Genomic DNA, 111,673 nt, shown 5'->3' with positions numbered 1-111,673 from the left:
TGTCCGAGATGAACAGCAGCATCCCTGCGAGCTTCTGCCCGCCCTCAATGATGCCGAATTCGGAGGCCTGCTTGATCGCCTTGATCGTATCGCCACCGGCATTGGCGAGCGCGATGATCTCGGCGCGCGACGCCTGCGCCTGAAGCAGGAAGGACGCGAAGTCGTTCGAATCAGTCGGGTGCTTGACACTGCCGACGACCTTGCCACCGTTCGCGTTGACGACGGCGCTCGCATCGCGCTCCAGCGAATGCCCGAGGGCAAAGTCGGCCGTGACGAAGAACCAGGTCTTGCCGCCGGCCTTGGTGATGGCATCGGCGGTACCGTGCGACAACGCCCAGGTATCGTAGGTCCAGTGCACCGAATTCGGCGTGCAGGACTTGCCCGTCAGGTCCGACGTGCCCGATGCGGTGAACAGCGCGACTTTGTTCAACTCCTGAACGAGGGGTGCGATGGCCAGCGAGATCGCGCTCGTCGGCAGATCAACGACCGCATCGACATTCTCCGTGTCGAACCATTTGCGGGCGATGCCGCGCGCCACGTCCGGCTTGTTCAGCGCGTCGCCGCTGACAACCTCGATCTTGAACTTCTCCGAACCCGGCAGCTTGTTGAAATCCTCGACCGCCATCTTCGTCGCTTCGGCAGCGCCCATGCCCCCGATGTCCGAGAAGATGCCGGACATGTCGGCGAGCACGCCGAGCTTGACGCTGGTCTGAGCCAAGGCGGCCGAGGCGGTCACCATGCAAACCGACGCCACCGCCGATGAAACCAAATTCCTGAATGCAGCCATGAAAGGTCCTCCCCCCGTGGGCTTTCGCTGATGGTGGCAGCCTCAGCCTTCAGCAAAATTCTTATTTGTGAATTTATAAGACACGTATATGAATTTTAAGTCAAGGCGTTCGTTCCGACCTCTGAACCGAAGTCCACAGGACGCGATGGCTCAAATTCCGGGACGAGCTTCCGGCTGAGCGGATGATGCTATGACCGTGGAGTCGCCAATCAGCGGCTGAGTAAGCGGGAGTTGTTGTTCGACGTCACGGAGCAACCAACCTTCGCGGAGAAGATGCGGGTTTCGTATGTTGGTCAGGCAGGCTGCTAACGTTCTCGAGCTGCTGGAGTACTTTGCGCGCCGCAAACGACCGGCGACGCTGGCCGAGATCTCGGACGATCTGGGCTGGCCGCGCTCCAGCACCTTCAATCTTGTTGGCACGATTGTCGACAAGGGATGGCTCTACGAGACGCGAGCGCGAAGCGGCTACTACCCAAGCCCACGCTGGCTGACGCTGGCGCGCGCCGTTGCGGACGCGGCCCCGCTTCCAGAAGTCGCCTATGCACTCGTGGCAGAAATTGCCAAGGAGACCGGAGAGACCACGGCGATCGCGGCCCTAGCGGGCACCTCTGCGATCTTCCTGCATGTCGAGGAATCCGGGCATTCGGTGCGCTACTTCGCTCAAGTGGGCGACCGGGTGCCGGTGTATGCAAGTTCGGTTGGAAGGGCCATCCTGGCGCAGCATTCTCCCGAAGAACGGCGGGCCATCTATCGCAAGATCAAGTTCGAGCCGTTTTCCGAAACGACGCCCATGAGCGCCGACGCAGTGGAGGCTGAACTCGAGATCGCGGCCAAGCGCGGGTACCACCAGAGTTCGTCGGAGTACATTCCCGATCTGGCAGGCGTAGCGCTTTCCCTTCCGCTCAGTTCACGACAGCTCTCGATCGTCGTTGCCGGACCGACGTCTCGGTGCCTGGAACGAAGAGCACTGACGGCGGCAACGATGCAGCAAGCATTGCGCCGCTTCGCGTCCGAGCTGGAAAGCAATTGAGAGTTAGCGCCGATCGCTGGATGATGATCTATCGAACTTCGTCAGCCGCCAGCGCACGAGATCGTCGGCGCCCGGACCGGCCTGCGGCCGTACATCCCGCAGGCGGACAACTTCACCTGATTTTTCGTCGACAAGAGCAAGCTTGACCGCCCGCCCGCTGCTCTGATTGATGAATTTCAGCGGCGGACCTTTGTCGCCAGCGATCTGCCATTTGTCGCCGACCTGCGCGAGTGCCTGGATCACGAGAATAATGTCCGCTCCCTTTCGCGTCAGAACGTATTCATAGCGGTCGGGCCCGGTCTGATACAGCCGCCGCTCAATCAGCTCATTCTCCTCGAGATGCTTGAGACGATCGGACAGCGTGGCGTGGGTGACGCCGGTCGACTTGCGCAGGTCATCGTAGCGGCGCAGCCCAAGACCGAGGTCCCGCAGGATCAGCATTGCCCAGCGGTCGCCGACGGCGTCCAGAACGCCGGCAATCGAGCACACCATTCCCTCGAAACTCTTCGAGCGCATTCGTCATACCCCCTCGCAAATCGCTCTAATAATTAGAGTAATTTCGACGTGCGCACAACCCTTGCAAATCTCTTGCTTTCTAATCACTCTTATTATTAGAGTTGTACATCTCGTTAGAATTCTTGGATCGGAAGGAAACAGCATGGCAGATCTCCGCGATCTCGTCCTCGATGCCCATGGCGCGGCGCAATGGAAACGGTTTCGCGGCATTGAGAGCGACATGTCGATCGTTGGTTCGCTCTGGGCCGGAAAGGGCTGGCCTGAGGTGCTGAAGGACGTTCGCGTCACGGTCGATATACCTGGCCAGCAGCTCAGCTACGAGCCATTCACCGCCGACGGCCTGCGCAGCTTCTATCGGCCCGATCTGGTTGCAATCGATACCGTCGAGGGCAAACGCCTGAGAGAGCGGAGCAGTCCGCGCGCTTCTTTTGCCGACCACACCCCAGCCACCCCATGGGACGATCTGCACCTCGCCTATTTCAGCGGCTATGCGATGTGGAACTATCTCAACACGCCCTTCATGTTCGCATTGCCGGGCTTTTCGACCGAGGAGATCGAGCCTTGGAATGAGAGCGGAGAGACGTGGCGTCGGCTCAAAGTGACCTTCCCGAACTCAGTCGCTACACACTCTCCCGAACAAGTCTTCTATGTCCGCGCCGATGGGCTCATTTCGAGGCTCGATTATTTCGCTGATGTGATCGGCGGCGTTCCGACCGCCCACTACGTGTCCGACTATCGCGACTTCGACGGCATCAAGGTCCCGGCCAAGCGTCGAGCCTATCGCCGCAATGCAGACGGCACTCCCATGACAAACGGGATCGGCGTCGCCATCGACATCGCCGCCGTCAGGTTCTTCTAACGAGATACGCGGTCGCCGGACCGCGACGGGAGGATATATGGTCGAAGCGGAAAAACGTCACACGGTGACGATCGAGATCAACGGCATCCGCCGTACGCTCGAGGTCGAAAGCCGTAAGCTGCTGGTCCACTTGATCAGGGACGATCTCGGCCTGACTGGCACTCATATCGGCTGCGACACCTCGCAATGCGGCGCCTGCACCGTCGAGATCGATGGACAGGCGACAAAATCATGCACCGTGCTCGCCGTCATGGCTGACGGCGCCTCGATCACGACGATCGAGGGCGTGTCGCCGGCGGGATCGCCCCTGGATCCGGTGCAGACCGCCTTCCATGAGCATCACGCGCTGCAGTGCGGCTTCTGCACGCCGGGAATGATCATGAGCGTGCGCCAGTTGCTGCGCGCTCATCCCGATCCAAGTGAAGACGACATCCGCCACGGCATAGCCGGCAACATCTGCCGCTGCACCGGCTATCACAACATCGTCCGCGCCGTTGAGTCCCTCGTTGCAAAAGGCTGATCGCCATGAACGCAACCGTGCTCCCCTACATCGGCCAGCCGCTGAAGCGCCGCGAGGATTTCAAATTCCTCACCGGCAAGGGCCGCTATGTCGATGACATCAGGCTGCCCGGCATGCTCCATATGGCGATCGCGCGATCGCCGCATGCGCATGCCATCATCAAGAACGTCGACCTTGGCGCGGCCAAGGCAGCGCCGGGCGTTCGCCTTGCCCTCTCTGGTCAGGATCTTCAGGGCAAGATCGGTCCGATTGTTCCGAACTGGGTCATGCCCGGCACCAAGGTGCCGTTTCGCCCGGTTGTCGCCATCGATCGCGTGCGTTTCGTCGGTGAATGCGTCGCGCTGGTGGTCGCGGAGACGCAAGCGCAAGCCTATGACGCCGTCGGCCTGATCGACGTCGATTACGAGATGTTGCCTGCCGTGATCGACGAAGAGGCCGCGATCGGGCCCGACGCGCCGCAGCTTCATGACAACGTGCCCGGCAACATCACCACCGTCTACAAGGTGCGGGGCGGCGACTATGCCATGGCAGCCCGCGAAGCCGATCAGGTTCTCAAGCTGCGCCTCGTCAACAACCGCCTGATTCCGACCTGCATGGAAACGCGCAGCGTGGTGGCCGCGCCCGAGCCCGACGGCACATTGACGGTGTACATGCCAAGCCAGGTCCCGCACATGCATCGGCGCTGGATCGCCGAGACGGTCGGCATTCCGGAACACCTGTTGCGCGTGGTCGCGCCCGATATCGGCGGCGGCTTTGGTGCCAAGATGCATCTTTATCCGGAGGAGCTGCTCTGTCCGCATCTCGCGCGCGAACTCGGCGCGCCAGTGAAATGGTGGGAAAGCCGTTCTGAGAGCCATCAATCGACCAACCATGGCCGCGCCCACACTGAAAATATCGAGGTGGCGATCAAAAATGACGGCATCATTCTCGGACTGAAAGTCGAAACGCTCGGGAATGTCGGAGCCTATCTCTCCAACATGGCGAGCGGTGGGCCGACCGTTAACACCGTCAATTTCGGCACCGGCAATTATAGAATCGCGAACTACGAGGCGACCTCGCGCGTCGTCGTCACCAACACCGTGCCCGTCGATGCCTATCGTGGCTATGGCCGGCCGGAAGGCGCCTATATCGCCGAGCGTGCCATCGACGCCGTCGCGCGTCATCTGAATCTGGATCAGGTCGAGATCAGGCGGAAGAATTTCATTCAGCTCGCCGATTTTCCCTACCGGCCCTATGGAGGCATGGCCGTGATCTACGATAGCGGCAATTATCAGGGCCTTCTCGACAAGGCACTCGCCGCTTTCAACTACGACGCTCGCCGGAACGAACGCGACACCTTGCGCCGCAACGGCATCTACCGCGGCATCGGCGTTGCCGCGTACACGCATATGTGTGGCATGGCGCCGTCGCGGCGTCTTGCGCTGATCGGATTCGATCGCGGCGGCTGGGAGAGCGCGCGGGTTGCGATCGATTCCAGCGGCCGCGCCACGGTGTATTCGGGTTCGATGAGCCAGGGCCATGGCCATGTCACCTCGCTGTCGCAGATCGCCGCGGACGTGCTGCAAATTCCGATCGAGAGCATCGACGTGATCCAGGGCGATACGCGCCAGGTGCAGGCTGGCCACGGCACCTTCAACTCCCGTTCGATGGCGGTCGGCGGATCGAGCCTGCATGTCTGCTCGCAGCGCATCGTCGCAAAAGCAAAGAAGATGGCCGCGGGCATGCTGGAGGTCGACGAGAAGGACATCGCCTATGCCGCGGGCCGGTTCAGTGTGCCCGGCACCGACATTGCACCTCTGGCCTTCGGCAAGGTCGCGCGCATGGCCTATGTCGGACACAAGCTCCCCGATGGGGTCACGCCTGGCCTCGACGAAACCGTCTTCTACGATCCGACCGGAATGAGCGCGCCGTCCGGCGTCCATCTGGCCTATGTCGAGGTCGATCCCGAGACCGGGATCGTTGACATCATCGACTATGTCGCGGTCGATGACGTCGGCACGTTGATCAATCCGCTGCTGGCAGCAGGACAGATCCACGGTGGCGTCGTGCAGGGCATTGCCCAAGCGCTATATGAAGAGGTCAGCTACGATCCTGACAGCGGACAGCTCCTGACCGGCTCGCTGCTCGACTACGCCGTGCCGCGTGCCGAGCATGTGCCCAGCATCACCTCGCTGTTCCAGGAGACCCCCTCCCCGACCAATCCGATCGGCGTCAAGGGCATCGGCGAAAGCGGCTCGATCGCGGCGCCGCCCTGCATGGTTCACGCCGTGCTCGACGCGTTGTCGCCCTTCGGCATCAGCCACCTCGATATGCCGCTGACGCCGCCGCGCATCTGGGCGGCGGTCCAGAGCGCGCGCAACGGAGCAGGCCAATGATCCCTGCGCCCTTCGACTATGTTCGCGCGGGCTCGCTCGCCGAGGCGATCGATTTCCTGCGCCGTGACCCAGACGGAACGAAGCTGGTCGCCGGAGGCCACACGCTGATCCCGACGCTGAAGCTTCGGCTGGCCTCGCCAGCGCTGCTCGTTGATATCCGCGGCGTCGCGGAAATGAAAGGAATCCTGGTCGGCGAGGACAGCATCAGCATTGGCGTGCTGACGACACATGCCGAACTGCTTGCATCCCACGCGCTACACCAGGTGCTTCCGATCTTCCGTCAGGCGGCCAATTTGATTGCCGATCCGCAGGTGCGCAACCGCGGCACTATTGGTGGATCACTCGCCAATGCCGATCCCGCAGCCGATTGGCCGGCCATCGTGATCGCGCTGAAGGCGGAACTGGAGGTCGCAAGCGCCAGCGGATCAAGACGCGTAGCGGCGAATGACTTTTTTGTCGATATCTTCTCCACGGCGCTGGAGCCCGACGAGGTGCTGGTCGCCATCCATATTCCGCGCCCGGCGGCGGATACGCGCTTCAGCTATCGGAAAATCCGGCATCCTGCGAGCGGCTATGCCGTCGTCGGTGTGGCTGCCGGCGTGCGCGTCAACGTCGGCGTCGCCGCGGACGTCTCGATCGGCGTCACCGGCGCGGCGGGGCACGCATTTGCGGGAGATGTCGCGGCAAAATTCCTGGCTGGCAAGGCATTGTCCCAAGGAAATATCGGAGAGGCCGCGAGACTCCAGAGTGCAGCGACCGAGTGCCTGTCGGACCGCTACGCGTCGGCCGAGTATCGCGCCAGCCTGGTCAGAACGGAAATAACGCGCGCGCTACTCGCTCTTGCGGCGTGAGACGCTCCTCGGCGCTTCGGTCGGCTTCCCGGCCGAGGCCGCGCCGCCGAACCGCTTGCGGTTGAACGGCACGGCGCCGGCTCCCGGGACCACCTCGATGTCTTCGAGACGCAGCGGCTTGCCGCCGGCTGTCCGCAGTTCCGGATACTCGATCGGATGTCCGGCGCGGCGCTCACGAAAAACCACCTGCGGCCCCTCCGGCTCTGCGAGCCAGCTGTCCCCCCATTTCTTGAGTGCAAGATAGGCGGGGAAAAAGTCGCGCCCTTTGTCGGTCAGAACATATTCGTATCGGCCGGCGTGCTCGGGCAACGGCACACGAGCCATCATGCCTGCCTCGACAAGTTTCTTCAGCCGACTGCTCAGGATATTGGGCGCCACTCCGACATAGTACTCGAATTCGTCGAACCGCTTCACGCCATAGTAGGCCTCTCGCAGGATCAGGATCGTCCAGCGATCGCCGACGATTTCCATGGCTCGCGCCATGGAACATTCCTTGTTTGCGAGACGGCTTTGCTTGACGCCGGACATACTCTCTTCAGCTCCGAGCTCGACCCGTACCATACTGGGGCGAGTTCGCGTATGTCCAGTGTCAGCGTAGCTTGCCTGTTTCCGGTGGATCAGGCCGCCTGACCGGGCTCGGTCTGCGGCTTGACGGCGGTCTCAGGCTCAAGTGCGCGCCGATGTGTCACCAGTACGCCGGCTTCGCTCAAGCGCTTCAATTCAGCTTCGCTGACGCCGAGTTCGCCGAACACCGCGGCATTATGCTCACCCTGAAAGGCCGGAGTGCCGATCGGCGTCAGCTCTTCAGCCGAAAAGCGCCAGGGACGTCCTGGCAGGCGATACTGACCACCGCTGCGGTCGGAGACGTATTGCACGGCTCCCCAATAGTCGCTCCATTCCGATGCCGTCAGTTCCTTGATCGAGCGGATCTCGCCCATCGCGATCTTGGCTTCATCGAATTGGGCGTCCAGGGTCGCCATATCCGGGAAGGTCAGTATCCACGACTGGATGATCTGGTGGAGCGCACCGAAGTTCAGCCGGCGCGCGGCCGCACTCGAGAATCGCGGATCGTCCATCAGGTCCGCACGGCGCATCGCGCGCAACCACGACGGAAAGGTCCGGCTGCCGACAATGCTGGTCGCGACCGTGAAGTGCTCGCCTTGCGGCCCGGTAAAGAACGAGCAGTCGGTGGCACCAAGCACGGCGGGTTCGGCGCCGATATCATCGTCGGAAAGATCGACATGCGCCCGTTCGTTGACCGCGAGCAGCGTCGCGGCCATCGCGACATCGATGTATTGGCCGCGTCCGGACTTCTGGCGGCTGTTGAGCGCTGCCAGGATAGCGATCACGGCCTGCAGTCCGGCATAGACATCCGCGTGCGACAGGCTGTCGGTACGTGGCTCACTCAGCGCACTCCCATAATGACGAACGCTGTTCTCGGTGAAACCTGCCTCGGCCTGCACCGTCGGCGCGTATGCCATTCGACTTCGCCAGGGTCCTCCCTGGCCGTAGCCAGTGATCGAAGCATAGATCAATCGCGGATTTCGCTTTGACAGCGTCTCATAGTCGAGACCGAAGAAACCCAGCGTGCCCGCACGGAAATTCTCGACGACGACATCGGCCGTATCGCAGAGTTTCAGCGCTAGTTCATAGGCGCCCGGCACATTGAGATTGATGCTGACATTGCGCTTGCCGGCATTCTGCTGCGCGTAATAGCCCGACATGCCGTCGGTCGATGGAAATGCAAAGCGCGAGACATCGGGGCTTGGCGGCTCGATCTTGATGACCTCGGCGCCAAGATCCTGCAACGTCCGCGCGCATAACGGGCCAGCGAGCACACGGGAGAAGTCGACAACACGGATTCCGCTTAAAGGGCCGCTCATGTCAGCGCCCCGCGAATTTTGCGAGGCCCGGGCCATTCTTGCGGAATGACGCGAGACCGGTCTTCAGGTCTTCCGAGGTCCAGATCGGAGCCTGCACCCTCGCCATCGCCTCATCGGCAGCAGCGACACCTTCATTGACCGCGATGTACGCGAGTTGCTTGGTGGCCGCATGCGCCACGGTCGGACCTTGCGCGAATTCTTCCGCAAGCATCATCGTGGTCTGCTCCAGCGACTCCTCCGGAACCGTCAGATTGATCAGCCCCCACTTCTCCAGCGTCGGCGCGTCGTAGCGCCGCGCCAGCATCGACATCTCCTTGGCGCGCTGAGCTCCGATACGCTGCACCTGGCGCTGGATTCCGCCGAGCAAGGGATGCAGCCCGAGCGTGGCCTCGACTGATCCGATCTTTGCCGAAGAGGCGGCGATGATGTAGTCGCACGAGAGCGCAAGCTCGAGTCCGCCGCCAAGACAGACGCCGTGAACGCTGGCGATCAGCGGAATTGGCAACAACTCCATGAAGCGCAGGAATTCGACGCCGTTGAGCCGCCTGTTTTCGCTGGCCTGATCAGCGGCACCCGCGGCGACCCGCTTATCGAAGATATCCAGATCCGCGCCGGCAGAGAAATGGCGCAGTCCGCTGCGGATCACGATGGCGCGGCTGCCGACCTTCTGGGCCGCCTCCACCTGCTCGACAAGCGCATTGATGAGCTTTGGGCCGAGCAGGTTGTACGGCCGATAAACCATGGTCAAAACGGAGATGTTGCCGCGCTCTTCGCGCGTCACGAGCACGTCCTCGGACAAAATTGCCTCCTGTGTGTCGGCGCTGCTTCGCAATGGCCGTATTCTCGTTTCTGAGAACACTACATCATGACTTGCATTTTGCAAGTCACGAGTCGTTGTCCGATGACGGCCTTGGCGCGCGGGCGCTCCAGCAGGAGGCAACTCATAGATAGAGTTCTATGATCCACCGCCTCCGAATGAGCGTTGCGCCTCGTCTAACGCGCGGTCGAGCCATCCAAGATCATCGCCGTTGGGAAACCAGCTCGACCTCGCCAGCGCATAGTCGTCCGGTCCGCGGGCGAATTCGATGCCACGCGGCAACCGAGACGACAACTCGAACGACAAGGTGCGAGGATAGTCACGCACGCGCCATTCGGGACGATGGGTCGGAAAGAACGCCAGGCACGCTACGCCTAAGGCGTCGGCCAGATGCACCATCCCGGTGTCAGTCGAGATAATCCATCGCGCGTGACGCACAATGCCGCACAGTTCGTCGAGCGTGGCGCAGGGCTCCACGTGAACGACCTTGCGGCCGAGTGCATCGGGGACGGTCCCTTGCGTCACGACGGGCCCGATCGCAAGCGCGCGTCGGAGAATATGCGCGTGGACCTCGTCCGGCATTTCGCGCAGTCGCATTGACGCCTTCGGGCAGACCAAAACATAGCCGTTTGGCAAGGCAGGCCGCGCCGGTCTGACCCGTGATGCCAGCCAGCTATTTCGCCGCCAGCCTGCCGGCACCTGCTCCGCCGCCACGCCGAGGCGTTGCAGGAAGAAATCGATCATCGCCCTGCACTGGAACTCCGGATCGAAGGCAAAGTCGCGGATGTCGATGACGCGAGTAACTGCCTCGCCAAGATCGATCGGCCGAGCGAGTGTCGCAAACTCGGGGGAAAGCGTTCGAATATCGGCGAAGTCAGCGGCGGCGTGGACAGCTTCGACCATCTTGGAGAGACCAGGAAGCCGAAACAGTAGCGGCCGCGGTGGTACGACGCCGACCCGGATCGCCAACTGGAGTGCCTGCAGGCCGACGATCGCGTCGCCAAGCGCGCGTCCGAATCCGTTCAGAATCCCGACGGTGGCCGATGCCATCATTCAAACCCAAACACCCAGAATCGCGCTGTCGCCGATACTCTCCGCCAGTTACGGGCCCTCGCTCATCGTCAGCCTCGCTCCAGCAGGCGTCCTCCGGACCGTGGTTCGAAGCTGTTACGCCATCGTGTCGTGAATCAGCCAATCGGGTTGCGACTGTAACCGGTAGACAGAGCGCGCGGGCTGAGCGACATCAGTTGATGACTTGGAAGACCATCTCAGTTTGCCTGGTTTGCCTAGCCGTAGCTCGCGGATACAGGCCCGCCTGCGCCCGGTGGGCTTCGGCGCGGCAGCCTTCACTCGCTGCGCGAGCAAAGGCTGGTGGGGGAGGCAGGACTCGAACCTGCGAAGCCATGAGGCGGCTGATTTACAGTCAGCTCCCTTTGCCACTCGGGACACTCCCCCGTCCCAACAGCGTCGGACGCCACCCGCCCAAGGTGGCGGCGGACAGGTCAATCGGTGACGCTGGTGACCGCGGGACCCGTCGGGGTGCGCGGCCGGCGCGTTTATGTGCGAAGGGAGGTAGCAAAGTCAACCAAGGCAAGCCGTTAATCGGCATCCTTTTGCCGGCAAAATTGCCATTGTCCGGAACCCGTGACACAACGCCCCTGATGAGCGATCGTGACCGCAAGCCCCCATTCCGCCGCGGCGGGGCTAAACCATTCGAAAAAGGGCGAAAATCGGCCGGCCGGCCGGTTTGGCGCAGCCGCGATTCGGACGCCGACGGGCCGGTGATTCTCTACGGCTGGCATACGGTTTCGCTGGCGCTGGCCAATCCGGAGCGCCGGATCCGCAAGCTGTTCGTAACCGAGAATGCGGCGAAGCGGCTGGCGGACGAACGGATCGACACCCGGGTGCCCGCGGAGATCGTCCGCCCCAGCACCATCGACCAGCGGCTGGGACCGGATGCGGTCCATCAGGGGCTGCTGGTGGAAGCCGATCCCCTGCCCTCGCCCGATATCGATACGCTCGAGCCCGAGGGCGTCGTGCTGGTGCTCGACCAGATCACCGACCCGCACAATGTCGGCGCCATCCTGCGCTCGGCCGCGGCCTTCGCGGTGAAGGCGATCGTCACCACCGCCCGCCACAGCCCCGAGGCGACCGGCGTGCTCGCGAAATCGGCCTCCGGCGCGCTGGAGCTGGTGCCGCTGGTCACCGTGCAGAACCTCGCCCGCGCGCTGACCGCATTGAACGAGCGCGGCTTCCTGACCGTCGGTCTCGACAGCCAGGGGAGCGAGGATCTCAGCCAGGTCGCGCTACGGCAGCCGCTCGCGCTGGTGCTCGGCGCCGAGGGCAAGGGATTGAGACAGCTGACGCGAGAGACCTGCAGCGTGGTGGCGCGGCTCGACATGCCCGGCGAGATCAAGAGCCTCAACGTCTCGAACGCCGCGGTGCTCGCGCTCTATATCGGCGCAAGCCGGCTTGGCCTGATGTAGAGCGTCTTCGAGCGAAGTAGCTCGAGGCAAATGAAAGCGCCCGCTCGCACGAGGCGAACGGGCGCCAATTTCAAGAGCGCCTATCAGATCAGTAGTAGCGGCGCAGCACGCGCTGACCCTGGTAATATTGCGAGTGGCCGTAGCGATAGTGCGAACGATAGTAGCGCGGACGCAACGGACGATAGTACGAGACTCCGCTCTCGCGATAGGTCGGAACCGGCGCCCAGTTACCCGGGCCGGTATAGGTCGGCCCCTGGTTGACATAGTAGTATTGCTGCTCCGGATCCGGGAGCCGCTGGGTGACCCAGCCATAGCCAGCGCCACAGCCGCCGCAGCCGGAAGTGTAGTTGTAGCTCACGACCGGCGCGGAATAGACCGGCGCAGCGTAGACCGGCGGCGCGCAGGGGCTGGCATAATAGCCATAAGAGCCGCACGGCGAGCACGAGCCGTACCCGTACCCGCACGCCATTGCGGGTGCCGCGGCCATGACCGCGACTGCCGCGACCATTCCTGAAATTATCTTACGCATTACTCTACTCTCTCCTGTTGGTGTGTTCTTATTGGCTCATCTCTTTGTTTGAGCATGATCTCCGCGCAAACGCTTAGCGTTTGTCGCGAGGGAAAACCGGTTTCCACTTTTCCGGATCATGCTCTAGCGCGGAATTCTCGGCGACCGGCGCCGATGGTCGCCTGGGGACTGGTCATACTGCGGCGCATAGATGATGGGCGGCGCATCGACCGGCGGATTGGACTGCGCCGGCAGCGGCATCGACTGCGCGGACCAGGATTGGTGATAGCTTTCGGCCGGCTTCGGCAGGCGCCGGTTCGACGGCGGCTCGATCTCCAGTCGCCCATAGCCCGGCATGTGGCCGAGGCTCGGATAATAATGGCCGACATTGGGCTCGGGATCGATGTAGCGGCCGCCATAGATGGTTGGCTGCACGTGGACGTTCTTGCCGAGACCCCATTCGCCTTCGATCACGGCATAGGAAGCGTCGATGCCGTTGATGATGATCGGCACGCCCCGGCGATAGGGAACGACGATATCGAAGCCGCCGCCGGAGCCGCCACCGGCAAAGGCCGTCGACGTCATCGCCAAAAGAATCCCCGCTGTAATGCCAACGCGCATTGGTCGCCTTCCTGTCTCGTTCAGCAACCTAATCGAATGCGCGCAGCCAAAGGTTAAAGCGACAGGCCAAACTGCCGGTAAGCCTAACGCGTGAGCATGCCGGCTCGCTCAATTGCGGGCGATCGTGATCAGCATTTGTTAACGCCGTATGCGCGGGCGCTTACACCAGCAGTGTTTCGACGATGGTGTTGATACCGATCGCGATGGTCACGAGCCCGACCGCGCCTTGCAGGCCGCGATTGGCCCAGGTGAGCCAGCGCGCGGAGGCCGCGATCGGCACTGCAATCACCGTGGACAGCGCGCCCATGCCGATCATCGAGCCAATCCCGAACAGCGCGACATAGCCCAGTCCGACGATCGGGCTTGCGGCCTGCGACACCGCAAGCACCAGCAGCGCCGCAGAGCCGGCCATGCCGTGCATCAGGCCGACCAGCAGCGTGCGCCAGCGAAAGCCGTGCGCGTGGACATGCGTCGCGGCACGATGCGGCGTCGTCTCGCCGGCATGGCTGTGGGCGTGGAAATGCACCGTACCGTCGCCGTGGCCATGGCGGTGGAAATGGACGCGGTCGCGCCACAGACGCCACAGCACGTGGACGCCAAGCCCGACCAGCATGATGCCGACGGCTCCCTCGATCGGCTGGGCCACCGTCTCCGGGATCGCGTGTCCGAGCAGGATGGCAGCGCCCGCGAAGCAGAACAGCGTCAGCGTGTGGCCGAGTCCCCAGGTCAGCCCGTGCCTGACGATGTCGCCGACATGGGTCCGGCGCGCGGCGATGCTGGAGACGGCGGCGATATGGTCGGGCTCGAGCGCGTGCTGCATGCCCAACAGAAAACCAAGTCCCAGGATTCCAAACATTCCGCCCCGTCCGCTCGATGCCCCTATTTGACACGAAGTGGCGACCCTTGTCAGGCCACTCCTTCCACAATCGGCGGCGTATCAACGTCCGCGAGTACCACTCTCTTGATGCGCTTGCTGCGATCACTTGGGTTTGAAATCGTGTGAACAGGATCGTTGGAACAGGCCCGCCGCGCGGCCGCTTGGTGTCGATTGCGACTTCAAGGAGAATCTCACATGAGACCACTCGCTATCGTCGGCACCGCCGCGCTGCTCGCTTCCGCCCTGGCCGCTCCCGCCGGGGCGCAACAGGTGATCTACAATCCCGGCTATTGCGCTCAGTTCTATCCGAACGCCAATTGCCAGAACCAAGGACCGGGAAATCCCTATACCGGCAGCTACCAGCAGCGTCGCGCCACCGCCTATCAGTATAACAATGGCTGGAACAAGAGCTACGCCCGCTGGGACGATCGCAGCGGCTTCTGGCCGGGCAACGTCGCCGCCGGGGTTGTCGGAGGCGCCGTCGGCACGGCGGCGGCGGTCGCCACTGCGCCATTTGCCGGTTTCGATAACAGCTACCGGGGCGGCTATTACACCCAGAGCTACGCCGAGCGTAACGGCCTCGTCTGCACGCCCGGCACCTGGTTCCGCGGCGAGGATGGCCGCCGCCACCCCTGCCAGTAACCCAATCGACCAGTTGGGGAAAAGGTGGCCACCCGGCCGCCTTTTTCCTGCATGCGTCTCGCCTGGCTGCCCTCAGGTTCTGGCCCTCCGCTCCCAAGTCTGATATGCGAGCGGCCGAAATCGGCCGGCTTAGCTCAGCGGTAGAGCAGCGGTTTTGTAAACCGAAGGTCGGGGGTTCAATCCCCTCAGCCGGCACCATCCGCTTCATCAAAGCGCCGTGTTTTGCGCCAAGATCGTTTCAATTATTTCCGTTGTCGGAGCGCGTATTTCAGCCGAACAGGATTTTAAGAATGACTTATTTCATCTACGCCCGCGACGGCACCGGGCAGATCATCCTAAGACGCGAGAGCGAGGATGCCGCGCTGAAGAAGGCGCACGAACTCAAGGAGATGGGCTGGTTCGACGTCGAGATTCGACAGGACAAGAAGCCTGCTGCTGCCTGATGAACCTTTGCGGTTGGTGCCGGACATACGTTCGAGGTACCCACATGTCCGACACGCAGCACTACCGGTTTCAATCCGAGCAAGCGAAGCGGCTGGCCTATCAGGTCATCGATGCAGACGTTCGCGAAAAACTGCTCGAAATGGCCGATGAATATGACCGCTACGCCGACCTGATCGAAGCAAAGGCCGCCGAACGGCTGGCCGAGACGACCGCAACACCACTTCCCGCGAGCTAGGCGGGCCACAAACATTTGATACGTGATGAAGCGGGCCCCTGCCCGCTCTGGCGGCGTCGCCGTGGACCGGGTACATCATCCGCACAATGGCGCATCACGAAACGGCTTATCGGCCCGATATCGACGGGCTGAGGGCAATCTCCATTCTGCTGGTCGTCGGTTATCATGCCCAGCCTTGGCTGGTGCCGGGCGGCTTCATCGGCGTTGACGTCTTCTTCGTCATCTCCGGCTTCCTGATCACGCGGATCATCCTGACGAGGGTCGATGCCGGCACCTTCTCGTTCGGCGATTTCTATGCACGGCGCGTTCGCCGCATTTTTCCAGCCCTCGTCATCGTGCTCACCGCGACCTATCTGGTCGGATGGTTCGCGCTGCTGCCCGATCAATTCACCCTGCTAAGCGAGAACATTGCTGCCGGCGTTGCCTTTGCGGCCAATCTGTTCCAGCTCAGGCAGACCGGGTATTTCGCACCTGCCGCCGCGGACAATCCGCTGCTGCATCTGTGGTCGTTGGGCGTCGAAGAGCAGTTCTATATCTTCTGGCCGCCGCTGATCCTTCTTCTCCCCGCAACCGCAATCCGCGGCCGATGGATCGCGGTCATCGCGCTGGTGTCGTTTGCGTTCAGCCTGAGTATCTTCTTCGGCTACGAGACTGTCGCGTTCTACTCACCGCTCACACGCGCCTGGGAGTTGCTCGCGGGCGGACTTCTTGCCCACCTTGTGCTCGTACGGAAGAGCGTTAGCTGGGACAAGCGGATCGGCGAGTATCTTGCTCTGTTGGGCCTTGCCGCGATCCTTGGCCCGGCGCTGCTGTTGGATCGCGCCAGCGCATTCCCAGGCCTCTACGCCCTGCTGCCGGTGCTCGGCGCGGTACTCCTGATCGCCACGCCAAATTCGGCGGTGAACAAGATGCTGCTGTCGAACCGGCCAATGGTATGGATCGGCCTGATCAGCTATCCGCTCTATCTCTGGCACTGGCCGGTCCTGTCCTATCTCGGCATTCTGCGCAACGGCGTGCCGAACGTGATGGAGATCTGGGCGGCGGTCGCCGTCTCCGTGATTCTTTCCTGGCTGACATTCCGCTTTGTCGAAATTCCGCTTCGCCACTACGACCGGGCAGTCAAGAGACTAGCGCTCGGTCTCGCGCTCGTCGGCCTTGCCGGTATCGTGACCATCGCCGCGGCCGGATTCGATTTTCGTTTTCCTGTGGAGGTGCAGGCGATCGCGCGGACCCAGGCGAAGGACAATGCGGGATTTAGCGACGGGTGTTTCCTGGAAGCGCCGGGCGCTGAATTCAACGCAGACTGCATCGAGCAGGGAACGCAGCCGCTCGTATTTTTGTGGGGCGATTCGACCGCGGCCGCGCTCTATCCGGGCTTGAAGGAAGCAGAGGCTGCGAGCGGATCGTTCCGCCTGGCGAGGTTCAGCGCGCCGGGCTGCGCTCCGATCCTGGATTCGGGCGCGAACGCACGCTGCGACGAAGTCCATCGCACCGCCTTCGGCCTACTTCAGTCCGCGCATCCGGACGTCGTGCTGCTGCATGCGATGTGGGGCACGAACAACGATCTCGGCAAGCTGCACGAAACGATCGCGCGGCTGCGCGCCAGCAAGGTCCGGCGCATCGTCATACTGGGTCCACTGCCGGTCTGGAAGCGAACGCTTCCCCATACGCTCGTCAATCACTACCGGATTTGGCACGAGATTCCGGAGCGAATCGCGGCGGGCGTATCAGGCTTGGACAACGATCAGCGGATGGAGGCTTTCAGCAAAGCCGAAGGGATCGAGTACATCTCTGCCTGGCATACGCTATGCAATGCTGCGGGCTGTCTGACCGGGATCGGGACCGATGCCAACCAGGTGCTGATAACCGATATCGTGCACCTCTCCGATGCCGGCTCGAAGTTTCTCATCAGAGCGATCGGCAAGGAATTGCTGCCGTTTCCACCGCACCCGTGAGGACAGCGCCATCACCCTGTTATGGTAAACGATCTCTTCCGATTGACGTGGTGTTACTCTTTTGTCACCTCGGTGGAAATTGGGACTGCCATAACTTGGGATGCTTGATTCCGAAGGCAACCTTTGCTGCAGTCGAGTAGGGCCGAGGTGTGCCATGAAATGGATGAAGGAACGCGATCTCCTGATCGCTCAGACAATGGCGTTCGTGCAATCGGTGACCGGCAAGAAGCCCGACGCCGAGTTGTTGTCGCCGGCCACCGAGACGACCGTCCGCGCCACCATAACCACCGCCGTGGTTAACGTTGAAGCCGTGCTCGCCGAACCTCCGCCGCTCCCGATCGCCGTCCCGCCCAACCCAGCTCAGACGATGCCTGCTCAGACAATGCACCCTGAGGCAAGGCCGTCTCAGGCGAAGCCGCCTCAGATCGCGGGTCTCGACCTCCCCGCCGATTTCCAGGCCGAAATCCGTGCCCGGGTGGCAAGCTTCCGCGCCCACCAGGAGCGGTTTACCCGGGAGCGCGAGGAATACTGCCGTGCCACCATGGCCAAGGTCCGCGCCACCCTGAGCGAGGGTACCTAGCCGCCTCGCTCCGCCGAATAGAATAATCCCCCCGGCTGTCCCGCCAGGTCTTGGCGGTCAGAGCCAGGCCCATACCAGCAGCATATTGGCCACAGAGGCGACCAACAGCGCCGCGGTGAGCGTGACATGCACGCGTTCGCTGGATGTGTGCAGAACCGTTGTCATGGCCTGGAGCATCCGGCGATTCTAGCACCGGAGTCTTGCGGATTCTTTTTTGGGGGATTCACCACTTATTAGGGACTCAAGACGGGGTGACGGACGCCCTCACCTGGGCGTGAAACAAGACGGTTGGCGGTGCTGAAACCCGGGGGCGGGGTTGGCGTTGACTGCCTTTGCGGAGCCACGAGCTAAGAATGCCGTACGCGCTGTTTTCCAACGATGCCAAGCTGAGCAAGGCCTATCCGACCGAGGCGGATGTCTGGAAGGTCGCCCGGAAGAGCGGCCTGGTCGTCGATGTCGCCACCGACGAGGACAAGGCCGCCCCGCGTCCGGTCCTGGACAATGATTACGAGATCAGGCCCTGCCAGGCGGAGCCGAACGAAGACCCCGCCAAGAACAAGGCCGATGCCGAACGCGAGGCGCGGAGCGAGCCGCAGCTCTCGCCGCCCGAGCCGCCGCAGGAAAAAGCCTTACGGCGTCGCGCTCACCAGTGAGGCCTGCTCCGAGGCCAGCGTCACGCACGCCTTACGCCGGTGCAGTCCCCTGATCGCGCCGGTGACCTTGAGCACCTTGCCGACCCCGCAGGCCGGATCCTGGACAAAGGCGACCTCGTAGGGCGCGAGAATCAGCGGTTCGGATTTCAGCACGGTCTGGGCAAGGCATGGCGATATCGCCGCAGAAAAAATCAACGCTAACGCAAAAGCACGCATGTTCGTGTGTCCACCTGGCCCGGCGGCCGGCATAATAAACCATCGAGCGTGAAAGTTCCGTGCACCGCAAAAAATATTTTCCGCAGCGCCGGTAGCCCTGCAGCAAAAGGGCCGGCGGAAAGCCGGCCCTCGCCCCCCGCGGAAACCCGCGGTCAGTATTTGGAAGCGACCGGCCCGCCCCAGCCGAAGCGGTAGTTCACGCCGACCTTGACCGTATGCTCGTCGTCCCGGAAGCGGGAGCCGACGATCTCGGCCGGACCGGAGGTGAAGGTCGTGTGGCCGAAATTGTAATACTGGTACTCGGCCTTGGCCGACCAGTTCGGCGCGAACATGTATTCGAGGCCTGCGCCAACCGTGTAGCCGTCCTTGCGGTTGCCGTCGGTCGTGAAGGGCTGCGGCACGCCGGCGAAGGCGACGCCGAGATTGCTATTCTCACGCCAAGCGTAACCGCCCTTGGCGTAGAGCAGCGCCGGACCCCAGGTGTAGCCCAGCCGGCCGGTTACCGACCCGAGCTGGTCGGTATTGCCCGTCACCACCGTTCCAGCGGGGAACACGAAGCCATTATTGCTGGTGCCCGGCAGCCAGCTGTATTGCGCCTCGACGCCCACCACCCAGTTCGGCGCGAATTGATAATCAAAACCGCCCTGCACGCCGCCCAGGAAGCGCGCGTCGCTGCCGAGCAGATTGTTGCCGTCGGTGAAGCCGCCGCCGATATGGCCGCCGATATAGAATCCGGTCCAATTGTAAACCAACGCTGGCGCCGTATAGGCCGGCGGTGCCTTGGTATAGGGCCGTGCCGGCATGTCAGCCGCGAAAGCCGGGCCGGCGAATGCGGCCAGGGCGACTGCGCCAAGCAAAAACTTCTTCATGGTACTTCCCCGTTCACTCCACGACGCGACATCAAACCAAACAACGTGACTTCAATTAGGTTGCTTTGGGGCACCGCCAGAGCATCACGTGTTCGTCACAGTGACAGCGCCGCAACACCCGCTGGTTCCATCGCATGGAAGAATTTTCCCTCCAGTTAATCCGGAGCCGGCCACCAGAACGGATGTCGGATCTGACTAAGCAGAGGTTCACCCCTCGCCGAAAAGTGATCCCATCCCGGTAACCCTGCGGCCACCGAGCCGCCGCTACCGCGACATCTTCTCCAGCTCAGGAAATGGCGCGTAGGTCGCGCTGGCGCAAGGCTCGGTAGCATTTTCCATCATGCGGTCGAGCCGGCCATCGACGTACACGATCGCGCGCTCCCGCGTCGGCCGATAGGCGCCGTCCGAGTCGCGGGCGCTGAAGCGCAGGCAGGTGACGTAGCGCTGCCGCCCACCGACCGTCCGCTGCACCGGCTCGGCCATGGCCGCGTCCCGTACGCCGGTGGGGTCGTTGAGATAGGTGTGCATGAACGCCAGGGTCTCGGCGCGGTAATTCTTCGGATACGGCTGGTCGGCGACACCGCGGTCATCGGTGAAGCTGATCGACCGGTTGTCGTCGCTGCTGAATGCGGAGCACGCCCCGAGCGCGATCGGCAACAGCAGGATTGCCGTAAGTCTTGCTGTCTTCGCCAAGTTCCTTTCGCCCCAAAGTCGACTGCATCGGTCCCGGCAGTTTCTTAGACCGGCCAGCGGCGAAAGGGAATTCGCATCTCGGCGTCGCCTCAATGCACCATCCCACGGCCATTGGGGATGCAATGGCCGTGGGTGGGCCTGATATCCGCCGGCGCGGTGGGGCAATGTGGATCAAGGCCGCGGCGGACGGACCAGTCGTGGAAGTCAGGATTCAGCCGCGCTTGGCGGGCCGCACGATGGGCTTGACCGCGACCTTCGGCGTGACATGCGTCTTGATCACACCGATGTGCTTGTGGTGGCCATGATGGCGGACGTAGCGCTGGTGCTTATGATGATGGCGCACCATCTTGGCGTTGGCATGCAGCGCCTTCGACTTCGTCAGTTCGGACTTGATCACCGGCGCCTGGGTCGTCTTGCCATAGTTGCCGGCAAACGCGGGCGCCGCCATCACGGAAACTGCAAGCAGCGCCGCGGAAATGGTCTTGAGCATGGTTGTCTCCTCTTCCAGGGATCGCTGAGACTTCCGGTCGGATGGCCGGGCTCGCCGATCAGTGAGGACGACCTTAAGTCGGCGGCGCTGAACCCACGCTGAAACGCGCGGACGGAATTTGTTCATCTCCATGACATCCTGTTCATGTCCGCGACCGCGATAAGTCCTGACCGCGTCATGTCTGCGAGGCGTGAGTTTCAAAATGGCGTGCCGAAGCGGGAATGTTTCCGAGCACTGGGTGTTCAAGGAAACGGGCCGCGGTATAGGATCGCCGGGCTGACCATCAGGAGAGAGGCATGCAGAAATTCGCGATCAGGCTGTTGACGCTCGCCATGTTGTCGCTGACGCTTGCGGCAGCGCCCGTCGTTACCGCGGTCTATGCCGCGCCGGATAACGATCCGCCCCCGCCGCCGCCCAAGGGCAAGAAGAAGTCGGAGATTCGTCCGAACGTCGAACAGGCCGCCTTCGAGAATGGCTATCACGCCGCCTATGCCACGATCTACGACCGCCACGATTATGCGAACGCGATCGAGCAATTGAAGGCGCTGCACCGCGACGACACCGCCGCGGTCGCCAACCTGATCGGTTATTCCTATCGCAAGCTCGGCGACTACAAGCTGTCGCAGGTCTGGTACGAGCGCGCGCTGAAGGCCGATCCGAACCACGTCAAGACCTGGCAGTATTACGGTCTGTGGCAGGTCGAACAGGGCAACCGCGACCAGGCACAGTATCATCTCAACCGCATCGCCCAGCTCGCCGGCACGAGCAGCGAGGAATACCGCTCGCTCGCCGCCGCGCTGGAGAAGCCGCCCGGCACCGGGCTGGTGTATTGAGGCGATAGTTGCCGTGTCACGGGCAACGGCGCACGCGCCGTGCCCTTCAGTTTCTGTCGCGCTTCACACCGGTGTCGTCCCTGCCGGGGCATCGCGCAGCGATGAGCCCGGAATCCATCGAGCCGCGGGTGCAGGTGGAGAACTGGATTCCGGGCTCGCGCTACGCGCGTCCCGGAATGACGACGGTGGGGCTTGCGGCGAAACAGCTTCGCCAAAAATAAACGCCACCGAGCGCAATGAGTATTGCTTGGTGGCGTTGGTCGTCACTGGGCCCTGAAATCCCCAGCACTGAATTGGTCAGTGCCGCACGTCCTCAGGTTCAATCACGACTCTCAAAAACGTGAATTTTGCATCAGCAAAATGATGCGCGTCATACGACAGAAGCGCTGCCCGATCACGCGAGACGGCAACTTCAAGTAAGCTGCAAAATATTGTCACGTCCCTTGCGCGATGAATGCGACGACCCTCATCCCGAGGAGCCGCGCAAGCGGCGTCTCGAGGCATGGCGCGGGTGAGATCGAGGCCTCATGGTTCGAGACGCGCGAAGACGCGCTCGTCACCATGAGGGTCTCCTGGAGAGCACGCTGTTTGAGTACGCAGGCGAAGAACGTCAATCGCTCTCGCCTACTTCATCACCGCTTCGACCTCGCCTCTGAACGCCTGGCGTGAGGTGTCGCGGGAATAGAACATGTGGCCGCCGGGATAGACGACGAGTTTGACACGGTCCGGGCTCGCAAAGGCCGGCAGTTGGTCGAGCGCCATCGCCGAGCCGAAGTAAGGAGTCGCGAGATCGAACAGGCCGTGGCCGACCAGGAGCTTCAGCTTCGGATCGAGCGCGAGAATCTGCCGGACCTGTGAGACCGACTCGGCCGGGTTTGTCCCGCGGCCGAAATCCCAGGAGCCGGCGACGCTGCCGTTGAGAAGATGATAGGATCCGTCCGGCTGCCAGTTCAGCCTGCCCCTGGTGAGGTCGACAACCGCGCTCGTCAGCGGCGCAATCAGCGGATCGCCGGACGGATCGCCGAAGCGGGATACGCTCGAATCCGGATTGGGATCGAAGCCTTCGACTGACGCGTCGTAGCGGCCGGTCACTTTGCCGTTGCGGCGATCGAATTCCCTGCGGAATTCGGAGATATCGAAACGCCCCGCGAGGCGACGGCTTACCGCCGGATCGATATCGGTCAGGGCCGCCACCCTGTTGGCGAGCCGTGTCGTGGCCTCGCTGTCGGCCTGCCCCTTGACAAGGTCGACCAGGAAATCGCCGCGCGCGTATTGTTCGACATCGGCGACGTCGCTGCGCGTCACCGGGCCCTTCCTCTGCCGCGCGACCGCCGCCATGCTCGGAAGGCTCGCGACATATTGCAGCAGGCTCGTGCCCTGGAATTCACGGAAATCGAGCAGCGGCGAGAGCAGGATCAATCCCTTCACGCCGACGCCCTGCTCGGTCTGCAGGTTATGCACGATCTTCGGTCCGCGGATGCCGCCATAGCTTTCGCCCACGACATATTTCGGCGACAGCAGCCGCTCGTGCTTCTCGAGCCAGCGGCGGATCACCAGCGCGATCGCGTTGACATCGCCGTCGACGGAGAAGAAGCGCTTGCGCACGTCGTCCCCGGTCGCGACAAAACGGCTATAGCCGGTGCCGACGGGATCGATGAAGACGAGGTCGGTGAAGTCGAGCCAGGTTTCCGCATTCGGCACCAGTTCGGGCGACGCCGACGACACCGCTCCCTCGCCGCCCAGCGCAATCCGCCACGGTCCGGCGCTGCCGAGCTGCAGCCAGGCCGACGATGCGCCCGGCCCGCCGTTGAACAGGAAGGTGACCGGGCGATTCGTCCGATCGGTGCCGTCGAGCTGATAGGAGGTATAGGCAATATCGGCCTGCGGCTCGCCCTTCTGGTCGAACAGGCGGATCGAGCCCGCGGTGGCCGTGAACTCCAAGCTACGTCTGGGCAGCGCCAGCGTCTGCTTGGTCGTGGAGTCAGGCGGCAAGCGGTGCTGCTCGGACGCCGACGGTGGATTGGCTGCCGCACTGCGGTCTGCACCGCCCTTACGACCCGCCGGTGCCTGAGTCGTCGGCGAATCTGACTGTGATGGCGGTTTGGGGGTGTCGCCCGCGTCCTGCGCCCACGCGCCGCTCACGACTGAAAATGCGAGCAGCGCGACCATCATGCGCGTGCGCGCGTTGCGCTGTGTTCCGACCCAGCTTGCCATGTCCCAGTTCCTTCGTAGCCCGGGTGCAGCGAAGCGAAACCCGGGACATCTGCGTCAACATTGAGAGCGCTCCCGGGTTACGCTGGCGCTCCACCCGGGCTACGACGCGAATTGCGGCGTCCATCGGGGATGCAGCTACACAACGGGACGAATTGTGTGGAAATCACAATCGCGCCAGCCGGTTTGCACCGCGATGAATGCGACAGGCCTGCGACAATACGCGCCGATCAGGTTGTCCGCGGCGACAATTGAGTGATATCCGTCACATCCACAAGGTTGCCAACCCAACCATTCGATCCACAGAACCAAAACGGCGCCACCGCGACTAACGAAATTGTATCTTCGAGGGGGTTCCCGAAATGAAACGAGCGATTGCCATTTGTGTCGGCCTGCTTGCGCTGGCTTCGCCGGCGGCGGCCGAGTCACCGGTGGCCGTCGTCGAGGACGTGCAAGGCAAGGTCACCGGCGCCGAGTTCATGGATTATGTAGCCCCCAAGACCGTAATCAAGATCGGGGACGGTGGTTCGATCGTGCTGAGCTATATGACCTCTTGCCGGCGCGAAGCGATCTCCGGGATTGGCACGGTGATCGTCGGCACCGAGGAGAGCGTCGTGCATCTCGCTGACCTCAAGGCCGAAAAGACCGATTGCGATTCCAACCAGACGCACGCCACGACGCAGGCGACCAGCGCGGTCGCCGCCACCGTGTTGCGCAGCGTCGATGCGAACAAGACCTCGTTGCCGCAACCGCAGCTCACCCTCTACGGCGCTTCGCCATTCGTGGAGGCAAGAGGACGCGGCACGCTGATCGTGAAGCGCCTGGACATCCCCGGTGAGCGTCAGCAGGTTGATCTCGGCGGCACCCAGCTCAAGGGCAGGTTCTTCGATTTCGCCCGCGAGAACGGTGCATTGGTCCCGGGCGGCCTCTACGCCGCCACCTTCAAGTCGTCGCAGATCGTCTTCCGCGTCGACCCGCAAGCCAAGCCCGGCCCCACGCCGATCGTCGGCCGCCTGCTGCGGATGAATTAGCTCGTGATGAAACTGCCTTGGGGCCACTGCTGGCGCTTCTCCCTCTCCCCGTTCTTACGGGGCCGAGACGAGCGAAGCTCGCTCTGTGAGGGTTGGGGTGAGGGGCTCTCTCCACGGACACGGTGACAGACGTGTTCGCCGAGATTCCCCCTCACCCGAAATTCAAGCGGAGCCTGTCATCGGGCGGCGCTTCGCGCCGACCCGTTGGCTTGAATTTCGACCTCTCCCCGCACGCGGACCGAGGTGAAGTCGAACACGCCTCACTGTTCGAGAGAAAATCTTCCCGCGCCAGCCAGGATCAGCGACCTTGAGCATCGGGCGCACCGCGCACGAGGTGATCACGATCGCCGCGATCGCGCTCGTCTGCGCCGCCATTTCTATCTCGCCCGCACTCGAGCCGATCCGCGGCCTCTCGCTCGACATCCTGACCGCGCTGCGCTGGAGGATATTCCAGAGCGCACCCGACCCCACCGCTTCCCCCACAGTTGTCGTCGCGATCGACGAGGAAAGCTATCGCGCGGCGCCGTTCAAGGGATCGCCCACGCTGACCTGGACCGGCGAGATCGGCCGCGTGCTCGGCGCGATCATCGATGGCGGTGCCAAGGTCGTCGGCTTCGACCTGGTGATCCCGACCTCGATCGAGCTGTCGCAAATTCCGTTCGGCGACGGCGTGCTGGGCGAAAAGGTGCGCGGCTTCGATCGCGACTTCCTGCGCGCCCTCGCCTCCGCCTCCACATCCGGCAAGGTCGTGCTCGGCGAGATCCTGCGCGGGGATCAGCCGATCCTCCCCTCCCCCGGACAGCGCGTTGCCGTCCGCCAGCAGCGGAACATCCGTCCGCTCAATGTCCACACCGACAGTGACGACACGGTGCGGCGGGTGCCGTTGACCTTTGTCGTCGGCGACGCAAGGGTTTCCGGCATGGCGCTCGAACTGGCATCGCGGGCGCTTGGTGCGACGGCCGACAGCGACGCCAGTGGCAACGTGACGCTCGCCGGTTACCGGATTCCGAGCCCGGTGCCGAACACGATGACGCTGAACTTTGCCGGCGGCGCGGACGACATCCCGACCTTTTCCTTCGCCGACCTGCGCGCCTGCGCGGCCAAGGGCGGGAGGGATTTTTTCCGGCGTTGGTTCGACGGCAAGATCGTCCTGATCGGCACCGTGCTCGACATCGAGGACCGCCAGGCGACATCCAAACGATTTGCCACCGCAGGCGACGGGAGGCGCCCTCTCCCGCGCTGCGCGCCCGACGCCAGTCCGCCGGCCGTTCCGGGCGTGGCGCGCAGCACCATCGCGGGCGTGTATATCCACGCCACCGCCGTCAACAACCTGATCACCCGCAACGCGGCGCGCGAGCCCGGCCTCCTGCCGACGTTCCTGATCGCCTTCTTGTTTGCCGCGCTGGCCGCAACGGCGGCGCGCCTATTCAGGCCATTCACCGCCGTCCTCTGCTGCGCAGCGGCGAGCGCGCTCGGGCTCGTCGGCGCCACGTTCGCCTTCACCCACGCACTGGCGCTTCCGCTGGTCGAGCCTTTCGCGGCAGGCACGGCTGCGCTCGCGGCGATGGTCGGCCTTCGCTTCGCCGTCACCGATCGCGACCGCCGGCTGTTGCAGAAGAGCTTTGCGCTCTATCTCGCCCCACACGTCATCAACGGCATGCTGTCGTCGAAGAAATTGCCCGAGCTCGGCGGCGAGGCGCGCGAGGTCACCGTGTTCTTCTCCGACCTCGCGGGCTTCTCCGCGATCGCGGAAAACATGCCGCCGGACCGGCTGATGTCGCTGATGAACGAATATCTTTCTGATATGACCGATGTCATCGAGGCCAATGGTGGCTATGTCGACAAATATATCGGCGATTCCATCGTCGCGGTGTTCGGCGCGCCCGCCGACGATCCTGACCATGCTGCGAACGCGGCGCTCGACTGCTGCACACGACTTGCAGAGCTCAACGCCACCTCGCCGGCCTTCCGCGACCATCCGCTCGCGCAGCGCATCGGCATCAATTCCGGCGAGGCGCTGGTCGGCAATTTCGGATCGCGGCGGCGCTTCAATTATTCCGTGATGAGCGATGCGGTGAACCTCGCCTCGCGCCTCGAAGGCGCCAACAAGTTCTACGGCACCACCATCATCGCCTCGGATGCGACAGTGGCGCTCGCAGGCAGCGGCTTTGCCTGGCGCGAGCTCGACGAAGTCCGCGTCAAAGGACGGAATCAGGCGCTGAAGATCTACGAGCTGGTGGCGCGGGCGGATGCGCTGTCGGAAGCGCAGCAGGCGCTGATCAAGACTTATCGCGATGGACTCGCGCATTGGCGCGCCGGCGAATTCCACCTCGCCACGGAGGCTTTCGGCCGCTCGGCCGCGACCGACAAGCCGGCCGCATTGTTTCGCGAGCGCGCCGAGCAGATGGCCCCGCAGCCGCCGGGCGGGGACTGGGAGCCGATCCGCACGCTGCGGGAGAAGTGAGGCACATAGCCCGGGTGGAGCGAAGCGGACCCCTGGTAAACGCGGATGCAGAAGTCCCGGGTTGCGCTGCGCTCCACCCGGGCTACGAGGCCCGATCATTGCGGAATTGTGTCGGGCGGCCCTGCCGAGCCATTTTGTGACCCCGAAATGCCGGTCTTCTGATCTCGACAAGCGCGGCCAAGCTGTATAGACGGGCGCGGCGCGGAACGGCGCGCAACCAGAGCCGAGCTTGTCGTGCCATGACCAGTCCCGAGCGATACGAGAAGATCGCCTTCGTTGCCAGCAGCGGCACCGAGGCGCAGGCGGCGCTGGCGCAACTGACCGCGCTCTACGGCAATTGCGACGCGGCGGACGCCGACGTCGTGGTCGCACTCGGCGGCGACGGCTTGATGCTGCAGACGCTGCACGCCAACATGCGTTCGGGGAAACCGATCTACGGCATGCATCGGGGCACCGTCGGCTTCCTGATGAACGAGTACGCGACCCACAATCTGCGCGAACGGCTGGCGGCCTCGCGGGAATCTTTGATCAGCCCCCTGCTGATGCGCGCCACCGACATTCACGGCGCCGTGCATCTGCATCACGCCATCAACGAGGTCGCGCTGTTCCGCCAGACCTATCAGGCCGCGCGCCTGCGCATCCTGATCGACGAGCACGAGCGGATGCCTGAACTGATCGCCGACGGCATCCTGGTCGCCACCCCTGCCGGCTCGACCGCCTATAACCTCTCGGTGCAGGGCCCGATCATCCCGATCAACGCCGCCCTGCTCGCGCTGACCCCGATCAGCGCCTTCCGCCCGCGGCGCTGGCGCGGCGCGCTGTTGCCGAATTCGGCGTTCGTCGTGATCGAGGTGCTCGAAGGCACAAAGCGCCCGGTGGCGGCGGTCGCCGACCATGACGAAGTGCGCGACGTCAGCCGCGTCGAGGTCTTGACCGACAAGACCATCTCGATACGCATGCTGTTCGATCCCGGCCACAGCCTGGAAGAGCGCATCCTGCGCGAGCAGTTCGGGTACTGATCCTCCCCCTCCTCGCAACCTTTCCTTAACCGCCACAGCGATATGGTTAACGTCGGGTAATGCCGTTTGGGCCGGGCGGGACATGTATCGCATCGATTTCAACAAGCTGCGGTTTCTGATCTGCGATGACAATCCGCACATGCGCCGCATCCTGCGGACGCTGTTGCATTCGTTCGGCGCGCGCGAAGTCTACGAGGCGGAAGACGGCGCCACCGCGCTGGAAATGTACACCCACTACGTCCCGGACATCGTCATCACCGACTGGTCGATGCCGATTTTCGACGGGCTCGAACTCGCACAGATGATCCGGCAGCCGGAATCCAACGCCAATCCCTACGCGCCGATCATCATGCTGACCGCGCATTCGGAGAAGCGCCGCGTCACGGTGGCGCGCGATGCCGGCGTCACCGAATTCCTGGCCAAGCCGATCTCGGCCAAGGGACTTTACCAGCGCATCCTCAATGTCGTTGCCAACCCCCGCCCCTTCATCAAGACCAAGACCTATTTCGGCCCGGACCGCCGCCGCAACACCAGCAACACCTATATCGGGCCCGAGCGCCGCATCGGCGGCGAGATGGAAGTGATGCAACAGCCGTCGCTGCTCGATAAGGCACGTTCCGCGATCTAGGCGGCGAGGAGATCATCATGGCGAAAGAGAAACCGGGCGCGGTCGAGATCAAGACCTTCGCCACGCATCATGTGATCACGCAACCCAATCCGCTGCGCGGAGTCTTGCGCCGCATCCCCCCCGACATCGATCATGACGACCCCGTTGCGCGCGCCGAGCAGGCGCTTGCGGACCTCTCCGGCGAATTCAAGCAGTGGATGACAATCGAGGCCGACCGGCTGTCGGCCGCGCACGCCACTGTGCTGCGCCACGGCTTCTCGCATGAAACGCGCGAAGAGCTGTTCCGCGCCGCTCATGACATCAAGGGCGACGCCGCGACCTTCGGCTTTCCCTCCGCCGGCGCCGCGGCCGAAAGCCTGTGCCGCATCATCGAGCACGCCCCCGATCTCGACCAGGTGCCGGCGGAGCTGATCACCCACCACATCAACGCGATCCAGGCGATCGTGCGCGAGCGCACCAAGCTCGACACCGCCGTGATGGCAAGCGCGCTCAGCAGGCAGCTCCGCGGCATCGCCGATGAATTCCTGGTCAAGGTCAACCACGACCGCCCCGAACATCTCGAAGCCATCCTCGCGCCGAGCATCGCACCGGCGGAATGATGACGGCTTTGTAGGGTGGCAAAGCCAACGGGTCGCGCGAACGCGCGCCCGATGACAGGCTCCGCGTGCCCACCATTGGAAGCGGAGTGTTGATGGTGGGCACGTCGCTGCCCTCCTTTGCCCACCCCACGCGGCTGTCGCTGTCCCCCGTCATTCCGGGATGCGCCGCCAGGCGCAGGCCCGGAATCCATTGGGCCGCATGCGCAGGCGGCGAAATGGATTCCGGGTTCGATGCTGTCGCATCGCCCGGAATGACGACGTGTGTTGCGGCGGCGGTTTTTCCTACGCCGCGATCAAATCGTGCTCGAGCGATGCGAGCGCTTCTTCCGCGACCAGCTCTTCGCAGAAGACGCGTGCTTCCTCGCGCGCGGATTCGGTGGCGAAGCGGCGGAGCAGGATCAACAGCGGTTCGGCGGCCTGCCGATCGGTCTCGCAATGGGTCAGCACGCGCTCGACCATGCGGCGGCGCAGCCTGACCGCGCCGTCGATGCTGTCGACATAGCCGGCTTCGTGGCTTGCCTCGAGCGCGGCACGGAAGGCGGCGAAGGTGGATCCCGGCAGGCCGGCGCGGATCAATAGCGCGTCGAGACTCGCGGCGCCGCGGTCATGCAACAGCGCGGCGATGCGCGCTTGCGGCAGATCGGAGAGTTCGGCGAGGGCTGCGCGGAACAGCTCGATATTGCCCGAGAGCAGCGCACGCAGGATCAGACCGGCGGTCAGTTGGCAGGTCGCGCGCAGATGCGCGACGAGGCCGCGCATCTCCTCGCCGCGCGAGCGCGCGGCGATGTGAACGGTCGAGCGCTCGCGCGCTTCGCTGGCGATACGATCAGCCCGATCGGCGGGGAGCCAGTTGCGGGCGACCACGAATTGCGCCAGGGTCTCCGACAGCTTTGCCACCAGCGCCATGCGGGTCGCGGCCGGCAGGCCTTCCAGCACCAGCATCGCCTCGCGGATCGCGGCAAGATGGCCGTGCCGTTCGACGATGCGGTCCCATGAGAACGGCGCGAGTTCCGCATTCGCGTTCTCGATCAATTCGAGCGCTGCGGCGGCACAGCCGACTTCGGCAATCGCCGCACCGACGGATGCAGGCAGATTGATCCGCCGCGCGATCGCGCATTGCATCTCGTTGTTGCCGGTCGCGACAATGTCGACGAGATCGGCATCGATCAGGAGTGGCGAATGTTCCAGCACCGGCAACGCGATTGCGGGCTGGTCGACCGCGAGCGCCTGCACGATGGCCGCCGGCGCCTCGGCGCTGCGCGCGAACACCTCGGCCATCGCCTGCCGCACCAGCGGCGAGGGATCGTCGAGCAGCATCAGCAGCGCGCCCTCGGCGGCGATGCGGTCGTCCTCGGAAAGGTCTGAAATCAACCACGCCCGCGCCAATGCCCGGGTGGCCTCGGCCCGCTCCCCTGCCGGAGCGGTCCTGATCCAATTGATGAACTGCCGAACGATCATGGTGCTTCCGGCTTACGCAACGAGACGACACGGTGATGCAGTGCCAACGTAACCAAAGATAAACCATGACGCTTAACAAAGCGTTCACCATAACTCTTTGGGTTTATTGACGTTTCGTTAATGGAGAGAGGACGCCTCCACGCGCAGCGCCCTCATCCTGAGGAGCCGCGCAGCGGCGTCTCGAAGGATGGGCCACGGGTGAGAGATCGGGGCCTCATGGTTCGAGACGCGCGTGCCGCGCTCCTCACCATGAGGGGCAACCACCTGTGCGGAGCGTCAGCCCGAGAACGTGCCGTTGCGGTCGCTGAAGAGGTCGAGACGGCCGGGAGGCCGCACTTCGGGGGTCTGGCCGGAGAACGAGGTGGTCGCGACCTGTGACGAGCGACCCCATAGCTCCTGCACAGTCGGCGAGATCGGCTCGGCGCGGTCGCCGGCCTGGAACAGCGAGCGGAACATCGGATCGCCCGGAGCGGACGCCGTCTGCGAGCCGGCCACAGGCGACACCGCGCGGGAATCCGGGAAGCTTGAGAGGTAGGCGGCGTTGTCGATCGCCGGCGCGGGCGCAGCGCTCGCGATCTCGCCGCCGGCCGCGGCAAAAGCAGTGCGGGTCGCGCTGGAATTGGCAGCGCCGGCATAGCGCGCGTTCAGCACCGAATAGACTTCCGATACGCTGCGGGCGCGTCCCGAACCGTCGTAGAAGATCGAACTGTTGGCGGCGGCCGCCTTCGGGAACATCTGCGCGGCACTGGCGTTCGGATTGCCCTCGGCACTCGAGATCAGTTTCGCTGCGCCGCCGACGCCCATGAAATGCGCCATGTAGAGCTCGGCATCGGTCGGGCGACGGCCGATGCTGCCGGTGAGCTTGAAGCTGTTGGACTGCGTCAGCACGCCGGCCATTGCCGACGCCGCATCCGGGTCGTCGCGCAATCGCATGATCGCGGCCCGCGCCTGCGGATCGCTGACCGAATAGCTGCCGTCAGAATTCTTCGTGATGGCGTCGGCATATTTGCCGTAGCCGAGCTTATCCCCCGCCTCCTTCACCGTGCCGAGCCAGGTCTGGTCGATGAACTGAAACAGCCCGCGCGCGGTTGAGGTCGACGCGGAAGCCCGCGGGTTGAAGTTGGATTCCATCTTGGCGGTCGTGAGCAGGTATTGAAAGCTGGTGCCGGTGGTGGACGCCGCCTGCTTGATCGAACCCGCGATCTTCGCGCGCGTCGGGTCGACACCTGCCGCCGTCCCGGCGTTGAATATATCGACCGCCATCGATTGATGCCCCGCTCCTCGCGAAACGCTCGCGTGGGCTTCATGAACGCCGGTAATCGGCGCAGCTCCCTTCAATACCCTGCGGCAGTTATGGTTAATGGGAAGTTAAGGAGGCGCAGCCTTACGGCTGCGCCTCGTAATACCGCGCGACCTGATCGATCTCTTCCGCGGTCATCTGGCGGGCGATATTGCGCATCTGCTCGCTGATGTCGTTGCGGCGGGTGCCCGACGCGAAGGCCTGCAACTGCGACTTGATATAGACGGCGGACTGGCCGCCGAGCCAGGGGCTGCCGGCCTTGATGTCGATTTCGCCGTGGCAGGAGCCGCAGGGCGGGATGTTGCGCATCGGCGCGCCCGTCACCACGATCGCAGGCGGCGGCAGGTTCAGATTGACCTGACTGGAAGGCACACGCGGCAGATAGGCGTAATAGAGCGCGACATCGCGCATGTCCTGGTCGGTCATATTGGCCGCGAACGGGCTCATGACGACGTTGACCCGCGCCCCGGTCTTGAAGTCGTTCAACTCCTTGTACGTCACCGCGGCGTACTGCCCGGCGAGGTTCGGCGAGTTAGCGTCGCTGACGCCCTGCGGCCCATGGCAGATCGCGCAGCGCTGCGCGAGCGTCGCGCCACGGCCGATCGACACCTGATCCTGCCGTGTCAGCATTTCCGGAGTGACCACGACATTCGACGTCTTGAACGCAGGCGGGACCGCCGCGGCGGGCCTCGGCAGGTTCGGCACGCCGGCTGCGCTGCAGATCGCATCCCAGATGCCGGCAAGCTTCAGATTGGGCTGCAGCAGCGGCAGCCAGATCAATCCCACGACCGCGGACAGCACCGCGATGGCGGCGGTGACGCCGACGCTGATGCTGAACCAGGGATTGCGCGGCGAATAGAGCTCCTCCTCGCTCATCTGCTGGCTCCGACATAAACGGCAGGCACGCTGGTATTCTTCACGGCCATCAGTTGGCCGATCGGATAGCCGTAGTTGACGACCGTCAGCCCGATCATGAGCGCCAGCCACAATCCAAAACTGTTGAGTGCAACCGGAATGCGCACAGGCATGTGCAAGGGGATGGCAAAGCGATAGGCGCCCGCCTCGCCCCTCGGCGCGAACTGGCCGCGGATCAGCACGATCAGGAACAGGATACCTGACGTCAGCAGGATCAATCCTCCGAACGCCGACATCGTCACCGAGAGGGCCTGCGGCGCGATCGCGGGATTGGCGTAGTCATAGAACGCCATGCGACGCGGCATGCCGAGGATGCCGACATAGTGCCACGGGAACGTTGTGACGATCATGCCGATGAACCACAGCCAGAGCTGGGTGCGCATCATCCCGTAACTATCCAGCGTGCGGCCGGTCAAATGCGGCCACAGGTCATAGGCGATCGCGAAATACATGATGACGATGGCGCCGCCGAAGATCAAATGGAAGTGGCCGGTGATCCATTGCGTGTTGTGGATGCTGGTGTTGAGCTGATAGCTCATGTTGATGAGCCCGCCGGCGCCGCCGAAGCCAAGCATCACGAGCGACAGCGCGGTCGCGAGCATGATCGGATTCTTCCACGGCAGCGCGCCGATCCAGCCGAACGCGCCCCTGCCCCCGCGCAGCCGGCTCGCGATCTCCGCAGACGCGCAGATCGTGAATACCGTGAGCAGCGTCGGCAGCGCGACGAGACCGGTGAACACCGATTGCATGAACTTGAAGCCGGCGCCGACCTGCGGATCGGCAAACAAATGATGCACGCCGATCGGCATCGCGACCACGACGAACATGATGAAGGCAACCCGCCCCATCGCGTCGCTGTAGAGCCGACCCCCGATCGCCCGCGGGAAGATGGTGTAATATGCGATGTAGGTCGGGATCAGCCAGAAATAGACGATGGCGTGCAATGTCCAGGAGAAGAATACGCGCGCCAGTCCGGCGTCGATGGTGGTGGTGAGCCCAAGCGCGGTCGGAATGATCTGGAAAATCAGCTCGACCGCAGCGCCGACCGCGGTCCAGGCCCAGAGATAGGAGCCGGCGACATTGGCGAACATCGCGAGCGGCACCGGCTTGTCGCGGTTGTCGCGCTTCCAGACCGCGAGATTGATCGACATCAGCGCGACCCAGACCCATGAGCCGACCACGACCAGGACAACGCCGATGTAATAAAAGGGATTGCCGATCATCGGCGGATAGAAGGTGTAGAGCACGGAGGCGAGTCCGAGCGAGACCGGGATCATCGCCATCACGCTGCCGATCGCGACCAGCGCGATGCCGGCCCAGGCCCAGCGCCGCCCGATCAGCGGCCGCTCCAGCGCCGCTTCGCTGATGGCGTAGCCAAAGCCCATCGCGATCAGGGTCGGGAACACATAGCCCATCACCGTGCCGTGCGCGGTGACCGAGCGATAATAGAATTCCGGATTGAAGTGCCAGGCGTTCAGCGGGCTGCGCACGAACATCTGCCAGGCGCCGAGCACCAGCGCCGCGCCGAAGACGATGAAGGCGAGCCAGAAATGCGCCAGGATCAGCCGCTTGTTAATCAACACAGGTGAGCCTCCGTTTGCTCGCCGCCATGTTGCGGAACGTAGCCTGGTCGACCACCTTGACCTTGCCCCACATGCCCTGATGGCCGATGCCGCAGAATTCCTGGCACGGCATCATGTGTTCGCCCGGCGTCTTGAAGCTGATCGGCAGATCCGAAACATAGCCCGGCACCAGCATGACGTTGATGTTGGTGCCCTCGATCAGGAAGCCGTGCACGACGTCGGCGCTGGTGGCGCGAACGGTGATCGGCGTTTCCGCCGGTACCACGAGGCATTGCGGGGTGAATGAATATTGCTGCCCGATCGCGCGCACCGTGACGGAGCCGTCGGCCTCCAGCGCGCTGCCAAGGTTGCTTTCGACGAATTCGCCGGAAAGATGCAAGGTCGTGGGATCGGCGGTCTCGACGCGACCCTGCGGCATCGTCGTATGGTAGATGCCGAAGAAGGCGGCCAAGCCGACGAGCACGCCGATGATCACGATCGACAACGTTGCCCAGCGCCGCTCGATGCGCGCGGCAACCGCCTCGCCGAGGCCATGCGCGCCGTGACTATGATCGGTCTCACTGGTCACGATCAGGCGCTCCGCGGCAGGAAGACGAAGAGATAGAAGGCGAACCATAAAGCGACGACGATCGCGGTCGCGATGCCCGCCACCGCAATCGCACCGCCGGGACCTGCGCGCACGATCGCGTCGACCGCCTCGTCATCGGAATGCTGCGCCCGCCCTTGCGAGGATGAATCCGTCATGGCCCACCCCTTCTCCAGATCATGCTCTACTTCAGCGTAGCCGTGCGCAATTCATTGGCCTGCCGCGCCGATACCGGCGCACCGCGATTGCCCCAGGATGTCCTGATGTAAGTGACGACGGCGGCGACCTCATCGTCGGAGAGGCGCTGCGCGAAGGGCGGCATGCCATAGGGCATCGGGTTGCCCGCGGTGCCCGGCGGATAGCCGCCATTGAGCACCATGCGGATGGCATTCACCGCCGAGGCCATCTGGATCGACTGGTTGGCGGCGAGCGGCGGATAATGCGGCGGCATGCCGAGCCCGGTCGCGCCGTGGCAGCTTGCGCAATCGCGGTCATAGATCTGCTTGCCGAGCGAGAGCAGAAGGCTGCTCTCGGCAGTTGGCAGCGCCGGCGGCGGCTTGTCCGGCGAGGTGCCCTGCGCGAGGCCCTTCAGGTAGACCGCCATCGCGCGGATGTCCTCGTCGTTGAGATATTGCAGGCTGTTGTAGACGACTTCCGCCATCGGCCCGTAGACCGCGCCGCGCGCAGAGACGCCGGTGCGCAGATAGTCGACGATTTCCTGGATGCTCCACTCGCCCAGCCCCGCTTCCTTGTTCGAGGTGAGCGACGGCGCGTACCAGTACTGCATCGGAATGAGGCCGCCCTCGAACGCCTGCGATTCCGAGCTGCCGCCGAGCGCGTTGATCGCGGTGTGGCACATGCCGCAATGGCCGAGACCTTCGACCAGATAGGCGCCCCTGTTCCATTCCGCCGACTTGGTCGGATCGGGCTTGAACTCGCCTTCGTTGAAGAACAGCGTGCGCCAGCCGATGATCAGAGAGCGATTGTTGAAGGGAAAGGTCAATTCGTGCGGTTTGTTGACCTGCTTCACCGGCGGGACCGAACGCAAATAGGCGTAGATCGCATCGGAGTCCTCGCGCGTCACCTTGGTATAGGAGCCGAACGGCATCGCGGGATAGACGAGACCGCCGTCCGGGAAGCGGCCATCATGCATCATCCGGTAGAACTGGTCCGAGGTCCAGGTGCCGATGCCGGTCTGCGGATCGGGCGTGATGTTGGAGGTGTAGAGCGTGCCGAACGGCGTCTTCATCGGCAGCCCGCCGGCAAAGGTCTTGCCTTCGCGCGCGGTATGGCAGGCGATGCAGTCGCCGGCGCGGGCGAGATACTCACCCTTCTTGAGCAGCTCGGCATTGGCGGGCGGGTTCTGCTGTGCAGTTGCCGGTGTCATGCCGGCGAAGCACAGCGCCAGAAGGAGAATCAGCTTGGTAGAGAGGCGTTGCATCGGCGAGCTCCCTTCAACGCGGCTCGCTGCCGCATGCAAGCGGCATCGGCAGACTGCCTTGCGGCGCGAACGACGGGTCTGCCGGCGCCGGACGCGATGAGAGATAGGCGGCGACCGCCTTCACATCGTCTTCGGTAAGAAGGCTTGCGACGATCTGCATGCAATCGGGGGCGGCCGCGGTGCGCGTGCCGTAGCGCCAGCCGCCGAGCTGGGCGCTGATATAGCTTGCACGCAGACCGAGCAGACCGGGAATCGCGGGCTCCATGCCGCCGAAGCTCGGGCCGTGGCAGCTCGCGCAGGGCGGAATGCCGCGCTGGGTATCGCCATGCTTCACGATCGACTCGCCGCGCGCGAGAATCGCATCGCTGACGGTCGGAATCGCAGGCTCCGGGAACGGGGGCCGCAACGAGGCGAAATAGTCGGCCATCTTCTTCAGGTAGTCGTCGGGCAAAAATTCCAGGAGATAGTTCATCGGCGGATATTTGCGCCGGCCATCCCTGAACGCGACGAGCTGATTATAAAGATAGCCTGCGGGCTTACCGGCAAGGCGCGGGAAATAGACGTCGCTCGTCCCCTCGCCTTGCGCGCCGTGACAGGAGGCGCAGGCGAGCACGCGCGCGGCCATCGTGTCGGGTGCGCGCTCCGGTGTTTGCGCCACCGCCGGAAGAAATGGCAGCGTGAAAAAAACAAAACACAATCGGATCAGAGAAACGTAACGCGCCACCGCCGCGACCCCCATCTCGACGAAGAGTGGGAACTTTCGCACATCACGCGCGCGCTGGCAACGCAGCCCGCGCGCTGCAGCGCGCCAATGAGAAGTATTGAGTCTATTTGCGATAGACTTTGTATGGATCGACCAAGCGTTCGGCGTCAACGAATGACAATTGTATGTCGCCGGTTTCGCCTTTGATGGCGCGATAGAAGCAGGAACGGCGACCAGTGTGGCATGCAGCGCCAGTCTGCTCGACGCGAATCCATACAGCGTCCTGGTCACAATCCATACGCATCTCGATCACGCGCTGGGTGTGGCCGGAGCTTTCGCCCTTGCGCCACAGCGCATTGCGCGAGCGGCTGAAATACCAGGCTTCGCCGGTCGCAATGGTCTTGCGCAGCGCTTCGTCGTTCATGTGCGCGACCATCAGCACGTCGCCATTGGCGGCGTCGGTCGCGACACAGGTCACGAGACCTGACGCGTCGAATTTGGGCTGGAATGCCAGCCCTTCCTCGCGCTCGTGATCATGTGCTGACACGGGATAAGCCTCGCAATGTTGTGCGAGGCTACCGGGTCGGTCCTCGCACCAGGGACAGGAAACGCTGCTGCTCCGCCGGATTGTCGCGGAACATGCCGGTGAAGCGGCTGGTGAAGGTCGACGCGCCATGTTTGGCGACCCCGCGCACCGACATGCAGGTATGCTCCGCCTCGATCAGGACGGCAACGCCGCGGGGCTTGAGGACCTCGTCGATCGCAGCCGCGATCTGGGCGGTGAGATGCTCCTGCGTCTGCAGCCGGCGGGCAAAGATGTCGGTGAGCCGGGCGAGCTTGGACAGGCCCACCACCCGCTCGACCGGCGTATAGGCAATATGTGCCTTGCCGTAGAACGGCATCATGTGGTGCTCGCACTGCGAGGTGAACTCGATGTCGCGGACCAGCACGAAATCGTCATAGCCGGCGGTCTCGCCAAAGGTGCGGTCGAGCACCTCGGCCGGGCACTGGTGATAGCCCTGGTAAAGCTCGTCAAAAGCCTCGACGACGCGGCGTGGGGTGTCGAGCAGCCCCTCGCGATCCGGATCCTCGCCGATATAGCTCAGCAGCGTCAGAACCGCCTGCTCGGCTTCAGCACGTGACGGGCGCGGCTGGTCGGCACGGACGGCGGCGGCAAGGAATTCGGACGGATCGAGCTCGGCCGGCCGGGTTTCGACCTTTTTGGGCTCGTTGCTCTTGGCAGGGCGGATCGATTTGATTGCAGCGTCCATTCGACGTCTCTCCGTTCGACCGGTCCCTTCTCGGACCGGGTGTGTCACCGGGCAGACGGCGCGGCCTGGTGCCGCCGGACGCCTGGAGTCCCTTCATCCTAACACCGGCAGCATAGCATTGGCTTCTGAACTGGCCCGCGCCGGTGGCATGGCCGGACTGTATTTCGGCCGATACGGTTCATATATAGGACCATAGAACCCAGCCGCCAAGGGTGCCTTACCCCTCTGCCCACGAGCTCTATTCGCATGCTGAATGACATCTACAACAAGCGGATCATCGAACTGGCCGGGAATATTCCGCGTCTCGGACGCCTTCCCGACCCCGATGCCAGCGCCACCGCGCATTCGAAACTCTGCGGCTCGACCGTGAAGGTCGACCTCAAGATGGACGGCCCCGTCGTCACCGACTTCGCCCATGACGTCAAAGCCTGCGCACTGGGGCAGGCCTCCTCCTCGATCATGGCAAAGCATATCGTGGGCTCGACCGCCGATGAACTGCGCGAATTGCGCGAGACCGTGCGCAAGATGCTCAAGGAAAACGGCAAGCCCCCGGAAGACGGCAAATGGGCCGAGATCGCCCTGCTCGAGCCGGTGCGCGACTACAAGGCCCGCCACGCCTCCACCATGCTGACATTTGATGCCGTGGTTGATGCCATCGGCCAGATCGAGGCGAAGGCCAAGCAGCCGGCGTAAGGGCGGAACGTCGAGGGACTACTTCCCTTCTCCCCTTGTGGGAGAAGGTGGCGCGCATGAAATGCGCGACGGATGAGGGGTTGTCTCCGCGGGCAAGGGTGTTCGTGGAGAGAGCCCCCTCACCCCAATGAGTTAGTTGCCGGCACGGGAGTAGCCCTCTCCCACAAGGGGAGAGGGCGCATCAAGCAGCATCGCGAGGCGTGGCGTATCCCTGTCCGGACGCCTTGGCGTCACTTCACCGGCGGGGCCGGGGGTGGCGTGGCGGAGCCGGTGGGAACCAGGGCTTCCGCGGTCTTGGTTGATATCGACTTCGCGGGCTGCGCCGTCGTCTCGCCCTCAGCCGCGCTGGTGGCGAAACGGTCCTGGTTCGGCTTGGTTTTCGCATCCGCGACCGGCACCGTGGCCGCATTATCCTGCGGCGGCAGCACGTCGGCGACCTCTTCGGTGGTGACGAGATTGGTCAGCCGCAACTCGTCGCGCGACAGCTCGTGCAATTCTTCCCAGGGCGGAACGCTCAGCGCCAGCGACAACAGGTCGCCTGCGCCGCCCATGTCGAAAGTGTACTTCGCGAGCCGGCCGATATCGCGCTCCACGATCATCATGTCCTGCGCGGTGTAGTTGGCGGCACGCGCGTCATCGGCGCGGTCGCCCATCCAGATCTGATGAACGCGGACATGCGCGCTTTCCGGCACGTAACGGGTCGTACCTGATAACAGCAGGAACACGCACATCGACTCGCAATAGGCTTCCGGCCTGACGCCGGCGCGCTGGCCCTTTGAGGTCTGCTTGATGACCGTCGTGCCGACGGTGGTCAATGCGCCCAGGCCACGGAAGCGGCGGCCGAGCGTGATGGCGTCGTTGACCGAGCCGCCGCTGGAATCGAGCACGATGGTGGCGCCGCCGAGCTGGCGGCCGCGGGCGAACTCATCGAAGTCGCGCGGGCTGTCGGCGGTGATGATGCCGACGGCGGATACCCAACCTCTGCAGTTGGGCTCGCAAGCCACCCAACTGAATCGCATCGGCGTCTTGCGTTCTTCCAGACTGGCGCCGGCACGGGCCGAATTGCCCAGCGTCGTGACCGAGCCAGGCAGTGTGATGCAAAAGGCGGCGGCGCCGAGAAGTGCCAGACCGCGAAGACGAAGCGACGTCACAAGCCTCAATTTGGTTCCTTCCCCCTAGCCCCATGGGTGAGCAGTGGCAGCGGCCCCATCGCAACGTGACATGATGGTGTCATCGAAGCGTTATCAAAACGGTAACCGTACTGACCTGTGCCGTCCATAGGACCTTTGCTGCAGCGCCGCCCGTGCGGTGCAATAGTTGCGAACTGTGGCGTAAATATCTGCAAAAATTGAGTTCCTTGCTTGGGAACCCCCGCAAGACCACGTAAGTTTGCGGCATGATGCCCATGGAACATCGAACATCACATCAATTTCGATGCACAGACTGTGCCAGCGCAGCTCAGCGGCTGCCGCGAAATCTCGGTCGCGCGCTGATCTGGATCTACCGTCATACGCTGTCACCGCTGGTCGGCTACAATTGCCGGCACCTGCCGACCTGCTCAGTCTATGGCGATGAGGCGATCGAGCGCTTCGGCTTGTGGGCAGGTGGTTGGATGACGCTGGCGCGCCTATTGCGCTGCCATCCCTTCGGCACATCGGGCATCGACAACGTGCCGGAGCGGGCGCCACCCGGCGCGCGATGGTATCTGCCCTGGCGCTACGGCCGCTGGCGCGGCGTCAACGCGCCGTAGACTAGAGAGATCGCCTTCTCCGCCGGTGCTTTCAAGTTATGCATGCATCGCTGGCGTGCGGGAACTGTGGCGGCAGTGCGGCATTGACCTCTTGCGTCCGCAGGAAGGACAGCAACAATGCGCTGGAAAATCAGCCGCCACGGTCATGACCCCCGCCAGATAGATTTACTGGCGATCATCGCACTACTCATTTTGATCGTTTCCGCTTACCTCTATTTCACCCACAAGCCGAACATGGCTAACAACAGCGCCTTCATCGTGCCGAGCCAGAGCGTGCACTGGTGATGCAATGCGACGTGGGTGAATTAGAGCGGCTCACGCAGCCTCGAGCGCCTTGGCAGCTTCGCCTTCGTACACGGGTGTTGCTATTCCGGCCTGCCGGGCTTTGATCTGCAGGGCGAGGATGCGCGAGTAAAATCGCCCCATCCCAACTCCGGCACTGTGAAACCACAACCCTTTCTGTTGCGTGGGCTTCCACATGTTCCGCAGCTCACCCTGCCACGGGCCGGGATCGCGGCGCGTGCCTGAGCCAAAACCCCAGAGCGGGCCAACCCTTTTTGCCGTCTCCGGCGTCAGGATGGATTCGAACGCGCTGCGTTCGTAGCCGGTTGCGTAGAAGATGATATCCGCGGGAAGTTCGCTCCCGTCGCTCAGAACCACGCTTTCCTCGCGAAGCGCCGTGATGCCGACACCACTTCTCAGCTTTATGCTGCCGTTCGCGACCAGCTCTGATGCGCCGACATCGATGTAGTAGCCACCGGGATCGCGCAGGACCTGAGGAAACACGCCGCTCTCGTCCTCACCGAAAGTTAGTCGAAAGCCGACGCTCTCCAATCGCCGGTAGAAGGCCGCGTCCTTCTCCTTCACGTGCTTCACCAGCTTCTGGTGCACGGCCACCACGGTGCGCAAGGGTGTCGCGGCGAGCAACAAGTCCGCCAGATCGGTCGTCATGCCCTGCGCCTTCGGCTCGCTGCCGTAGAGCCTGGCAAATCCTTCGATCAATCTCTCCAACTTCATCACGATGGTCGGACTGCGCTGAATCATCGTGACATCAGCGCCACCAGCGAAGAGATCCGCAGCAATATCGTGCGCCGTGGTGCCTGATCCCACCACAACGCATCGGCAGTTCCTGTGATGAGGATTGCTACGATACAAGCTTGCATGTTGTTGCGGTCCCTTGAACCGCTCCTTCCCGGGTATGTCAGGGATCTTCGGAGTCCCGAATAGTCCGGTAGCGAGCACAAGCTGCTCCGGGTTGAGCTCGATCGCGCGGTCGCGGCGTTTGACCTGCAGGCGCCATTTCCCGCGCACATCATCGTATGCGGCCCCTACGCACTCTGCCCCGGCCATCACGTCGAGTTGCATCACCGACTGGTACGCCTCCAGCCAGTCGGCGAAGCGTTCCTTCGAGGGATGCAGCGGCCAGTCGTCGGGGTAGGAGAATCCCGGCATCTGATCAAAGTATGAGGGAGTGTGCAGCAACAACGAATCGTGGCGGTTTCGCCAGGTATCGGACGGTCGTTCGCGGCGATCGATGATCAGCGTCGGGACACCCAGCTTTCGGAGCTGCACGCCCAATCCAAGCCCGCAATGTCCGGCTCCAACGATGACACAGTAGGGTTGCTTCGCCATAGCGGCCATATCGCCGCCGCCGTGGCTGACATGGTCGAGGCTCGGCGATGCTTCGAGGCCATTGAGCTCCGCCATCGACGTGAGCAATGTCCAGACCTTGCCCTCTCTCAAGCGGATGACTGCTCGGCAGCGCGCGACCTTCGTCTCGAACTCGACGATTCCTTCGACGATGCCATCTTCGAGACGCGCGGGTCTCGCTTGCCGCCATGCCGTGGGGGCCGTACGCGCAAGGCACGCATCCAACATCTGTCGGATTTCGCCATGACCTTCGACCGTGCGCACGTTCCAGGTGAATGCCAGCAGGTCGCGCCAGAATGCGTCCGGATGGAACAGGATCAGCAGCGCATCAACGTCTTTAGCCGCTACAGCGACATTGAAGAAGCCCAGCCACTTGTTGAATCGGTCGTCGACGTCGGTAGCGATCATATCGATCCCTCGGAACTTGGGTGACAGATCACGAACCTGACGATGCGCTGCTACGGATGGATTACAGGACGCGCGGTCGATCCCGCTAGTGAGTTACGATCGCAATATTCACTGGATGTTGAAATGCGACCGGAGCTCTAGCGCCCAAACCAGAAGAAACCGCCGGGCTGCGAACTGAAGAATGGCGCCGGCTGCCGGGGCGCCCTGGCACGCGACGGCGCCGGTTTGGGAGCTGGCGCATCCTGAGCCACCGCATCGGCGGTGCCGAAGCCATCACCCGGCAATTGCACGGCAAGCAGCAGGTTGGTTTCGTGCGTGCGCCAGCGATAGCCGATGCCGAAATCGATCGGCTGCGCGCGGTGGAACAGCTCGGCGTAGGATTCCTGGTAGCGGCCCGGGAATTCGGCGATCGGGCCGGCATAGCGGCCGAACGGGAAGAAGCGCCAGCGGCTGTGGTTGAAGTACACGAGCGGAATCCCGGAATCGTCCTGGATGATGGTGGCACTGTTCTTGAGGATGAAATCGCGCACAACAGTGAAATTGCCGGCGTGCATGAGATAGGAGGCGCTCTTGATCAGGCTGTTGCCGGGCGCAAGCGTCTCGCAGAATTTCAAAAAGCCGCTCGCCTTGACGCCTGAATTGGAGAGATCGGTCGAGAAGTAATAGAGCGTGCGCTCGACGCCATCATTGCCGGCGAAGGTGATGCGCGCGCCGCGCGCCGCGCCCTTCCCTACCCCTTCCGTGCCGACGATGCCGTTCTCGTCGAGCGCAACCGGCGCGACGCTCCGGATGGTCTTGCCCGAGCGCGCCAGGAACACATAGAGGATCGGCAAGGTGCCGCTGATCTCGCCTGCATGCAGGTCGACCTTCATCTTCTTGGTAATGAAGAAGGAGAAGCTCAGGACCGAAGATAGCGAGCGCTCGACACTGTAGAGCGCGGCACCGACGTCGCCACGCGACAGTCTTGTCAGGTCCGGCACCGAGCCGGCCGGCTCAAGCGCGCTGAGCACATAGGTCGTCGCGCCGGAATAGAAGGCGTCGGCGTAGATGAAGTCGGGCCCGGAGAACATGTAGAACATGGTCTGCCGCGGCGCGGCGAGATTGGTCTCCGCCCAGGCGCGGATCTTCGACAGCTGGCGCTGCTCGAGCTGCGCAAAGGCCTGGTCGAAGAATCGGGCATGCAGTTGCCAGGCAGGATCCCTGGTCAGCGGGACCAGCGGAGAGTCCGCTGACGGCATCATCCCGGCAAGGAAGCGCGCGGTATCGTCTGCGGTCGCCGTGTCGGCGGCACGCGCCGGCAGCGCCGCGAGCAGAATCGCGAAAGCGAGCGCGACAGCTTTCAATGGCAAGAACTTCCTCATTTGCGACCCGATGCTCCGGCGGCCGCCGGGCGCGCCGCCCCTTTGCGGAAAACGGCGTAGATCAAAAGGCCGGAAAGCATGATCAAAGTGCCAAGCGCCGACTGCAGCGGACGGTCGGTCAACAGATAGTACATCATGAGACCGGTCACGAGCAGGAAAACCACAGGGGTGACCGGGTATCCCCAGGCGCGGTAAGGCCTCGGCAGGTCGGGGCGCGTGATGCGCAGCTTGATCACGCCTGCTACCGTGAAGAACGAGCAGAACAGCAGCGCGAACTGGATGAAGTCCAGCACCGCCTCGAAGCTGCGCGTGAACAGCATCAGCGTCGCCACCGCAAGCTGGAACAGAATCGCATAGGCCGGCGCGCCGCTGGCCGAGTGGCGGGCGAAGATCCGCAGCGCCGAGATGTCCTCGCCCATCGTCATCATCACGCGCGGACCGATCCACATCATCGCGCTGATCGAGGAGATCAGCCCGACACAGATCATCGCGCCGACAATGCGGCCGCCGAGCTCGCCGAAGATATAGCTGCCGGAAATGCGGGCGACGTCGATCTGGCCGGCAAGCTGGTCGATTGGCGCGGTGTGGAGGAACACCGCGTTCAGGGCGACATAGAGCACGAGCACGATCAACGTTCCCGAGAGCATCGCGCGCGGCAAATTGCGCTCCGGCAGGTGCATCTCGCCGATGATGTAGGTCGCCGCGTTCCAGCCGGAGAACGAATACATCACGAACACCAGGCTGATCGCGAACGGTGCGCTGACGATATGGGAAAGATCGACTGAGGTCGGCGCGAACGAGATCGGCTGCGGCGTCGCGATCAAATATCCGGCGACGAGAAACCCGACGATCAGCACCACCTTCAGGATGGTCGCGACCAGCTGGAAGGTCGAGGAATGCTTGACGCCGGTGAGTTGGACGATCGACACCAGCCACACCACGCCGAGCGCCAGCACGAGCGGCGGCGCGTCCGGCAAGACCGACTTGCCGTATTCGCCGAACGCCATAGCGGCGAGCGCGACCGGCGCAGCGAAGCCCACGGTCGCCGACACCCAGCCGGCGACGAATCCGAACGCCGGATGATAGGCGCGGCTCAGGAAATTGTACTCGCCGCTCGAGCGCGGAAACATCGCACCGAGTTCGCCGTAGGAAAATACGCCGCACAGCGCGACGATGCCACCGACGGTCCACAGCAGGAGGATCGAGAAGCCCGACGGGATGTCCTTGACCTGAAAGCCGAGGCTGGTGAAAACGCCGACGCCCACCATGTCGGCAACCACGATGGCCGTGGCCACGAGGACCGAAACGGTCGAACCGCTGCCGGGGAGCGAACCGGACCATGTCGCGCTGCCCGTGTGTGATGCCGCCATATCGGACCGTACCTTCAGCGCTACGCGCTTCGACGATTCTCATCGTGCAGGCGGAAAACGGCCAATTCAAGCAACGTTAACAAGCACCTAACTCCGGCCAAGATTTGGGTATCATAATACCCAATTGTTGCCTTCAAAGGGCCGACCTTTGTGTAAACACGAGAGACGACCCACAATCGCGACACGATTGGATGGTCTTCTTGCACCTTCCGGATGGGGAAATTTTCCGGAAGCTTAACGTCACCTAAACACCGGTGCGCTCAGATTCGGCGTTTGCCGGGAGTTCGGGGTAGCGGGTGGATGATCGGGGCAGCGAACCCAACATTCCAGAAGTGTGATCGCGCGAACCGGCCAATGCCCCCGGCCGCGCGGTCGCGCTGGCCGAGGTCTCCGTGGCGCTGGGTCGCGACCGCCTCGCTGCTTCTACCGCTCGCGACCGTGCTGGCTCAATGCGGCAGAGCGCCCAGCGCCTCGGCGCTCGCGGCGAACACACACGCGGTTGCGAGCGATACGTTTGTGGATCGCTTCCCGGCACCATCGTTCAAGGAACGCTTCCCGACCGAGCAGGAAAGGCTCGTGCAGCGCCAGGTCACTGCGTCGGCGTCGGCATCCGAGCCGCAGCCGCAGCGTCCCGCGCCGGTCCGGACGGCTTCGCTGACACCCACGCTCAATCTGCCGAAGCCGAGCGAGCGCGAAGAGCTGACCACGCTGGTCAGCATGAAATCCTCCGCCTTCCCTTATTTCGGCAACAACCCGCGCTCGGATGCGCCGTTCCTGAATGTCACGGACGGCAGCCGCAAGGGCCATCGCAGCTATTCGGGCCGCGTCTATTGGCAGGACGAGACCTACAATGACAGCCGCGTCCTGATGCACGTGCCCGAGAATTTCGACGTCAGTAAGCCGGGCGTGATCGTGGTGTTCTTCCACGGCAATGGCGCAACCCTCGAGCGCGACGTGCGCGACCGCCAATTGGTGCCGCAGCAGATCTCGGACTCCGGCGTCAACGCGGTGCTGCTGGCGCCGCAGATGGCGGTCGATGCCGCCGATTCCAGCGCCGGAAAATTCTGGCAGCCCGGCGGCTTCAAACGTTTCCTCGACGAATCCACCTCCCACCTCGCCCGCCTCTATGGCGATCCCAAATCGGCGGCTGCCTTCGCCAACATGCCGGTCGTGATCGTCGGCTATAGCGGCGGCTTCCTGCCGACCGCCTGGAGCCTCGAGGTCGGCGGCGCGACCAGCCGCGTGCGCGGCGTGGTGCTGCTGGATGCGGTCTATGGCGAACTCGACAAGTTCGCCTCCTGGATCGAGAACAACCGCAGCGGTTTCTTCGTGAGTTCGTATACCCGCTACACCAAGCGGCATGATCAGGAACTGATGACGATGCTCAGGAACAAGGGCATCCGCGTCCGCGAGAGCATGGACGGGCCGTTGCAGCCCGGCAGCGTCGCGTTCGTGCAGACCCCCGACGGCGTCACCCATCGCGATTACGTCACGCTGGCCTGGACGCAGCACCCGGTGAAAGAAGTGCTGGTGAAGATGGCGGGAGGCGCATCGCTTGCGCGGATCGCAAGCGCTCCGGCATCGGCGAGTCGCTAGAGCGTGACGACTTTTCTTCGAATCGTCATCCCGCTCTGGCTCTTTGTTTGAGCATGATCTTTTTCGGAAAACCGGTCTCCGCTTTTCCGGATCATGCTCTAGTTCATCACTTCGCCGCCGCGTGGCGCGGCCTGGTCAGCAAGATGGTCGCAAGGGCCAGCGCGACGAAAGCCGCGGACACATAGCCTGCGCCGTGCAGCCAGCCGTGCGCGAACAGAGCGCCGCCGATCGCCGAGCCGATCGCCTGCCCGATGTAGAGCACCGAGGTGTTGAGCGACACCGATGCCGATGCAAGCGCCGGCGCCGCCGCGACCAGCCGCACCTGCTGCATCGAATTGGTGGAGGCAAAGCCGAGCCCCCAGATCGCAACCGAGGCGGCCATCAACGCATAGATCCCCGCGCTCAGCGCCCATCCGGCAACGCCGGTCAGCATCAGCGAGGTAAACAGCACCGACGTCCGATACGGCCCCCAGGAATCGACGATGCGGGTTGCGATCATGACGCCGATGAAGCCGCAGACGCCGTAAAGGCCGAAGACGAGCCCGATGGCGTTGGGGCCGGCCCCAGTCAATCTTGCAAGCAGCGGCCCCATGAAGGTGAAGATGACGAACTGGCCTGACATGTGCAGCGTCGTGATCGCCAGGAGCACGAGCACCATCCGGTTGCGGCCGAGCTCGATCCAGGTCTTCAGATCGACGGGCGCGCCGAGCAATTCGTGCGGCAATCGCCACAACAGCAGCGCGCAGCTCACGCAGCCGATCAGCGCGATGCCGCCATAGGCGGCGCGAAAGCCATAGTGGCTTGCAATAAAAGTGATCAGCGGCAGCCCGACAGCAGCCGCGAGCGACCAGCCGAGGAAAATGTAGGCGATGGTCGAGCCGCGCCGCTCGACCGGTACGATCAGCGCGCCGGTGCCGGCCGCTTGCGGCGTATAGAGCGCGCCGATCGCCAGCATGATGAGGCGAATGACCAGAAGGCTCGCGTAGTCAGGCGCCAGGGCGGAGGCAAGATTGGTGACCGTGAGCACCGCGAGCGTGACGCCGAGCAAAGTGCGGCGATCGATACGGCTGGTCAGCCATGCCGTCAGCGGCGAGCCGATGCACAACACCATCGCACCGAAGGTGATCAAGAGCCCCGCGGCGTGGATCGAGATATCAAGTGCACCGGACAGTTCCGGAAGCATCCCCGCCGGCGCCAGCACGGAGCAGCCGGTGACGATATTTCCCAGCATCAGGGAGGTGGGCGCAAAACGGCGCGTGGCGGGCATCCTTTTCATGCAAATGCATGTAAACCAGGCGGGCGAAGAAGAAAAGGCCAGATGTCAGCGCTGGCCATGAAGTTCGTCGATCGGTCACATTCGCGAACGAACTCGCGGCGCGGTTGCCGGAGCGCCATCGAAACCTCGCGATACCAGCGATTGAAGCGCTCGCGAGCGCGACAATCCGGCCGATTGCCCGCCGATTTCTTGATATTGCCGGATTGCGTCGGCCCAATCGCCTGCTATATCGCTGCTTCAGCTTACCTGCGCTCGTTCGCAGGAGTGAGCCACAGGAGAATGTCATGCCCGACGAGCACAAGTCCGAGTCCGGATTCCAGTACAGCCTCAGCAACCTGAAGCCCGCCCAGCCCGTGGAAAAAGTCACCCTCACCTTCCCTGACGGGGCGAAACGCGAATTCCCCAGGAACACCACCGGGCTCGATATCGCCCAGGGCATCTCGCCCTCGCTGGCCAAACGCACGGTGGCGATGGCGCTGGATGGCGTTCTGTATGACCTCAAGGATCCCATCACCGAGGATGCCAAGATCGAGCTGATCTCGCGTGACGACGCGCGCGCGCTGGAACTGATCCGGCATGATTGCGCCCATGTGCTGGCGGAAGCCGTGCAGTCGCTGTGGCCGGGGACGCAGGTCACGATCGGCCCCGTGATCGAGAACGGCTTCTACTACGACTTCTTCCGCAACGAGCCGTTCACCCCGGAAGATTTTGCCGCCATCGAAAAGAAGATGCGCGAGATCATCGCGCGCGACAAACCGTTCACCAAGGAAGTGTGGTCGCGCGAGAAGACCAAGGAGGTGTTCCGCGACAAGGGCGAGGCGTTCAAGGTCGAGCTGGTCGACGCCATTCCCGGCAACGAGCCGATCAAGATCTATTTCCAGGGAGACTGGTTCGATCTCTGCCGCGGTCCGCACATGACCTCCACGGGGAAGATCGGCAACGCCTTCAAATTGATGAAGGTCGCGGGCGCCTATTGGCGCGGCGATTCCAACAATCCGATGCTGACCCGCATCTACGGCACGGCCTTCGCGAAACAGGACGATCTCGACGCCTACCTCAAGCAGATCGAGGAAGCCGAGAAGCGCGACCATCGCAAGCTCGGCCGCGAGCTCGACCTGTTCCACTTCCAGGAGGAAGGCCCGGGCGTGGTGTTCTGGCACCCCAAGGGCTGGACCATCTTCCAGCAGTTGATCGCCTATATGCGCCGCCGCCTCGCCGGCGACTACCAGGAGGTCAACGCGCCGCAGATCCTCGACAAGGTGCTGTGGGAGACCTCGGGCCATTGGGACTGGTACCGCGAGAACATGTTCGCGGCGCAGTCCGCCGGCGACGAGGCCGAGGACAAGCGCTGGTTCGCGCTGAAGCCGATGAACTGTCCGGGGCATGTGCAGATCTTCAAGCATGGTCTGAAGAGCTATCGCGACCTCCCCTTGCGGCTTGCCGAATTCGGCGTGGTGCATCGCTACGAACCGTCAGGCGCGATGCACGGGTTGATGCGCGTGCGCGGCTTCACGCAGGATGATGCGCATGTGTTCTGCACCGAGGAGCAGCTCGCCGACGAGTGCCTGAAGATCAACGACCTGATCCTCTCGACCTACGGCGATTTCGGCTTCGAGGGCGAACTCACCGTCAAGCTCTCGACGAGGCCGGAAAAGCGCGTCGGCACCGACGCGATGTGGGACCATGCCGAACGCGTGATGGCGACCGTGCTGTCGGAGATCAAGGCCAAGGGCAGCAACCGCATCAAGACCGAGATCAATCCGGGCGAAGGCGCGTTCTACGGGCCGAAGTTCGAATATGTGCTGCGCGACGCCATCGGCCGCGACTGGCAGTGCGGCACGACCCAGGTCGACTTCAACCTGCCGGAGCGGTTCGGCGCGTTCTATATCGACCATGACGGCTCGAAGAAGGCGCCCGTCATGGTTCACCGCGCGATCTGCGGCTCGATGGAGCGCTTCATCGGCATCCTGATCGAGCACTATGCCGGCAATTTCCCGCTCTGGCTGGCGCCGGTGCAGGTGGTCGTCACCACCATCACCTCCGAAGCCGACGAATATGCCAAGCAGGTGGTGGCCGAAGCACGGCGCGCCGGCCTGCGGGTGGAGATCGACCTGCGCAACGAGAAGATCAACTACAAGGTCCGCGAGCATTCGCTGGCGAAGATCCCGGCGCTGCTCGTGGTCGGCAAGAAGGAAGCCGAGACCCATTCGGTCTCGGTGCGACGGTTCGGCAGCGAAGGCCAGACGGTGATGCCGACTGCGGACGCCCTCGCCGCACTGGTCGACGAGGCGACGGCGCCCGACATCAAGCGGGCGAAGTCGCTGTCCTGATGCTTTAATCCGTCTAAACTCGCTTCCGGTCGCGGGCGTTCGCCCCTATCTCGTGGCAAGAATGTCCGCGACCCGCCAGTTTAAGGAAAGCAGCAGTGCCCGACGCCATAGAATTGTTGAAGACCCGCCGCTCGGTGAAGCCGCGCGAAATGACAGGCCCCGGCCCCTCGCCGACCGAGCTCGAGACCATCTTGACGATCGGCGCGCGGGTGCCGGACCACGGCAAGCTCGCGCCCTGGCGCTTCATTGTGTTCGAAGGCGAGGCGCGCAACCGCGCCGGCGATGTCATCGCGAGCGTGTTCGCCAAGAAGAACCCGGGCGCGCCGACGGCCGATATCGAGGTTGAGAAGCGGCGGCTCACCGATGCGCCGCTGGTGATCGGCATCGTCAGCTTCACCAAGCCGCATCCGAAGGTGCCGCCGTGGGAGCAGGAACTCTCCGCCGGCGCCAGCGCGATGAACATCCTCACCGCGGCGACCGCGCTCGGCTATGGCGCGTGCTGGCTCACCGGCTGGTTCGTCTTCGACCGCGATGTGCTCGACGGTCTGGGCCTCAAGCCCGACGAGAAGCTCGCAGGGCTGATCCATATCGGCAAGCCGACCAAGCCGAACGAAGACCGCCCGCGGCCGGCGCTGTCGGATATCGTGACGCGGTTCTAGCGCTTCTCCCTCGCCCCGCTCTTGCGGGGAGAGGGTCGGGGTGAGGGGTTGCTCCGCGATCACGGTGACAGATGAGTTGGCGGAGACTCCCCCTCACCCGAAATTCAAGCTGTGCTTGAATTTCGACCTCTCCCCGCGCGCGGGGCGAGGTGCACCCGAGCTCGCTTCTTGATCCGAAGAAAAGCCGCGCGCCGGAGACAGCCTCAGAACGACTTGCGGGTGCAGCCCTTTGGCGGCGGCTCGCCTCCGAAACGCGCCGCGGTCCATGCCATGAGTGGCTGCTCGAGCTTTGAGCCCGGCTGCACCATGCCGTGGTCGAGCCCCACGAAGGTCCAATATTCGAGCCGTTGGCCGGCGGCGCAGCGCTCCTCGACATAGCCTGCGGTCGCCGCCGGCGGCACCACGTCATCCTCCGCTCCTTGCGCGATCACCACAGGCGCCGCGATCGGATGGTCGGCGCCATTCTGCGCAAGCCTTGCGGCAAGCGCCGGGTTGCTGCGTGTCGCCAACGCAGGCCCCTCGAACGTTGCGGTGAGCGCCGCCGCCCGCACCGGCTCCTCCTCCGGCAGGAACCCGCACAGGCCCGCAATCTCGCGCGCGGCCGCAAGCGCCTCCGGCCGAACCGCCTGCTCGAAGCTAATGTCTGGATAGAAGCGGCTATAGGACAGCGCGACATACGGCCCGAGCCGCTTGTCGACCCCCTGGTTCATCGCAAAAATGTCCAGCAGATTGGTGCCCGGCGCGATCGCGGCAACGCCCGCGATCTCGATCTCCGGCGCGTAGCGTGGACCGATGATGCCGGTCCACAACGCGGCGTGTCCGCCCTGCGAATACCCCCACACCACAGTGCGCGGATCGAGCGTCAGTTCGGGCATCTGCCGTGCGGCGCGGACCGAGTCAAGCGCGGCGCGCGCCTCGCCCTCGCCGATGAGATAGGGATGCGGGCCGCCCTTCTCGGCAAACGAGTAGTCGGTGGCGACGATCACCCAGCCTGCTCGCACGATCCGATCGAGCACCGGAATCCCCACGGCCGGGGCCGATAGCAGCGACGGCATGCATTTCTGCTGCATTCCGATCGTGCCGTGCTCCCAGGTGATCACGGGGCGCGGGCCCGCGGGCGGATCGATCGGCGCAAACACGGTCGCGACGGCGGTTGCACGCGTGGTGTCGTTTACCGTCGTCGTGTAGAGGATGCGCCAGCCCCGCACGCCGGCCGGCAGCCTGACGTCCCGGAGCGGCTCGCTGCGCAGGAGCGCGCCTGGTTTATCCGGCACTTGCGCCGGCGGATCATAGAACGCATCGGGCGCCCGCACCGTGACGCCGGCAAACATCTCTTGAGCCGAGGCTTCGAGCGGCGTGCCAACGGCGCCCGCAAGCAAAAGCAGCGGCACTGCGAGCTGGATTACGCGAGCGACGGTCATGGCCCGCGCCCAATATCGCCGCGAGCCGACAAATTTGCGGCGGAGACCGCCGCGCGACAAACGGCGTCAGGCCGCCTTCGATGCGCGCTCGGCAAAGCCTGCGAGCAGCGTCGCGATCTCGTCCGCCGGCCGCGCCGCGCTGAACAGGAAGCCCTGCACCTCGTTGCAGCCTTCGGCGCGCAACCAGTCGAGCTGATCAACCGTCTCGACGCCCTCTGCGGTGGTGGTGATATTCAGGCTGCGGCCGAGGCCGGAGATTGCACGCACGATCGCCACGCAATCGGTACGGCGCGCCAGATCCTTGACGAAGGAACGGTCGATCTTGATTTTGTCGAACGGAAAGCTGCGTAAGTAACTCAGGCTGGAATAGCCGGTACCGAAATCGTCCATCGAGATGCTGACGCCGAGCTCGCGGAGCTGATGCAGGATCGCGAGGTTGGCTTCGGTCTCGGCCAGGAACACGGATTCCGTGATCTCGAGCTCGAGCCGTCGCGGCGACAGGCCGGAATGCGCCAGTGCCGAGATCACCGCCTGCACCAGATTGCGGCTGCGGAACTGCACCGGCGACAGGTTGACGGCGACCTTGATCTCCTGGGGCCATTTCATCGCTTCCGAACAGGCTTCGCGCAGCACCCATTCGCCAAGCTGGACGATCAGGCCGATGTCTTCGGCGACCGGCACGAACTCAGCCGGCGAGATCATGCCCTTTTCCGGATGGCGCCAGCGCAATAGCGATTCGAACCCGCTGATCTTGTCGGCGGCGATGTCGACCAGCGGCTGGTAATGCAGCTCGAATTCACCGTTGGCGAAGGCGTGGCGCAGGTCGCGCTCGAGATCACGGCGCTTCTGCGCCTGGCGGTCCATCTCGTGCTCGAAGAAGCGATGCACGCCGCCGCCGTCCGACTTGGCGCGATAGAGCGCCATATCGGCGTTGCGCATCAATTCCTCCGAGCTGGTGCCGTCGCCCGGCGACAGCGCGATGCCGACACTCGCGCCGACCATCACTTCGATGCCGTCGATGTCGTAGCACACGCTCAGCGTCCCGATCAGGCGTTCGGCGAAATCGCTCGCCTCGTTCGGTGTGACATCGGAGAGAACGATCGCGAATTCATCGCCGCCGAGCCGCGCGGCCAGATTGTCGCCGGTGATATCGGCCGTCAGCCGCTCGGCGACCTGCTTCAGGAGCCGATCGCCCATCGCATGGCCGAAGGAGTCATTGACGTTCTTGAACAGGTCGAGATCGACGCACAGCACCGCGACACGCTTGCTCCCCGACTTGCTCCGCTGCAGCGCCTCGCGCAGGCGGTCCTGGAAGAAATCGCGGTTCGCCAGATTGGTCAGGCCGTCATGATGGGCCATGTAGGCGATGCGGGCCTCGGCCTTGCGCCGCTCGGTGATATCGACCAGAGCCACGAGGTAGCCGTCGCGGCCATCGAACGAAACGCGGCGGCCGAAAGTCAGCACATGGATCTCGCTGCCATCCGCCTTGATGTGCCGCCAGTCGCGGCTGGAATGGTAGACGTCGCCGATCTCCTGCAGCGCCTTGCTGTGGGGCGCCCATTCGTCTTCCGGCCAGATCTCGCGCAACTTCATGCTCAGAAATTTCTCGCGCGAATAGCCATAGTGCTGGACCGCCGCGTCGTTCACCCCAAGGAATTCCATCGTGGCGGCGTCGAACACCCACATCGGCATCGGGTTGTTCTCGAACAGCAGACGGAACGAGACCTCGCGCTGCTTCAGCGCCGTGATATCGGACAAGGTCAGCGACAGCATGTCGCCGAATGCCGTGACGGCAAGCCGCAGGCAGCGGTCCTCGCTCTCGATCTCGAACTGGGTGCCGCTGGTCCTGCGGAGGGTCTCGCGCAGCCGCTCGGTCACGTCGGAGGCGCCGAGCAGGTTTCCACCTGCGCTGAGCCGCTGCCACAACAGCTCGTGCTGGGGCCGCTTCAAGAGCTTCGCCGCGCCCTGATTGAGATGGATGATCTGGAAATCGAACGGCTCGCCGCGCGGATCGCGAATGGCGGCCAGCGACAGCACGCCTTCATCGGTCGCCGCGAAGATCGTATCGAGCAGATTGTATTGCGCGCCGCGCTCGTTGACGTAGGCCCCGATCAGCGTGCCGCCCCAGCGCGAGCAGGTCGGCAGCGCCAGCACGTCATAGGTGCGGACCAGGCCGTCGCGCACGCAATGCGCCGTGGCAAGATAGGGCCGGTCATTGAGGGCCGCGTTGGCGGCGGCTTCGCCGAGCGCGGTCGCGCAATCCGGCGGCAGCTCGTTCAGCGCCATGTCCCAGCGGTCGTCATTCAGCCACTGCTGGATGTAGCGGCCGGGTTGCGAAACGGCGAGCGTGCCGCCCCTTTCTTTGAGCAGGACGATGTGGTCGGCGAGCCGGCCGAGGCTGCCGAGCATCACGTCCTCATAGCGGGGCAACCTGTCGCCCGGACGCAATGCGGCTTGCCACTTGCGCTTGAGCACCGGGACGTCGCCGAACATTTCTGTGTTGAATTTTCCCGACGACTTCTTCGCCGCACTCATGACGCGCCCCGAACCACCAGATCATGGTCCGACGAAGATCGGATCACGACCTCACTTCACATTCGAGCATGATCACGGCGCAAACGCTCCGCGTTTGTCGCGAGGGAAAACCGGCTTCCCCTGTCCGATTTCATGCTCCAGTCCCCGCCCGCATCCAAATCAGGCTCGCTTAAAGCAATGTAAAGATTGCGCGGGCGACGGGACGCCGGCGCTATTATGACAGTTCAAAGTCAGATCTTGGTTAGTGCGCGTTAGAGACTATGACAGTCGCTCAAAATTTTACTCGTATCTAGCGCGCGATGACTTCCACCTCGCCGTCGACGCCGTTGACGACGTTGAAGGGCCGTTCGAACACCTTGCCCTCGTTCTTGGCAATGGCGCGGTACTCGCCTTCTGAGAGCACGACGCGGGGGAAGGCGCCGATCGATTCCTTGATGACGTCGCCGCCCGGCGTGATCACCGACCATGCGGTATTCGCCAGCGCCTCGCCGCCTTTTTCGCCGACGAGCTTCAGCGTGATGACGGCCGCGCGATGCATGACGGTCGCGTCGGTGAGCTTGCCGGCCTGGACGCGGATGTCGGAACGCACCACCGAATTGGCGTCGCCATAGTTGGAGACGATGTGATAGGTCCCCTCCGGCAACAGCGCGACGTCGCCGGCGGCGACATTGGGGACCAGGGCGCCGCGGTCCGCTCCGTCGAACTGGCTGCCCTTGTAGATCGCAAACGAAATCTGGTTCGGCGGAATCTTGCTGGAGCCGACCCGGCCTTCGATCCGCAGGCCGCCGGCCGGCAGGATGAAGGACTCGCGATCGGTCTCCGACTTCAGGCTCACGGCGCGCACGGCGCTGACCAGGCCGAGCGCCACGTGGACCACGTAATTGCCCGGCGGCAACACGATGTTGGGGGTGGCGCCGCGATCCTCGCGGATCAGCTTGAAAGTGCCGTTGTCATCAGGCTTGTCGGCAAAGACCCGCCATACCAGGCCATTGTTGATGACCGGCAGATCCTTGCCATAGCGGGCGGTCAGCGACAGCACCGCCTGGTTCGCAGTCTGCACCCCCGGCGGCGGCCCGGCCGGCGGGGCCGTGGTGGTCGAGGGCTGCATGATCGTCGGCTGGGTCAATGGGGCCGGCAGGCTTGGTGCCGATCCCGCCCCGGAAGGCGGCGCGAGGTTAATCGCGGGCCCGGCATCGGGAACCGCGGCCGGCGGTACCGGGGGCGGCCGCTCACCAAACCATTGCGCCGAAACGGCGGTCGGAACCGCTAATTCCAGGGCGAGAACAAGCCAAATCACCGAGCGAAGCAGCACGCCCCGCCCGCATCGTCCGATGCGATCGCCCCAAACAGTCATGGAATGATGCTTTTCAACGAAAACGCGGCAAATTCAAGCCTCCGTAGTCCTGCAGGGTTGCTGTTGTGGAACCCACGCTTCCACCCTGGCCTGGCGGTCGCGCTCAAGTCACAATCCCTCCCTACGCGCTATGCTCCTAGGGCATAAACCATGCATGCGAACGATTCTGGCGGCGCCTCGTCGCGGAGCCTAATCTCGCGTCGGCAGGAGAAGTCAGAGTGTTGGATAGCTGGATGGGCCGGAGCCAGAAGAGCGCCGATGGCTCCGAGAAGCTAGGCCTTGGCGCCCAGCGGCGGCCCGTGATCGGACTGGCACTGGGTGGCGGCGCCGCACGCGGTTTTGCCCATATCGGGATCGTCAAGACGCTGATCGCGCACGGCATCATTCCGAATGTCGTGGTCGGCACATCGATCGGTGCCGTGGTCGGCGGCGCCTACGCGGCCGGCCATCTCGATACGCTGGAAGCCTGGGCGCGCAGCCTGCAGCCGCGCAACATCTTCGGCTATCTCGATATCCGCCTGAACGGCTCGGGCCTGATCGGCGGCACCAAGCTTGCCGCCGAGCTCGAAGCCTCGATCGGCCAGACCCAGATCGAGGATCTGCTGGTGAAGTTTGCGAGCGTCGCGACCGAGGTGCGGACCGGCCATGAGATCTGGCTGACCCACGGCCGCGTCGTCGATGCGATGCGCGCCTCCTACGCGCTGCCCGGCATCTTCGCTCCGGTCCTGGTCGGCGACCGCTGGCTGGTCGACGGTGCGCTGGTCAATCCGGTGCCGGTCTCGGCGGCGCGGGCCTTTGGCGCGGAGATCGTGATCGCCGCCAATCTTTCCAGCGACGTCTTCAACCATTCCACGACGATCTATTCGCACGGCCAGCCGACCGAGGTCACCGTCGTGCCCGAAGTCGTTCCGGACCCGGTCCCGCCGAAGCGACGCTTTGGCAAGTTCTTCTCGGCCGAGCGCACCATGAAGCGCGAATTCTTCGGCAGCGGCACGCGGCCCGGCATCTCGACCGTGATGGTGGACGCCTTCAACATCATGCAGGACCGCATCACCCGCGCGCGGCTCGCCGGCGATCCGCCGGACCTCTTGATCTCGCCGCGGGTCGGCAAGATCGGATGGTTCGATTTCCATCGCGCGGATGAGCTGATCGCGCATGGCGTTCGCGCCGCCGAGCGCGCGATCGAGTCGATCCAGGAGGCGATCGACATCCTGGTGCCGCCGGCAGCGACTACGGCTACCGGCGCAGCCCCCGACGAGACCAAGGAATAGAGCGTTTTCGAGCGAAGCATGCCCTCGGACTTGATCCGAGGGTGGACACCGGTTCGCATAGCAATCAAGTTTACGCAGATTGCGTAGACTTATCTGCGCAGAAAACGCGTCAAGACAAAAACCTAGAGCTTCGGTTCTGATTCCATCAGAACCGAAGCTCTAGATTTCAGGCCGTCTTGATGTAGTCGCGCAGCGCTTCCTGCTCGGCTTCGTATTCCTGGACCCGGCGCTTGACGATGTCACCGATCGAGATCAAGCCGACCACGCGACCGTCCTCGAGCACGGGCAGATGGCGGAATTTTCCGAGCGTCATCATTTCCATGATGCCGGCAACGGTGTCGGACGGACGGCAACTGACGACCTTCTGCGTCATCACCGCGCTGACGGGCTCCTCGAGCACGCCGGCGCCGCGCTCGCCGAGCACGCGAACGATGTCGCGCTCCGACAAGATGCCTTCGATGCCGCCTTCCTTCATGACCAGCACGGCGCCGATCTTGCGCTCGCCGAGTGTCTTGATCGCATCGGTCAAGGTCACGTCCGGCGGGACGCTCGTGATCTGATGACCCTTGGAATCGAGAATGGAACGTACCGTCATTGCCGCCTCCTGAATCCCTGCCGCGCCTCGACCAGGAGGCGCGACATCGTTCGCGAGTCTTCAATCAACAGTTCCGCGCAGTTTTCGTTTCCGGCGCGGTGGGCAACAAGCGCGGCCATCATGCAGCGCAAGAGGCGGCAGCTTGCGTCACAACTTTCAATCAATGATGGATGAAATCGCCCTCAGCCGCAAGCGGCTATCAGACGCGGTCCGGTCCGTCAGGCGACAACGCATCTGCAGCATGACGGCGTTCCCGCGGCACCGGATCGAACAACGAGAACAGCACGAGCCCGGCCAGAAACCCGCCGATATGCGCCTGCCAGGCGACGCTGGCGCCGTCGGCTCCGATCGCGATCGAGCCGATCCCGAAGATGAGATTGACGCCGAACCAGACCGCGAGAAAGGCGAGCACGCGACCATCGCGCAGCGCGCGCGACAGCGACAGCGCCGGCACCTTTGCCGCTGCCTCCGCGTCGCCGCGGCTGAAGGAGAGGAAGCTGCCCTTCACGAAGGCAAAGCGGATCGCGGCCGCCATGGTGCCGGAGACGGACGCGGATGCGCCGATCATCGGCGCGATCGCATGCTCATGCGTCAGGAGATGCGCGAGCGCACCGGCAGCCGCCGTGACCGCCATGAACAGATAGAAGCGCAGCGCGCCGAACCGCCGCGCCAGCGCGCTGCCGAACGGCAACAGCCAAAGCACGTTGAAAATGATATGGGTGAGGTTGGCGTGCAGCAGCGAATAGGTAACGAAGGTCCAGACCTTGGCGCCCTCGCCGCCGGGGAAGGTGATGTTGAGCAGCGTGGAATCGTAGCGCTTCGGAATGAAGCCGAAGACGTCGATGGTCCAGTTTTCCCACTCCGGCGGCAGCAGCACGCGCAAGTGGATGAGCGCGATCAGCGCGATGTAGGCGGTCAGCGCCGGAGGCAAGGTGAGGATCGGCTCGTGCGGACGATCCGGCGGCGCATCTTGCGGAGGTTCAAACTGCGATTCCAAGGGACTGATGACCTTAGCGCGGCGCGGATGGGCGATCATCCCAGATAGGCGGCTTTGGCCGCATTGTGCAAGTGCACAGGTAAGAAAGAATAAGAGCGGGCCCTGAGAATGCTAGCCTACCCCTGAAATCATTCCACGATTCTAGAAAAACCGGCGGCCTTGGCCCCAACCAGCGCTCATCCCGCACGTGATCGCCAAGGGTTGCGGTGGGGTATGAGCCGATCATAGTTTGGGGTACTCTCTCGAATACCTTGATTTCCTGGAGCTGTGATGGCCAGCACTCGCCTAACCGACACCATTCTCGAAACCTCCGCGGCGGCAATCCCCAATCTGGGGGCGTCGAAAGCCGAGATTCAGGCCCACTACGACCGCGAGCCGCGGCTTTACGAGCGGTTTCTCGGGCCCAATCTTGCGTATTCGGCTGGCATTTGGAACGAGCCCGGAAATCGCGACACGCTTGAGGCGGCGCAACTGCGCAAGCTCGATTGGCACATCGATATGTCTGGAGCGGACAGCGCGCAGCGTGTGCTTGACGTCGGGTTCGGCTGGGGCAGCCTCATCAAGCGGCTGATGGTGCGCAGGCCGGACATCGACTATGTCGGCCTGACGCTTGCCGACAACCAGGCCGAGTACGTGCGAAGCTACGCCCCGCGGAACTTCGTGACCGAGATTTCGGCTTGGCAGGACTATCAGTCGAATCGCCCGTTTGACGCGATCGTGAGCCTCGAGGCGATGGAACACTTTGCCGGCAAGGCGGCGGATCGTCAGCAGCGTATCGAGGCCTACAGTCTGTTCTTCGAGTTCTGCGCTCGCACGCTCAGGGTCGGTGGCCGGGCTTCGATCCAGGTCAACGGTTGGGGCAACATCGAGCTCGGCAGCGAGGCCCGCCACATCAGCCAAAGCGGAATCGACGGTTTCTGGCTCGAGGGCAACTTGCCTCACGCCAGTGAGATGCTGCTCGCCAGCGAACGCTGGTTTGACCTCGTGCATCTCGAAGGAAAGCCGCGCGATTACATCTACACGCTGCGAGCCTGGTTAAGGAATCTGCGGAGCCAGGAGGCCGATCTGGTTGCGCTCGTGGGGCGCGAGATGGTGAGCGATTACATGCATAATCTCAAGACGTGCCTGGACGCCTATCTCGCCGGCGCCGTGACGCTCTATCGCTTGGTGCTCGAGCGCAAGGGATCGGTCGTCGGCTGAGCGGCCCGCGCTGCAACGAGGTGCTGGGCAGGCACACGCACCTTTGTCGCCCAGCCCATGGCCTCGAAACCGCGCAGCGCCCAATAGCCGGGGTCGATCTCGCCCGGGAAGAGCGCGAAGCTTGCCGACCAGGGGAAGGCGTGATGGTTGTTATGCAGCCCCTCGCCGTTCATGGTGAGAGTGTTGACCAGCGCGCTGTTGCGGCTGTCCTCGCGTGTCTCAAAGCGCCGTCGGCCGAAACGATGCGCGATCGAGTTCACCGCCCAGGTGCAATTGAGCTGCCAGAGTGTGCGCAGCGGACCGCCCGCGAAGAAGCCGGCCCAGAATCCATCCATCGTCCCGTACCAGGCGAGACCGATGAAGCCGGGTATGATCCAACTGGCGGCGACCCACAGCCAATACCAACGATCAACCCAGCGAACGACCGGATCGCGGCGTAGATCGCGCACGTAGTCGACGTACACGCAGTAGGCGTCGGACATCACCCATCCAACATGGCCCTGGAAGAAGCCTCGGATGGCGCCGACAATCCCGGCTCCGCGCGGGCGCGGTGAATGCGGGTCGCCGGGCCGGTCGCTGTATCGATGATGCTTGCGATGGATCGAGACCCATCCCAGGATCTGGCCCTGCATGGTCATCGCACCAAGAATTCCGAGCGCCGCCGCGAGCGGCGCACGGGCGACAAAGGCGCGATGGCAGAACAAGCGATGGTAGCCGAGCGTGATGCCGAGGCCGGTGACGAAGGTCACGGACAGCAACAGCAAAGGCTCAAACCAGGTGATGCCGTGGACCGAGAACCACCATGCGCCTGCGATGCTGCCCGTCACCACCAGGACAAGACTGAGGATCGACAGGACCTGCAGCAGCTCGATGCGCAGAACGGGCCCCCTGGGCGTGCGGCCAATCACAATTGTGGGCGGCCACCGGCGCTCAGCGGCAGGATATATCTCCGATGTGTCCATCATTTGAGTGTTCGCATGAAGCGCGCTCGGTGTCACGCTGCTTTGTGTCGCGCTGTGCTCTCGACGACTTGTCGCAGGTTCCGGGTGCGCTACAGCTTCTTAGAATAAGTTCAACTTGACGCTTGGCACTTCAAGCCACCGAATCGTTCAATTCCCCACCTTGGCTATCGAAGATGGCAGATTTCGTCCAACGGAACGCCCGCCACGTTAGCGTGCCCACACCCAGCTCTCCACAATCTGCGGCTCGTAGATTGTCTAGATCGGCATCTGGCCGCACTGCACCGCGTCCTCTTGGTTCTCCAGAACAAACTCGACAGCCTTCGAGATGTCGCTCACAGCTCGTCTTCGTCTCGGAGGTTATAGATCCGCTTGGAACGGCGCTCCCATTCGTCGTACGAACAGACGTGTCGTGGCTGGGTCGTGTGGAGGCACTCACGTTCCCAACCGTGTGTGCGCCTGCCCCCTGAAGCGCCGCACCGACAACGGCGCAGCACCCGCTACATCCGGAACGGGGCGAAGGTCATCTGGGCGTTCCCGAGATCGGTTCCCGCCAAGAAGGCGTTCTGGAAAACGGCGGGCCAAACCGGAAACGGAGCCAGGATCGAAGCCAGAAAGTCGGGGAAAAATCAAGCAGATAACGCCTGCTAAAGGCATTGAGGGCGAGCCCTGAGAAGGCCCGCCCTCTGCTGCTGTCGGTCTTGTCGCGCCCAGAGGGAACGGGAGCACATCCCACCCCTCCCCGCCCGATGACCTGATTGTTCGACGCCACCTGTGTACCAACCCGCTGGCCCCTGGAGAACGGCCGGCAAGGAATGAGCGGACAGTAGAGGGGCATACGGGCGGCGCCAAGCTCATAGTTAACTTAACGTTAACGCCGCAAAGCTGCCGGAAAGCTTGCGAAAACGTGGCCGCGGCATGGACGCTGCAAAGTTCCCCTGCACTACTGAGAATGAATGCGCTTGCGCAAAAACCGGGACAGATGTGTCCCGGCGCGGCGAGCGCGAGGCAAGGTTCTTGAATGAAGCATCCAGGAAGCCGCGAATTCTTCGCTTGTTGGGACAAGACGCGTGGCAACGCGCGCGCGCCCGATCGCTGCGACCTCGACCCCGAGGCCGTTCGCGAGCGGCTCGGCGACATTTTTGTGCTGTCCTACGAGCATGAGGCGGGCTTTCCCTTTCGCGTCGCCGGCACGCGCGTCTGCGCCCTGCTCGGCCGCGACCTCAAGGACAAGAGCTTTTCGGAGCTGTTCACCGGTGAGAGCCGCCGCCAGGTCGAGGATGTCGTCGCCTTTGTCGCCGAGGAGATGCTGCCCGCCGTCGCCGGCGTCACGGCTTCGAGCCAGGCCGGCACGCCGGCGCATCTCGAATTGCTGCTCCTTCCCTTCAACAACCGCGCGCACGTGCCGGTGAGCCTCACTGGACTGCTGGCACCATTCGAGACCGTTGCGACCACGCTCTCCGATTTCACGCTGACCTCGTGGCGCTATCTGCACCCGCCGGAAAGATTTGTGCCGCGCGCGCTGCGAAAGCTCGCGATCGCGCGCGGATTCATGGTCTATGAGGGACTGCGGTAACCGCTGACGCGGCTGCGCGATCCGGCTATCATCCCTTTGGTTCAACGAAACCGGAGGAACGCCATGGACGCTGCTACGCCGCAGGCGCATCAGACTGCCGACACGCATTCCCATCTCGTGCGCCCGCAGGAAATGGACTGGCAAAAGACCCGTTTCCCTGGCTGCGAGGCCAAGACGCTGCTGTTCGACCGCAAGACCGGCTTGATGACGGCCTTGATGCGCTTTGCGCCAGGTACGGTGCTGCCCGACCACGAGCACGTCAATATCGAGCAGACCTATGTCATCGAGGGTTCGCTGGTCGACAAGGAAGGCCCGGCGCAGGGCATTGCCGCGAAAGCGGGCGAGTTCATCTGGCGTGAGGCCGGCAGCCGCCACGTCGCCTGGTGCCCCGAAGGCGGATTGATCCTCGCGATCTTCCAGGTGCCGAACAAGTTCTTCGAGGCCGACGGCCGCGTCGTCGACGCGGCTGGTGCGGACTGGGACGAGGCGTGGGGACACACGAAATAACGGCCCGCCGACTTCTTTGCATCCCCGCGCGAGGCAGGTGTGCAAGCCAACTAGCGTGAACGGCGGATCATGCTGCGCTGATCCGCCTCTCGCATTATTGCGAGCTCAGCTCATCACGGCTGCGCAAGATGCCAGGCGCCGTTGAGGAAGCCGTCGCCGGTGATGTCGCCGGGCTTCTGATCCTTGGCGAAGGTGTAAAGCGGCTTGCCCTTGTAGGCCCACTGCTTGGAGCCATCATCACGGGTGATGATGGTGTAGCCCTCGCCCGCCTTGTCGCTCGCCTCAGCCTTCAGCACCGGCCAGTTTGTCGCGCAAGGACCATTGCAGGCAGACTTGCCGTCAGTGTCCTTGTCAAAGGTATAGAGAGTCATGCCCTTCGCATCCGTCAGCACACTTCCCTTCGCGGTGGTTCCGGTCTTGGTCGGCGGTGCGGCAAACGCCACGGAGACCGTCGCTAGGGAAATGGCGGTGGCGAGTGCGAAACCAATCGATGGGTTCTTCATGATAGCTCCTGTAAGGAAATAGCTTGCATGAGTAGGACATACGGAGGCGCGTTCTATTCCGCCGGAGAGCACGAGGAATTTTTTCGCTACGTCTGCTTGACGAGGGGAATAATTCGGCAAGTGGCTTTCGACGAAATTCACCGATCCGCCCCTGTCCATTCATTGCCCCCTGTGTCGGTTTTTGCCGGATTTGCGTCATTTCGGAGCGCGGCGTGAGCGAGTAAGTTGCGCGGAGGGGGCGAGGTGACGAATTCGTTGAGCGACGTAAGCAATGAACTGGCGGCTTTTCGCGTGGGGCGGTGTTGCCGCCGCCGCGCTTTTCTTGACCATTGGTGGTGGCTGGCTTCTGACGCTGCCCTCGCGAGCTGCGTCTGCAAACGCGCCGCCGATCGCAAGCCAGGAGGGTGATGCGACCATCGCGGCGTTGAAGCCGCCGAAGCGGCAGCGACCGCTGATCGCGATCGTCGGCATCAATGAGCAGACCGAAACCACCGACTATCTGATGCCCTATGGCATCCTCAAGCGCGCCGACGTCGCCGACGTGGTGACGCTTGCGACGAGACCCGGACCGGTGACGCTGTTTCCGGTGCTGAAGGTCGAGCCGGATGCCACCATCGCAGCGTTCGATGCCGAGCACCCTGATGGCGCCGACTATGTCATCGTCCCCGCCATGAGCCGTGACGACGATCCGGTCGTCGTGCAATGGATCAGGCAACAGGCGCAAAAGGGCGCGATCGTCATCGGTGTCTGCGTCGGCACCATGGTGGTCGCCAGTACTGGACTGCTCGACGGCAAGCGCGCGACGACGCATTGGTACTCCCTGAAAGACCTGCGCGAGAAGCATCCGACGATCCATTACATCAGGGACCGCAGGATCGTGGTCGACCAAAGCGTTGCGACCACAACGGGGATCACAGCTTCGATGCCGATGTCGCTCACGCTGGTCGAAGCGATCGCCGGCCGCGAGAAGGCAGAAGCCGTTGCCCGCGACATCGGCCTGCCCCATTGGGATGCCCGCCACGACAGCGGCGCGTTCCAGTTCACACGACCGTTCGCGCTCACGGCGATCGGGAACACGCTCGCGTTCTGGAACAAGGAGCAGCTCGGCATCGCGCTTGCGCCCGGCATCGACGAAGTCTCGCTCGCGCTCGCCGCCGACGCCTGGTCGCGGACCTATCGTTCGCGCACCGTGACCTTTGCCGCGACGGCGGAGGCGCAGCCAAGCCGCAACGGCCTGCGCATCCTGCCCGATCAGGTCGCGGCCCAGTGGCCCGCCGAGCGATTGCTGCAACCGGTCGGATCACTGGCGCCGGCGCAGGCGCTGGACCAGACCTTGCTGCGGATCGAAGCACGCTATGGCGATCGCACGGCCGATTTCGTCGCCATGCAGCTCGAATATCCGAGGCAACGCGTACCGGATTGAAGCGGCGTCGGCTCGCCACCAACAATTTTCCCCCGCGGGCGCCACCGTCATCTGCCTGTCACGAAATGTGCCGACTTCTCGCTCGGACCATTTCGAGGACACCGATGGACTATTTCCGACGCTTCACCTTCCTGTTCGCGGCGCCCGTATTCGATCCGGAGGATCTCGAGGGCATCCGCTTCAACCAGATCATCGACGAGATCCAGCGCTCCGGCTTCGAGGTCGTGCGCGCCCGCAAGCTCGAGGATGCCGAGATCGCGGTGCAGACCGACGCGGCGATCGGCTGCATGGTGGTGGACTGGGGCAAGAAGGGGCTGGAGGGCAAGACCGCATCGCTGATCAATTTGATGCGGCGGCGCGGCCTCGACTTCCCGATCATCCTCCTGATCCGCCGCAAGCGGTTCGAGGACCTGCCGGTCGAGGTGCTCGACTTCATCGACGGCTATGTGTTCCTGTCCGAGGAAACGCCGCCGTTCATTGCCAAGAATTTGATCAGCCGCCTCAAGCAATATGCCGAGACGCTGAAGACGCCGTTCTTCGGCGCGCTGGTCGACTATGCCGAAGAGGGCAACCAGCTCTGGACCTGCCCCGGCCACAATGGCGGCGTGTTCTACAGCCGCAGCCCGATCGGACGCGTGTTCGTCGAACATCTCGGCGAGGCCGTGTTCCGCGACGACCTCGACAATTCCGTGCTCGACCTCGGCGACCTCCTGACCCATGAGGGCCCGGCACTGCGGGCGCAGAAGGAAGCCGCCAGGATCTTCGGCGCGGAGAAGACTTATTTCGTGCTCAACGGCACCTCCACCTCCAACAAGGTCGCACTCGGCTCGCTGGTCACCGACGGCGACCTCGTGCTGTTCGACCGCAACAATCACAAGGCCGCCCACCATGGCGCGCTGCTGCTCGGCGGCGGCATCCCGGTCTATGTGCCGACCGTTCGCAACGCCTGGGGCCTGATCGGGCCGATGCGCTGGGACATGCTCGACGAGACGTCGCTGCGCGAGCGCATCCGCAACCATCCGCTGGTCAAGGACAAGGAGGCCTGGAAGCGGCCCCGTCCCTTCCGCGTCGCCGTGGTCGAGCAGTGCACCTATGACGGCACCATTCATAGTGCGGAGATGATCCTGAGGCGCATCGGTCATCTCTGCGACTACATCCTGTTCGACGAAGCCTGGGCCGGCTTCATGAAGTTCCATCCGATCTATGCCGGCCGCTTCGCGATGGGCCTTGCCGACCTCGGCCCCGAGGCGCCCGGCATCATCGCCACGCAATCGACCCACAAGCAGCTCGCCAGCTTCTCGCAGGCTTCGCAGATCCATGTCCGCGACCGCCACATCAAGGGCCAGAAGCGCCGGGTCGAACACCGGCGTTTCAACGAGAGCTTCATGCAGCACGCCTCGACCTCGCCATTCTATCCGCTGTTCGCCTCGCTCGACGTCGGCGCGCAGATGATGAAGGGCCGCTCCGGCGAGGTGCTGTGGGACGACACGATCCGGCTCGGCATCGAGCTGCGCAAGAAAATCCGCGCCACCCGCCGCGAGTTCGAGGAGAACGAGGCGCGTCCCGAGCGGCGCTGGTTCTTCGAGCCGTTCGTGCCGGATCGCGTGATGATCCCGGACGTCGCGCGCGAAGGCGGGGCGCACAATGTCGCCTGGGAAACCATCTCTACCGACCAGCTCGCGACCAACCCTGCGTTCTGGCAGCTCAAGCCTGACGATAGCTGGCATGGCTTCCCGGAGATGACGGCGGGCTTTGCCATGACCGACCCGAACAAGCTGACGCTGCTCACGCCGGGATTCGACCATGCCACGGGCGCGTATGCCGAACACGGCATCCCCGCCCCGGTGGTGGCGCAATATCTGCGGGAGAACCGGATCGTGGCCGAGAAGAACGACCTCAACTCCCTGCTCTTCCTGCTCACCCCCGGCGTCGAGGCGAGCAAGGCGGGGACGTTGATCTCGGGGCTCGTCGCCTTCAAGAAATTGCATGACGACAATGCGCTGCTCGAAGACGTGATCCCCGAATTCTTCCGCCGCCGGCCTGCCCGCTATGCCGGCGTGCGCCTGCGCGACCTCTGCGGCGACATGCACCGCTTCTTCCGCGCGGCCGATGTGAGCGCGCTGCAGCGCAAGCAGTTCCTCCCCGAGCATCTGCCCGAGATCGCGATGTCGCCGCGCGAAGCGTCACGCTACCTCGTGCACAACGACGTCGATTATCTCCCGATCGGCGAAATTTCGGGCCGCATCGCCGCAACGCCGTTCGTGGTCTATCCGCCCGGCATCGCCACCATCGTGCCGGGGGAACGGCTGTCGGAACAGACGCGGCCGATGATCGATTACCTCAAGATGTTCGAGGCATCGTTCAATGCGTTCCCGGGCTTCGAAGTCGAGATCCAGGGCGTCTACAAGGAAATCGACGATGCGGGCCGCGTGCGCCTGTTCACCTACGTGATTTCCGAGTGACGGCCGATGAACGAAGAGCGGATCATCGTCAGGGCCTCGCGCGAGGCCGATGTCGAAGCCATGCTGTCGATCTACCGCCGCCACATAAGGCGCGGCGTCGACGACAGCGTCGAGGACAGCGGGGTGCCGGAGCCGGATGATTTCCGCGACCGGCGGAAGAATTTCCGCAACCATCGCCTGCCCCATCTGGTCGCGACACGCGACGGCGAGGTGGTCGGCTATGCCTATGTGGTGCTGTTTCGGAAGCGGCCGGCCTATCGCTATGCAGTAAAGCATTCGATCTATGTCCGTCACGACCAGATCGGCCGCGGCATCGGGCGCCTGCTGCTCGGCGAATTGATCGACGCGTGCGCGGCGGCCGGCTTTCGCCAGATGATCGGCTATATCGACAGCGACAACGCGGCCTCGCTGGCACTGCATCAGCGTTTCGGCTTCGCCCGCGCCGGCCTGTTGCCGGGCGTCGCCTATCGGTTCGGCCGCTGGGCCGACACTGTGATGGTGCAGCGCTCGCTCGGCCCCGGCACCACCGAGCCGCCGCCACCAGCCCCGCTGTCGCGACGCTAAGCTGCGACGGCCGGCTATGTCGGCCGCCAGCGCACGGGGAAGCTCCGCGCCACCGCGAGCGCCGAGCGCTCGTTGGCCTCGAGCGCGATCTTCTGCGCCAGCATGACGTCGCCGGCCACCAGCGTATCCCTCGGCACGAAACACCAGCCCGCATGCAGCCGGCCGAGTTCGTCCAATTCATAGATGTTCATGCCGGTGCCGTGCCGGATCCGGTAGCGTTTGCCGGAGTGGCAGCCAACGACGTCGAAATAGCCGCTCGTCTCGTACTGCACGAGCTGCTCGGGCGTCAGCCATTCCTTCAGCAGCGCCAGACCGCGCGACTGGCTGTCATCCAGTACGCAATATTCGACGAACCGCCGCCAAGCCGCGCGCGAGAGCCGCGCGGCCTCGGCGAACGCCCGCGACAGCCTGCCGGACATGACGTACCGGCCTAGCCGCCGACAAGTCGCGGATAGAACAGCGTCTCTTCGGCCTTCGGATCGAAGGAACGGACCACGGTCGGCTGTCCCGACATGTCCCGCACCGCAGCGGTGTAACCGCTCTTCATCAATGCGTCGAAGCGCAGTTGCGCTTCGCGCAGGGCCTTCTCGTCGGCGGGATTGAAATTGTGCCGGCTGTCGCCAGTGTGATCCATCACGATTTGCGTCGCCATCCCCGCACTCCCTTGCTGGATGAAACTGCAAAGCTAATGAGAGATTAGGGCGAAAGTTCCGACAGCGCCAGTGCAAAGTCGCGAGAGACCTTTCGATTTCGCACGCCGGCATGATCGCCTCAATTTTAGCCACCGCCGAACCGGCCGCGGCGCACCGCCTCATAACGGTGGCGGGTTTGTGGCTTGATGAACAGCGAGACCACTTCGGGATGCGCCGCGCGGATCCGCTTCTCCAGCGCCTCGACGCAGCGCTCGATGTCCGGAGTGCGCAATTCATCGGAAAATTCCAGGCTGAGGCTTGCCACAATCTGGTCCGGGGCGAGGTGAACGGTGGTGACGCCGTTGACGCCCTCGACGCACGGCTCCTTCTCGGCGAGCGCCACGATCGATGCGTTGATCGCGCTATGTGCGGGTTCGCCGATCAGGAGCTCCTTGGTTTCGCGAGCCAATAGCCAGGCGGTTGCCGCCAGCACCAGGCCGATCAGGATCGAGCCGACACCGTCGATTTCGGGCCGTTGCAGGCGGACCGACAAATAGATGCCGAGCGCGGCAATCGAGATGCCGATCAGCGCGGCCGTATCTTCCAAGAGCACCATGAAGGACGGCGGATCCTTGCTTTTCCGCACTGCCTCCAAATAATTGCTGCCGCCCTTGGAGGCGCGAAATCCCTTCAGCGCGAACCACCATGAGGCGCCCTCGAACAGAAATGACAGCGCCAGCACGACATAGCTCACCATCACATTCTCGATCGGGATCGGGGTCATCACATGCAAGACGCCCTCATAGAGGGAGACGCCGGCGCCCAGCGCGAACAGCAGGATCGCGACCACGAAGCTCCAGAAATACAGCTCGCGGCCATAGCCGAGCGGATGGCTTGCATCCGGCTCCAGGCTGGACCGATGGTAGCCGTAGAGCAACAGCGCTTCATTGCCGGTATCGACCAGCGAATGCACCCCTTCGCTCAGCATCGAGGAGCTGCCGGTGAACAGCGCCGCGGCAAACTTTGTCACGGCCACCAGGAGATTGCCCGCCAGGGCCGCATAGACAATTTTCTTTGATCGCGACGAAACCCGGGCCATGGTTCTCTTTACCGCAATTCCAAACTGCGGATGACGCAACGCGTTCCGCAGGCAAGAGTGATGTTCCTGGAACCGGCTTCCCCATCGTGGATTTCCAGTGGCGGTGACGGCGAAGGCGGATCGGAAGCGGCGGTACCATGTCCCTCGAAGATTCCGCCCGGCATGTCGTCGAGTTCGTCAGGGATCACCGCGCCTGGGCGGCGCCGATCGTGTTCGCCCTCGCCTTCGCTGAATCGCTCGCCTTCCTCTCGCTGCTCGTGCCGGCCTGGGCGGTGCTGGTCGCCATCGGCGCGATGATGCGGAGCGGCGGCATCGCCTTCCTGCCGATGCTCCTTGCCGGCGCGCTTGGTGCAGCGTTCGGCGACTGGCTGTCCTACTGGATCGGCGGCAAGTTCGAGCATTCGATCGCCAGGATGTGGCCGTTCTCGCGGTATCCTCATCTTCTGGTGCACGGCGAAGCCTTCCTCAAGAAATGGGGCGTGCTCGCGATCTTCATCGGCCGCTTCTCCGGCCCCTTGCGCGCCTCGGTGCCGATCGTCGCCGGCATGCTGCGGATGCGGCAGCAGCCGTTCCAGATCGCGAATTTCGTCTCGGCGTTCATCTGGGTCGCGGTGCTGCTGCAACTCGGCGACATCGGCGGGATCGTGTGGGCGTGGCTGTGGGAGCATGTGGTGCAGCGGTTTTGCCGGTGAGCGGCGCGCTCGCTGACGCCGTCATTGCGAGCGGAGCGAAGCAATCCATCTCGCCACTTTCGGAGGCATGGATTGCTTCGCTCCGCTCGCAATGACGGGTGGTGAGTTCCGATACAAATTTCAAACAGCGAGAGGATGTGCGTTCGCATTCTCGCGGCACGAACTGCCCGAGCTTTGCATCACGTTCCGCCCTCTCGAAGCACAGAGGGCGCAGGGAAAACCGGGTGCTGGTTGCACCCGTGGGTCCCGTGCAACAAAAAGCACGGGGGTAGGACCACAGGTTCAACCGATTCACACCGGCTTTCCCTGCGCGATGGTGTTACGGCTTACTTCGCGCTCTCCCCGGTGACCGGGCTTTCTTGCCACCGTCGCCTCTCGCGCGAACTTGTTCGCGCAAAAGACTTAGCGCCAGCGTCGGGGCGCCAGGACCACACGACTTCGCCGTCCACGGATAGCTGCGTTCGTCTGTCGCAGCACCCGCGTCCACCGCATCTCACCGCAACGTTCGTGACGATCGCGAGCCGCCCCTCATTCGCGTGAGACGCGCGGAGTTAAATCACTGATTTGCCCGACGACGGAAGCTGAATATTTTTCGCGCGAGGGATGGACAGACTTTCGAGTGATTTGCCCGACGGGCACTTTTTGCATAGCTCGTTGCATAGCTCGATAAAATTACTGACGTGGTTGGAACGTCGCCGCTGCAGCCGCAGTTGAAGGCCAGCGCGCAAGGCACGCCTGAAGCGCGATCGGAAGATGATGCGGTTCAACTCTTCAGCCAAGGTGCGCGCAGCTATGTCTCTGCTCCCCCCAGCCATCGATCGCTCGACTCTCGGTCTGCATTCACTCGAACATTACGCGCCGCTCATTGGCGCCGCGACGGCGGAACGGATCGAACGAAAGGCCGACCGCGCGCGCATGATGCAGGTCGCGCATATCAGCTCGACCTTCTATGGCGGCGGCGTCACGGAAATCCTCACGCCGCTGACGCTGATGATGAATGCGATGGGGATCGAGACCGATTGGCATCTGGTGCAGGGTACGCCGGGCTTCTTCGCCTGCACCAAGAAGCTGCACAATGCATTGCAGGGACAGGAGCTGGAGTTTTCCGAACAGGAAAAGGCGATCTACGAAGAGGTGGTGTTCGAGAATGCCACCAGGCTGCATCTGGAAAAATGCGATGCGGTCATCGTGCATGATCCGCAGCCGCTGCCGCTGGTGCGACACTTTGCCGAGCGGGAGATGCCATGGTTGTGGCAGTGCCACGTGGATCTCTCCTCGCCTCACCCGCCGGTGTGGGATTATCTGCGTGGGTTCGTCGAACCGTACGACGCCGCCATCTTCTCGCTGCCGGAATACGGGCAAAGCCTCGGCACCGATCAGCGGTTCATGACGCCGGCGATCGATCCGTTTTCCGCCAAGAATGCCGAACTGTCCGAGCAGGAGATCAAGGACACGCTGAAGTACCATCGCATTCCGACCGATCGCCCGCTGGTGACGCAGATTTCGCGCTTCGACCGGTGGAAGGACCCGATCGGCGTGATCGAGGCGCACCGGAAAGCGCGCCGGCAGGTGGACTGCACGCTTGTGCTGGTCGGCAACAATGCGAGCGACGATCCCGAAGGCCACGTCATTCTCGAAACCATCAAGCGTTCGATCGACGATCGCGTCATTGTGCTCGCTGTCGATGATCCGATCCTGGTGAATGCGCTGCAACGCCACTCCGCTGTGGTGCTGCAGAAATCGACACGCGAGGGATTCGGCCTCACCGTGACCGAGGCGATGTGGAAAGGCGCCGCCGTGATCGGCGGCGATGTCGGCGGCATCCGCCACCAGATCACGGATGGCGAGAACGGCTTCCTGGTCAGCACGGTGGACCAGGCCGCCGATCGCATGGTGCAACTCCTGAACGATCCGCAGTTGCGCCAGCGGCTCGGGGCGCGCGCCAAGGAAACCGTGCGCGAGAAATTTCTGATGAGCCGCCTGCTGGAGGACTGGCTCGATCTGCTCACGCGCTACGAACGGCCGGTTTGCCAATAATTCCCGAAAATATCGGTAAGCGCTGGAACGGCATCTGGTTCGTGCAGTTGACGCTTCGGAATTTTGATGGCGGACCCCGGGGATTGCTGGATTCGGACGCAACATGCGGATTGCGCAGATCGCGCCTTTGGCTGAGAGCATTCCCCCGAAACTTTACGGCGGCACCGAGCGCGTCGTGGCGTGGCTGGTCGACGAACTAGTCAAGCTCGGGCATCAGGTGACGCTGTTTGCCAGCGGCGATTCAAAAACGCTGGCCGAGCTAGTGCCTGCCTGCCCGCGCGCCTTGCGGCTTGGCCGGCCGCGCGTCGACCCTGTGGCGGCCCAGACGGTGCTTCTGGAATCCGTCGCGCGGCGCGCAAGCGAGTTCGACGTGATCCACGCTCACATCGACTGGCTGCCGCTGCCGCTCCTGAAGCGCCTCGGCGTGCCCTTCCTCACGACCACGCATGGACGGCTGGATCTTCCGGGACTTGCCGATGTCGCGCGCCTGTTTCCCGAAGCGCCCTACGTTTCGATCTCGAACAACCAGAACACGGCGCTGCGCGAGGCGAACTGGATCGGCACCGTGTATCACGGGCTGCCTGCCGACCTGTTCCGCCCCTCCTTCGACGAAGGCCGATATCTCGCCTTTCTCGGCCGGCTCACCGCGGAGAAAGGGCCTGAGGTCGCGATCCGCATTGCGCGCGCCGCGAACATGCCGCTTCGTATCGCGGCGAAAGTGCCGCGCGGCGAACGCGCGTATTTCAAGGAGCGGCTCGAACCCCAGATCGATGGCAACAAGGTGCGGCTGACCGGCGAGGTCAATGACGAGACCAAGCAGAAATTTTTGGCCAGCGCCTCGGCGCTGCTGTTTCCGATCGACTGGCCCGAGCCGTTCGGCCTCGTCATGATCGAAGCGATGGCCTGCGGCACCCCCGTCATCGCTTTCCGCTCCGGCTCGGTGCCGGAGGTGATCGACGACGGAATCACCGGGTTCGTCGTGGACGGCGAAGCTGAAGCCATCGAGGCAATCGGCCGGCTCGGCGAACTTGACCGCCGCAAAGTGCGCGCGCGGTTCGAGGAGCGGTTCACCTCCGAGCGGATGGCGAAGGAATATCTCCGTCATTACGAAGCGCTCGCGCGAATGAAGCCCGCCTACGGCCTTGCAGCCCAGTGAGCACAGGGCGGGTGTCTTGCGCCGGACGCCCGGCTCGTCGTTCAACCTTCGCCGCCGCGCCGACTTCACATGGAGCAGCGAACATACGGCATTTCCACCGGCACCGGCTGCTTGGAGCTGAGGGTGATCTTGTTCTCTCCGGAGATTTTCACGTCGAACTCTACGTCCGAAATCGCGACGCCGTCCGAGCACGCCGCAATCATTCGCACATTCGATCCATCATCGTGCAACGACTTGATCGTGCATTTTTCAAATGTACCGGTGATCTGCCTTCCCTGGACGATGATGCCGCCCGCGTGGAGATCGGCATCCGGCTTGAAAGCAAGCCTGTTATTCTCTTTGGTAAACACGTCACCGCAGGCCGAGGCGTCGATCGTCCAGGCTCCGTTCAAATCCGCAGCCTGGGTCGCGGCCGATAGCGTGACGAGAAGGACTGACAGCACCAATCGATTGAAGGTTCTCATGAGACTCTCCGATTAAATGGTTACAAGCGTGATGACTTTTCTTCGAACCGTCATCCCGCTCTCGCTCTTTGTTTGAGCATGATCTTCTTCGGAAAACCGGTCTCCACTTTTCCGGATCATGCTGTAGGTTACCGGGAGCCCGTTCGATCGGACGTGGAATCGTCGCCAAATCGTCTCTTCGACGCGGACGGGCGTAGCACCCCGACGTGGCCTTTCGGATCGCTTTTGCGCAGTATCCGAGTGCGACGAGTTGGCGGACCTTTTGTTGATCTAAGTCAATAGTTCTCCCGAGCGCCTGGTCCCGCCGTACCGCGCGACATCTTCGCTTTTGTGCGGCAGCGCAAAACGTGTAGAGATGCACGACCAACGAAGAACAAGCTCAAAGGGAGGCACGACGTGAAACGACTGGCCATGATTGCCGCTGTGCTCGCGATGGCAAGCTCAGCGGCCTCCGCGCAGACCTATCCGGCCCGGCCCATCACCCTGCTGGTGCCGTTTGCGGCCGGCGGGCCGACCGACACGGTGGCGCGGATGACGGCGCAATCGATGTCGAAACTTCTGGGCCAGACCATCATCGTCGAGAACGCCACCGGCGCCGGCGGCACGATCGCGACCGCGCGCGCCGCCCGCGCCGAGCCCGACGGCTATACGCTGCTGGTCCACCACATCGGCATCTCGACGGCGGCAACGCTATACCGCAAGCTGCCCTACGACACCAAGACGGCATTCGCGCCGATCGGCCTCGTCACCAACGCGCCGATGACCATCATCGCCCGGCCTGACCTGCCGCCGAACAATCTCGCCGAGCTGATCACCTACATCAAGGCCAACGGCGACAAGATGACCTTCGGCAATGCGGGCCTTGGCGCCGCCTCGCATCTGTGCGGCATGCTGTTCATGACCGCCATCGACAAGCAGGTGCTCACCGTGCCCTACAAGGGCAACGCCCCCGTGATGAACGACCTGATCGCAAAACAGATCGACCTCACCTGCGACCAGACCACCAACACCACAGGCCCGATCGCCTCCAAGCTCGTGAAGAGCTACGCCATCACCACAAAGACCCGCCTCGCCTCCATGCCCGACCTGCCCACCGCCGACGAAGCCGGCCTGAAGGGTTTTGAGGTCGGCGCCTGGCACGGCCTCTACGCGCCCAAGGGCACGCCCGACGAGATCGTGAAGAAGCTATCCAAGACGCTGCAGGAAGCCCTGCGCGACCCGGACCTCGTGAAGCGCTTCAACGAGATCAACACCGAGCCGGTGGCCCAGGACGAAGCCACGCCCGAAGCGCTGAAGGTGAAGCTGGTGAGCGAGGTGGACCGGTGGAAGCCGATCATCGAGGCGGCGGGGCAGTTTGCGGATTGAGGTAATGTAGGGTGGGTTAGCCAAGCGTAACCCACCGCTTTGGTGCGATGGAGCGGCGCGACTCTTCCGTAATTCTACGGGAGCACTTCGATCGCAGCACGATGATCTGTTGACACTAGAACTAATAGCTTACCACAACCGCTAGACGCTCCCCCTATCCGTCGCTAACGTTCCTCTCGGCTGGGAGGAAACTATGCAAAAATCAATCGTGGCGCTCGCCGCCGCAGCGGCGGTGTGCGGCTGCGCCGGGCGTGCGCCTGCACCGGTGTCTGTCGTGCAACCTCAGGATCGCTACATGGATTGCGCCGCTATCACGATAGAAGTTCAGACCAACAATACGAAGGTGCAGCAACTCGCGTCCGACAAGGGTCTAAAGGTCGCTCAGAACGTTGCAGCGGGCGTCGCCGGGATAGTTGTGCCCGTGCTTTGGTTTGGGATGGATTTTCAAGGTACGGCAGACACAGAGATACAAGCGCTTCAAGCGCGACAGCAGTATCTAGCGGCGCTTGCAGAGCAGCGGCGGTGCGGTGAGGATACCGGTGCGCCGCAGAAGGTAATCACCGAAGCGAAGAAACCCAAGGCGAGACCGGGACCGGCGCCAGCTCCCACTGTATCGTCTGCGCAGCCGCCGCAATCATCAGAGGAAAAGTAAGTAGCTCGTGGGACAACTTAGCCGAGGGCGTAGTCCGCCGCTTCGCGGTACGTGAACGGCGGATTACGCTGCGCTACTCTAATCCGACCTACGCGCTACTGATCCCAGAGAACAACGAAATGGCCAACCCTGAAGATCTCAAACTGTTGGATGCTGGAGCTACCGATTTGAGCGGTTGTGACCTTAGCGGCACTGACCTTTCAAAGAGAGAATTGCCCGGCAGAGACTTTTCGCAAGCCAATCTGACATCTGCGAACGCACAATCGGCAAATCTGTCTAACTCGAAATTTGGCCGAGCCCGGCTAATTCGCTTCAATGCAACTTATGCTAACTGTAGTGGCTCAGATTTTGCTGGCTCCGCGCTGCACAATGTCTCATTTGCGGGTGCAAACCTTCGCGACGCTGTCCTGTCGTCTGCCCAGGTTCTGAACGGAGATTTCCGTGAGGCTGATCTGAGAGGGGCCAATTTCCGGAACGCGTCTCTGCTAGAACGCACGAGGTTCGATGGTGCCATCGTGGATGAACGCACTTCCTTTAATGGGGCAAGAGGGCCGCGCGAACTGAGCAGATTGCCCGCTTTCGTCGGACACTCATACGAAGGAGGAGTATTTCGTTCAATCAAGCACGAGCAAGGCGTGGCAGGAACGGGAGTAGCTGGTTCTGTCATTACAACTGCGAACCCGCCAGCGGCGAGAACGGTATTTAGCGCGTCCACCTTCGATCCTAACGTCTTTCAAACAAGTCGATCCGACACAGACGCTGCTGAAGATACCGCTCAGCGTTTAGTTGCTGATCCAAGTTTGTTCGCGCGCTTAGCAAGGTACGCGGCGGCGTCCATCAGCCAGGAATTAGAGCGCCTGGGCGCTCGGATTCCGAACGAACCTGAGGCGCTCGATGGATACGAAAGGGTCCGCGATACTCTTCAACGTCTTGAGTCAGATTTCCAATCGCTTGCAGAGACCGTCGACCAGGTGCAAGCAGCAGAGAACGCCTCAGAGAAACTTAGCTTAGCCAAGACTGCTGTAAGTGCAGCCCAGGGTATGTGTGCGGGCTTTGTCGGCTGGCTTGACCAGCACGGGCCACAGGCAGGTAAGGTGATCGCCGAGTTAGGACTGGCCGGTGTCATTGCCGGAACCCTAACCTATTTCACGGGCGTTTCACCTACGCTCGCATTCTCCGTCAGCGTTGCTGCTTTGAGTGGAAGGAGTGTCTGGGAGGCCATCGCGATGTTTGCGCCTAGCAAAAGAAGTGACAAGGGATAGCTCATGCTCACAGGATGGATCAGCCAAAGGCGTAATCCACCGCTTTGTGGTACGTGAACGGCGGATTACGCTGCGCTAATCCGCCCTACCCGCTTACGAAATCGCGACAGCTCAAATCATCGGATATGCGTCGCACCAGTCAGGCTTCGCATCCACCACTGTCTCGCCGCCAAGCTGCGGATCACGGTCCCCGACAGACATTGCGTATTCTGGCTGCCGCCTTCCGAATCACGCTAAAAATGTAGGATTATCTCCGTACGGTTTTCAACCGCGGGGACCTGTTGCGCTGGGTCAAGGGACAAGCGTGACCAGTTGAAGAAAGTCCAAGACGAAACAGATGCGTTTCAAAGACGCTTTCCTAGAAGCTTTTCCAAAGATTTTGCCCAATTGGTCAAACCTTAGAACCTTTGGCCAGTCCCGTGTTGTTGCCTTAACGGTATTGGTACCCTTCATGGGCACGCTTATCCTTTTCAATCAACAAGTCGTCGACTTCCTGCTGATTTCGCCGAGCCTGGTTGCCCATTGGCTGGGTGCACCGGAGCACGGAGCTCTGGAAGCAAGCAGGTCTTTCACAATGAACCGGCTCGTAATTACTTACTTTGGGCTTGTTGCCCTTGGTGCAGCCTCTTTTCTCTTCACGATGCTTTGCCCGCCGGAGGTCAAAAGAAACGAAAATGCGTTGGCACATATTGAAGCTGAGAGGCCGTTGATTACAAGTGCAAGAACGTCATTGATGGTCACGCGCATCGCTGGAGACTATTTGTCGAAGCACGGCGAAGAGGAAGCTACAGGCCGCAATTGGCTCAACGAGCTGGCCTATCCTTTTCATCTCCAGCGCTTTTTTGAGGAGGTTATCCTCCAAATATCAAAACGGTCGATCGAAGGTGACGACGCCGACATATACAGTGCAAACGGGAACATCTATGTCGAGAAGGTTGCAAGGATTTTGCATGCACAACGAAGGGCAGAACGAGGCCTTTGGATGACGTTTCACGCTGAGGCCGAGAATTTCAATACTGATCTCCTGGCCTTGATTTATGACGCTCAAGATCACTCCAGACCCACGGTACGAGCAATTATTTCTATGCTTTATGCTATTGGCTTCCTGATCTTGTTCTATCCTACTGTTGTGACGCTTCTTCTTATTGTTAGGCGCGCGCTGTTTCCTTAGCTGGTAGGGCGGATTAGCCGAAGACACAGTCCGCCACCTTGCGGCACGAGAACGGCGGATTAGGCGGCGCTAGTCCGCCCTACGGACTGCCCTTCCCCCCCCCGCCAATCCGCGGACTACGCGGAGGCTAGCTTCACCCACCACCTATCCACTCCCCTTGGTCCAAACATGTCCGCTCAATCTGAGAACATTCGGCCGAAGTCGAACTGGGCGCAAGTCGCGTCCGCGGTCATTGCTGGCTTCGCCTTCGTCATCGTCGTGGCTCAAGTCTACTTCATCAGCAGGAACTTCAAAGAAGTGGCTGCCCGCCAAGTCTACATGTCATACAGCGAATCTGCGTTGCGGCACCCGGAATACGCTGAGCCTGATTTGTTGGAGATCAAGGCAGACCGAAAGAAATTCGCCCAATACAAAAATTACGTCGCGCATCTGCTGTTTGCGTACGACGAGATGCTGGAAGCATTCGACAAGCCGGAATGGCGAAAAAGCTTCGATGAAGAGATCAAGTACCATCACCAATACATCTGCGAAGACATGCCCCCCACTCTCGATGAAATTTACTTTGAGAATATGCGAAAGCTTCTCGGAGAGATTCGGGCCAGGTGCCCCGCCAAGAACTGAGACCTTCCTGCGAAGCGGCGTGGCGGCTCGCAGGGCAGATCAGCCGAAGACGTGATCCGCCGTTTTGTGGTACGTGAACGGCGGATTACGCGGAGCCTGTCATCGGGCCGCGCGAAGCGTGGCCCCGGTGGCTGATCCGCCCTACGCGTTGAGGTGTGGCTGTGACACGCGAGACCGCATTCCGCGAAGCCTTGCACGCCGTAACGCCTGACTTGATTGTGGACCTCTATCTTTATCCGGTCGAGGCAGGTGGCAGGATGGGGCCGGTCCGTCTTGGCTGGGGCTGCCCGTGCACCAAGGACAGAAGTGTCGATGAGGGCTGGGATGGTTATCCGCTGCTCGAACGCGCCATGATGCCGGGCGAACGGAGGCGGCTGGGTTTCGTGTTCTTGTGTCGCGAAGAGGCAGCGCAAGCGCTCGGGGCAACTGATCGCTTTTATCTCTGGGAGGGACGCTGGATCGGCGAGGCGGCTGTCGTTCGATAGCCGTGCGCGGGCCTTTCAGGATTTGCCAAACGCTGCCGATCGGCGACGCGGAACATCGTCGCCGACTTGCGGGCGGACGGCGCCGCCCGACAGGTCGTCAAGCTTTGTCGTTTAGCGGTGAGGTCTTGACCCTAGCACCAGCGGCAGCGGCCCCAGCGGGCGCAGCAGCCGCCGCAACCTCCACAGCCACCACAGCCACGCCAGCCTACTCCGCAGCCACGGCAGCCACGGCAGCCGCGGCAACCACCGCAACCTCGGCAGCCGCGAACGACAACGGCGGCCAGTTGCACGCCGGGGTCGGCGTTTTCCTTATCGAACAGATAGAACGTGGCGAGACTGACGTCGGCCATTTCCTCTTCACCAAGGACCAGGCGCTGATTGGGCGAGAAGTCGTCGGACTGCGGGATGTCAGCGGTGGGTATCGCGGACGCAGACGCGCTCCCCGCCAGCGAAAGACCGAGGCCCGCCGTACCGAACGCCGTTACGGCGGCAGCTTTGGTTGTACGCGCCTGCTTTGTAGCTTGGTTCACCCGTGGCATTTTCGCACCCTTTGTAAGTTGTTGTGCAAGGGTCAACTTGCCGCAGCTATGTGCCTGCAGGCCTAGAATTGCGATCTTGCGCATCCGGTTCCGTTCGCGCCGGGCTTTTCTTGAGGTGCGACCGGCGGGAGGGGAGCGGGAGGGATATTGAGGCAACAGTGCTGTCCAAACGTGGCGCGCCGAGCCCGCGTCTTCTGAAAGCAGGACGCGCCCGCTCCTGACTGACGACATCGCGCGCTTTCGGATCGGCAAGCCTTGCGGAGAGCGCGCGGCGGGTTGGCTTTAGCGTCATCCGCGCCGCCCGCGTCCGTCCCGGACTTCCATCCCCGCCCAACCTTCTGCTAGGAACATCTTCTGCGAAGCGGCGTCGCAGCGGAATGAACGTCGCGCAACGGGAGGGACAGGTAGAATGTTCTCGCATGTGATGATCGGAACCAACGACCTCGACAAGTCCAAAGCGTTTTATGACGCGCTGCTCGGCACGCTCGGCGTGAGGCCGGGATTTGTCGACCGGCATCGGGTGTTCTGGCGCACGAAGACGGGGACGTTCTCGGTGTCGAAGCCGATCGACGGCAAGGCGGCGACCTTCGCCAATGGCGGCACCATCGGCTTCAATGCGGAGTCGCCCGCGGCGGTCGATGCATTCCATGCGGCGGGGCTTGCCAATGGCGGCACGACCTGTGAGGACCCGCCCGGCATCCGCGAAGGCAACGGGATGAAGATGTATATCGCCTATCTGCGCGATCATGACGGCAACAAGCTGTGTGCCGTGCATCGGATGGCGTAACGTTGATGGGTTTCGCTTCCGCTCTACCCATCCTACGCGCATGATAGCCGCAGCGTCATTGTGAGGAGCGCAAGCGACGAAGCAATCCATCTCTCCCCAAGCGGTGAAATGGATTGCTTCGCGGAGCCTGTCATCGGGCGGCGCTATGCGCCGACCCGGTGGCTCGCAATGACGGTGCGAGCGGATTGACCGCCCTCCCCAGCTACTCTGCCGCCTGCTGCACCGGCTCGTCCAAACCCGCGAGCACCTTCGGCGGGGACATCGGCAGGGCGTAAAAGCGCTTGCCCACCGCGCGGTAGATCGCATTCGCTACCGCCGCCATCACCGGCACCAGAGGCACTTCGCCGACGCCCTTGACGCCTTGGGGGTGTTTCGGGTTCGGGACTTCGACCAGGATGGTGTCGAGCATCGGCAAATCCGAGCACACCGGCATGCGGTAGTCGAGGAAGCCGGGGTTATCGACCTTGCCGTCGCTGCGGTAGATGTATTCCTCGTTCAGTGCCCAGCCGATGCCTTGCGCGACGCCGCCCTGGAGCTGGCCTTCGACATAGCCGGGATGGACGGCGCGGCCGACGTCCTGCACCGCCGTGTATCTGATGACACGGGCGATGCCGAGCTCGATGTCGACCTCGACGTCGCAGATGTGGGTGCCGAAGCCGCCGTCGGCGCCTTGGGTGTTGAGCTGCACGCCGGCGCCGATCGGGCCGCCCTGCATGGGGGCCTTCTCGGCGAGCTGTTCGAGCGTGAGCGGCTCGAACTGGCCGGCGTTCGGGCTGGCAGGATGCGCGGCGCCGTTCTCCCATTTCACGGCTTCGGGATCGATCTCCCAGATCTTTGCGGCGCGTTCGCGCAGCGTGTTGATCACCTTCTCGGTCGCTTGCGTCACCACCATCGAGGAAGCAAACAACACGCGGCTGCCGCCGGTGAGATTGGAGAAGCCGACCGTCTGGGTGTCACCGATGATGACGGAGACGCGGCGGTAGTCGATGCCGAGCAGTTCGGCGCAGACATTGGCGATGCCGGCGCGCGAGCCGCCGATATCGGGATGCCCTGTGGTGACGACGACGTTGCCGTCCTCGGTGATGTTGACCTGCGCCGAGGATTCACCGCCGGCGTTGAACCAGAAGCCGGAGGCGACACCCCTGCCCTGCAATTTGCCTGTTGGCGTGCTGTAATGCGGCGAGGTCTTCGCGGCTTCCAGCGTCTCGATATAGCCGATGCGGGGGAAGACCGGGCCGTGCGCCGCTTTCGTCCCTTGCCTCGCCGCGTTCTTCAGGCGGAACTCGAGCGGCTCCATGTTCAGGCTTTCCGCGACCTCGTCGAGCACGCATTCCACCGCATAGGCGCCGATCGGCGCGCCGGGCGCGCGATAGGCCGCGACCTTGGAGCGGTTGGAGCAGACGTCATATCCGACCGAGAGCACGTTCGCGATGTCGTAGGGCGCAAAGCTGCAGCCGGCGGCGCCGCGGATCGGCGAGCCCGGGAAGGCGCCGGCCTGCAGATAGAATGTGCCTTGCGCGGCGACGATGGTGCCGTCCTTCTTCGCGCCGATCTTCACTGTGCTCTTCGAGCCTGACGTTGGGCCGGTGGCGCGCATCACCTCCTCGCGCGTCATCACCATCTTGACCGGGCGGCCGGATTTCTTCGCAAGCAACGTCGCCAGCGGCTCGAGATAGACGATGGTCTTGCCGCCGAAGCCGCCGCCGATCTCGGCGGGGATGGCGCGGATGTCGCTCTGCGGGATGCCCGTCAGCATCGACGTCATCGCGCGGACCATGAACTGGCCCTGGCTCGAGCTCCAGATCGTGGCCTTGCCGTCGGCGGTGACCGAGATCAGGCAGGCGTGCGGCTCGATATAGCCCTGGTGCACCGGGCGGGTGGTGAAGCTGCGCTCGATGATGATATCGGCCTGTTTGAAGCCTTCGTCGATGTCGCCCTTCTTGTGCTCGAGGGTGCCGACGATGTTGGAGGGCTTGCCTTCGAACTTGTTGAACTCGTGCAGGATCGGGGCGTCAGGCTTGATCGCATCCTCGATCTCGATCGAGAAAGGCAAGACCTCGTAATCGACCTCGATCAATTCGCAGGCCTTGGCGGCGATCGCTTCCGTGGTGGCGGCCACCGCCGCGACCGGGTGGCCGGGGAACAGCGCCTTGTCGCGCGCCATCACGTTCCGGCACATCCAGCGCATGTCCTGGATGCCGAGCATCACGGATTTATCCAGCGGGAAGTCTACCACGTCGCGCGAGGTGACTACGGCTTTCACGCCGGGCAAGGCTTCCGCCTTGGAGGTGTCGATCGAGCGGATGCGCGCATGCGGGTGCGGGCTGCGCAGCACCTTGCCCCAGATCATGCCGGGCATGGTGGTGTCGGCAGCAAAGGCGGCGCGTCCCGTGACCTTGTCGACGCCATCGGGACGGATGGTGCGCTGGCCGATCCACTTGTTGTTGACGACGATGTTCATTGTGCGGCCTCCCGCATTTCGGTTGCGGTCTCAAGCACCGCGCGGACGATCTTGTCGTAGCCGGTGCAGCGGCAGAGATTGCCGGCGAGCCAGAAGCGGACTTCCTCCTCGCTCGGGTCCGGGTTCTTGCGTAAGAGCGCCTCGGAGGCGACCAGCATGCCGGAGGTGCAGATGCCGCACTGCAGCGCGGCCTGCTCCAGGAATTTCTCCTGCAGCGGATGCAGGCGGCCGCCGCGCGCCATGCCCTCGATGGTCCTGATCTCGCGCCCCTCCGCTTCGGCGGCGAGCATCAGGCACGAACAGACCAATCGATCATCCAGCGTGATCGAGCAGGCGCCGCAATCGCCGGAGGCGCAGCCTTCCTTGGAGCCGGTGAGCGCGAGCTGGTTGCGCAGTGCGTCCAGCATGGTTTCAAAGGGCTCGCAGAGGAATTCCAAGGGCTCGCCGTTGACGGTGGTGGAGACGTGCAGCTTTGCCATTTGTCATTTCCCTTGCGCGCGTTCTGCGGCGATCTTCACGGTGCGCTTGAGCAATACGCCCGCGATTTGGGTGCGGTAGGCGATGGTGCCGCGCTTGTCGTCGATCGGACGGCAGGCGGCACGGCAGGCATTGGCGGCGGCATTCAGCGCGGCGTCATCGAGGCGGGAGCCGATCAGCGCCTGCGCCGCCGGCGCGACCAGCAGCGCGGTCGGCGCCACGGCCCCTAAGCCGACGCGGGCGTGGGTGCAGACGCCGTCCTTCAGTGTCAGGCTGACGCCGCAACCGACGACTGCGATATCCATCTCGGTACGCGGGATCATGCGGAGGTAGGCGTCGCCGGAGCCTGGCGGGCGCGGCGGCAGCGTGAAGAAGACCAGGATCTCCCCTGGCTTGAGGTTGGTGCGGCCTGGAGCGGCAGGGACGTCCTCCACCTTCAACTCGCGGCGGCCGCTTGGGCCCTGCACGGTGACGACGGCGCCGGCAGCGATCATCGCCGGGACGCTGTCGCCGGCCGGCGAGGCGTTGCAGAGATTGCCGCCGGCTGAGGCGCGGCCCTGCACCTGGGTGGAACCGATCAGGTTCACCGCCTCCAACACGCCGGGCCAAATCTTGCCAAAGTGCGGATGCTCGGCCAGCACGGCGCCCGGCACCGCAGCGCCGAAGCGGAAACCACCATCGGAAAGTTCTTCGACGGCAGTGAGTTCTTTGATTTTCTTGATGTCGACGATCAGACCCGGTTGCACCGCGCCCGAGCGCATCTGCACCAGGAGATCCGTGCCGCCGGCCAGGATGCGCGCGGCGCTGCCCGCCGCGGCATAAGCGCCGACCGCTTCATCAAGCGTCTGCGGCGCGACGTATCGGATATCGGTCATGCTCGTGTCCGATGCCTCCCCTCGTTCCTTGTTGCCTGCCCTCTACGGGGCCTCGCGAGCAGACTACACGCCGGCTTGCCATCGGAACAGCCTCCGAGCCCGGACGAAGTCGCGGGGCCCTATGCGCAAAGGGAATTTGCAGGGACGATAGGTAGGCATTGGCGCTGCGTTCCCCCTCCGCTTCCCCGTTCGTGGAGGCAGGATCCCCACCCGGTTTGCGCGTAAGCGCGCAAACCGACCTCCCCTTTTTAAGGGGAGGTGAGATGTCGCCACCTGCGCCGCTGCGCTCCTTCCCCCTGCAAGGGGGAACGCTGGGATGGGGGTCAGCCGCGAGTCAGACTGTTCGTGCGTGGGCAGAGAGCGCTCCGGATTGCGCTCATCGGTCGCGTGCGTGCCCATACTTGATGCAACCGCGGCTAACCGCTCATTAACCCTGTCAGCCGTAGGGTCGTGCCGCGCCGGAAGGCCGGTTGTCGGGTGGCGGTGATGTCGTTTGCACAAAAGAAACCTACGGTCTTCCCGGCACAGGAGGAACGGCGGCGCTTCCAGCGCGTCAAGGTGCACCTGCTCGGCCGCTACATGTTGCCCGATCGGCGCGAATTTCCTTGCCAGATTATTAATATGTCTCCCGGCGGGCTCGCGTTGCTGGCGCCCGGCATCGGCAATGTCGGCGACCGCGTGATCGCCTATCTCGACCATATCGGCCGCGTCGAGGGCAAGATCACCCGCATCATCGACAACGGCTTTGCGATGACGATCATCTCGACGCCGCGCAAGCGCGACAAGCTCGCCGCACAGCTCACCTGGCTCGCCAACCGCGACATCCTCAATCTGCCGGAAGACCGCCGCCACGACCGTATCGTGCCGCGCAATCCAATCGCGCTGCTCACGCTGGAGGACGGCAGCAAGATGACCTGCCGCATCATCGACCTCTCGCTGTCGGGTGCGGCGATCGCCGCCGAGAACAGGCCGCCGGTGAAATCGCTGGTGATGCTCGGCCGCGTGCAGTCGCGCGTGGTGCGAAACCTCGACGACGGCTTCGCGCTGGAGTTCGTCCACGAGCAGGCCGCCGAGACGCTCGAAGACGCGGTTACCGCGCGGTAAAGCGCGCGAGGCTCAAATCCCCTGATTTTCAGCTCGAACGAGGCGGCATCCGCGATGGCGGACGCCGCCTTTGCCTTGTCTGGCGCCCACTGCACGCGGTTAACGCGAGCGGCTTTGGAGACGCAAAAGACCTTCTGGCATAGCGTTAGGATGTTAAAGCGTAAAATTTGAATCAATTGCAGTTGTCTCGAATTTTAGTCGAATTTGCTTCAAGTATAGATCGAATTCGCTGCTAGCTTTACTTGCATTCAAGTCAAATCACCTTTGCTGACTTAGCCGCACCGCAAAACCTTTGTGCGAAACGTGGTCCCAACGAGAAAAACGGGGGCCACAATGGTTTTCAGGGGACAGAAGAAAGGATGGGCGGTTGCGGCCATCCTTTTCGGACTAAGCGTCACTACCAGCGTCGCGGCGAAAGCGGGCGACGTGGTCTATGCCAGCCTCGGCGACACCACGCGTTCGCCGATCGGCTGGGTCGAATTCTGCGCCGACAATCCGGTCGATTGCCGCGGCGGCGCGACACAACCGCGCGACATCGTGCTGTCGCAGACGGCGTGGCGCGATCTGCTCCGGGTCAACAAATGGGTCAACGAGACCATCAAGCCGATGACCGACATGGATCATTGGGGCGTGATCGAGAAATGGTCGTTGCCGACCGACGGCTACGGCGACTGCGAGGACTACGTGCTCTTGAAGCGCAAGATGCTGATCGATGCCGGCTGGCCGCGCGAGGCGCTGTTGATCACGGTCGTGCGCGACAAGAAGGGCGAAGGCCACGCGGTGCTCACCGTGAAGACCGACAAGGGCGAGTTCATCCTCGACAACCAGAACGAGGACGTCGTCGCCTGGACTGCAACCGGCTACCGTTTCGTCAAGCGGCAGTCGCAGAGCGACCCTAACGTCTGGGTCTCGCTCGGCGACAACCGCCCGGCGGTCGCCACCGCCAGCTCGCGGCAATAAGGGACCATCGAACACGCGACCCGGTCACATCCCCACCCCTCCCCGTCCCAGACCGGTTCGCGCGCGGCCAGCCATCCCCCAATGGCTGGCCGCACTTTTTTGGCCCGCACGTGTGTAACGATCACGAAACAATCGGTGCGGGTGACGAAACCGTTTTCCGGTTTGATCGAAATTCTGCGGAAACGGGGGCGGACTATGTTGGTGTCGGGTGCCGGAGAACGACGATCCGAAGCTATTGCGGGGACGCTTTTTTGAGGTGCGCCATGCGTGAAGAATTTGCCTCTTACAGCTTTCTCGCCGTCACCATTGCCGGGATCGTCCTGTTGTGCTCTGGCCTCGTCGCGCTTGCGCTGACGTGATTGGCGCTAGCGCGCCCTGGGTCGGGGGTCGATGGCGCCAGCCAGATGCGTCGCCCCTGCCGGGCAACCATCGCCGTACCGAGCCGTGCTTTGATGCTGCCGGACTCAACAAGGCGGTTTGGCGCGCTTGCGCACGATAGCGCTTAGCTGAGGCGCCATTGATTGCAGGAAATGACCGCTTATCCCGCGAAGGCTGGCGGTCGCAATCCCTGATACTGCCAGCCCAATAAAAGCAACTTTCGGGTTGGCAATATTTATTACCCCTTTCTTTTCATTAAACAATTAAATTATCTTTTATAATAACAAAGACCAAGCAGAACGAAACTTTGGTTTCACGGCAATATTCCTGGCGACGCACCTTTCCGTTGATATTCCAAGGCTCAATCAGCGACCCGCCCCCAACCGCGTCCGGACCCAATTGACGGACGCACAGCTCAACAGCCCACGCCGGGATCCGCGTGATTTAATTTGACTTTAAATTATAGTTAAATGATGTTTTTCTTCTTGCGACGTTTGGGGCGCCGCGACCGCCCGAATTGCTGCGGCGTCAGTCCGATTGCACGTGGTCTGATTGAATACCAAGACATGCGAAGGCGTCATACATGCGCCGGCCAATTGATACTGCACCAAGGGACGGACAGGATATCTGGCTCGAGAGCGCGACCGGAACCTTTGACATCGCTCATTGGTCACGTGAAGCGGGCGAATGGGTTTGGAAAAATGGGCATCCCATCAGAATCGCGCCGGCGCATTGGTATCCAATAACCGATGATGTGTTTCAAGACGACCGATCGAGCGATCGGTTCCAGATCGGTCGTGCGGGCCAATGGTTAGCGGGTTCTTTGATCGCCGCAATCCTCGTTGCAGCTGCGCTGATCGGTCTGTTCGACCAATTCAGCGGCGCCGAGGTCTCGAAGACGATCGAAGCCGGGCGCGCCGTCGGGCTCAACCTGAAGCCTGAGGTCGCCGAGTGGCAAACGCTCGTCCAGCGCGGAACGACGGCAGTCCTCATGCAGGACACCGACCTTTCGCGACAGGAGCCGTTGGCGGGCACAGTGCAGCGTCGCCAAGCGCTCGGCGATGAGACTTCCTACAGGGACGTACCGGCGCGCGGGCCGGCGACGGCCACGTCCGCGGAATTGCAGCAGTCGCTTGACCAAGAACGCGAAAGATCCACCGCACTGACGGCCGAGCTCACAAAAGTCCGCGGCGACTTGGAGACGATGCTGGCGCTGTCGAGCAAGTTTCAGCACGACGCGATGCAGCGCTGGGAAGCTGCGGAAATTGCAGCAGAAGAGCTGCGGCAATCCCTTCAACAGGAACAGGCCCACGCTGCGGCGCTCGCGAACGAACTTGCCGGAACGCGCGGCGAGACCGAAACCCGGGACACACAGTCGCGCAATCCTGACGATGCGACCACGCAACAGAGACAGACGACGGAGCGCGAGATCGCGGAACTGCGGCAGTCGCTGCGGCAGGAGCAGGAAAAAACCGCCGCCCTCACCCAGGAAGTCGGCGCGGCGCGCCAGGCGATGACGGCGAGTGCCGAGCAACAACGCCGCGCGCTCGACGAGGCGCAAATGCGTGCCGCCGCACTCGCGAGTGAACTTGCCGGAACGAGCAGCGAGATCGAGACCCAGGCCGCGCAGTCGCAGAAGGCCGTTGATGAAGCCGTCCAGCAGAAGCAGACGGCGGATGCCACCATCGCGGAACTATGGCAATCACTGCAGCAGGAGCGGCGCAGAACTGAAGCCATGGCACGGGATCTTGCATCGGCGCGGCGCCCCGTCGATGAGAGCGTGACCGTCGGCCGCGCAATTGAAGGCCCGATGGTGCCGGTGACACAAACCGTGGCAGCCGCCGTATCGGAGCCCCCAACAGCCGCAGACCAGGACAAGACGGAGCCGGCCCGATTGATCGCGCGCGCCAGTGCGTTGCTCGGCCAGGGCAATATCGGCGCAGCAAGGATAGTGCTCGAGCGTGCCGCCGAGAACGACAATGCGCGGGCAAGTTTTATGCTCGCCGAGACATATGATCCCGCGGTTTTATCCGCCTGGGGCACCTATGGAACGCGCGGCGAAGCGGCCAAGGCGCGAGAGCTCTACGCGAAGGCACACAGCGGCGGTATTCGCGAAGCCAAGGACCGGCTCGACGCGTTGCCCCGGTGAGAGAATGAGATTGTTGCGTTCCACATGATGACGCTGGCTGCTGCAGTTGGTGATCAAGAGGGGGACTGACATGAACACGCTGCCAAGGTCACGCTCGTTGCTCCTGCTTGCCGCGCTGGTGCTGGCCGCCATGATGCTTCAACCGGCTGACTTGGACGCACAGACCGCGCAACCCTCCAAGGGCAATGCACAAGTGGCTCGACGGCCCTTGCCGCTTGGGACCGAAAAAGACCGCATGAACGCTTGGACCGTCGGGCTCGCTGGCGGCTTGCTGGAGGGAGCACCAATTCGCCTGGCTGCGGAAATGGCCCGCGTCGTCGATGACGGAGCAAACATGCATCTGCTGCCGATCGTCACCCGGGGCGCCACCGAGAATCTGAACTCGCTGCTCTATCTGCGCGGCGTCGATACCGCGATCATCAACTCCGACGCGCTCGAAGAGTACAAGATTCAAGTGCCGCAGATCCGAAACCGCATCACTTACCTGCTCAATCTCTTCCCGTCCGAACTGCATATTTTCGTCCGACCGGAAATCACAGGCCTACAAGATCTCGCCGGCAAGAAAGTGAACTTCAACACGAAGGGCACCGCGGCCGCCTATTCGGGACCGCTGATCTTCAGTCGTCTCGGCATCGAGGTCGAGAAGACGTTCATTCCCCATCAGCTCGCCCTGGAACAGATGCGCAAAGGTGAGATGGCGGCGGTGGTGTTCATCACGTCGAAACCGGTCGACGCCTTCGTGCGCGGCCGCTGGGAGGCAGGATTCAGGTTTCTCCCGGTCCAATACGACAGCAAGTTCGAGGACTACTACCTGCCCGCGACGCTGGAGACAAATGAGTATCCCAATCTGATCAAGCAGGGCGAGAGGGTGTCGACGATCGCGGTGCCGACCGCGCTTGTCGCGTTCAATTGGCCGCCGCGGTCGAACCATTATCAACGCGTCGCGCGCTTCGTCGACTACCTGTTCTCGCGAGTAGACCGCCTGCAGGCGCCAGGCTTTGACCCGAAATGGCAGTCGATCAATCTCGCAGCGACCGTCCCCGGACTGACCCGTTTCCCGGCCGCGCAGGAATGGCTGGATCGCAAGGCGCGCAGCGCACAGGCGCCTCGATGAAGGTCGCTGCTTTTCCCCTCGCCGTCACGTTCAAAATGGCTTGCAAAATGGCTTGCGGCATCGCCTACGCTCAAAGCACGAACGATCCGATGACAAATCTTCGGGCGTGCTCGGTGATGGAGGGGCCGGCCCGGCTACAATGTCTGGACGATCTATCACGTAAGATAGCGCCGCCTGGTCGCCCGGCGCCGTACGACAACTGGCTGCTCAGCGAGACCACATCGCCGGTGGACTATTCGCCGATCGTCACCGCCACCACATCCGCTCGCGGTGAGTCGGATAGCACCGCGATGCAACTCGCGATCCACTGCCGCAAAGGCCGCACCGAGCTCGTGCTCGCAGGACCGGCGGTATCAGGCCGTGCCGAGGAATACACCATCTCCTACCGCGTCAATGCGAATCCGCCGGTGCAGCTTGCGGCCACCTCGCCATCATTCGGGCCCGGTGCCGCTTTCCGGGGTGACGTCGTGCACCTGCTGCAATCGTTGCCCGAAGAGGGCGACATCGCCGTCCGTCTTTCCACCCGCACCGGCGCGGCTCAGGAGGCGCATTTCCTGCTCGGCGGATTGAAGACTGTGCGCGAAAAACTCGCGGCGGCGTGCAGATGGCCACATGCCGTCGCCAGACCAGGCGACTGATGGTCATGGGACAGGGAGAAGCAAGATGATCAGAATTGGAAATCTGGCGGTAGCAGCCATTGCCAGCTTGGCGATGTCGCTCCTGATCGCGCCGACCACGCAAGCGCAGCCAGACGATCACGTGAGGCCGCAAGCAAGTAAGCAGTACCGGCTGAGCACGCAGAAGCAGGCGAGCAAGCAGAAACTGGTGCTGATGACAAAACCCACCGAGATCCCCAAGAAGCCGCATCAGCTCCTGCTGCAGGTCAATTCCAACGACCCTGCGATGATGAATCTCGCACTGAACAATGCAACCAACGTCGCGCAATACTACCGCAATCTCGGTGAAGACGTGTCGATTGAGGTTGTCACGTTTGGCCCTGGCCTTCACATGCTGCGCGATGACACCTCTCCGGTGAAGGCGCGCATCGAGGGGCTCGCAATGAGCAACCCGGAAATCTCCTTTAAAGCCTGCGGCAATACCCGGGAAAACATGCGTAAGGCGGAGAACAAGGATATCAATCTCGTTCCACAGGCGACGATTGTGAAATCCGGCGTCGTCCGCGTCCTGGAGCTGCAGGAACAAGGCTGGAGCTACGTCAAACTGTGAGACACCGTCTTGCGTTGACGTGATCGCCGCCCCGGGGCCACCGCTCACGCACTCCATCGTCATGCCCCGCGAAGGCGGGGCATCCAGTATCCGGCGGCCTCTCGGCTCAAGCTCAGTCGCCTCTGGGATACTGGATCGTCCGCCGGAGCCTGTCATCGGGCGGCCATTCGGCCGACCCGGTGGCGGACGATGACAGCGGAGAGCTGTTCACCAGCTATATTTGACGACGCCCTTGCCGGCGTAGCTGGTGACGTTGCCGGAAAACTCGCCTTCGAACGTTGCGGCGAGCGAGAAACCGTTCAGCCAGTTCTGCTCGGCGCTGGCGCTGACGAGCGCGGAATCGGGATCCGGCCGCGCGCCGTTCACGACAAAACTTGCGCCCGGCAGCGACTGGAAGATCGCACTCACCGCGCGATCGGGATTGTAATCATGCGCCCATGCCAGCCGGCCGCGCAGCGTCAGCACGGCGTCCTCCATGGCGAACGACTTGTCGGTGCGCAGGCCGAGCTCGGTGCGGGTATCTGTCGTGGTCTGGCCGGCATAGTTCAGTGCGAACAGCCCGCCAACGCCGAGGCTCCGCTCGGCATAGGCCGGCAGCTCAAGGCTGCAATGAACGGCGATCTGGCCACTACCCTAAAGGGTAGATGACCCCTGCCGTGAGCGATTACGTGGACCAGCGAGGCTTTGCTGCAATAGCGGGTTGCCCACGCGGATTCGATAAAGTTCGAAGGAATGGACTCGTGTTTGGAATTGCCATGTCGCCTATGTCGCTTCATGACCCGACTCAGTTCCGCCAGTGTTTCTCCGGCAGACGCCACGACGTGGGCGCACGTTCGGCGAAATTGGAACCGTCATAGCCGTAGGAGTCGGATCTTCCATAGCCTGTCCCTGATCTTTAGCGTCTGAGTGCGGGACGTCCTTCCCTCCTCGTCCATAGCTTGCGAGCTGACCAGGCGTCTGCGTTACACCGAGCGTTGCGGACACGGCGCTAGCGGACGGTGATCCACCTCGCACACTTGTCAGGTCCCTCGCGTGCCGCTGGTAGTGGCGGGCAGCACTTGCGGATGCTTGCTCGGGACTCTTTCCTTTTTAGGTGGCGCGGCAATGAGCCCCTCGCGAATGGCCTGTTTCCGAGCAAGCTTGCGGGCACGACGCACGGCGTCAGATTTCTCCCTGGCCTTCTTTTCCGAGGGCTTTTCGTAAGAACGACGACGTTTCATTTCCCTGAATACGCCCTCGCGCTGCATCTTCCTCTTCAGAACTCGAAGCGCCTGGTCGACGTTGTTGTCGCGAACGATTACTTGCACGGTCATTGCTCCATCAAAGTTGCTGCGCCAAGTTGGCCGAAGTCGCGGCAGCCGAAGCGTTACGACGACTCCGTCGAGGTAAATCCCGACCATCTAGCACGCACAAAAGCCCGCTCAATCCCGAGATCGAGCAGGCTGCACAGTCATCCCAGCACGTCCGTGGAATGACGAAAGCTACTTACGCCAGCGAGAGGTTCTCGGCGCTGACCTTGCCACGCTTCGGGTCGGTCTTGACTTCGTAGTTCACTCGCTGCCCTTCAGCGAGTCCAGAAAGCCCGGCCCGCTCGACCGCACTGATGTGAACGAACACATCGTTTCCGCCGTCATTGGGCTGAATAAATCCAAAACCCTTTTGCCCGTTGAACCACTTCACAGTACCTGTAGCCATAACATTTCTCCAAGGCGCAAACGCGCGTCCCGCGTGCATTCGCACGAATCCCGAATTCAATCCGACGATGTCTCTGGAAAAGGGCCGCCTGGACCATTCAACAAGGCACAACGGCTAATCGAACAACAACAACGTATACAGTTTCTCCGAGAACACAAGGGTCCCTTCAAGGGTTCCTTTTCGACTGCGCGAGGGTTGTACGGTTGATGCCATGCATCGCGACGAGCCCATGCGCTCGCCACGCCGGGCAACGTGCGAAGCGCATGCCAAAGGCGGATGTCCGCCATCACTCAGCGTTTATGGATTCAAGCCCTACGTCAACTGCCGCAGCAGCTCATCCGCCTGTCGCAGATCGGCCGATGTCTCGGCAGACGGGAACTTTGCTCGCGCTGACGCTAGCACCTCGCGTGCCTCGGCCAGGCTGCGCCGCCTGTCTTTTCGGTCCATCAGGAGGCGTGCGAGGTCGATTGCGGTCCGCAATTCCCAGCCGACGGCTTCGAGCTTCTTCGCATAGGCGAGCGAGCGCCTGAACAGGCGGAGGGCGGCAGCGTCGTCGCGATGTGGTTCGGCGTGCAGCAGCGAACCGTGGATCCGGTAGATCTCCGGGGCGTGCCAACGTTCGCCGGTCTGCTTGATCAGGGACTCGGCCGAAGTCACCAATGCAAGCGCCCTGTCCTTCTGCCCGATCCGTCCGAGCTCGGTGGCGAGCAGAGCCTTATAGAGCGGCATCTGAATACATCGATTCTCCGCCGGCAGTCTGCCGATCAGGCCGGAGAGCTTCTCGAGCACGACCGGCGCAGGGCCGCGCGCCGCCAGCGCCGAGGTCGCCCATAGCGGACCGATGACCTGGTACATCGGATAGCCGTAGTCGGCGGCGACCTTCATCCCGTGCTCGACGCAGGCCAGATTGGCTGCGAGGTCTCCGTCATACCAGTGATCGCCGACGCCAAGTATGTGGGCGAGCGCGATCATGAAGGGATGACCGATCTCGTTCGCCAGCCGCCTTGCCGATTCACAGCACTCCCTGGCCCGGTTGGGCCGGCCGAGCAGCCATTCGATATGTCCGGAATAGACGAGCGCAACGACCAGAGGATCGTGCTGATAGGTTTGAACCAGCTTGCCGTGCTCACGCGGATTGTAGCGCGCTTCAATCGCGACAGCCAATTCGCGTGCTTCCTTCAAACGGCCGGTGAAGAAATTGACGATCAGTGCCGCGGTGGATGCCATGAGGATGGCCTCACCGTCGCGCCACTCCTCGGCTCGCCGGAGGAAGTCCTGCGAATGCTCGAGCGCTTTGGTGAGTTCGCAATTGACCAGCTCGGCCACCGCGACACCCCAGAGGACAGCGGTCTTCTCGCGGATCGTGCCATGGCTGCCGGAGAGCTTCAGCGCCCGATGATAGGGCTCGTAGACGTTCGGATCGGACCAGCCCGCAATCGCGGTGTAGGCCATCGCAAGGTTGGATTGCAGCGCGATCTCGGCCTCGTAGCGGCGTGACGAAGCTGACAGCTTCGACAGCAAAGAGAGGCCCTCGCGCAGATGCGCCACCGCCTCCTTGGTGGCCGATCGGCTGAGCGCGGACTTGCCCGCCTGCAGCCAGGCATCGATGGCTTCCGGAATGTTTTCTGCCTGCGCGTAATGATAGCCCAGCACGGCAGGATCGCTGCTCTCCCCGATGTCGGTCTGCTGCCGCAGCCAGGACGCCGCGCGCGCATGCAGCTTGCGCCGATCCTCCTTCAGCAGCGAGGAATACGCCGCTTCCTGAATCATCGCGTGCCTGAAAGCGTATAGCGTGCCTTCGTCTTCGTTGATGCGGTACACGATCCCGGCTCGCTCCAGAGCCTCAAGCGCTGATATCAGCGACTCGTCCTGATCCGGAAGCAGGCTGAAAATGCCGCGATAATCGAACTGCCGCCCGAATACGGAGGCGATCTGGGCCACGCGCTTGGCAGTACCCAGCCGGTCAAGACGCTCCATCAGGGAATCGTGGACGCTCGCCGGCACCAGCGGCCCTGGCAATTTGCCATGGTCGGTGGCGCTCTCGATCGCCCCGGAATCGACCACCGCCCGCGTGAACTCCTCGATGAAGAGCGGCACGCCGTCGGTCCTCTCGACGATCTGGCTGGTGATCCGGGGAAGAAACGCGATGCCGGCAACGGCGGCAACCATCCGCTCGCATTCGTCTGCTGCAAGTTTTTGCAGAGTGATGCGCTTGATGGATGGACCCGACAGCCAGCCAGCCTCGTAGTCGTCGCGATGCGTGACCAGGTACAGCACTCGCTCGCGCGCGCAGCGAGCGATCACCCGCGAGAGAAGGTCGACGCTCGTCGGATCGATCCACTGGACGTCCTCGACGATGAACAGGACGGGCTTCCTTCGTGACGCCGCAACGAGAACTTCTATTATCACCTGGAAGGCACGCGCACGCTCGGAAGGAGAACGGAGATCGGCAGGCTCGTATCCTTCGCACGCCGGGATCGACAGCAGTGACCCGTAATAGGGAAGCGCCTGCCCGACATCGAAACCGGCTCTTCCCAGCAGGTGACGCAATTTCGCCAACGACAGCCGCGGGTCGTCGGTTTCGTGGATGCCCGTCGCGCGCTTCAACCGCTCGATTTCCGGCGCAAGCGGCGTATTGACGTGGAACGGCGAACACTGAACTGAGAGAACATCAACCGCGGACCGGTCGAGCGAGCTTCTGAACTCGCGGATCAGGCGCGACTTGCCGATGCCGGGCTCGCCGGAGATGACGCCGACGCGTCCTGCTCCGCCGAGGCTCTGCTCCCACAGCTCGGCCAGCAGCGCGCGTTCATCGTATCGGTTGATCATCGGCGGCAGCGGCAAGGTTCGCGCGCGGTCGAACCTGCTTTCGCCCGGCGAAACGCCGTTCACGCGCCAAGCCTCGGCCGGCTCCTCGACGCCCTTCAGCCGGCGCTTGCCCAGCGGCTCGCAATCGAACATGCCGCGGATCAACTCATGGGTGCCTGAACCGATAACCACCGCGTTCTCGCCGGCGAGACCTTGAAGCCGGGCTGCGACGTGCACCGAGCTGCCGAACACTTCCCGCCGCTCGGAGGGCTCGCCCGGCACGCTGCCGACGACCACCGGCCCGGTGTTGACCCCGATCCTCACCCGCAGCCGGAGGAAGCTGCCATCCGACATCTGGAATTCCCGCTCCTTGATGGCGGCGGTGATGGCGAGCGAAGCGCGCACGGCGCGCTCGGGATCGTTTTCGTGCGCCTGGGGGACGCCGAAATAGGCGAGCAACCCGTCGCCGATCATTCTGGCGATGTGACCGCCATAGCGGCAAATCTGCTCGTTGCAGAGATCGCGATAGGTTCGGATGACCGCGAAGAACTCCTCGGGATCGATCCGCTCGCTCAGCGGCGTCGAGCCGATGAGATCGACAAACACGACGGTAAGCTGTCGGCGCTCAGCGTGGAGCCCTGCCATTTCGTTGTTTGGCAGCGCCGCAACCAGCCGAGGTCCATCAAATTGGTCCGGTTTCGCCTGCCCGCTCAAGGTCCAACCATGTTGAGCTTCCGCCGTACCTGCAGGGACGCAAGGTACACGGCAAGCCGCATCCGGTTGATGCTACCGAGAGGTCGGTGCTGCTGCAAGCAGTTCCACGGGCTGAACATCATGCGTTCGCCATCGAAAACCCGATCCGGCGTCAGGAAATTCTGCCTTGGAATCCTGATCTCCCCGATCGACACGGTCCGATCCTGGGGACGGGTCCACTGCAGGAGAGCGTTCTCGACCTCTTCCGGTTTGGCCGAATGGCGCACCCGCACCGCGAAATCGAACACGATATCATCTCCAGGTGGCGTCGGGCTGAGATCGCGAAGCATCGCCTCCTGGAGAAACTTCTCCGATAGCGATCCGAAAAGGAGACGCCACCACGACGGGACGTCGTCCTGACGCTGTACCGGACCGACGACATAGCGCACGACATGCTGCTCACCCAACAAATAGGGTGACATGCTGTGATAGGTCGCAGTCAGCGGATTGCCGATCCTGACGAGAGCGGTGCGACCAAACGTGTAGAACTGGCGCGGATTGCGAATGGCAAACGCGATCCATTTGAGGAGCCGCTTAAACTTTTCGCGCGAGGTCCCGCTCGGCGCCGCAACGGCTTCCATCAACTCGGAATAATCGACCACATTCTTGCAGAAGAACACCGGGAAGCTGCTCAGCAAGAAATCGTGCTCGCCGGCCCGCGTTCTGCCGGGCTCGAGACCGCGCAGAATGGACTCGCCCGCGACATCGAAGAGTTTGATGGACATGCCGCGACCGTCAGGCTTGCGGTCGCTCTGTGGCTGGCCCTGTCCGTTGGAGAACCGGACAATCGTCGGGTACCGGGCGCCCGGTCGAAACAGCGGTGTCGAGAACTCTGCCGGAAGATCGTCGCGGACGATAAACTCCGCATCGACGCAACCATGGGCCTTTGCATGCTGGTCGCGCATCGCACAGGCGGAAACGTCCGATGCCTTCATCTCACAGTAGTTCTTGATGACAAGGTTTGCGGCAATACGCGCCATGTTGGCGATCAGGGTTGCCTCGCCCGGCACGGCGCGCTCGAATTTCGTGAGCGGCATCGGTCGATCCTGCAGCTCCAGCGCGTTCGCGAGCTCTTCATACCTTGTCGGCGTCGCCTCCGAGCTCCGCGCCGGCGCCGGAGCGGATTGCGCTGATCCGCGGAGCATTTGCCAGAATCGCTGGAAATCGCGCACCACCCGGAACGACTGAACAATCGGATCTTCGCGCGGCGCCTGCGCGAAAAAAACCTCACCGTCTCGGCGGCGGCCGCGCAGCCAGTGTTGGATCGTGTCCCGGTTCATGCGACGACTCGGCCAGACGCCAATAGGCCGAGCGCGGCCAGACTCGGAACGAAGAAATAGTCGCCGCCCTTGGTCGTGACGAAGCGCGGGATGTCAAAGCAGATGAAGGGGCGTCGTCCCGTGGCTTCGTCGCCCGGGATCATCATTTGCGCGCTTTGACGACCGCCGATGGTTGGACGATTGCCGGCGATCGGGTCGGTATCGTTGCCCTGCTCGAAATCGTCGCCAAAATTCATCCATTTCTGCTGCACGAACTCGAACTGGTCGAATCCGGAATTGAGCGCAATGAAAATGATGCCACGCTTTTCCTGGCTCTGCGGACTCTGCTCCTCGCCCTTTGGCAGGAATTTGCCATAGGCGATTCCGCGCCGGATCAAGCGGTGTCGGCTCATCGTCTTGCCGCCGAAGCCAAACGCATCGCGCGGGTTGGCACGCCGCACATGTGCACCAAGCGGACAGCGTGCGCCTGCGGGATCGCCGGCGTAGCCGAATGCATTGCGCCTGTCCTCGCGAGGGGCGTCGGGGTGTTCGATCAACGAAGAGCCATCCTGCCATCGCCCCATCATCTTGGCGGCAAGAAACTTCTGCGGGCTGACGCCATCCGGCAGAGGACCGGGAATGGTTCGGGCAAATGCGTCCGCCTGATCATCAAGGTAGCGACGGAAACGAACGACGTCCTGCTCCAGCTTGCGGTACACGAGATAGGTGCCATCGTGCGCGAGAAGGTGCGGCAGCGGCATGGGAGCCATCTCGCCGCCCTCACCCGGGTGGCCGAGAAGAAACTCCCCAAGCGGTATCTTGCGAAATCGCCCCTTCTCATCCGGATTACCAACGTCCTGACGGTCCCTGCCACCGTCGTCAGGCACTCCCTCGATCGCGGGGTTGCTCAAGCCGTCGAGAAAACCGAAGTGCTCCTTTCGAGTCTGTTCGCCGTTGATGTGCAGCAGCCCCGCCGGCTGACTGTCCTTCAATTCCTGCACGCCATTCGGCAGCGAATCCCTGAGCTGTTGACAGTGCGCCGCGAGCGCCGGCTCTGTCCGGCCGTAGATCGAGATCAGCATATGAACGCGATGCGTCTTCCAGGGATCGTCCCAGTGCTCCGGTGAACTTTCGTCGATGTCACCGAGTTCGTTCGCACGAGGTTTCATGCCCTCCTGAAACTCGCAAGGAAACGTCGCGAGACTTTCCGTAGGCAGGCCAAGGGCGCGGAGGCCTTCAAAGGTGAAGGCGATGTTGAGGGTGGCGTCCGGCTTTGCGCGCCAAAGTGCCGGCGTGACGGCGTTGGTCTCGAGCAGCCGCTGGATGAACGCCCTGGCATCATCAGCGTTTTGGATCTCGAAGAACAAGAACTGCGCGTGCGGAAACGAGGCGTAACCGCGAAGAATGTTGCCTTGAATATTGGTAAGGTTGAGCATCGCCAGACCCCTGCTCTGATCGTTGCGTACTCACAAATCTCCCGGGGACGGCCTCTCGTTCTGGAGACCCTCCCACATTTGCCTGAACTCTCGTTGGAGCACTTCGGGAGGCCGTGGATTGGTTTGAACAAGCCTGACGAACTCGCCGAGGCGGCGTCGGCACAGCAGCGCCATGAGAATCTCGCTTACGCTCGCCTCCGGCTGGTCCGCCAGAAACAGAGTGGTCTTGAGCTGGCACCGCTCGAAATATCCGGAGAGCAGATCGCGCCGATCGATACCCGGGAAACCAAGGCAGCGCCCCCAAATGGTCGCGACTTCGTTCGGGATATTGCCGGCCAGGGCCTGGACCAAAGGATCGACGCTCTCGCCATCGAATTCGCACATGAACACCAGATAGTCCGACTTGAGTGCATCGAACTTCGCCGGCGTGCCTTGATAGGCGAGGCGATCGACAATGAACATTCGCGCCATGTGGATGATCGGCACATGGCTGAAAGGCGAGCCGCGCGGATAGGTTCTGATGTCATCCAGCGTGCGCAGAAACGCTCGCAGATCGTCCGATTGATTGGTTGCAATCGGAAACAGGCCTGTGAAGCCGTACTTCTCACCGTTTTGATTAGCCACGTCGCGAACTCCGTTCGACCGGCCTGCTACACTGGTCCAAATGTACCGAGCTTGTTCTGCACGCTGATCAGCAGGCGATCGAATTCGACCGCAAACCGTTCGGGAGACAGTCCGCCCGAGTTTTGAAAAAGCTTCTCGACTTCGTTGCGCAGCTCGAGTGCTGCGCGTACATCGCGCACGGATGCGCCCGGATAAGCGCTATAGGAATGATCCGACTCGATCTGATTGCGCTGGATATAGGCCTTGAGTGGCCCGACCGGACGGGCGAACGGATATCCGACGCTCCAGAACCAGACCAGGTCGAGCGGTTTGTAGAGCACGTCGGCGAAGGCTTCGATGTAAGGTCCCCAGGGACCGTTGAAGGTGCTCAGAAAGAACAAATAATCGTAGTGCAAATCTTCTGCCGGCTGGCTGTCGCTTACCCGCGGAAAACTGTCGCGCTTGACGACAACCCAGTGAACAAAGGGCAGAAACGCCAGCTCCTTGGCCGTGACTTGGGTCGATTTGAAGCGATCGAAGATCGACAGCAACACTCCGACGACAAGGGTGCCGAAGCGCGTCATCGGCGTTATCACGTTGAAAGTTACGGCTTTGCCCAATCCATACTGATTACGTGCGCGATCAGCCATGCAACGTCTCGCCATGAATCATTGTGGACTCGGCGAGACACGACGCCCGGGTCCACCTGTATAACAATACCTTAGGGAATAGTACAACGTCAGGTAATAACGTTATTACTATTATCGAAAGTCACTGCTCCGTCCAGTGCAATGAATGGTGTCGTGCACAACTGACTCTCGCACATTCGTCATGGCTTGCTAATGCCGGCAAGCATCAAAGGTCTGTCATACAGCGTGACCATCCATGTGATCGCGCAGTTCATCGAGAGCGTACCGACAGCTTCGATCACGTGAGCAATCCCGTCTGCGACTGCGCGATGCCGCTCCGGTGAGCAACCTTTCCGGCGCTGGCGTGACCAACCATAGACGTGGTCGGCGCAATCAGCAGGAAACAAGCCGTGGCAACCAATGAAATCGACGCCATTCGCGCGCTGCTTTCGTCAAAACCGCGGCCGGTCGGATGGACCGAGCGGCGCGAACGTCTCGATGAGGTCGGTTCGGTCTGGCCGGTGGCCGATGACGTGAAGCTTGAAACAGTCGATTGCGACGGCGTGGCTGGCGAATGGTCGCTGACGCCAGGCAGCGAGCCATCGCGCGTGCTGCTCTATTTCCATGGCGGCGGCTACTGCTCCGGATCGATCCTGAGCCACCGCAGATTGGTCAGTGAAGCCGGGCGCGCCGCGCGCGTTCGAACGCTCGCCATCGATTATCGCCGCGCGCCCGAGCACCCCTATCCCGCCGCGCATGAGGATGCGATGAAGGCCTGGCACTTCCTGCGCAGGCAGGGCATTCCGGCGCACTGCATCGCCGTCGGGGGCGACAGTGCCGGCGGCAATCTTACGCTCGGACTGATCGGCCACTTGCTGAGAGACCGCGAGGACTTGCCCGGCTGCGCCTGGCTGCTCTCGCCATGGACCGATCTCACGATGTCCGGCGCAACCCTTGGCACCAAGGACGCTGTCGATCCGCTCATCCACAAGACCTATCTGGAAGAGCTTGCGGACGCCTATGTGCCTGCCACCATCGATCGCAGTTCACCGCTGATCTCGCCCTTGTTTGGCGATTTCACTGGCTATCCCCCGATGCTGATCCAGGTCGGATCGGCGGAGACGTTGCTGGCGGATGCCACGCGGCTCGCTGAGGCGGCCGGCGCTGCCGAGGTCGAGGTGACGCTGGAGATCTGGCCCCACATGATCCACGCGTGGCCGCTATGGAATGCGAAGCTTAGCTCCGGCCGCCACGCCCTTTCCAGGGCGGGGCAATTCATCCGTGCCCGTTTGGCATAGCGCGTCTGGTGGTCGCTTGAGCCAAAAAACCTCGATTTCGCAGGTTTTTAGTGCCAATGCGTACCAATACGGGACAAATCACGGGGTTTTAGGCGCGCTGAGGTTGTGGTATTCGGAACCTTTAGAATTAGTCCGGTTTGGTGTCGAATGATGGACCTCACCCCCGGGAATTCCACCAGCGCCTTGCGCATTGGTGTGCAGCCGATTGCGGTCACCGCCGTCGGGCTCTTTCTGGTCCTGTTCGGGATCGGCGCGATCGCGCTGTACCGGGTCACTACCGGCACATCGCCGGAGTCCGATCGGGTCATCGCCAGCCGGCAATTGCAGGCCCGCACCGCGCAGGTGTCCGAGCAGCTCGTCGAGAAAACCAAGGGGTTGGAAGCGACCCAGCAGGAATCAATCGACCAGCTCCAGATGGTGCAGGACCAGTTGCAGGCCATGCGCCGGATGCTCGCCTCCCAGCAGGCCGATACGAAGAAGCTGTCCGAGCAGGTCACGGCACTGACCGAAGCGGTCGAGGGCTTGAGGCAATCCTTCGCCAGCGCCCAGGCCAATGAGCCGGCGGCCGAACCCGTCCGCAAACGATCCCGGTCGCACGCGATTCGCAGCGGACGCAAGCGCCGCGGCTGAGTCGGTCGAAATCACCGCCAAACCCCTGACCCGCGGGACATATCCACCGTCGCTGCCGAATCTCGATACGGTTTTTTTCGCCGACTTTGTGAACTAGTTCACATTCGGGAACCTGATTCCGGGGCAAGGTGCCGCCTACCGGATGGCGTGAGCCGATTTCAATATCCGGGGCTGGCAAGGTCGTTGGCGGTATACTGCGTCAACGGCCTTGTTCTTTTAGAGGGCCCCGCTTCCGCCACGGGTGGCCCTTTTCACCGATCGCTTTGGCCGCCTCTCACGCTGGTGACTTGCCAGCGGCAGGCTTTGCTTGCTGAATGCCGCCGCTTTTGAACCCGGTCTCGCCCACCCCTCGATCGGGTCGATGGTCTGCAAAACATTTTGAAATGAGGCCCCGCATGCGCGCTGAATCCCTGCCCTCGGATGTCATCGGACTGACAAAAACCGCCCCCTTCTCGCGCCGCGGCTTCATGACGGCTTCGGCCGCCGTTGCAGCCGGCTACACCCTCGCCGCCGGTCCCGTGCGGGCCGACGTGATCAAGACCGATCCCGCCGGCCTCACTGCGGGCGAGGCCAAGATCAAGGTGGCCGATGGCGAGATGCCCGCCTATTTCGCGCGGCCAGCCGGCGTCAGCAATCCGCCGGTCATCCTGGTCGCGATGGAGATTTTCGGTCTGCACGAATACATCAAGGACGTGACGCGCCGGCTCGCCAAGCTCGGCGCGTTTGCGGTGGCGCCCGACTACTATTTCCGCAAGGGCGATCTCACCAAGATCACCGACATTCAGCAGCTCCTGCCGCTCGTGAACACCAAGCCGGACGCCGAGCTCCTGTCCGACCTCGACGCCACCGTGGCCTGGGCGAAATCGCAAGGCGGCGACACCTCCCGCCTCGGCATTGTCGGCTTCTGCCGCGGCGGACGCACGGTCTGGGAATATGCCGCTCACAACCCCGCGCTGAAGGCGGGCGCCTCGTTCTATGGTCCGCCGGTCGATCCGCAGAACCCGGTTTGGCCGAAGAGCCCGATGCAGCTTGCACCCGAGATGAAGGCGCCGGTGATCGGCTTCTATGGCGAAGCCGACACCGGCATCCCGGTCTCGCAGGTCGAAGCGTTCAAGGCGGCGCTCGCCGCGGACAAGAAGACCGCGGAGTTCAAGATCTATCCGGGGGCACCGCACGGCTTCCATGCCGATTATCGTACGAGCTATCGCAAGGAAGCCGCCGAAGACGCGTGGGCGCAGATGCAGGCCTGGTTCAAGAAATACGGCGTGCTGAGCTGAGGCCGCCATCTGCAAAGCGGTGCGCCAAGAGGCGCAGCGCGTTGGCGGTGACGAGCACGGTGGCGCCGGTATCGGCGAGGATGGCCATCCACAAGGTGGTCACGCCGAACAGAGTGGTAGCAAGGAACACCGCCTTCAGGCCGAGCGCGATCGTGATGTTCTGCCAGATGTTGCCGAGCGTCGCTCGCGACAGGGCGATCAGCTCGGCAACACCGACAACACGGTTCTTGAGCAGGGCCGCGTCCGCGGTCTCCAGCGCCACGTCCGTTCCGCCGCCCATGGCAATGCCGACGGAAGCCGCAGCGAGTGCCGGCGCATCGTTGATGCCGTCGCCGACCATCGCAACCGGACCGGCCTCCTTGAGCCGCCCGATCTCCGCGAGCTTGGCGTCGGGCAGAAGCCCGGCACGCGCCTCAAGCCCGACATGACCGGCGATGTCATCGGCGGTGCGGGCATTGTCGCCAGTCAGCATGATCGTGCGGAGACCGCTATCGGTCAGCCGTTTGACGCCTTCATGCGCATCCTCTCGCGGCTCGTCGCGGAGCGCGATCAGCCCCTCGACCACCTTGCCGGACAGCAGGACGACCACCGTCTTGCCCTCGCCTTCGAGCGCGCTGATCCTTTCGACGACGCCGGGATCGACGCTCGCCTGCTCGCTCGCGAACCGGGGCGAACCGACCGAGGCAAAGCCGCTTCTCAGACGTGCCGTCACCGCTTTGCCAGGCGTCACGACACCGCCGCCGAAGGTGGCGGGAAGCTCCAGCCCGCGTCTCTCGGCTTCCTCGATGATGGCGCGCCCGAGAGGATGATTGGTGCTGCGTTCGATCGCCGCCGCCCTGGCCAGAGCTGTGTGCTCGTCCGCAACCGTCGCGACGACATCCGTCACCTGCGGACGACCACGCGTGAGTGTGCCCGTCTTGTCGAAGGCGATCGTTCTGACCTTGCCCAGCGTCTCGAGCGCGGCTCCGCCCTTGATCAACAATCCCTGCCGGGCACCGGAGGCGAGGCCGGACGCGATGGCGGCCGGGGTGGAGATCACCAATGCGCAGGGACAGGCGATCAGCAGCGTGCCAAGGCCACGGTAGATCCAGGTCATCCAGTCACCACCGAAGCCGAACGGCGGGATCAGGACGACAAGCAGCGCGACGAGCATGGCGGCGGGCGTATACCACCGGCTGAAACAGTCGATCATGCGCGCCGTCGGCGCCTTCGACTCCTGCGCTTCTTCCACCATGTGGATGATGCGGGCAATGGTGTTGTCGGTGGCGACACGCGCGATCTCGACACGCAGCTCGCCATTGGCATTGATGCTGCCGGCATACACGTTCGCGCCGATTTCTTTGAGAACGGGGACGGACTCGCCGGTCAACGGTGACTCATCGACCTCCGAGGAGCCGTCGATCACGGTGCCGTCCGAGGGCACGCGATCACCGGGGCGAACCACCACGACATCGCCGACCGCGAGATCATCGACCGGAACCTCCTCGACATCGAGAGAAGCCGCGCGCTGACGTCTGGCATTGCGCGGCACGAGATCGATCAACGCTTCGATCCCGGCCCGCGCGCGGCGGGCGGCGACCGTCTCGAGCAATTCGCCCACCGCGAACAGGAAGACGACAACAGCCGCCTCCTCGGCTTCGCCGATGGCAACCGCGCCGAGCGCCGCTGTCGTCATGAGGGTCTCGATGGTGAAGGGCGAGCCGGACAAGGCGCCGGCAAGCGCACGCCGCGCAAAAGGCAGGACACTGACAACCGCCGCCGCCGAATAGAGCCAACGCTCCAGCTCCGGGAACAGGCTGGCAAGCACGAATGCCAAAGCAAACAGGACGCCAGTCCCGAGGACGAGCCTGCCCTTGGCTCCCTGCCACAGGGATTGCCGCTCCTGATTCCGCGGCGCCTTCCCTCCCAATGCCGACGGCATGCCGGCCGGCGCATAGCCCAGCGCCCTGACCTTATCCTCTATGAGACGCGGCGCAGTGCGGTCCTCGTCGAGCCGGAAGGCGAGCGTTCCGGTCGTAAAGCTGACCTCTATGTCGGTGACTCCAGGCAGCCGACGCATCGCGTTCTCGATCTTGAGCGCACACGCGGCGCAATCCATGCCCTCGATACGCAGTCTGTAGGAATTGGCGGTCGGCACAACGTCACCTCGACGAGTTCTAGCCGAGACGATCGCGGTTGCGCGGCCTAGTCAATTGCCGTTCGACTTCCCAGAACATCAGGACAAAGGCGGCGCCCAGGCCGATGACGATGCCCAGGAAGACGAAGGTGAAGGCGGCGGTGGTGAGCGTGTTCAGCATTTCGAAATCGCTGCAATCGACGTTCCAGCCCCTATGCAGAAACGATGCAGCCTCGATGTGGAAAACACCGAGGCTGCAATCATCATCCCGATAAATTCGCTACAGCGCGCCAGGTTCAGTCACAGACGTCAACCGACCTGATGCGCCAGCCATATGACGTCAAGACGCGCTGCTGGGCGACGTAGCAGCCGCCGTAGCCGGAATTGTCGTAATAGCCGTAGTAGGGATCGCCGTAGCCGTAAGAGTCATAAGGCCAGTCGCCATAGAGCCCGTAGCCGAGGCCAACACCAACCGCTGCGGCGGCGAACGGAAATCCACGACGATACCCCCAGCCGGAACGATACCCCCAGCCCGGCCGGTAGAAGCCGCCACGAAATCCGGCCGCACGGAAGCCGCCGGCGCCGATCGCGGCCGAACGGAAGCCGCCTCCGCCGAAGGCCGCGCCGCGGAAGCCTCCACCACCAAAACTGCCGCCGCGGAAACCACCGCCGCCAAAACCGCCACCACGAAAGCCACCGCCGCCAAATCCGCCTCCGTGAAAGCCACCGCCGCCGCCAAACCCGCCGCGCGCGGACGCCGTATCTATCGTCAAAATTCCAAGCGAGGCTACCGCCAGCAAGGCAACCATCGTTTTACGCAACATCACTGCACCTCCATCACGGCCTGCCAATACCGGCGCGGCCTGCGCCAGCCATCGCAAGCGCCCGCCACAATCTAGAGCGAGTTCCGGGAGTGCGGTTGAACAATGCGCTCACTTCTGCGCGACCGAAAGGCCGGGCAGAAGTGATCTAGCAGCCTTTGCAGATGCCCTTGATCTTGCGATCGAGCGGCGCGTCCTCAGCATCGATCGCTGAATCTTCCCCGGTCCTCTGCCGGCCGGCTGCAGAGCCGGTCGTGGTCCCCGGACCGGAGGAGGATTGCGCAGTGCCAGCGCTGTTGGTCCCTGGCGGTGGGTTCGCAGTGGTATTGGTGTTGCCGGGGTTGATGGCCTGGTTGCTCTGGCCGCCGACCGAACCGGACGGCGAGCCACCGGTGCCGGTGGTCCCTGTGGCGCTGCCGGTGCCTCCGGAAGCTCCGCCCGCCGCACCTCCCGCGCTTGCGCCACCGGCGCCACCACCACCTGCTCCGCCCCCACCGCCCCCGCCCCCGCCGCCTCCTCCGCCTTGGGCAAGCGACATCGCGGGCGCCGCGAGAACCGCGAGAGCGGTGATGAAGATCGCAAGCGATTTCCTGGTCATGAGCGTCTCCCTTATCCTGTCGTGCTAACGATGGGATAAGCCGGCCGTTCCTTACCGGAACCAAACGCTCCGGGAGCCATTGGGCCCGGCGCAGTGCGAGGTGCGAGGATGCGCAAACTGATCGCTTTCGACGAGGATACGTTCGACAAGCTCAAGCAGCTCGGGCGCGACAGGATGGCGACATTTCAGGAATTGGCCGATGAAGCGTTCGCAGACCTGCTCAAGAAGCACGGCATTCCGATCGATCTGCGCGACGCGTTACGTAAAAGCGCCGCGAAGTCGAAGACAGATACCGCCAAGTCGGCAGCGCCGAAGTCAAGGAAAGGACGTTCCGAAGCGTGACGCCGCTCGGACCGTTAACCGATCTTGCGGAGGCCCTTTTTGAAGCGCGGCCCGTTGAGCTGATAGAACTTCGCCGCGCTTCCCATCTTCGCGACCTGCGCAGGATCCAGCGCCCGGATCACGCGCGCGGGCGAACCGATGATCAGCGAGTGCGGCGGAAACTCCTTGCCCTCGGTGATCACAGAGCCCGCGCCGACGATGCTCTCGCGGCCGATGCGCGCGCCGTTCATCACGATCGATCCCATGCCGACCAGGGCGCCCTCTTCCAGAGTGCAGCCGTGCAGGATCACATTGTGGCCGACGGTGACGTTCTTGCCGATCACGAGCGGAAAGCCGAGGTCGGTGTGGCAGGTGGAATTGTCCTGGACGTTGGCGCCTTCGCCGACTTCGATCCACTCATTGTCACCGCGCAGCACCGCGCCGAACCACACGCTGGCCCCGCTGAGCAGGCGCACCTTGCCGATTACGGTTGCGGTGTCCGCGATGAAATAGTTGCCGTCGGCCGGCAGATCGGGCCCCTGCCCGTCCAGTTCATAGATCGCCATGGATGTCTCCTCTTTCGAGGCGACATTGGCACAGCGGTCAAAGGCTTTTCAAGCGAGCGACCAAGGCGTTTTCGAGCGAAGTGGATACTGGTTCGCGTGAAGAAAACGCGTCAAAACAAAAATCCAGAGCTTCGGTTCTGATTCCATCAGAACCGAAGCTCTAGGGAACAACGGTAAAGAAGCGCTCAGACGAGAACGCCGGCGGCGCGCAATGTCATCAGGAAGAAGGTGCCGGACATCAGGCTCCAGAAGCCGGCGATGATGGTCGCCATCATCACGAATTCGAAGCGGCGGCTTTCGATCTTGGCGCCACGCAGCGTGTTGCGCATGATGATGAAGGGCGCGGCGAACACCAGGAACGGCACCGCGGCGAAAGTCCTTGGCGCCGCGCCTTCCTGCAACAGGCCGAAGCCGGCCGGCCGCTGCGCCATCGCTTGATAGCCGCTGGTAAGTGCGCCGGCGAGCGCGAAGCCGAGGCAAAGGGCGAAGAACGAGTTCAGCGCATCGGGCGACATGGCAAACTTCCGCTACTCAACAGACCGCGCGCTTCCTTTGGCAAAATTGCCGCTCCGCCGCCACATCATCCTTAAGAAAGGGTTAACATGGAAGCTACATTGCTACCTTTACGCATGGCTCACCGCTTGCCGGATTCCCTGAAATCATACGGAAATTGGCCGCCGCGTGGCATATTCGCCGGATGATTCGGCATCACGCGAACCCATCCATTCTCGTTCGATGACATTGCTCTCGACGGCCCAGCACCTTGCGCGCGACACGCGCAGGAATCCGCGCGCGCACATCGTGCCGATCCTGGTTGCAGCCGCCCTCGCCTGCAGCGCGATCGCGCTGGTCACCTACCTGTTGTGGCCGACCTGGACCACCGTACCCTCAAGCGATCCGTCGAGGCTGCCGGTCAGTGTCGGCGGCACGCTGTTCAACGTGCCGACGGCGGCGGTGCGCATGAAGATCCAGCGCCACTCGGGCGCGCAGGAGCGCGTCGATCTCAGCTTTGCCTATCCCTCGCTCGAACCTCCGGCGCGCAAGCATGTCACCGCCGAGACGGTGGAGGACAAGGTGCAGCCGATCGACAGGATCTTTCTTTCGATCGCGGCACATCACGATTCACTTGCGCCCGACACCCGCCTGCGCACGATCTATCCGCGCTATCTCGATCAAGCGGCAAGCACGGACGACGACCTGACGATGCGCGCGTTCCGCGACGGTTCGCCCTATGGCGGCGAGGATTTATTCACGTCGACGTCGCCCACCTTCAGCGCCCGCTGCACGCGCGACGCGCCGACGCCCGGCATGTGCCTGAGCGAACACCGCGTCGACGGCGCCGACTTCACTTATCGCTTTCCGCGAAGCTGGCTCTCACAATGGCGCGACGTCGCCGCCGCCATGGACCGCCTGACGACGCAATTGCGCGGCCCGAGAGGGTAATGGTGATTTCGTAGTATCTTGTAGATGGGGTAACGGGCCGCGGTCTGCCCTCCAAGCAAGCCGCGCTTGCTACGGCGCTATGGGTGGCGCGCTGCGCGCGGCTTGCTTGGAGGGCGGGCGGTCGTCCCTCACATTGATGGTGTGACGGAGTCGAGGATGGACCTCGCACCAAGCATCATGGAGAGACGACCATGGAGCACTATGCCGGAATCGATGTGTCATTGGAATGCTCGAGCGTGTGTGTGGTTGACGCCAACGGCAAGATCGTGCGGGAAGCCAAGGTGGCGAGCGAGCCGGAGGCGCT

At 63.0% G+C, this 111,673-nt stretch carries 109 protein-coding genes, 2 tRNA genes and 2 pseudogenes (1 of these 113 cut by a window edge); 54 read left to right on the top strand and 59 right to left on the bottom strand.

Annotated elements, in window-relative coordinates; translation table 11 throughout:
* Window positions 1-787, bottom strand: partial view of an ABC transporter substrate-binding protein gene (locus tag YY7_RS0111140; protein WP_035689842.1) — the 5' portion only. The gene continues 434 nt to the left of window position 1, outside the view; the window shows 787 of its 1,221 coding nt (coding positions 1-787); the start codon lies at window positions 785-787; its stop codon lies off the left edge, out of view.
* 286 nt (window positions 788-1,073) lie between these two features.
* On the opposite strand from YY7_RS0111140, the gene YY7_RS0111135 reads away from it, so the two are divergent.
* On the top strand, window positions 1,074-1,817 hold the full coding sequence (locus YY7_RS0111135) for an IclR family transcriptional regulator (protein ID WP_028163296.1): 744 nt from the start codon (window positions 1,074-1,076) through the stop codon (window positions 1,815-1,817).
* A 3-nt stretch (window positions 1,818-1,820) separates the two neighbouring features.
* Here the strand turns inward: YY7_RS0111135 and YY7_RS0111130 are convergent, their stop codons facing one another.
* Window positions 1,821-2,333 (bottom strand): winged helix-turn-helix transcriptional regulator, encoded by a 513-nt coding sequence (locus YY7_RS0111130; RefSeq protein WP_028163295.1) that lies wholly within the window; start codon window positions 2,331-2,333, stop codon window positions 1,821-1,823.
* Between the two features lie 142 nt (window positions 2,334-2,475).
* Here YY7_RS0111130 and YY7_RS0111125 point away from each other — a divergent pair, with 142 nt between their 5' ends.
* From YY7_RS0111125 to YY7_RS0111110, 4 genes are read left to right on the top strand one after another with little or no spacing between them, the layout of a single operon-like run.
* Complete coding sequence (locus tag YY7_RS0111125) at window positions 2,476-3,192, top strand: hypothetical protein (protein WP_028163294.1); 717 nt, start codon at window positions 2,476-2,478, stop codon at window positions 3,190-3,192.
* A 37-nt stretch (window positions 3,193-3,229) separates the two neighbouring features.
* Entirely contained in the window at window positions 3,230-3,712 is a 483-nt protein-coding gene (locus YY7_RS0111120) for a (2Fe-2S)-binding protein (protein ID WP_028163293.1), read from the top strand.
* A 5-nt stretch (window positions 3,713-3,717) separates the two neighbouring features.
* The gene (locus YY7_RS0111115; RefSeq protein ID WP_035689838.1) at window positions 3,718-6,087 is read left to right on the top strand and encodes a xanthine dehydrogenase family protein molybdopterin-binding subunit; all 2,370 of its coding nucleotides are present in this window, start codon (window positions 3,718-3,720) and stop codon (window positions 6,085-6,087) included.
* Window positions 6,084-6,938 carry an FAD binding domain-containing protein gene (locus YY7_RS0111110; protein WP_028163291.1) on the top strand — a complete coding sequence of 285 codons (855 nt, stop codon included), beginning with the start codon at window positions 6,084-6,086 and terminating at the stop codon, window positions 6,936-6,938. The genes YY7_RS0111115 and YY7_RS0111110 overlap by 4 nt, the downstream gene beginning before the upstream one ends.
* On the opposite strand, the gene YY7_RS51360 is transcribed toward YY7_RS0111110, so the two are convergent.
* The 5 genes from YY7_RS51360 to YY7_RS0111085 all read right to left on the bottom strand — a co-directional run bounded on the left by YY7_RS51360 (window position 6,918) and on the right by YY7_RS0111085 (window position 11,093).
* Entirely contained in the window at window positions 6,918-7,421 is a 504-nt protein-coding gene (locus tag YY7_RS51360; protein WP_035689894.1) for a winged helix-turn-helix transcriptional regulator, read from the bottom strand. The two genes, YY7_RS0111110 and YY7_RS51360, sit on opposite strands and share 21 nt — an antisense overlap.
* A 134-nt stretch (window positions 7,422-7,555) precedes the next feature.
* Window positions 7,556-8,821, bottom strand: coding sequence for a CaiB/BaiF CoA transferase family protein (locus YY7_RS0111100; protein ID WP_028163290.1), 1,266 nt, complete (start codon window positions 8,819-8,821; stop codon window positions 7,556-7,558).
* A gap of 1 nt (window position 8,822) precedes the next feature.
* The gene (locus YY7_RS0111095; RefSeq protein ID WP_035689836.1) at window positions 8,823-9,620 is read right to left on the bottom strand and encodes an enoyl-CoA hydratase/isomerase family protein; all 798 of its coding nucleotides are present in this window, start codon (window positions 9,618-9,620) and stop codon (window positions 8,823-8,825) included.
* Between the two features lie 156 nt (window positions 9,621-9,776).
* Window positions 9,777-10,688 carry a glycosyltransferase family 9 protein gene (locus tag YY7_RS56465; RefSeq protein ID WP_196237250.1) on the bottom strand — a complete coding sequence of 304 codons (912 nt, stop codon included), beginning with the start codon at window positions 10,686-10,688 and terminating at the stop codon, window positions 9,777-9,779.
* A gap of 319 nt (window positions 10,689-11,007) precedes the next feature.
* Window positions 11,008-11,093, bottom strand: a tRNA-Tyr gene (locus tag YY7_RS0111085).
* A gap of 206 nt (window positions 11,094-11,299) precedes the next feature.
* On the opposite strand from YY7_RS0111085, the gene rlmB reads away from it, so the two are divergent.
* Window positions 11,300-12,124 carry a 23S rRNA (guanosine(2251)-2'-O)-methyltransferase RlmB gene (gene rlmB / locus YY7_RS0111080; protein WP_028163288.1) on the top strand — a complete coding sequence of 275 codons (825 nt, stop codon included), beginning with the start codon at window positions 11,300-11,302 and terminating at the stop codon, window positions 12,122-12,124.
* 88 nt (window positions 12,125-12,212) lie between these two features.
* Here rlmB and YY7_RS0111075 read toward each other — a convergent pair whose 3' ends face one another.
* From YY7_RS0111075 to YY7_RS0111065, 3 genes are all read right to left on the bottom strand, one after another.
* Window positions 12,213-12,653 (bottom strand): hypothetical protein, encoded by a 441-nt coding sequence (locus tag YY7_RS0111075; protein WP_028163287.1) that lies wholly within the window; start codon window positions 12,651-12,653, stop codon window positions 12,213-12,215.
* Window positions 12,654-12,776: 123 nt separating this feature from the next.
* Window positions 12,777-13,253 (bottom strand): hypothetical protein, encoded by a 477-nt coding sequence (locus tag YY7_RS0111070; protein WP_028163286.1) that lies wholly within the window; start codon window positions 13,251-13,253, stop codon window positions 12,777-12,779.
* Between the two features lie 160 nt (window positions 13,254-13,413).
* On the bottom strand, window positions 13,414-14,109 hold the full coding sequence (locus YY7_RS0111065) for an urease accessory protein (RefSeq protein ID WP_028163285.1): 696 nt from the start codon (window positions 14,107-14,109) through the stop codon (window positions 13,414-13,416).
* 216 nt (window positions 14,110-14,325) lie between these two features.
* Here YY7_RS0111065 and YY7_RS0111060 point away from each other — a divergent pair, with 216 nt between their 5' ends.
* The 7 genes from YY7_RS0111060 (at window position 14,326) to YY7_RS51350 (ending at window position 18,639) form a co-directional block, all read left to right on the top strand.
* Window positions 14,326-14,772, top strand: a complete 447-nt coding sequence (locus YY7_RS0111060; protein ID WP_028163284.1) for a hypothetical protein — start codon at window positions 14,326-14,328, stop codon at window positions 14,770-14,772.
* A gap of 123 nt (window positions 14,773-14,895) precedes the next feature.
* Window positions 14,896-14,970, top strand: a tRNA-Thr gene (locus tag YY7_RS0111055).
* Window positions 14,971-15,062: 92 nt separating this feature from the next.
* Window positions 15,063-15,215: a hypothetical protein gene (locus YY7_RS60220; RefSeq protein ID WP_155255128.1), complete on the top strand. Its 153-nt coding sequence runs from the start codon at window positions 15,063-15,065 to the stop codon at window positions 15,213-15,215.
* Window positions 15,216-15,259: 44 nt separating this feature from the next.
* On the top strand, window positions 15,260-15,451 hold the full coding sequence (locus YY7_RS0111045) for a hypothetical protein (protein WP_028163283.1): 192 nt from the start codon (window positions 15,260-15,262) through the stop codon (window positions 15,449-15,451).
* 86 nt (window positions 15,452-15,537) lie between these two features.
* A complete protein-coding gene (locus YY7_RS0111040) occupies window positions 15,538-17,406 on the top strand; it encodes an acyltransferase family protein (RefSeq protein WP_035689834.1) in 1,869 nt (622 codons plus the stop codon).
* 154 nt (window positions 17,407-17,560) lie between these two features.
* Window positions 17,561-17,986 (top strand): hypothetical protein, encoded by a 426-nt coding sequence (locus tag YY7_RS0111035; RefSeq protein WP_028163281.1) that lies wholly within the window; start codon window positions 17,561-17,563, stop codon window positions 17,984-17,986.
* Between the two features lie 353 nt (window positions 17,987-18,339).
* Window positions 18,340-18,639, top strand: a complete 300-nt coding sequence (locus YY7_RS51350) for a hypothetical protein (RefSeq protein WP_051396658.1) — start codon at window positions 18,340-18,342, stop codon at window positions 18,637-18,639.
* Here the strand turns inward: YY7_RS51350 and YY7_RS0111020 are convergent.
* The 4 genes from YY7_RS0111020 to YY7_RS56460 form a co-directional block, all read right to left on the bottom strand.
* Window positions 18,616-18,855 (bottom strand): hypothetical protein, encoded by a 240-nt coding sequence (locus tag YY7_RS0111020; protein ID WP_028163280.1) that lies wholly within the window; start codon window positions 18,853-18,855, stop codon window positions 18,616-18,618. The two genes, YY7_RS51350 and YY7_RS0111020, sit on opposite strands and share 24 nt — an antisense overlap.
* A 152-nt stretch (window positions 18,856-19,007) precedes the next feature.
* Window positions 19,008-19,724 carry an outer membrane protein gene (locus YY7_RS0111015; RefSeq protein ID WP_028163279.1) on the bottom strand — a complete coding sequence of 239 codons (717 nt, stop codon included), beginning with the start codon at window positions 19,722-19,724 and terminating at the stop codon, window positions 19,008-19,010.
* A 264-nt stretch (window positions 19,725-19,988) separates the two neighbouring features.
* Entirely contained in the window at window positions 19,989-20,417 is a 429-nt protein-coding gene (locus YY7_RS0111010) for a hypothetical protein (RefSeq protein ID WP_028163278.1), read from the bottom strand.
* A gap of 211 nt (window positions 20,418-20,628) precedes the next feature.
* Complete coding sequence (locus tag YY7_RS56460; protein WP_196237249.1) at window positions 20,629-20,907, bottom strand: His-rich protein BRANT; 279 nt, start codon at window positions 20,905-20,907, stop codon at window positions 20,629-20,631.
* A 296-nt stretch (window positions 20,908-21,203) separates the two neighbouring features.
* On the opposite strand from YY7_RS56460, the gene YY7_RS0111000 reads away from it, so the two are divergent.
* A complete protein-coding gene (locus tag YY7_RS0111000; RefSeq protein ID WP_028163277.1) occupies window positions 21,204-21,740 on the top strand; it encodes a tetratricopeptide repeat protein in 537 nt (178 codons plus the stop codon).
* A gap of 624 nt (window positions 21,741-22,364) precedes the next feature.
* Here YY7_RS0111000 and YY7_RS0110985 read toward each other — a convergent pair.
* Entirely contained in the window at window positions 22,365-23,954 is a 1,590-nt protein-coding gene (locus YY7_RS0110985) for a S10 family peptidase (protein ID WP_051396657.1), read from the bottom strand.
* 359 nt (window positions 23,955-24,313) lie between these two features.
* Here YY7_RS0110985 and YY7_RS0110980 point away from each other — a divergent pair, with 359 nt between their 5' ends.
* The 5 genes from YY7_RS0110980 (at window position 24,314) to YY7_RS0110960 (ending at window position 29,692) form a co-directional block, all read left to right on the top strand.
* Window positions 24,314-24,982, top strand: coding sequence for a hypothetical protein (locus YY7_RS0110980; protein ID WP_028163275.1), 669 nt, complete (start codon window positions 24,314-24,316; stop codon window positions 24,980-24,982).
* A 307-nt stretch (window positions 24,983-25,289) separates the two neighbouring features.
* Window positions 25,290-27,446, top strand: a complete 2,157-nt coding sequence (locus YY7_RS0110975) for an adenylate/guanylate cyclase domain-containing protein (protein ID WP_028163274.1) — start codon at window positions 25,290-25,292, stop codon at window positions 27,444-27,446.
* 239 nt (window positions 27,447-27,685) lie between these two features.
* Window positions 27,686-28,465, top strand: coding sequence for an NAD kinase (locus tag YY7_RS0110970; RefSeq protein ID WP_028163273.1), 780 nt, complete (start codon window positions 27,686-27,688; stop codon window positions 28,463-28,465).
* Window positions 28,466-28,547: 82 nt separating this feature from the next.
* On the top strand, window positions 28,548-29,093 hold the full coding sequence (locus tag YY7_RS0110965; protein WP_028163272.1) for a response regulator: 546 nt from the start codon (window positions 28,548-28,550) through the stop codon (window positions 29,091-29,093).
* A gap of 17 nt (window positions 29,094-29,110) precedes the next feature.
* Complete coding sequence (locus YY7_RS0110960) at window positions 29,111-29,692, top strand: Hpt domain-containing protein (RefSeq protein ID WP_028163271.1); 582 nt, start codon at window positions 29,111-29,113, stop codon at window positions 29,690-29,692.
* Between the two features lie 282 nt (window positions 29,693-29,974).
* Here the strand turns inward: YY7_RS0110960 and YY7_RS0110955 are convergent, their stop codons facing one another.
* From YY7_RS0110955 to folE, 10 genes are all read right to left on the bottom strand, one after another.
* The gene (locus tag YY7_RS0110955) at window positions 29,975-31,150 is read right to left on the bottom strand and encodes a DUF2336 domain-containing protein (RefSeq protein WP_028163270.1); all 1,176 of its coding nucleotides are present in this window, start codon (window positions 31,148-31,150) and stop codon (window positions 29,975-29,977) included.
* A 276-nt stretch (window positions 31,151-31,426) separates the two neighbouring features.
* Window positions 31,427-32,413 carry a transglycosylase SLT domain-containing protein gene (locus tag YY7_RS0110950; RefSeq protein ID WP_028163269.1) on the bottom strand — a complete coding sequence of 329 codons (987 nt, stop codon included), beginning with the start codon at window positions 32,411-32,413 and terminating at the stop codon, window positions 31,427-31,429.
* 121 nt (window positions 32,414-32,534) lie between these two features.
* Complete coding sequence (locus YY7_RS0110945) at window positions 32,535-33,326, bottom strand: c-type cytochrome (RefSeq protein WP_028163268.1); 792 nt, start codon at window positions 33,324-33,326, stop codon at window positions 32,535-32,537.
* Entirely contained in the window at window positions 33,323-34,948 is a 1,626-nt protein-coding gene (locus tag YY7_RS0110940) for a cbb3-type cytochrome c oxidase subunit I (RefSeq protein WP_028163267.1), read from the bottom strand. Before YY7_RS0110940 ends, YY7_RS0110945 begins: the two co-directional genes overlap by 4 nt.
* A complete protein-coding gene (locus YY7_RS0110935) occupies window positions 34,938-35,516 on the bottom strand; it encodes a cytochrome c oxidase subunit II (protein WP_028163356.1) in 579 nt (192 codons plus the stop codon). The genes YY7_RS0110940 and YY7_RS0110935 overlap by 11 nt, the downstream gene beginning before the upstream one ends.
* A 2-nt stretch (window positions 35,517-35,518) precedes the next feature.
* Window positions 35,519-35,692 carry a hypothetical protein gene (locus tag YY7_RS61830; RefSeq protein ID WP_028163266.1) on the bottom strand — a complete coding sequence of 58 codons (174 nt, stop codon included), beginning with the start codon at window positions 35,690-35,692 and terminating at the stop codon, window positions 35,519-35,521.
* Window positions 35,693-35,718: 26 nt separating this feature from the next.
* On the bottom strand, window positions 35,719-36,975 hold the full coding sequence (locus YY7_RS0110925) for a cytochrome c (RefSeq protein WP_028163265.1): 1,257 nt from the start codon (window positions 36,973-36,975) through the stop codon (window positions 35,719-35,721).
* Window positions 36,976-36,988: 13 nt separating this feature from the next.
* Entirely contained in the window at window positions 36,989-37,741 is a 753-nt protein-coding gene (locus YY7_RS0110920) for a c-type cytochrome (RefSeq protein WP_245287253.1), read from the bottom strand.
* Between the two features lie 61 nt (window positions 37,742-37,802).
* A complete protein-coding gene (hisI, locus tag YY7_RS0110915) occupies window positions 37,803-38,225 on the bottom strand; it encodes a phosphoribosyl-AMP cyclohydrolase (protein ID WP_028163263.1) in 423 nt (140 codons plus the stop codon).
* Window positions 38,226-38,253: 28 nt separating this feature from the next.
* Window positions 38,254-38,949 (bottom strand): GTP cyclohydrolase I FolE, encoded by a 696-nt coding sequence (folE, locus tag YY7_RS0110910; RefSeq protein WP_028163262.1) that lies wholly within the window; start codon window positions 38,947-38,949, stop codon window positions 38,254-38,256.
* A 246-nt stretch (window positions 38,950-39,195) separates the two neighbouring features.
* Here folE and YY7_RS0110905 point away from each other — a divergent pair, with 246 nt between their 5' ends.
* Window positions 39,196-39,642, top strand: a complete 447-nt coding sequence (locus tag YY7_RS0110905) for an iron-sulfur cluster assembly scaffold protein (protein WP_028163261.1) — start codon at window positions 39,196-39,198, stop codon at window positions 39,640-39,642.
* A 230-nt stretch (window positions 39,643-39,872) separates the two neighbouring features.
* Here YY7_RS0110905 and YY7_RS0110900 read toward each other — a convergent pair whose 3' ends face one another.
* Window positions 39,873-40,802, bottom strand: a complete 930-nt coding sequence (locus YY7_RS0110900; protein WP_028163260.1) for a hypothetical protein — start codon at window positions 40,800-40,802, stop codon at window positions 39,873-39,875.
* A gap of 245 nt (window positions 40,803-41,047) precedes the next feature.
* Between YY7_RS0110900 and yidD the strand changes: the two genes are divergently transcribed.
* Both yidD and YY7_RS61825 read left to right on the top strand, forming a co-directional pair.
* The gene (gene yidD / locus YY7_RS0110895; protein WP_028163259.1) at window positions 41,048-41,392 is read left to right on the top strand and encodes a membrane protein insertion efficiency factor YidD; all 345 of its coding nucleotides are present in this window, start codon (window positions 41,048-41,050) and stop codon (window positions 41,390-41,392) included.
* A 117-nt stretch (window positions 41,393-41,509) separates the two neighbouring features.
* Complete coding sequence (locus YY7_RS61825) at window positions 41,510-41,677, top strand: hypothetical protein (RefSeq protein WP_165435402.1); 168 nt, start codon at window positions 41,510-41,512, stop codon at window positions 41,675-41,677.
* 30 nt (window positions 41,678-41,707) lie between these two features.
* Here the strand turns inward: YY7_RS61825 and YY7_RS51340 are convergent, their stop codons facing one another.
* The 3 genes from YY7_RS51340 to YY7_RS0110875 all read right to left on the bottom strand — a co-directional run bounded on the left by YY7_RS51340 (window position 41,708) and on the right by YY7_RS0110875 (window position 46,181).
* Entirely contained in the window at window positions 41,708-43,450 is a 1,743-nt protein-coding gene (locus YY7_RS51340) for an NAD(P)/FAD-dependent oxidoreductase (protein ID WP_051396656.1), read from the bottom strand.
* 137 nt (window positions 43,451-43,587) lie between these two features.
* Window positions 43,588-44,811, bottom strand: a complete 1,224-nt coding sequence (locus YY7_RS0110880) for a hypothetical protein (protein WP_028163258.1) — start codon at window positions 44,809-44,811, stop codon at window positions 43,588-43,590.
* Window positions 44,808-46,181 (bottom strand): APC family permease, encoded by a 1,374-nt coding sequence (locus YY7_RS0110875; protein ID WP_028163257.1) that lies wholly within the window; start codon window positions 46,179-46,181, stop codon window positions 44,808-44,810. The genes YY7_RS0110880 and YY7_RS0110875 overlap by 4 nt, the downstream gene beginning before the upstream one ends.
* A gap of 354 nt (window positions 46,182-46,535) precedes the next feature.
* On the opposite strand from YY7_RS0110875, the gene YY7_RS0110870 reads away from it, so the two are divergent.
* Complete coding sequence (locus YY7_RS0110870) at window positions 46,536-47,777, top strand: alpha/beta hydrolase (protein WP_080663665.1); 1,242 nt, start codon at window positions 46,536-46,538, stop codon at window positions 47,775-47,777.
* Window positions 47,778-47,883: 106 nt separating this feature from the next.
* Here the strand turns inward: YY7_RS0110870 and YY7_RS0110865 are convergent, their stop codons facing one another.
* Entirely contained in the window at window positions 47,884-49,053 is a 1,170-nt protein-coding gene (locus YY7_RS0110865; protein WP_028163255.1) for an MFS transporter, read from the bottom strand.
* Between the two features lie 284 nt (window positions 49,054-49,337).
* On the opposite strand from YY7_RS0110865, the gene thrS reads away from it, so the two are divergent.
* Both thrS and YY7_RS0110855 read left to right on the top strand, forming a co-directional pair.
* The gene (gene thrS / locus YY7_RS0110860) at window positions 49,338-51,383 is read left to right on the top strand and encodes a threonine--tRNA ligase (protein WP_028163254.1); all 2,046 of its coding nucleotides are present in this window, start codon (window positions 49,338-49,340) and stop codon (window positions 51,381-51,383) included.
* A 95-nt stretch (window positions 51,384-51,478) separates the two neighbouring features.
* On the top strand, window positions 51,479-52,042 hold the full coding sequence (locus YY7_RS0110855) for a nitroreductase family protein (protein ID WP_028163253.1): 564 nt from the start codon (window positions 51,479-51,481) through the stop codon (window positions 52,040-52,042).
* A 203-nt stretch (window positions 52,043-52,245) separates the two neighbouring features.
* Here the strand turns inward: YY7_RS0110855 and YY7_RS51335 are convergent, their stop codons facing one another.
* From YY7_RS51335 to YY7_RS0110840, 3 genes are all read right to left on the bottom strand, one after another.
* Entirely contained in the window at window positions 52,246-53,463 is a 1,218-nt protein-coding gene (locus tag YY7_RS51335; protein WP_155255127.1) for a lipase family protein, read from the bottom strand.
* Window positions 53,464-53,529: 66 nt separating this feature from the next.
* Entirely contained in the window at window positions 53,530-55,998 is a 2,469-nt protein-coding gene (locus tag YY7_RS0110845) for a putative bifunctional diguanylate cyclase/phosphodiesterase (RefSeq protein ID WP_028163252.1), read from the bottom strand.
* A gap of 289 nt (window positions 55,999-56,287) precedes the next feature.
* Complete coding sequence (locus tag YY7_RS0110840; protein ID WP_028163251.1) at window positions 56,288-57,352, bottom strand: hypothetical protein; 1,065 nt, start codon at window positions 57,350-57,352, stop codon at window positions 56,288-56,290.
* A gap of 218 nt (window positions 57,353-57,570) precedes the next feature.
* Between YY7_RS0110840 and YY7_RS0110835 the strand changes: the two genes are divergently transcribed.
* Window positions 57,571-58,623, top strand: coding sequence for a patatin-like phospholipase family protein (locus YY7_RS0110835; protein WP_028163250.1), 1,053 nt, complete (start codon window positions 57,571-57,573; stop codon window positions 58,621-58,623).
* Between the two features lie 166 nt (window positions 58,624-58,789).
* On the opposite strand, the gene YY7_RS0110830 is transcribed toward YY7_RS0110835, so the two are convergent.
* Together YY7_RS0110830 and YY7_RS0110820 are read right to left on the bottom strand one after the other, a co-directional pair.
* A complete protein-coding gene (locus tag YY7_RS0110830; RefSeq protein WP_028163249.1) occupies window positions 58,790-59,218 on the bottom strand; it encodes a CBS domain-containing protein in 429 nt (142 codons plus the stop codon).
* A gap of 199 nt (window positions 59,219-59,417) precedes the next feature.
* Window positions 59,418-60,215, bottom strand: a complete 798-nt coding sequence (locus YY7_RS0110820; RefSeq protein WP_028163248.1) for a rhomboid family intramembrane serine protease — start codon at window positions 60,213-60,215, stop codon at window positions 59,418-59,420.
* Between the two features lie 270 nt (window positions 60,216-60,485).
* Here YY7_RS0110820 and YY7_RS0110815 point away from each other — a divergent pair, with 270 nt between their 5' ends.
* Window positions 60,486-61,415, top strand: a complete 930-nt coding sequence (locus YY7_RS0110815; RefSeq protein ID WP_028163247.1) for a class I SAM-dependent methyltransferase — start codon at window positions 60,486-60,488, stop codon at window positions 61,413-61,415.
* Here YY7_RS0110815 and YY7_RS51330 read toward each other — a convergent pair.
* Window positions 61,373-62,380, bottom strand: a complete 1,008-nt coding sequence (locus YY7_RS51330; protein WP_051396654.1) for an acyl-CoA desaturase — start codon at window positions 62,378-62,380, stop codon at window positions 61,373-61,375. The two genes, YY7_RS0110815 and YY7_RS51330, sit on opposite strands and share 43 nt — an antisense overlap.
* 1,015 nt (window positions 62,381-63,395) lie before the next feature.
* On the opposite strand from YY7_RS51330, the gene YY7_RS0110800 reads away from it, so the two are divergent.
* Together YY7_RS0110800 and YY7_RS0110795 are read left to right on the top strand one after the other, a co-directional pair.
* Entirely contained in the window at window positions 63,396-63,950 is a 555-nt protein-coding gene (locus tag YY7_RS0110800; RefSeq protein ID WP_028163246.1) for a PAS domain-containing protein, read from the top strand.
* Between the two features lie 63 nt (window positions 63,951-64,013).
* The gene (locus YY7_RS0110795) at window positions 64,014-64,457 is read left to right on the top strand and encodes a cupin domain-containing protein (protein ID WP_028163245.1); all 444 of its coding nucleotides are present in this window, start codon (window positions 64,014-64,016) and stop codon (window positions 64,455-64,457) included.
* Window positions 64,458-64,570: 113 nt separating this feature from the next.
* Here YY7_RS0110795 and YY7_RS0110790 read toward each other — a convergent pair whose 3' ends face one another.
* Complete coding sequence (locus YY7_RS0110790) at window positions 64,571-64,960, bottom strand: COG4315 family predicted lipoprotein (RefSeq protein WP_028163244.1); 390 nt, start codon at window positions 64,958-64,960, stop codon at window positions 64,571-64,573.
* 271 nt (window positions 64,961-65,231) lie between these two features.
* Here YY7_RS0110790 and YY7_RS0110785 point away from each other — a divergent pair, with 271 nt between their 5' ends.
* The 3 genes from YY7_RS0110785 (at window position 65,232) to YY7_RS0110775 (ending at window position 69,409) form a co-directional block, all read left to right on the top strand.
* Window positions 65,232-66,383, top strand: coding sequence for a DJ-1/PfpI family protein (locus YY7_RS0110785; protein ID WP_028163243.1), 1,152 nt, complete (start codon window positions 65,232-65,234; stop codon window positions 66,381-66,383).
* A 104-nt stretch (window positions 66,384-66,487) separates the two neighbouring features.
* Window positions 66,488-68,845: an Orn/Lys/Arg decarboxylase N-terminal domain-containing protein gene (locus tag YY7_RS0110780; RefSeq protein WP_028163242.1), complete on the top strand. Its 2,358-nt coding sequence runs from the start codon at window positions 66,488-66,490 to the stop codon at window positions 68,843-68,845.
* 6 nt (window positions 68,846-68,851) lie between these two features.
* On the top strand, window positions 68,852-69,409 hold the full coding sequence (locus YY7_RS0110775) for a GNAT family N-acetyltransferase (RefSeq protein WP_028163241.1): 558 nt from the start codon (window positions 68,852-68,854) through the stop codon (window positions 69,407-69,409).
* 14 nt (window positions 69,410-69,423) lie between these two features.
* On the opposite strand, the gene YY7_RS0110770 is transcribed toward YY7_RS0110775, so the two are convergent.
* From YY7_RS0110770 to YY7_RS0110760, 3 genes are all read right to left on the bottom strand, one after another.
* Window positions 69,424-69,828, bottom strand: coding sequence for a hypothetical protein (locus YY7_RS0110770; RefSeq protein ID WP_245287252.1), 405 nt, complete (start codon window positions 69,826-69,828; stop codon window positions 69,424-69,426).
* Window positions 69,829-69,839: 11 nt separating this feature from the next.
* The gene (locus YY7_RS0110765) at window positions 69,840-70,061 is read right to left on the bottom strand and encodes a hypothetical protein (protein ID WP_028163239.1); all 222 of its coding nucleotides are present in this window, start codon (window positions 70,059-70,061) and stop codon (window positions 69,840-69,842) included.
* Window positions 70,062-70,186: 125 nt separating this feature from the next.
* Window positions 70,187-71,140 carry a cation diffusion facilitator family transporter gene (locus YY7_RS0110760; protein ID WP_028163238.1) on the bottom strand — a complete coding sequence of 318 codons (954 nt, stop codon included), beginning with the start codon at window positions 71,138-71,140 and terminating at the stop codon, window positions 70,187-70,189.
* Window positions 71,141-71,277: 137 nt separating this feature from the next.
* On the opposite strand from YY7_RS0110760, the gene YY7_RS0110755 reads away from it, so the two are divergent.
* The 3 genes from YY7_RS0110755 to YY7_RS0110745 all read left to right on the top strand — a co-directional run bounded on the left by YY7_RS0110755 (window position 71,278) and on the right by YY7_RS0110745 (window position 75,025).
* A complete protein-coding gene (locus YY7_RS0110755; RefSeq protein WP_028163237.1) occupies window positions 71,278-71,832 on the top strand; it encodes a DedA family protein in 555 nt (184 codons plus the stop codon).
* Window positions 71,833-72,624: 792 nt separating this feature from the next.
* Window positions 72,625-73,869, top strand: coding sequence for a glycosyltransferase (locus YY7_RS0110750; protein ID WP_051396664.1), 1,245 nt, complete (start codon window positions 72,625-72,627; stop codon window positions 73,867-73,869).
* Window positions 73,870-73,972: 103 nt separating this feature from the next.
* Window positions 73,973-75,025, top strand: coding sequence for a glycosyltransferase family 4 protein (locus YY7_RS0110745; protein ID WP_028163235.1), 1,053 nt, complete (start codon window positions 73,973-73,975; stop codon window positions 75,023-75,025).
* Window positions 75,026-75,090: 65 nt separating this feature from the next.
* Here the strand turns inward: YY7_RS0110745 and YY7_RS0110740 are convergent, their stop codons facing one another.
* Window positions 75,091-75,489, bottom strand: a complete 399-nt coding sequence (locus YY7_RS0110740) for a hypothetical protein (protein ID WP_028163234.1) — start codon at window positions 75,487-75,489, stop codon at window positions 75,091-75,093.
* A gap of 411 nt (window positions 75,490-75,900) precedes the next feature.
* Here YY7_RS0110740 and YY7_RS0110735 point away from each other — a divergent pair, with 411 nt between their 5' ends.
* The 7 genes from YY7_RS0110735 to YY7_RS0110700 all read left to right on the top strand — a co-directional run bounded on the left by YY7_RS0110735 (window position 75,901) and on the right by YY7_RS0110700 (window position 82,371).
* Window positions 75,901-76,854, top strand: a complete 954-nt coding sequence (locus YY7_RS0110735) for a tripartite tricarboxylate transporter substrate-binding protein (protein ID WP_035689825.1) — start codon at window positions 75,901-75,903, stop codon at window positions 76,852-76,854.
* Between the two features lie 193 nt (window positions 76,855-77,047).
* Entirely contained in the window at window positions 77,048-77,506 is a 459-nt protein-coding gene (locus tag YY7_RS51325; protein WP_155255125.1) for a hypothetical protein, read from the top strand.
* A gap of 119 nt (window positions 77,507-77,625) precedes the next feature.
* Window positions 77,626-78,768 carry a pentapeptide repeat-containing protein gene (locus YY7_RS57975; protein ID WP_080663664.1) on the top strand — a complete coding sequence of 381 codons (1,143 nt, stop codon included), beginning with the start codon at window positions 77,626-77,628 and terminating at the stop codon, window positions 78,766-78,768.
* 337 nt (window positions 78,769-79,105) lie between these two features.
* Entirely contained in the window at window positions 79,106-79,939 is an 834-nt protein-coding gene (locus tag YY7_RS0110720; RefSeq protein WP_155255124.1) for a hypothetical protein, read from the top strand.
* Window positions 79,940-80,107: 168 nt separating this feature from the next.
* Entirely contained in the window at window positions 80,108-80,560 is a 453-nt protein-coding gene (locus YY7_RS0110715) for a hypothetical protein (RefSeq protein WP_028163230.1), read from the top strand.
* A gap of 161 nt (window positions 80,561-80,721) precedes the next feature.
* Window positions 80,722-81,045: a hypothetical protein gene (locus tag YY7_RS0110710; protein ID WP_028163229.1), complete on the top strand. Its 324-nt coding sequence runs from the start codon at window positions 80,722-80,724 to the stop codon at window positions 81,043-81,045.
* A gap of 948 nt (window positions 81,046-81,993) precedes the next feature.
* Entirely contained in the window at window positions 81,994-82,371 is a 378-nt protein-coding gene (locus tag YY7_RS0110700) for a VOC family protein (RefSeq protein ID WP_028163227.1), read from the top strand.
* Window positions 82,372-82,573: 202 nt separating this feature from the next.
* Here YY7_RS0110700 and YY7_RS0110695 read toward each other — a convergent pair whose 3' ends face one another.
* From YY7_RS0110695 to YY7_RS0110685, 3 genes are read right to left on the bottom strand one after another with little or no spacing between them, the layout of a single operon-like run.
* A complete protein-coding gene (locus YY7_RS0110695) occupies window positions 82,574-84,832 on the bottom strand; it encodes a xanthine dehydrogenase family protein molybdopterin-binding subunit (protein ID WP_028163226.1) in 2,259 nt (752 codons plus the stop codon).
* Window positions 84,829-85,311: a (2Fe-2S)-binding protein gene (locus YY7_RS0110690; protein ID WP_028163225.1), complete on the bottom strand. Its 483-nt coding sequence runs from the start codon at window positions 85,309-85,311 to the stop codon at window positions 84,829-84,831. Before YY7_RS0110690 ends, YY7_RS0110695 begins: the two co-directional genes overlap by 4 nt.
* 3 nt (window positions 85,312-85,314) lie before the next feature.
* Complete coding sequence (locus tag YY7_RS0110685; RefSeq protein ID WP_028163224.1) at window positions 85,315-86,175, bottom strand: FAD binding domain-containing protein; 861 nt, start codon at window positions 86,173-86,175, stop codon at window positions 85,315-85,317.
* A 495-nt stretch (window positions 86,176-86,670) separates the two neighbouring features.
* Between YY7_RS0110685 and YY7_RS0110680 the strand changes: the two genes are divergently transcribed.
* Together YY7_RS0110680 and YY7_RS0110675 are read left to right on the top strand one after the other, a co-directional pair.
* Window positions 86,671-87,288 carry a PilZ domain-containing protein gene (locus YY7_RS0110680; protein ID WP_028163223.1) on the top strand — a complete coding sequence of 206 codons (618 nt, stop codon included), beginning with the start codon at window positions 86,671-86,673 and terminating at the stop codon, window positions 87,286-87,288.
* A gap of 333 nt (window positions 87,289-87,621) precedes the next feature.
* Window positions 87,622-88,248 carry a transglutaminase-like cysteine peptidase gene (locus tag YY7_RS0110675; protein WP_028163222.1) on the top strand — a complete coding sequence of 209 codons (627 nt, stop codon included), beginning with the start codon at window positions 87,622-87,624 and terminating at the stop codon, window positions 88,246-88,248.
* A gap of 464 nt (window positions 88,249-88,712) precedes the next feature.
* Here YY7_RS0110675 and YY7_RS60215 read toward each other — a convergent pair whose 3' ends face one another.
* Entirely contained in the window at window positions 88,713-88,889 is a 177-nt protein-coding gene (locus YY7_RS60215) for a hypothetical protein (RefSeq protein ID WP_155255122.1), read from the bottom strand.
* 560 nt (window positions 88,890-89,449) lie between these two features.
* On the opposite strand from YY7_RS60215, the gene YY7_RS56455 reads away from it, so the two are divergent.
* The 4 genes from YY7_RS56455 (at window position 89,450) to YY7_RS0110650 (ending at window position 93,116) form a co-directional block, all read left to right on the top strand.
* On the top strand, window positions 89,450-90,775 hold the full coding sequence (locus YY7_RS56455) for a hypothetical protein (RefSeq protein ID WP_196237247.1): 1,326 nt from the start codon (window positions 89,450-89,452) through the stop codon (window positions 90,773-90,775).
* Window positions 90,776-90,845: 70 nt separating this feature from the next.
* Window positions 90,846-91,889 carry a TAXI family TRAP transporter solute-binding subunit gene (locus YY7_RS0110660; protein WP_028163220.1) on the top strand — a complete coding sequence of 348 codons (1,044 nt, stop codon included), beginning with the start codon at window positions 90,846-90,848 and terminating at the stop codon, window positions 91,887-91,889.
* Window positions 91,886-92,527 carry a hypothetical protein gene (locus YY7_RS0110655; protein WP_028163219.1) on the top strand — a complete coding sequence of 214 codons (642 nt, stop codon included), beginning with the start codon at window positions 91,886-91,888 and terminating at the stop codon, window positions 92,525-92,527. The genes YY7_RS0110660 and YY7_RS0110655 overlap by 4 nt, the downstream gene beginning before the upstream one ends.
* A complete protein-coding gene (locus tag YY7_RS0110650; protein WP_245287251.1) occupies window positions 92,502-93,116 on the top strand; it encodes a hypothetical protein in 615 nt (204 codons plus the stop codon). The genes YY7_RS0110655 and YY7_RS0110650 overlap by 26 nt, the downstream gene beginning before the upstream one ends.
* A gap of 207 nt (window positions 93,117-93,323) precedes the next feature.
* Here the strand turns inward: YY7_RS0110650 and YY7_RS51315 are convergent.
* From YY7_RS51315 to YY7_RS51310, 8 genes and pseudogenes are all read right to left on the bottom strand, one after another.
* Window positions 93,324-93,722 (bottom strand): annotated as a pseudogene (locus YY7_RS51315) (autotransporter outer membrane beta-barrel domain-containing protein); the annotation flags it as partial.
* A 413-nt stretch (window positions 93,723-94,135) separates the two neighbouring features.
* Window positions 94,136-94,423, bottom strand: a complete 288-nt coding sequence (rpsU, locus tag YY7_RS0110640; RefSeq protein ID WP_028163217.1) for a 30S ribosomal protein S21 — start codon at window positions 94,421-94,423, stop codon at window positions 94,136-94,138.
* 178 nt (window positions 94,424-94,601) lie between these two features.
* Window positions 94,602-94,811 (bottom strand): cold-shock protein, encoded by a 210-nt coding sequence (locus YY7_RS0110635; RefSeq protein WP_028163216.1) that lies wholly within the window; start codon window positions 94,809-94,811, stop codon window positions 94,602-94,604.
* A gap of 312 nt (window positions 94,812-95,123) precedes the next feature.
* Entirely contained in the window at window positions 95,124-98,264 is a 3,141-nt protein-coding gene (locus tag YY7_RS0110630) for an AAA family ATPase (RefSeq protein ID WP_155255120.1), read from the bottom strand.
* Window positions 98,265-98,329: 65 nt separating this feature from the next.
* Window positions 98,330-99,409 carry a catalase gene (locus YY7_RS0110625; RefSeq protein ID WP_196237246.1) on the bottom strand — a complete coding sequence of 360 codons (1,080 nt, stop codon included), beginning with the start codon at window positions 99,407-99,409 and terminating at the stop codon, window positions 98,330-98,332.
* 239 nt (window positions 99,410-99,648) lie between these two features.
* On the bottom strand, window positions 99,649-101,067 hold the full coding sequence (locus tag YY7_RS0110620) for a Dyp-type peroxidase (RefSeq protein ID WP_028163213.1): 1,419 nt from the start codon (window positions 101,065-101,067) through the stop codon (window positions 99,649-99,651).
* 30 nt (window positions 101,068-101,097) lie between these two features.
* The gene (locus tag YY7_RS0110615; RefSeq protein WP_028163212.1) at window positions 101,098-101,691 is read right to left on the bottom strand and encodes a hypothetical protein; all 594 of its coding nucleotides are present in this window, start codon (window positions 101,689-101,691) and stop codon (window positions 101,098-101,100) included.
* Between the two features lie 26 nt (window positions 101,692-101,717).
* Window positions 101,718-102,320 (bottom strand): hypothetical protein, encoded by a 603-nt coding sequence (locus YY7_RS51310; RefSeq protein ID WP_155255119.1) that lies wholly within the window; start codon window positions 102,318-102,320, stop codon window positions 101,718-101,720.
* 389 nt (window positions 102,321-102,709) lie between these two features.
* Here YY7_RS51310 and YY7_RS0110600 point away from each other — a divergent pair, with 389 nt between their 5' ends.
* From YY7_RS0110600 to YY7_RS0110590, 3 genes are all read left to right on the top strand, one after another.
* Window positions 102,710-103,597 (top strand): alpha/beta hydrolase, encoded by an 888-nt coding sequence (locus tag YY7_RS0110600; RefSeq protein WP_028163211.1) that lies wholly within the window; start codon window positions 102,710-102,712, stop codon window positions 103,595-103,597.
* A 147-nt stretch (window positions 103,598-103,744) separates the two neighbouring features.
* Window positions 103,745-104,227: a hypothetical protein gene (locus tag YY7_RS0110595; protein ID WP_028163210.1), complete on the top strand. Its 483-nt coding sequence runs from the start codon at window positions 103,745-103,747 to the stop codon at window positions 104,225-104,227.
* Window positions 104,228-104,694: 467 nt separating this feature from the next.
* A complete protein-coding gene (locus YY7_RS0110590; protein ID WP_433994494.1) occupies window positions 104,695-105,504 on the top strand; it encodes a dienelactone hydrolase family protein in 810 nt (269 codons plus the stop codon).
* Here the strand turns inward: YY7_RS0110590 and YY7_RS51305 are convergent.
* From YY7_RS51305 to YY7_RS61820, 4 genes are all read right to left on the bottom strand, one after another.
* Window positions 105,479-107,602 carry a heavy metal translocating P-type ATPase gene (locus YY7_RS51305; RefSeq protein ID WP_196237253.1) on the bottom strand — a complete coding sequence of 708 codons (2,124 nt, stop codon included), beginning with the start codon at window positions 107,600-107,602 and terminating at the stop codon, window positions 105,479-105,481. The two genes, YY7_RS0110590 and YY7_RS51305, sit on opposite strands and share 26 nt — an antisense overlap.
* Before the next feature lie 58 nt (window positions 107,603-107,660).
* Window positions 107,661-107,801, bottom strand: a complete 141-nt coding sequence (locus YY7_RS60210; RefSeq protein ID WP_155255118.1) for a hypothetical protein — start codon at window positions 107,799-107,801, stop codon at window positions 107,661-107,663.
* Between the two features lie 115 nt (window positions 107,802-107,916).
* Window positions 107,917-108,444, bottom strand: coding sequence for a hypothetical protein (locus YY7_RS0110575; protein ID WP_155255117.1), 528 nt, complete (start codon window positions 108,442-108,444; stop codon window positions 107,917-107,919).
* Window positions 108,445-108,589: 145 nt separating this feature from the next.
* On the bottom strand, window positions 108,590-109,039 hold the full coding sequence (locus tag YY7_RS61820) for a hypothetical protein (protein ID WP_028163207.1): 450 nt from the start codon (window positions 109,037-109,039) through the stop codon (window positions 108,590-108,592).
* A 108-nt stretch (window positions 109,040-109,147) separates the two neighbouring features.
* Between YY7_RS61820 and YY7_RS0110565 the strand changes: the two genes are divergently transcribed.
* Entirely contained in the window at window positions 109,148-109,381 is a 234-nt protein-coding gene (locus tag YY7_RS0110565; RefSeq protein WP_028163206.1) for a hypothetical protein, read from the top strand.
* A 14-nt stretch (window positions 109,382-109,395) separates the two neighbouring features.
* Here YY7_RS0110565 and YY7_RS0110560 read toward each other — a convergent pair whose 3' ends face one another.
* A complete protein-coding gene (locus tag YY7_RS0110560) occupies window positions 109,396-109,926 on the bottom strand; it encodes a gamma carbonic anhydrase family protein (protein WP_028163205.1) in 531 nt (176 codons plus the stop codon).
* A gap of 185 nt (window positions 109,927-110,111) precedes the next feature.
* On the bottom strand, window positions 110,112-110,441 hold the full coding sequence (locus YY7_RS0110555; protein WP_028163204.1) for a DUF6949 family protein: 330 nt from the start codon (window positions 110,439-110,441) through the stop codon (window positions 110,112-110,114).
* 220 nt (window positions 110,442-110,661) lie between these two features.
* Here YY7_RS0110555 and YY7_RS0110550 point away from each other — a divergent pair, with 220 nt between their 5' ends.
* Both YY7_RS0110550 and YY7_RS60200 read left to right on the top strand, forming a co-directional pair.
* A complete protein-coding gene (locus YY7_RS0110550) occupies window positions 110,662-111,369 on the top strand; it encodes a hypothetical protein (RefSeq protein WP_028163203.1) in 708 nt (235 codons plus the stop codon).
* A 191-nt stretch (window positions 111,370-111,560) separates the two neighbouring features.
* Window positions 111,561-111,673, top strand: a pseudogene (locus YY7_RS60200) (IS110 family transposase); the annotation flags it as partial.

It is taken from the genome of Bradyrhizobium elkanii WSM2783 (assembly GCF_000472865.1).
Lineage (GTDB): Bacteria > Pseudomonadota > Alphaproteobacteria > Rhizobiales > Xanthobacteraceae > Bradyrhizobium > Bradyrhizobium elkanii_A.
This window is presented reverse-complemented; position numbering and strand designations above follow the sequence as displayed.

What these genes read in the sequence shown, in the direction of transcription:
- YY7_RS0111135 (WP_028163296.1), top strand. Translation starts at nt 1,074, where the DNA reads ATGTTGGTCAGGCAGGCTGCTAACGTTCTCGAGCTGCTGGAGTACTTT.
- YY7_RS0111130 (WP_028163295.1), bottom strand. Translation starts at nt 2,333, where the DNA reads ATGCGCTCGAAGAGTTTCGAGGGAATGGTGTGCTCGATTGCCGGCGTT.
- YY7_RS0111125 (WP_028163294.1), top strand. Translation starts at nt 2,476, where the DNA reads ATGGCAGATCTCCGCGATCTCGTCCTCGATGCCCATGGCGCGGCGCAA.
- YY7_RS0111120 (WP_028163293.1), top strand. Translation starts at nt 3,230, where the DNA reads ATGGTCGAAGCGGAAAAACGTCACACGGTGACGATCGAGATCAACGGC.
- YY7_RS0111115 (WP_035689838.1), top strand. Translation starts at nt 3,718, where the DNA reads ATGAACGCAACCGTGCTCCCCTACATCGGCCAGCCGCTGAAGCGCCGC.
- YY7_RS0111110 (WP_028163291.1), top strand. Translation starts at nt 6,084, where the DNA reads ATGATCCCTGCGCCCTTCGACTATGTTCGCGCGGGCTCGCTCGCCGAG.
- YY7_RS51360 (WP_035689894.1), bottom strand. Translation starts at nt 7,421, where the DNA reads ATGGCGCGAGCCATGGAAATCGTCGGCGATCGCTGGACGATCCTGATC.
- YY7_RS0111100 (WP_028163290.1), bottom strand. Translation starts at nt 8,821, where the DNA reads ATGAGCGGCCCTTTAAGCGGAATCCGTGTTGTCGACTTCTCCCGTGTG.
- YY7_RS56465 (WP_196237250.1), bottom strand. Translation starts at nt 10,688, where the DNA reads ATGGCATCGGCCACCGTCGGGATTCTGAACGGATTCGGACGCGCGCTT.
- rlmB (WP_028163288.1), top strand. Translation starts at nt 11,300, where the DNA reads ATGAGCGATCGTGACCGCAAGCCCCCATTCCGCCGCGGCGGGGCTAAA.
- YY7_RS0111075 (WP_028163287.1), bottom strand. Translation starts at nt 12,653, where the DNA reads ATGCGTAAGATAATTTCAGGAATGGTCGCGGCAGTCGCGGTCATGGCC.
- YY7_RS0111070 (WP_028163286.1), bottom strand. Translation starts at nt 13,253, where the DNA reads ATGCGCGTTGGCATTACAGCGGGGATTCTTTTGGCGATGACGTCGACG.
- YY7_RS0111065 (WP_028163285.1), bottom strand. Translation starts at nt 14,109, where the DNA reads ATGTTTGGAATCCTGGGACTTGGTTTTCTGTTGGGCATGCAGCACGCG.
- YY7_RS0111060 (WP_028163284.1), top strand. Translation starts at nt 14,326, where the DNA reads ATGAGACCACTCGCTATCGTCGGCACCGCCGCGCTGCTCGCTTCCGCC.
- YY7_RS60220 (WP_155255128.1), top strand. Translation starts at nt 15,063, where the DNA reads ATGACTTATTTCATCTACGCCCGCGACGGCACCGGGCAGATCATCCTA.
- YY7_RS0111045 (WP_028163283.1), top strand. Translation starts at nt 15,260, where the DNA reads ATGTCCGACACGCAGCACTACCGGTTTCAATCCGAGCAAGCGAAGCGG.
- YY7_RS0111040 (WP_035689834.1), top strand. Translation starts at nt 15,538, where the DNA reads ATGGCGCATCACGAAACGGCTTATCGGCCCGATATCGACGGGCTGAGG.
- YY7_RS0111035 (WP_028163281.1), top strand. Translation starts at nt 17,561, where the DNA reads ATGAAATGGATGAAGGAACGCGATCTCCTGATCGCTCAGACAATGGCG.
- YY7_RS51350 (WP_051396658.1), top strand. Translation starts at nt 18,340, where the DNA reads ATGCCGTACGCGCTGTTTTCCAACGATGCCAAGCTGAGCAAGGCCTAT.
- YY7_RS0111020 (WP_028163280.1), bottom strand. Translation starts at nt 18,855, where the DNA reads ATGCGTGCTTTTGCGTTAGCGTTGATTTTTTCTGCGGCGATATCGCCA.
- YY7_RS0111015 (WP_028163279.1), bottom strand. Translation starts at nt 19,724, where the DNA reads ATGAAGAAGTTTTTGCTTGGCGCAGTCGCCCTGGCCGCATTCGCCGGC.
- YY7_RS56460 (WP_196237249.1), bottom strand. Translation starts at nt 20,907, where the DNA reads ATGCTCAAGACCATTTCCGCGGCGCTGCTTGCAGTTTCCGTGATGGCG.
- YY7_RS0111000 (WP_028163277.1), top strand. Translation starts at nt 21,204, where the DNA reads ATGCAGAAATTCGCGATCAGGCTGTTGACGCTCGCCATGTTGTCGCTG.
- YY7_RS0110985 (WP_051396657.1), bottom strand. Translation starts at nt 23,954, where the DNA reads ATGGCAAGCTGGGTCGGAACACAGCGCAACGCGCGCACGCGCATGATG.
- YY7_RS0110980 (WP_028163275.1), top strand. Translation starts at nt 24,314, where the DNA reads ATGAAACGAGCGATTGCCATTTGTGTCGGCCTGCTTGCGCTGGCTTCG.
- YY7_RS0110970 (WP_028163273.1), top strand. Translation starts at nt 27,686, where the DNA reads ATGACCAGTCCCGAGCGATACGAGAAGATCGCCTTCGTTGCCAGCAGC.
- YY7_RS0110965 (WP_028163272.1), top strand. Translation starts at nt 28,548, where the DNA reads ATGTATCGCATCGATTTCAACAAGCTGCGGTTTCTGATCTGCGATGAC.
- YY7_RS0110960 (WP_028163271.1), top strand. Translation starts at nt 29,111, where the DNA reads ATGGCGAAAGAGAAACCGGGCGCGGTCGAGATCAAGACCTTCGCCACG.
- YY7_RS0110955 (WP_028163270.1), bottom strand. Translation starts at nt 31,150, where the DNA reads ATGATCGTTCGGCAGTTCATCAATTGGATCAGGACCGCTCCGGCAGGG.
- YY7_RS0110950 (WP_028163269.1), bottom strand. Translation starts at nt 32,413, where the DNA reads ATGGCGGTCGATATATTCAACGCCGGGACGGCGGCAGGTGTCGACCCG.
- YY7_RS0110945 (WP_028163268.1), bottom strand. Translation starts at nt 33,326, where the DNA reads ATGAGCGAGGAGGAGCTCTATTCGCCGCGCAATCCCTGGTTCAGCATC.
- YY7_RS61830 (WP_028163266.1), bottom strand. Translation starts at nt 35,692, where the DNA reads ATGACGGATTCATCCTCGCAAGGGCGGGCGCAGCATTCCGATGACGAG.
- YY7_RS0110925 (WP_028163265.1), bottom strand. Translation starts at nt 36,975, where the DNA reads ATGCAACGCCTCTCTACCAAGCTGATTCTCCTTCTGGCGCTGTGCTTC.
- folE (WP_028163262.1), bottom strand. Translation starts at nt 38,949, where the DNA reads ATGGACGCTGCAATCAAATCGATCCGCCCTGCCAAGAGCAACGAGCCC.
- YY7_RS0110905 (WP_028163261.1), top strand. Translation starts at nt 39,196, where the DNA reads ATGCTGAATGACATCTACAACAAGCGGATCATCGAACTGGCCGGGAAT.
- yidD (WP_028163259.1), top strand. Translation starts at nt 41,048, where the DNA reads ATGGAACATCGAACATCACATCAATTTCGATGCACAGACTGTGCCAGC.
- YY7_RS61825 (WP_165435402.1), top strand. Translation starts at nt 41,510, where the DNA reads ATGCGCTGGAAAATCAGCCGCCACGGTCATGACCCCCGCCAGATAGAT.
- YY7_RS51340 (WP_051396656.1), bottom strand. Translation starts at nt 43,450, where the DNA reads ATGATCGCTACCGACGTCGACGACCGATTCAACAAGTGGCTGGGCTTC.
- YY7_RS0110880 (WP_028163258.1), bottom strand. Translation starts at nt 44,811, where the DNA reads ATGAGGAAGTTCTTGCCATTGAAAGCTGTCGCGCTCGCTTTCGCGATT.
- YY7_RS0110875 (WP_028163257.1), bottom strand. Translation starts at nt 46,181, where the DNA reads ATGGCGGCATCACACACGGGCAGCGCGACATGGTCCGGTTCGCTCCCC.
- YY7_RS0110870 (WP_080663665.1), top strand. Translation starts at nt 46,536, where the DNA reads ATGCCCCCGGCCGCGCGGTCGCGCTGGCCGAGGTCTCCGTGGCGCTGG.
- YY7_RS0110865 (WP_028163255.1), bottom strand. Translation starts at nt 49,053, where the DNA reads ATGAAAAGGATGCCCGCCACGCGCCGTTTTGCGCCCACCTCCCTGATG.
- thrS (WP_028163254.1), top strand. Translation starts at nt 49,338, where the DNA reads ATGCCCGACGAGCACAAGTCCGAGTCCGGATTCCAGTACAGCCTCAGC.
- YY7_RS51335 (WP_155255127.1), bottom strand. Translation starts at nt 53,463, where the DNA reads ATGACCGTCGCTCGCGTAATCCAGCTCGCAGTGCCGCTGCTTTTGCTT.
- YY7_RS0110845 (WP_028163252.1), bottom strand. Translation starts at nt 55,998, where the DNA reads ATGAGTGCGGCGAAGAAGTCGTCGGGAAAATTCAACACAGAAATGTTC.
- YY7_RS0110840 (WP_028163251.1), bottom strand. Translation starts at nt 57,352, where the DNA reads ATGACTGTTTGGGGCGATCGCATCGGACGATGCGGGCGGGGCGTGCTG.
- YY7_RS0110830 (WP_028163249.1), bottom strand. Translation starts at nt 59,218, where the DNA reads ATGACGGTACGTTCCATTCTCGATTCCAAGGGTCATCAGATCACGAGC.
- YY7_RS0110815 (WP_028163247.1), top strand. Translation starts at nt 60,486, where the DNA reads ATGGCCAGCACTCGCCTAACCGACACCATTCTCGAAACCTCCGCGGCG.
- YY7_RS51330 (WP_051396654.1), bottom strand. Translation starts at nt 62,380, where the DNA reads ATGATGGACACATCGGAGATATATCCTGCCGCTGAGCGCCGGTGGCCG.
- YY7_RS0110800 (WP_028163246.1), top strand. Translation starts at nt 63,396, where the DNA reads ATGAAGCATCCAGGAAGCCGCGAATTCTTCGCTTGTTGGGACAAGACG.
- YY7_RS0110795 (WP_028163245.1), top strand. Translation starts at nt 64,014, where the DNA reads ATGGACGCTGCTACGCCGCAGGCGCATCAGACTGCCGACACGCATTCC.
- YY7_RS0110790 (WP_028163244.1), bottom strand. Translation starts at nt 64,960, where the DNA reads ATGAAGAACCCATCGATTGGTTTCGCACTCGCCACCGCCATTTCCCTA.
- YY7_RS0110785 (WP_028163243.1), top strand. Translation starts at nt 65,232, where the DNA reads ATGAACTGGCGGCTTTTCGCGTGGGGCGGTGTTGCCGCCGCCGCGCTT.
- YY7_RS0110780 (WP_028163242.1), top strand. Translation starts at nt 66,488, where the DNA reads ATGGACTATTTCCGACGCTTCACCTTCCTGTTCGCGGCGCCCGTATTC.
- YY7_RS0110775 (WP_028163241.1), top strand. Translation starts at nt 68,852, where the DNA reads ATGAACGAAGAGCGGATCATCGTCAGGGCCTCGCGCGAGGCCGATGTC.
- YY7_RS0110770 (WP_245287252.1), bottom strand. Translation starts at nt 69,828, where the DNA reads ATGTCCGGCAGGCTGTCGCGGGCGTTCGCCGAGGCCGCGCGGCTCTCG.
- YY7_RS0110765 (WP_028163239.1), bottom strand. Translation starts at nt 70,061, where the DNA reads ATGGCGACGCAAATCGTGATGGATCACACTGGCGACAGCCGGCACAAT.
- YY7_RS0110760 (WP_028163238.1), bottom strand. Translation starts at nt 71,140, where the DNA reads ATGGCCCGGGTTTCGTCGCGATCAAAGAAAATTGTCTATGCGGCCCTG.
- YY7_RS0110755 (WP_028163237.1), top strand. Translation starts at nt 71,278, where the DNA reads ATGTCCCTCGAAGATTCCGCCCGGCATGTCGTCGAGTTCGTCAGGGAT.
- YY7_RS0110750 (WP_051396664.1), top strand. Translation starts at nt 72,625, where the DNA reads ATGTCTCTGCTCCCCCCAGCCATCGATCGCTCGACTCTCGGTCTGCAT.
- YY7_RS0110745 (WP_028163235.1), top strand. Translation starts at nt 73,973, where the DNA reads ATGCGGATTGCGCAGATCGCGCCTTTGGCTGAGAGCATTCCCCCGAAA.
- YY7_RS0110740 (WP_028163234.1), bottom strand. Translation starts at nt 75,489, where the DNA reads ATGAGAACCTTCAATCGATTGGTGCTGTCAGTCCTTCTCGTCACGCTA.
- YY7_RS0110735 (WP_035689825.1), top strand. Translation starts at nt 75,901, where the DNA reads ATGATTGCCGCTGTGCTCGCGATGGCAAGCTCAGCGGCCTCCGCGCAG.
- YY7_RS51325 (WP_155255125.1), top strand. Translation starts at nt 77,048, where the DNA reads ATGCAAAAATCAATCGTGGCGCTCGCCGCCGCAGCGGCGGTGTGCGGC.
- YY7_RS57975 (WP_080663664.1), top strand. Translation starts at nt 77,626, where the DNA reads ATGGCCAACCCTGAAGATCTCAAACTGTTGGATGCTGGAGCTACCGAT.
- YY7_RS0110720 (WP_155255124.1), top strand. Translation starts at nt 79,106, where the DNA reads ATGCGTTTCAAAGACGCTTTCCTAGAAGCTTTTCCAAAGATTTTGCCC.
- YY7_RS0110715 (WP_028163230.1), top strand. Translation starts at nt 80,108, where the DNA reads ATGTCCGCTCAATCTGAGAACATTCGGCCGAAGTCGAACTGGGCGCAA.
- YY7_RS0110700 (WP_028163227.1), top strand. Translation starts at nt 81,994, where the DNA reads ATGTTCTCGCATGTGATGATCGGAACCAACGACCTCGACAAGTCCAAA.
- YY7_RS0110695 (WP_028163226.1), bottom strand. Translation starts at nt 84,832, where the DNA reads ATGAACATCGTCGTCAACAACAAGTGGATCGGCCAGCGCACCATCCGT.
- YY7_RS0110690 (WP_028163225.1), bottom strand. Translation starts at nt 85,311, where the DNA reads ATGGCAAAGCTGCACGTCTCCACCACCGTCAACGGCGAGCCCTTGGAA.
- YY7_RS0110680 (WP_028163223.1), top strand. Translation starts at nt 86,671, where the DNA reads ATGTCGTTTGCACAAAAGAAACCTACGGTCTTCCCGGCACAGGAGGAA.
- YY7_RS0110675 (WP_028163222.1), top strand. Translation starts at nt 87,622, where the DNA reads ATGGTTTTCAGGGGACAGAAGAAAGGATGGGCGGTTGCGGCCATCCTT.
- YY7_RS0110660 (WP_028163220.1), top strand. Translation starts at nt 90,846, where the DNA reads ATGAACACGCTGCCAAGGTCACGCTCGTTGCTCCTGCTTGCCGCGCTG.
- YY7_RS0110655 (WP_028163219.1), top strand. Translation starts at nt 91,886, where the DNA reads ATGAAGGTCGCTGCTTTTCCCCTCGCCGTCACGTTCAAAATGGCTTGC.
- YY7_RS0110650 (WP_245287251.1), top strand. Translation starts at nt 92,502, where the DNA reads ATGCCGTCGCCAGACCAGGCGACTGATGGTCATGGGACAGGGAGAAGC.
- YY7_RS0110635 (WP_028163216.1), bottom strand. Translation starts at nt 94,811, where the DNA reads ATGGCTACAGGTACTGTGAAGTGGTTCAACGGGCAAAAGGGTTTTGGA.
- YY7_RS0110630 (WP_155255120.1), bottom strand. Translation starts at nt 98,264, where the DNA reads ATGGCAGGGCTCCACGCTGAGCGCCGACAGCTTACCGTCGTGTTTGTC.
- YY7_RS0110625 (WP_196237246.1), bottom strand. Translation starts at nt 99,409, where the DNA reads ATGCCGCTCACGAAATTCGAGCGCGCCGTGCCGGGCGAGGCAACCCTG.
- YY7_RS0110620 (WP_028163213.1), bottom strand. Translation starts at nt 101,067, where the DNA reads ATGCTCAACCTTACCAATATTCAAGGCAACATTCTTCGCGGTTACGCC.
- YY7_RS51310 (WP_155255119.1), bottom strand. Translation starts at nt 102,320, where the DNA reads ATGGCTGATCGCGCACGTAATCAGTATGGATTGGGCAAAGCCGTAACT.
- YY7_RS0110595 (WP_028163210.1), top strand. Translation starts at nt 103,745, where the DNA reads ATGATGGACCTCACCCCCGGGAATTCCACCAGCGCCTTGCGCATTGGT.
- YY7_RS0110590 (WP_433994494.1), top strand. Translation starts at nt 104,695, where the DNA reads ATGACGGCTTCGGCCGCCGTTGCAGCCGGCTACACCCTCGCCGCCGGT.
- YY7_RS51305 (WP_196237253.1), bottom strand. Translation starts at nt 107,602, where the DNA reads ATGGATTGCGCCGCGTGTGCGCTCAAGATCGAGAACGCGATGCGTCGG.
- YY7_RS60210 (WP_155255118.1), bottom strand. Translation starts at nt 107,801, where the DNA reads ATGCTGAACACGCTCACCACCGCCGCCTTCACCTTCGTCTTCCTGGGC.
- YY7_RS0110575 (WP_155255117.1), bottom strand. Translation starts at nt 108,444, where the DNA reads ATGTTGCGTAAAACGATGGTTGCCTTGCTGGCGGTAGCCTCGCTTGGA.
- YY7_RS61820 (WP_028163207.1), bottom strand. Translation starts at nt 109,039, where the DNA reads ATGACCAGGAAATCGCTTGCGATCTTCATCACCGCTCTCGCGGTTCTC.
- YY7_RS0110565 (WP_028163206.1), top strand. Translation starts at nt 109,148, where the DNA reads ATGCGCAAACTGATCGCTTTCGACGAGGATACGTTCGACAAGCTCAAG.
- YY7_RS0110560 (WP_028163205.1), bottom strand. Translation starts at nt 109,926, where the DNA reads ATGGCGATCTATGAACTGGACGGGCAGGGGCCCGATCTGCCGGCCGAC.
- YY7_RS0110555 (WP_028163204.1), bottom strand. Translation starts at nt 110,441, where the DNA reads ATGTCGCCCGATGCGCTGAACTCGTTCTTCGCCCTTTGCCTCGGCTTC.
- YY7_RS0110550 (WP_028163203.1), top strand. Translation starts at nt 110,662, where the DNA reads ATGACATTGCTCTCGACGGCCCAGCACCTTGCGCGCGACACGCGCAGG.